This window comes from Microbulbifer sp. ARAS458-1 (assembly GCF_045348205.1).
Classification (GTDB): Bacteria; Pseudomonadota; Gammaproteobacteria; order Pseudomonadales; family Cellvibrionaceae; genus Microbulbifer.
This window is the reverse complement of the sequence record NZ_CP155838.1, coordinates 2,725,204-2,840,546: the sequence shown is the minus strand read 5'-3', so window position 1 is coordinate 2,840,546 and position 115,343 is coordinate 2,725,204. Positions and strand designations below refer to the sequence as shown.

At 57.0% G+C, this 115,343-nt stretch carries 98 protein-coding genes and 1 tRNA gene (3 of these 99 cut by a window edge); 53 read left to right on the top strand and 46 right to left on the bottom strand.

From position 1 onward, the window contains the following. Positions 1-1,227 carry the 5' portion of a bifunctional proline dehydrogenase/L-glutamate gamma-semialdehyde dehydrogenase PutA gene (gene putA, locus AAFH99_RS11760; protein WP_406827823.1) on the bottom strand. It extends 1,920 nt beyond the left edge of the window, so the window shows 1,227 of its 3,147 coding nt (coding positions 1-1,227); it begins with the start codon at positions 1,225-1,227; its stop codon lies off the left edge, out of view. Positions 1,228-1,376: 149 nt separating this feature from the next. Between putA and AAFH99_RS11755 the strand changes: the two genes are divergently transcribed. From AAFH99_RS11755 to AAFH99_RS11725, 7 genes are all read left to right on the top strand, one after another. Next, a complete protein-coding gene (locus tag AAFH99_RS11755; protein ID WP_043315982.1) occupies positions 1,377-1,880 on the top strand; it encodes an Lrp/AsnC ligand binding domain-containing protein in 504 nt (167 codons plus the stop codon). A gap of 22 nt (positions 1,881-1,902) precedes the next feature. Next, positions 1,903-2,841 carry a DMT family transporter gene (locus tag AAFH99_RS11750; protein WP_156035089.1) on the top strand — a complete coding sequence of 313 codons (939 nt, stop codon included), beginning with the start codon at positions 1,903-1,905 and terminating at the stop codon, positions 2,839-2,841. Positions 2,842-2,907: 66 nt separating this feature from the next. After that, positions 2,908-4,065 (top strand): acyl-CoA dehydrogenase family protein, encoded by a 1,158-nt coding sequence (locus AAFH99_RS11745; protein WP_043315984.1) that lies wholly within the window; start codon positions 2,908-2,910, stop codon positions 4,063-4,065. A 120-nt stretch (positions 4,066-4,185) separates the two neighbouring features. After that, positions 4,186-4,932 carry an AzlC family ABC transporter permease gene (locus AAFH99_RS11740; protein WP_406827822.1) on the top strand — a complete coding sequence of 249 codons (747 nt, stop codon included), beginning with the start codon at positions 4,186-4,188 and terminating at the stop codon, positions 4,930-4,932. Then, positions 4,925-5,272, top strand: a complete 348-nt coding sequence (locus tag AAFH99_RS11735; protein ID WP_043315985.1) for an AzlD domain-containing protein — start codon at positions 4,925-4,927, stop codon at positions 5,270-5,272. The genes AAFH99_RS11740 and AAFH99_RS11735 overlap by 8 nt, the downstream gene beginning before the upstream one ends. A 236-nt stretch (positions 5,273-5,508) precedes the next feature. Next, entirely contained in the window at positions 5,509-6,066 is a 558-nt protein-coding gene (locus AAFH99_RS11730) for a YbhB/YbcL family Raf kinase inhibitor-like protein (protein WP_043315987.1), read from the top strand. Between the two features lie 98 nt (positions 6,067-6,164). Further along, a complete protein-coding gene (locus tag AAFH99_RS11725; RefSeq protein ID WP_406827821.1) occupies positions 6,165-7,010 on the top strand; it encodes a helix-turn-helix transcriptional regulator in 846 nt (281 codons plus the stop codon). A gap of 95 nt (positions 7,011-7,105) precedes the next feature. Here the strand turns inward: AAFH99_RS11725 and greB are convergent, their stop codons facing one another. Together greB and AAFH99_RS11715 are read right to left on the bottom strand one after the other, a co-directional pair. Next, entirely contained in the window at positions 7,106-7,612 is a 507-nt protein-coding gene (gene greB, locus AAFH99_RS11720; RefSeq protein WP_043315989.1) for a transcription elongation factor GreB, read from the bottom strand. Next, entirely contained in the window at positions 7,612-9,594 is a 1,983-nt protein-coding gene (locus AAFH99_RS11715; RefSeq protein ID WP_406827820.1) for a S9 family peptidase, read from the bottom strand. The genes greB and AAFH99_RS11715 overlap by 1 nt, the downstream gene beginning before the upstream one ends. 260 nt (positions 9,595-9,854) lie before the next feature. On the opposite strand from AAFH99_RS11715, the gene AAFH99_RS11710 reads away from it, so the two are divergent. Together AAFH99_RS11710 and AAFH99_RS11705 are read left to right on the top strand one after the other, a co-directional pair. After that, complete coding sequence (locus AAFH99_RS11710; protein ID WP_406827819.1) at positions 9,855-11,390, top strand: alanine/glycine:cation symporter family protein; 1,536 nt, start codon at positions 9,855-9,857, stop codon at positions 11,388-11,390. 284 nt (positions 11,391-11,674) lie between these two features. Beyond that, on the top strand, positions 11,675-14,329 hold the full coding sequence (locus AAFH99_RS11705; protein WP_406827818.1) for a hypothetical protein: 2,655 nt from the start codon (positions 11,675-11,677) through the stop codon (positions 14,327-14,329). Positions 14,330-14,391: 62 nt separating this feature from the next. On the opposite strand, the gene yciH is transcribed toward AAFH99_RS11705, so the two are convergent. After that, the gene (gene yciH, locus AAFH99_RS11700; protein ID WP_043317897.1) at positions 14,392-14,715 is read right to left on the bottom strand and encodes a stress response translation initiation inhibitor YciH; all 324 of its coding nucleotides are present in this window, start codon (positions 14,713-14,715) and stop codon (positions 14,392-14,394) included. 170 nt (positions 14,716-14,885) lie between these two features. Between yciH and AAFH99_RS11695 the strand changes: the two genes are divergently transcribed. From AAFH99_RS11695 to AAFH99_RS11660, 8 genes are all read left to right on the top strand, one after another. After that, on the top strand, positions 14,886-15,749 hold the full coding sequence (locus tag AAFH99_RS11695; RefSeq protein WP_043315993.1) for an ion transporter: 864 nt from the start codon (positions 14,886-14,888) through the stop codon (positions 15,747-15,749). A gap of 139 nt (positions 15,750-15,888) precedes the next feature. Continuing rightward, positions 15,889-17,034, top strand: coding sequence for a serine hydrolase domain-containing protein (locus tag AAFH99_RS11690; RefSeq protein WP_406827817.1), 1,146 nt, complete (start codon positions 15,889-15,891; stop codon positions 17,032-17,034). Between the two features lie 13 nt (positions 17,035-17,047). Beyond that, positions 17,048-17,275 (top strand): SlyX family protein, encoded by a 228-nt coding sequence (locus AAFH99_RS11685; RefSeq protein WP_043315996.1) that lies wholly within the window; start codon positions 17,048-17,050, stop codon positions 17,273-17,275. A gap of 713 nt (positions 17,276-17,988) precedes the next feature. Then, complete coding sequence (locus tag AAFH99_RS11680) at positions 17,989-18,639, top strand: OmpA family protein (RefSeq protein ID WP_043315998.1); 651 nt, start codon at positions 17,989-17,991, stop codon at positions 18,637-18,639. Between the two features lie 79 nt (positions 18,640-18,718). Beyond that, on the top strand, positions 18,719-19,222 hold the full coding sequence (locus tag AAFH99_RS11675) for a hypothetical protein (RefSeq protein WP_406827816.1): 504 nt from the start codon (positions 18,719-18,721) through the stop codon (positions 19,220-19,222). 308 nt (positions 19,223-19,530) lie between these two features. After that, positions 19,531-20,001, top strand: a complete 471-nt coding sequence (locus tag AAFH99_RS11670; protein ID WP_051686863.1) for a hypothetical protein — start codon at positions 19,531-19,533, stop codon at positions 19,999-20,001. Positions 20,002-20,097: 96 nt separating this feature from the next. Then, positions 20,098-20,466: an STAS/SEC14 domain-containing protein gene (locus tag AAFH99_RS11665; RefSeq protein WP_043316001.1), complete on the top strand. Its 369-nt coding sequence runs from the start codon at positions 20,098-20,100 to the stop codon at positions 20,464-20,466. Between the two features lie 45 nt (positions 20,467-20,511). After that, positions 20,512-21,309, top strand: coding sequence for a class I SAM-dependent methyltransferase (locus AAFH99_RS11660; protein WP_406827815.1), 798 nt, complete (start codon positions 20,512-20,514; stop codon positions 21,307-21,309). Here AAFH99_RS11660 and AAFH99_RS11655 read toward each other — a convergent pair. The 4 genes from AAFH99_RS11655 to AAFH99_RS11640 all read right to left on the bottom strand — a co-directional run bounded on the left by AAFH99_RS11655 (position 21,306) and on the right by AAFH99_RS11640 (position 27,656). Next, complete coding sequence (locus tag AAFH99_RS11655) at positions 21,306-22,691, bottom strand: L-serine ammonia-lyase (protein WP_043316006.1); 1,386 nt, start codon at positions 22,689-22,691, stop codon at positions 21,306-21,308. The two genes, AAFH99_RS11660 and AAFH99_RS11655, sit on opposite strands and share 4 nt — an antisense overlap. Before the next feature lie 292 nt (positions 22,692-22,983). Next, on the bottom strand, positions 22,984-23,961 hold the full coding sequence (gene cmoB / locus AAFH99_RS11650; RefSeq protein ID WP_406827814.1) for a tRNA 5-methoxyuridine(34)/uridine 5-oxyacetic acid(34) synthase CmoB: 978 nt from the start codon (positions 23,959-23,961) through the stop codon (positions 22,984-22,986). 51 nt (positions 23,962-24,012) lie between these two features. Then, positions 24,013-24,765 (bottom strand): carboxy-S-adenosyl-L-methionine synthase CmoA, encoded by a 753-nt coding sequence (gene cmoA, locus AAFH99_RS11645; RefSeq protein ID WP_043317900.1) that lies wholly within the window; start codon positions 24,763-24,765, stop codon positions 24,013-24,015. An 8-nt stretch (positions 24,766-24,773) separates the two neighbouring features. After that, a complete protein-coding gene (locus AAFH99_RS11640) occupies positions 24,774-27,656 on the bottom strand; it encodes an insulinase family protein (RefSeq protein ID WP_406829179.1) in 2,883 nt (960 codons plus the stop codon). A 232-nt stretch (positions 27,657-27,888) separates the two neighbouring features. On the opposite strand from AAFH99_RS11640, the gene AAFH99_RS11635 reads away from it, so the two are divergent. Then, a complete protein-coding gene (locus AAFH99_RS11635) occupies positions 27,889-28,593 on the top strand; it encodes a DUF599 domain-containing protein (protein WP_406829178.1) in 705 nt (234 codons plus the stop codon). 6 nt (positions 28,594-28,599) lie between these two features. Next, positions 28,600-29,388 carry a methyltransferase domain-containing protein gene (locus AAFH99_RS11630; RefSeq protein WP_406827812.1) on the top strand — a complete coding sequence of 263 codons (789 nt, stop codon included), beginning with the start codon at positions 28,600-28,602 and terminating at the stop codon, positions 29,386-29,388. A gap of 13 nt (positions 29,389-29,401) precedes the next feature. Here the strand turns inward: AAFH99_RS11630 and AAFH99_RS11625 are convergent, their stop codons facing one another. Then, on the bottom strand, positions 29,402-29,935 hold the full coding sequence (locus tag AAFH99_RS11625; RefSeq protein ID WP_406829177.1) for a molecular chaperone DnaJ: 534 nt from the start codon (positions 29,933-29,935) through the stop codon (positions 29,402-29,404). Positions 29,936-29,990: 55 nt separating this feature from the next. Further along, on the bottom strand, positions 29,991-31,247 hold the full coding sequence (locus tag AAFH99_RS11620; RefSeq protein ID WP_043316018.1) for a porin: 1,257 nt from the start codon (positions 31,245-31,247) through the stop codon (positions 29,991-29,993). Positions 31,248-31,479: 232 nt separating this feature from the next. Here AAFH99_RS11620 and AAFH99_RS11615 point away from each other — a divergent pair, with 232 nt between their 5' ends. Both AAFH99_RS11615 and msrA read left to right on the top strand, forming a co-directional pair. Beyond that, positions 31,480-32,100 (top strand): methyltransferase, encoded by a 621-nt coding sequence (locus AAFH99_RS11615; RefSeq protein WP_051686865.1) that lies wholly within the window; start codon positions 31,480-31,482, stop codon positions 32,098-32,100. A 32-nt stretch (positions 32,101-32,132) separates the two neighbouring features. Next, entirely contained in the window at positions 32,133-32,762 is a 630-nt protein-coding gene (gene msrA / locus AAFH99_RS11610) for a peptide-methionine (S)-S-oxide reductase MsrA (RefSeq protein ID WP_406827811.1), read from the top strand. Positions 32,763-32,809: 47 nt separating this feature from the next. Here msrA and AAFH99_RS11605 read toward each other — a convergent pair whose 3' ends face one another. From AAFH99_RS11605 to AAFH99_RS11590, 4 genes are all read right to left on the bottom strand, one after another. Next, positions 32,810-33,679 (bottom strand): sulfurtransferase, encoded by an 870-nt coding sequence (locus tag AAFH99_RS11605; RefSeq protein WP_406827810.1) that lies wholly within the window; start codon positions 33,677-33,679, stop codon positions 32,810-32,812. A 123-nt stretch (positions 33,680-33,802) separates the two neighbouring features. Further along, positions 33,803-35,428 carry an alpha/beta fold hydrolase gene (locus AAFH99_RS11600; protein ID WP_406827809.1) on the bottom strand — a complete coding sequence of 542 codons (1,626 nt, stop codon included), beginning with the start codon at positions 35,426-35,428 and terminating at the stop codon, positions 33,803-33,805. Between the two features lie 244 nt (positions 35,429-35,672). Continuing rightward, complete coding sequence (locus AAFH99_RS11595) at positions 35,673-36,290, bottom strand: trimeric intracellular cation channel family protein (RefSeq protein WP_043316024.1); 618 nt, start codon at positions 36,288-36,290, stop codon at positions 35,673-35,675. Positions 36,291-36,472: 182 nt separating this feature from the next. Next, positions 36,473-37,660 carry an acyl-CoA dehydrogenase gene (locus AAFH99_RS11590; protein WP_043316026.1) on the bottom strand — a complete coding sequence of 396 codons (1,188 nt, stop codon included), beginning with the start codon at positions 37,658-37,660 and terminating at the stop codon, positions 36,473-36,475. Between the two features lie 301 nt (positions 37,661-37,961). Here AAFH99_RS11590 and AAFH99_RS11585 point away from each other — a divergent pair, with 301 nt between their 5' ends. From AAFH99_RS11585 to AAFH99_RS11575, 3 genes are read left to right on the top strand one after another with little or no spacing between them, the layout of a single operon-like run. Continuing rightward, positions 37,962-39,449 carry an efflux transporter outer membrane subunit gene (locus tag AAFH99_RS11585; RefSeq protein WP_231491457.1) on the top strand — a complete coding sequence of 496 codons (1,488 nt, stop codon included), beginning with the start codon at positions 37,962-37,964 and terminating at the stop codon, positions 39,447-39,449. A gap of 46 nt (positions 39,450-39,495) precedes the next feature. Beyond that, on the top strand, positions 39,496-40,758 hold the full coding sequence (locus AAFH99_RS11580) for an efflux RND transporter periplasmic adaptor subunit (RefSeq protein ID WP_406827808.1): 1,263 nt from the start codon (positions 39,496-39,498) through the stop codon (positions 40,756-40,758). Beyond that, positions 40,755-43,919 carry an efflux RND transporter permease subunit gene (locus AAFH99_RS11575; RefSeq protein ID WP_406827807.1) on the top strand — a complete coding sequence of 1,055 codons (3,165 nt, stop codon included), beginning with the start codon at positions 40,755-40,757 and terminating at the stop codon, positions 43,917-43,919. The genes AAFH99_RS11580 and AAFH99_RS11575 overlap by 4 nt, the downstream gene beginning before the upstream one ends. 290 nt (positions 43,920-44,209) lie before the next feature. Here the strand turns inward: AAFH99_RS11575 and AAFH99_RS11570 are convergent, their stop codons facing one another. The 6 genes from AAFH99_RS11570 to phhA all read right to left on the bottom strand — a co-directional run bounded on the left by AAFH99_RS11570 (position 44,210) and on the right by phhA (position 49,995). Beyond that, positions 44,210-44,512 carry a type II toxin-antitoxin system RelE/ParE family toxin gene (locus AAFH99_RS11570; RefSeq protein WP_081847875.1) on the bottom strand — a complete coding sequence of 101 codons (303 nt, stop codon included), beginning with the start codon at positions 44,510-44,512 and terminating at the stop codon, positions 44,210-44,212. Further along, positions 44,509-44,751 (bottom strand): type II toxin-antitoxin system ParD family antitoxin, encoded by a 243-nt coding sequence (locus tag AAFH99_RS11565; protein WP_406827806.1) that lies wholly within the window; start codon positions 44,749-44,751, stop codon positions 44,509-44,511. Before AAFH99_RS11565 ends, AAFH99_RS11570 begins: the two co-directional genes overlap by 4 nt. A gap of 582 nt (positions 44,752-45,333) precedes the next feature. Further along, on the bottom strand, positions 45,334-46,503 hold the full coding sequence (locus tag AAFH99_RS11560; RefSeq protein ID WP_043316038.1) for a cation:proton antiporter: 1,170 nt from the start codon (positions 46,501-46,503) through the stop codon (positions 45,334-45,336). Between the two features lie 176 nt (positions 46,504-46,679). Further along, complete coding sequence (locus tag AAFH99_RS11555; protein ID WP_406827805.1) at positions 46,680-48,359, bottom strand: aminotransferase class V-fold PLP-dependent enzyme; 1,680 nt, start codon at positions 48,357-48,359, stop codon at positions 46,680-46,682. A gap of 71 nt (positions 48,360-48,430) precedes the next feature. Further along, positions 48,431-48,901, bottom strand: a complete 471-nt coding sequence (locus AAFH99_RS11550) for an Lrp/AsnC family transcriptional regulator (RefSeq protein ID WP_406827804.1) — start codon at positions 48,899-48,901, stop codon at positions 48,431-48,433. 293 nt (positions 48,902-49,194) lie between these two features. Next, positions 49,195-49,995, bottom strand: coding sequence for a phenylalanine 4-monooxygenase (gene phhA, locus AAFH99_RS11545; protein ID WP_406827803.1), 801 nt, complete (start codon positions 49,993-49,995; stop codon positions 49,195-49,197). A 218-nt stretch (positions 49,996-50,213) separates the two neighbouring features. Between phhA and AAFH99_RS11540 the strand changes: the two genes are divergently transcribed. Next, on the top strand, positions 50,214-51,644 hold the full coding sequence (locus AAFH99_RS11540) for a TyrR/PhhR family helix-turn-helix DNA-binding protein (RefSeq protein WP_406827802.1): 1,431 nt from the start codon (positions 50,214-50,216) through the stop codon (positions 51,642-51,644). 156 nt (positions 51,645-51,800) lie between these two features. On the opposite strand, the gene AAFH99_RS11535 is transcribed toward AAFH99_RS11540, so the two are convergent. Beyond that, positions 51,801-52,145, bottom strand: a complete 345-nt coding sequence (locus AAFH99_RS11535; protein WP_197023736.1) for a DUF962 domain-containing protein — start codon at positions 52,143-52,145, stop codon at positions 51,801-51,803. Between the two features lie 250 nt (positions 52,146-52,395). On the opposite strand from AAFH99_RS11535, the gene AAFH99_RS11530 reads away from it, so the two are divergent. The 4 genes from AAFH99_RS11530 to AAFH99_RS11515 all read left to right on the top strand — a co-directional run bounded on the left by AAFH99_RS11530 (position 52,396) and on the right by AAFH99_RS11515 (position 56,871). Further along, entirely contained in the window at positions 52,396-53,619 is a 1,224-nt protein-coding gene (locus AAFH99_RS11530) for a CaiB/BaiF CoA transferase family protein (protein ID WP_406827801.1), read from the top strand. 172 nt (positions 53,620-53,791) lie between these two features. Next, on the top strand, positions 53,792-55,468 hold the full coding sequence (locus AAFH99_RS11525) for a carbon starvation protein A (protein WP_406827800.1): 1,677 nt from the start codon (positions 53,792-53,794) through the stop codon (positions 55,466-55,468). Between the two features lie 52 nt (positions 55,469-55,520). Further along, positions 55,521-55,814: a cory-CC-star protein gene (locus tag AAFH99_RS11520; RefSeq protein WP_197023737.1), complete on the top strand. Its 294-nt coding sequence runs from the start codon at positions 55,521-55,523 to the stop codon at positions 55,812-55,814. Positions 55,815-55,833: 19 nt separating this feature from the next. Continuing rightward, positions 55,834-56,871, top strand: a complete 1,038-nt coding sequence (locus AAFH99_RS11515) for an ArsA family ATPase (protein ID WP_051686868.1) — start codon at positions 55,834-55,836, stop codon at positions 56,869-56,871. A 32-nt stretch (positions 56,872-56,903) separates the two neighbouring features. On the opposite strand, the gene AAFH99_RS11510 is transcribed toward AAFH99_RS11515, so the two are convergent. Both AAFH99_RS11510 and AAFH99_RS11505 read right to left on the bottom strand, forming a co-directional pair. Then, positions 56,904-57,473, bottom strand: coding sequence for a DUF934 domain-containing protein (locus AAFH99_RS11510; RefSeq protein WP_406827799.1), 570 nt, complete (start codon positions 57,471-57,473; stop codon positions 56,904-56,906). Beyond that, entirely contained in the window at positions 57,457-59,121 is a 1,665-nt protein-coding gene (locus AAFH99_RS11505) for a nitrite/sulfite reductase (protein ID WP_406827798.1), read from the bottom strand. The genes AAFH99_RS11510 and AAFH99_RS11505 overlap by 17 nt, the downstream gene beginning before the upstream one ends. Positions 59,122-59,415: 294 nt before the next feature. Between AAFH99_RS11505 and AAFH99_RS11500 the strand changes: the two genes are divergently transcribed. Continuing rightward, the gene (locus AAFH99_RS11500; RefSeq protein WP_255343161.1) at positions 59,416-59,550 is read left to right on the top strand and encodes a hypothetical protein; all 135 of its coding nucleotides are present in this window, start codon (positions 59,416-59,418) and stop codon (positions 59,548-59,550) included. A 169-nt stretch (positions 59,551-59,719) separates the two neighbouring features. On the opposite strand, the gene AAFH99_RS11495 is transcribed toward AAFH99_RS11500, so the two are convergent. Further along, positions 59,720-59,935: a DUF2970 domain-containing protein gene (locus AAFH99_RS11495; protein ID WP_043316054.1), complete on the bottom strand. Its 216-nt coding sequence runs from the start codon at positions 59,933-59,935 to the stop codon at positions 59,720-59,722. A gap of 119 nt (positions 59,936-60,054) precedes the next feature. Further along, a complete protein-coding gene (metH, locus tag AAFH99_RS11490) occupies positions 60,055-63,762 on the bottom strand; it encodes a methionine synthase (RefSeq protein WP_406827797.1) in 3,708 nt (1,235 codons plus the stop codon). Between the two features lie 229 nt (positions 63,763-63,991). Between metH and AAFH99_RS11485 the strand changes: the two genes are divergently transcribed. Next, positions 63,992-64,681 (top strand): type 1 glutamine amidotransferase domain-containing protein, encoded by a 690-nt coding sequence (locus AAFH99_RS11485; RefSeq protein ID WP_043316057.1) that lies wholly within the window; start codon positions 63,992-63,994, stop codon positions 64,679-64,681. A gap of 105 nt (positions 64,682-64,786) precedes the next feature. Then, positions 64,787-65,389: a Fe-S biogenesis protein NfuA gene (gene nfuA / locus AAFH99_RS11480; protein WP_043316059.1), complete on the top strand. Its 603-nt coding sequence runs from the start codon at positions 64,787-64,789 to the stop codon at positions 65,387-65,389. 77 nt (positions 65,390-65,466) lie between these two features. Here the strand turns inward: nfuA and AAFH99_RS11475 are convergent, their stop codons facing one another. Both AAFH99_RS11475 and hrpB read right to left on the bottom strand, forming a co-directional pair. Continuing rightward, a complete protein-coding gene (locus AAFH99_RS11475) occupies positions 65,467-66,918 on the bottom strand; it encodes a family 16 glycosylhydrolase (RefSeq protein WP_369797777.1) in 1,452 nt (483 codons plus the stop codon). A 296-nt stretch (positions 66,919-67,214) separates the two neighbouring features. Next, entirely contained in the window at positions 67,215-69,758 is a 2,544-nt protein-coding gene (hrpB, locus tag AAFH99_RS11470; RefSeq protein ID WP_043316062.1) for an ATP-dependent helicase HrpB, read from the bottom strand. A 167-nt stretch (positions 69,759-69,925) separates the two neighbouring features. Between hrpB and AAFH99_RS11465 the strand changes: the two genes are divergently transcribed. The 5 genes from AAFH99_RS11465 to AAFH99_RS11445 all read left to right on the top strand — a co-directional run bounded on the left by AAFH99_RS11465 (position 69,926) and on the right by AAFH99_RS11445 (position 75,107). Next, entirely contained in the window at positions 69,926-70,369 is a 444-nt protein-coding gene (locus AAFH99_RS11465) for a MarR family winged helix-turn-helix transcriptional regulator (protein WP_043316063.1), read from the top strand. Between the two features lies 1 nt (position 70,370). Then, positions 70,371-71,120, top strand: a complete 750-nt coding sequence (locus AAFH99_RS11460; RefSeq protein WP_406827796.1) for a siderophore-interacting protein — start codon at positions 70,371-70,373, stop codon at positions 71,118-71,120. Between the two features lie 18 nt (positions 71,121-71,138). Then, positions 71,139-71,774 carry a thiopurine S-methyltransferase gene (gene tmpT / locus AAFH99_RS11455; RefSeq protein WP_043316065.1) on the top strand — a complete coding sequence of 212 codons (636 nt, stop codon included), beginning with the start codon at positions 71,139-71,141 and terminating at the stop codon, positions 71,772-71,774. Between the two features lie 165 nt (positions 71,775-71,939). Next, a complete protein-coding gene (locus AAFH99_RS11450; RefSeq protein WP_406827795.1) occupies positions 71,940-72,992 on the top strand; it encodes a helix-turn-helix domain-containing protein in 1,053 nt (350 codons plus the stop codon). Positions 72,993-73,130: 138 nt separating this feature from the next. Next, complete coding sequence (locus AAFH99_RS11445; RefSeq protein ID WP_406827794.1) at positions 73,131-75,107, top strand: membrane dipeptidase; 1,977 nt, start codon at positions 73,131-73,133, stop codon at positions 75,105-75,107. 482 nt (positions 75,108-75,589) lie between these two features. Here AAFH99_RS11445 and AAFH99_RS11440 read toward each other — a convergent pair whose 3' ends face one another. The 5 genes from AAFH99_RS11440 to murI all read right to left on the bottom strand — a co-directional run bounded on the left by AAFH99_RS11440 (position 75,590) and on the right by murI (position 84,914). Next, positions 75,590-76,141, bottom strand: coding sequence for a YdeI/OmpD-associated family protein (locus AAFH99_RS11440; RefSeq protein ID WP_406827793.1), 552 nt, complete (start codon positions 76,139-76,141; stop codon positions 75,590-75,592). 311 nt (positions 76,142-76,452) lie between these two features. After that, entirely contained in the window at positions 76,453-77,526 is a 1,074-nt protein-coding gene (locus AAFH99_RS11435; RefSeq protein ID WP_043316075.1) for a 3-deoxy-7-phosphoheptulonate synthase, read from the bottom strand. A gap of 238 nt (positions 77,527-77,764) precedes the next feature. Then, positions 77,765-81,256 carry a UvrD-helicase domain-containing protein gene (locus tag AAFH99_RS11430; protein ID WP_406827792.1) on the bottom strand — a complete coding sequence of 1,164 codons (3,492 nt, stop codon included), beginning with the start codon at positions 81,254-81,256 and terminating at the stop codon, positions 77,765-77,767. Then, positions 81,253-83,982 carry a PD-(D/E)XK nuclease family protein gene (locus AAFH99_RS11425; RefSeq protein WP_406827791.1) on the bottom strand — a complete coding sequence of 910 codons (2,730 nt, stop codon included), beginning with the start codon at positions 83,980-83,982 and terminating at the stop codon, positions 81,253-81,255. Before AAFH99_RS11425 ends, AAFH99_RS11430 begins: the two co-directional genes overlap by 4 nt. 107 nt (positions 83,983-84,089) lie before the next feature. Further along, entirely contained in the window at positions 84,090-84,914 is an 825-nt protein-coding gene (gene murI, locus AAFH99_RS11420) for a glutamate racemase (RefSeq protein WP_406827790.1), read from the bottom strand. Positions 84,915-85,074: 160 nt separating this feature from the next. Between murI and rmuC the strand changes: the two genes are divergently transcribed. Genes rmuC through AAFH99_RS11405 form a run of 3 tightly spaced genes read left to right on the top strand, consistent with a single transcriptional unit; the run spans position 85,075 to position 87,896 of the window. Beyond that, a complete protein-coding gene (rmuC, locus tag AAFH99_RS11415; RefSeq protein WP_406827789.1) occupies positions 85,075-86,487 on the top strand; it encodes a DNA recombination protein RmuC in 1,413 nt (470 codons plus the stop codon). Between the two features lie 3 nt (positions 86,488-86,490). Continuing rightward, positions 86,491-87,435: an AEC family transporter gene (locus AAFH99_RS11410; RefSeq protein WP_406827788.1), complete on the top strand. Its 945-nt coding sequence runs from the start codon at positions 86,491-86,493 to the stop codon at positions 87,433-87,435. Next, the gene (locus AAFH99_RS11405) at positions 87,432-87,896 is read left to right on the top strand and encodes a DUF2489 domain-containing protein (RefSeq protein WP_043316085.1); all 465 of its coding nucleotides are present in this window, start codon (positions 87,432-87,434) and stop codon (positions 87,894-87,896) included. Before AAFH99_RS11410 ends, AAFH99_RS11405 begins: the two co-directional genes overlap by 4 nt. Before the next feature lie 143 nt (positions 87,897-88,039). On the opposite strand, the gene trmA is transcribed toward AAFH99_RS11405, so the two are convergent. Beyond that, positions 88,040-89,128, bottom strand: coding sequence for a tRNA (uridine(54)-C5)-methyltransferase TrmA (gene trmA, locus AAFH99_RS11400; protein WP_406827787.1), 1,089 nt, complete (start codon positions 89,126-89,128; stop codon positions 88,040-88,042). Positions 89,129-89,275: 147 nt separating this feature from the next. On the opposite strand from trmA, the gene AAFH99_RS11395 reads away from it, so the two are divergent. Beyond that, positions 89,276-89,683, top strand: a complete 408-nt coding sequence (locus AAFH99_RS11395) for a secondary thiamine-phosphate synthase enzyme YjbQ (RefSeq protein WP_406827786.1) — start codon at positions 89,276-89,278, stop codon at positions 89,681-89,683. A gap of 19 nt (positions 89,684-89,702) precedes the next feature. Here the strand turns inward: AAFH99_RS11395 and ccoG are convergent, their stop codons facing one another. Next, positions 89,703-91,055: a cytochrome c oxidase accessory protein CcoG gene (gene ccoG / locus AAFH99_RS11390; RefSeq protein ID WP_406827785.1), complete on the bottom strand. Its 1,353-nt coding sequence runs from the start codon at positions 91,053-91,055 to the stop codon at positions 89,703-89,705. A gap of 143 nt (positions 91,056-91,198) precedes the next feature. Here ccoG and AAFH99_RS11385 point away from each other — a divergent pair, with 143 nt between their 5' ends. Beyond that, positions 91,199-92,635: a PLP-dependent aminotransferase family protein gene (locus AAFH99_RS11385; protein ID WP_406827784.1), complete on the top strand. Its 1,437-nt coding sequence runs from the start codon at positions 91,199-91,201 to the stop codon at positions 92,633-92,635. Here the strand turns inward: AAFH99_RS11385 and AAFH99_RS11380 are convergent. The 11 genes from AAFH99_RS11380 to rne form a co-directional block, all read right to left on the bottom strand. Continuing rightward, positions 92,632-92,976, bottom strand: coding sequence for a TusE/DsrC/DsvC family sulfur relay protein (locus AAFH99_RS11380; RefSeq protein ID WP_043316093.1), 345 nt, complete (start codon positions 92,974-92,976; stop codon positions 92,632-92,634). The genes AAFH99_RS11385 and AAFH99_RS11380 overlap by 4 nt on opposite strands. Before the next feature lie 15 nt (positions 92,977-92,991). Continuing rightward, positions 92,992-93,273 carry a sulfurtransferase complex subunit TusB gene (gene tusB, locus AAFH99_RS11375; RefSeq protein ID WP_043316095.1) on the bottom strand — a complete coding sequence of 94 codons (282 nt, stop codon included), beginning with the start codon at positions 93,271-93,273 and terminating at the stop codon, positions 92,992-92,994. Position 93,274: 1 nt separating this feature from the next. Further along, entirely contained in the window at positions 93,275-93,634 is a 360-nt protein-coding gene (tusC, locus tag AAFH99_RS11370; RefSeq protein ID WP_043317921.1) for a sulfurtransferase complex subunit TusC, read from the bottom strand. A gap of 4 nt (positions 93,635-93,638) precedes the next feature. Next, complete coding sequence (tusD, locus tag AAFH99_RS11365; RefSeq protein ID WP_043316097.1) at positions 93,639-94,031, bottom strand: sulfurtransferase complex subunit TusD; 393 nt, start codon at positions 94,029-94,031, stop codon at positions 93,639-93,641. Between the two features lie 101 nt (positions 94,032-94,132). After that, entirely contained in the window at positions 94,133-94,813 is a 681-nt protein-coding gene (locus AAFH99_RS11360) for a Bax inhibitor-1/YccA family protein (protein WP_043316098.1), read from the bottom strand. A gap of 224 nt (positions 94,814-95,037) precedes the next feature. Next, a complete protein-coding gene (locus AAFH99_RS11355) occupies positions 95,038-97,569 on the bottom strand; it encodes an endonuclease/exonuclease/phosphatase family protein (protein ID WP_406827783.1) in 2,532 nt (843 codons plus the stop codon). A 26-nt stretch (positions 97,570-97,595) separates the two neighbouring features. Beyond that, a complete protein-coding gene (locus AAFH99_RS11350) occupies positions 97,596-98,876 on the bottom strand; it encodes a glycosyltransferase (RefSeq protein ID WP_043316100.1) in 1,281 nt (426 codons plus the stop codon). Next, on the bottom strand, positions 98,873-101,116 hold the full coding sequence (locus AAFH99_RS11345; protein ID WP_043316102.1) for a hypothetical protein: 2,244 nt from the start codon (positions 101,114-101,116) through the stop codon (positions 98,873-98,875). The genes AAFH99_RS11350 and AAFH99_RS11345 overlap by 4 nt, the downstream gene beginning before the upstream one ends. After that, positions 101,116-101,832, bottom strand: coding sequence for a TVP38/TMEM64 family protein (locus tag AAFH99_RS11340; RefSeq protein WP_406827782.1), 717 nt, complete (start codon positions 101,830-101,832; stop codon positions 101,116-101,118). The genes AAFH99_RS11345 and AAFH99_RS11340 overlap by 1 nt, the downstream gene beginning before the upstream one ends. A 258-nt stretch (positions 101,833-102,090) precedes the next feature. Further along, positions 102,091-102,178: transfer RNA gene (locus AAFH99_RS11335), tRNA-Ser, on the bottom strand. 134 nt (positions 102,179-102,312) lie between these two features. Then, positions 102,313-105,420, bottom strand: a complete 3,108-nt coding sequence (gene rne, locus AAFH99_RS11330; protein ID WP_406827781.1) for a ribonuclease E — start codon at positions 105,418-105,420, stop codon at positions 102,313-102,315. Positions 105,421-106,358: 938 nt separating this feature from the next. Here rne and rluC point away from each other — a divergent pair. Continuing rightward, entirely contained in the window at positions 106,359-107,267 is a 909-nt protein-coding gene (gene rluC, locus AAFH99_RS11325; protein ID WP_051687045.1) for a 23S rRNA pseudouridine(955/2504/2580) synthase RluC, read from the top strand. Positions 107,268-107,309: 42 nt separating this feature from the next. Then, positions 107,310-107,954, top strand: coding sequence for an HAD-IA family hydrolase (locus AAFH99_RS11320; RefSeq protein WP_043316106.1), 645 nt, complete (start codon positions 107,310-107,312; stop codon positions 107,952-107,954). A 10-nt stretch (positions 107,955-107,964) separates the two neighbouring features. Here AAFH99_RS11320 and AAFH99_RS11315 read toward each other — a convergent pair whose 3' ends face one another. Next, positions 107,965-108,546 (bottom strand): Maf family protein, encoded by a 582-nt coding sequence (locus AAFH99_RS11315; RefSeq protein ID WP_406827780.1) that lies wholly within the window; start codon positions 108,544-108,546, stop codon positions 107,965-107,967. 138 nt (positions 108,547-108,684) lie between these two features. Here AAFH99_RS11315 and AAFH99_RS11310 point away from each other — a divergent pair, with 138 nt between their 5' ends. After that, the gene (locus tag AAFH99_RS11310; RefSeq protein WP_406827779.1) at positions 108,685-109,263 is read left to right on the top strand and encodes a YceD family protein; all 579 of its coding nucleotides are present in this window, start codon (positions 108,685-108,687) and stop codon (positions 109,261-109,263) included. A 79-nt stretch (positions 109,264-109,342) separates the two neighbouring features. Next, positions 109,343-109,534: a 50S ribosomal protein L32 gene (rpmF, locus tag AAFH99_RS11305; protein WP_043316110.1), complete on the top strand. Its 192-nt coding sequence runs from the start codon at positions 109,343-109,345 to the stop codon at positions 109,532-109,534. Positions 109,535-109,537: 3 nt separating this feature from the next. Beyond that, positions 109,538-110,572, top strand: a complete 1,035-nt coding sequence (plsX, locus tag AAFH99_RS11300; RefSeq protein ID WP_406827778.1) for a phosphate acyltransferase PlsX — start codon at positions 109,538-109,540, stop codon at positions 110,570-110,572. A gap of 92 nt (positions 110,573-110,664) precedes the next feature. Beyond that, complete coding sequence (gene fabD, locus AAFH99_RS11295; RefSeq protein WP_043316112.1) at positions 110,665-111,609, top strand: ACP S-malonyltransferase; 945 nt, start codon at positions 110,665-110,667, stop codon at positions 111,607-111,609. Between the two features lie 85 nt (positions 111,610-111,694). Further along, positions 111,695-112,450, top strand: coding sequence for a 3-oxoacyl-ACP reductase FabG (gene fabG / locus AAFH99_RS11290; protein ID WP_406827777.1), 756 nt, complete (start codon positions 111,695-111,697; stop codon positions 112,448-112,450). Positions 112,451-112,674: 224 nt separating this feature from the next. After that, positions 112,675-112,911 (top strand): acyl carrier protein, encoded by a 237-nt coding sequence (gene acpP / locus AAFH99_RS11285; RefSeq protein WP_010130751.1) that lies wholly within the window; start codon positions 112,675-112,677, stop codon positions 112,909-112,911. A gap of 223 nt (positions 112,912-113,134) precedes the next feature. Beyond that, entirely contained in the window at positions 113,135-114,376 is a 1,242-nt protein-coding gene (fabF, locus tag AAFH99_RS11280) for a beta-ketoacyl-ACP synthase II (RefSeq protein ID WP_051686875.1), read from the top strand. A 66-nt stretch (positions 114,377-114,442) separates the two neighbouring features. Beyond that, a protein-coding gene (locus AAFH99_RS11275) for an aminotransferase class IV (RefSeq protein WP_406827776.1) crosses the window boundary here: on the top strand, positions 114,443-115,343 show its 5' portion. 5 nt of this gene lie beyond the right edge of the window; 901 of the gene's 906 nt are visible here — the first part of the coding sequence; the start codon lies at positions 114,443-114,445; its stop codon lies beyond the right edge, outside the window. Further along, on the top strand, positions 115,342-115,343 hold a 2-nt sliver of the coding sequence (gene mltG / locus AAFH99_RS11270; protein WP_406827775.1) for an endolytic transglycosylase MltG. Its footprint extends 1,114 nt past the window's final position; a 2-nt sliver of its 1,116-nt coding sequence is all that appears in the window; only part of the start codon is in view: it crosses the right edge, with 2 bases visible at positions 115,342-115,343; its stop codon lies beyond the right edge, outside the window. Before AAFH99_RS11275 ends, mltG begins: the two co-directional genes overlap by 7 nt.

The following is a 115,343-nucleotide window of genomic DNA, read 5'->3' as shown; positions in this document are numbered from 1 at the left end:
GGCATTGTGGGTGGCGAATTGCGGGTAAATGGCATCGCGGCCATCCAGTAGCTTCTTCGCACAGACCTGATAGGACAGATCCGTATGACACTTGCGCGTATACACAGGGTAGTCCGCCAGGCCCATTTGCTGGGCGTGTTTGATCTCGGTATCCCAGTAGGCGCCTTTTACCAGTCGCACCATCAGTTTGCGGCCAGTATCGCGGCCGAGCGCGATCAGCCAATCTGCCACGTATGGCGCGCGTTTTTGGTAGGCCTGCAGAACAAAGCCCAGGCCCTGCCAGCTGGCGAGCTCCGGGTCGCGCGCGAGGGCTTCGAAGATATCCAGGGATATATCCAGGCGCTCGGCTTCCTCAGCATCGATATTGAGGCCCATATCGAATTTGGCTGCCGCGGCACACAGTGATTTCACTTTCGGCAGCAGCTCAGTCATTACGCGTTCACGTTGCAGCTCGCTATAGCGGGGGTGCAGGGCAGAGAGCTTGATGGAGATACCATTGGCTTCCACGACGTCGCGTTTGCTGTTGTCGGCACCGATGGCTTCAATGGCCATCATGTAGGCATCGTAATAGCGCTGGGCATCGGCCATGGTGCGCGCGCCTTCTCCCAGCATATCGAAGGAGAAGCGGGTGCCCGGAGCGTTTTCCGCGGGACCGCGCTTCAGCGCCTCCTTGATGGTTCGCCCCAGTACATACTGCCCACCCATGATCTTCATCGCCTGCATCATGGAAGTGCGCACCATGGGCTCACCCATACGGCTGACCAGTCGCTTCATCCAGGTGGATGGCTTTTCGGTAATGTCCGGGTCAAGCTCGACAATATTACCGGTGAGCATCAAGCCCCAGGTGGATGCGTTGACGAACAGGGAGTCGGATTGTCCGCGATGGCTGGACCAGTTGCCGGAGTGAACTTTCTCAGCGATCAGTTTGTCTGCTGTATCAGCATCCGGTACACGCAACAGGGATTCCGCCAGGCACATCAGGGCCACGCCTTCCTTATTTGACAGGCCGAACTGCTGCAGAAAGGCATCCAGGGTGCCGCGCTTGCTGCGCTGTTCACGGGATTTGACCACTAACTGGCTGGCAGTCGAAAGGATCTTCTCCCGCAGTGCCTCGCCCGGGCGCGGGGCCGCCAACAGCTCACTGACGCACTGATTCTCGTCGGCATGCAGATACTTGCGGGCGTTGTGACGCGCGCTTTTCAGTTCTCCGGCGAAGTGTGTAGGCATAGGTATTTCCTTAGAGCCCTCTGGGTGGAATAAGTACAGGATAAAAACCCGGATTATGTGGGATAAATCCCAGAATTAATCTCCATTTTGGAAAAGAGTGTGGTTAAATATAGGGGTTATCCGGTTAATCACCAGTAGGGTATTTTGCTATGTCTCGGAAATTGGAAGATCTGGACCGTATCGACCGCCAGATTCTGCGGATTCTTCAGCGTGCGGGCCGCCTTCCCAATGTGGAACTGGCGCGTCGCGTCAATCTGAGTCCTACGCCATGCCTTGAGCGGGTCAAGCGTCTGGAGCGTGAAGGCTTTATTAAAGAGTATGTCGCGCTGCTGGACCCGCTGAAAGTACACGCGGGTCTCGTGGTCTATATCCAGGTATCCCTTACGGATACTGCGACCGAAGCGCTGGAAGCGTTTAACAAGCATTTGTCCAGCCTTGAAGAGGTTCAGGAGTGCCACATGGTGGCCGGCGGTTTTGACTACCTAGTAAAAATTCGTATTAAGGATATGCTCGGATATCGACAATTCCTCGGCGAAAAACTCGCGTCAGTCCCCGGGGTGCGGGAAACCCACACATACGTGGTGATTGAAGAGGTCAAGACCGATACATCAGTCGCCATTCCGGAGCAGGACCTGAAAAACGGCAAGCGCTGAGCGATCTGTTGCACACGCTCTGATGGAAGCATCTGCCGACACCATATACCGCAATAACCGCCGCGCGACCCTGTTCGCGCTGGCCGCGGTACTGTGCTGGTCCACCGTGGCCAGCGCTTTCAAGCTATCTCTGCAGTACCTGTCGCCACTGCAGCTGGTGACCATCGCGTCGCTGGTTTCTGCCGGGTTTATGGGGGGCGTCGTGGTGTGGCAGGGGCGTGGAGGGGAATTGCTGGGTACCTGGCGGCGTGCCCGTGGTTGGTTCCTCGCCCTTGGGTTTTGTAATCCCTTCCTCTATTACCTGGTGCTGTTTCACGCATACGACTTGCTGCCGGCACAGCAGGCCCAGCCCCTCAATTACACCTGGGGGGTGGTGCTCGCACTATTATCAGTCCCGCTATTGAAACAGAAGCTGCGCCGCCAGGACCTGCTTGCAGGCCTGGTGTGTTACGGCGGAGTGCTGGTGATCGCCACTGGCGGCAATCTGTCAGAGCTCAAGTTTGAGCAGCCCTTGGGTGTCGCGCTGGCATTGTTCAGCACCCTCATCTGGTCTTGCTATTGGCTGTTGAATACCCGTATCGGCGGTAATGCGGCGGTCAACCTGTTTCTGACTTTCTGCTGTGGCCTGCCCTGGCTGGCCCTTGCGGTCTGGTGGCAGGGGGACTGGCAGTGGCCACCAGCCGCAGGTTGGGCTGGGGCGGTATATGTTGGTCTGTTCGAGATGGGGGTCGCTTTCCTGTTGTGGCAGGCGGCGTTACTGAACTGTGAGAATACGGCGCGTATCAGTAATTTTATTTACCTCTCTCCGCCACTATCGCTTTTATTGATTGCGCTACTGGTCGGCGAGCGTATCCATCTGGCGACGATCGTGGGGCTCGCGCTGATATTACTGGGTGTGGCGATACAACAGGGGGCTTTACAGCGCGTCCTTTTACGCCGAAGAAATACTTCAATCAAATAACAATAACGACGCATTGTCCGGGAGCTGATGACCTGAAATGCATTTTATGATGAATGAGAAACAGTCATGAATTTTGAATTGTCTGAAGAGCAGCAAATGATCCAGGAGGCCGCGCGCCAGTTTGCTGATAGTGAGCTGAAGCCGATCGCCGCAGAATTGGACAAGAGCGGGAACCGGTCACTGTTTTTACAGAAGCTCAAGGAGTTGGCCGAACTCGGGTTTATGGGGATCAATATTGATCCGGAATTTGGCGGCACCGGGGCGGGTACCATCGCCTTCAGTCTCGCCATTGCGGAAATCGCCCGCGGCTGCGCGTCTACCGCGACCACCACCTCGGTCACCAACATGGTGGCGGAAGTGATTCAGGCGATGGGCACCGAAGCGCAGAAGACATACTTCCTGCCCAAAATCTGCAGTGGCGAATACCCGGCAGGTTCCTTTTGCCTGACCGAACCGAGCTCCGGTTCCGATGCAGCGGCGATGCGTACCCGCGCGGTCAAAGACGGTGACCACTACGTATTGAACGGCAGTAAGCTGTTTATCAGCAGTGCTGAATTTGCCGGGGTTTTCGTGGTCTGGGCTGTGACCGATTCTGCTGCCCCCAAAGGCAAGGGGATTTCCTGCTTTCTGGTAGAGGCGGGGACGCCAGGCCTGGTGATCGGCAAAGCAGAAGAGAAAATGGGGCAGAAAGCCTCGGTGACCAACGAGGTCGCCTTTGAGGATTGTCGAGTGCCGCTCACTAATATGCTCGGTGAAGAAAATCGTGGTTTTCGTATCGCGGCTGGCGAGCTGGCAGGTGGTCGGATTGGTATTGGTTCATTGGCGCTGGGTATCGGATTGGAAGCCCTGGACTGTGCGCGCACCTACCTGCAGCAACGGGAGCAGTTCGGAAAGCCACTGGCACAGTTCCAGGGTCTGCAGTGGCAGCTTGCCGACAAGTACACCGAGATGGAAGCCGCACGCCTGTTACTGTTACAGGCGGCCTGGCAAAAAGATGCGGGGCAGCCATTTGGCCCAACCGCTTCGATGGCCAAGCTATATGCATCGGAAAAAGCCAATGAAGCCTGCTATGTGGCGTTGCAGATGCACGGGGGCGTCGGCTACACGCGGGAGTTTCCTCTGGAGCGGATGGCGCGGGATGTGCGTATTACCACTATCTATGAAGGCACCAGTGAAATCCAGCGCTTGATTATCGCCCGCCATCTACTCGACGGCGTGCGCTAGTTTACAGCGTTTGTTGTGCACCACCATTGGTGTAGGCCCCGCTAGCCATGTACGGCTATCGGGGCTTTGTATGTTCCGGATTTTATGTATTCGCCCCACCGGGGCAGAGGATTGGTAGTTGTGAGTTCGCCTGCAAAGCCCGGTATCCACTCTGCATGGATAACGGGTGCACGTGAGGGCATTCCGTTACTGGGTGGCTATATTCCAGTAGCGATTTCCTTCGGTCTGATCGCGGTACAGTCCGGTTTTTCAGCTTGGGAGGCGGTGTTGATATCGACCGTGGTTTACGCCGGAGCGTCCCAGTTTCTGTTTGTCGCCATGGTAGCTGCCGGTGCTCCGTTGTGGCTGGTGGTAGTGATGACTCTGTTGATTAATGCCCGACACCTGGTGTACGGGCCGAATATTGCGCCCTGGCTCAGCGGTAGTCGCTGGTGGCCATGGCTGATGCACGGACTTACCGATCAGATCTTTGCACTTTCCCACGTTCGCCTTCCCCAGCTAGAGGCACGACACCGTATGGGCTGGTATATCGGTGTGGCGGTGGTGGCGTGGTTCAGCTGGATTGGAGGGACTGCCATCGGCGCGGTTGCGGGGATGGAACTGACGCAGCGCTGGCCACTGGTGGGCGAAGTGATGCCATTTGCTTTGCCGGCGCTCTTTCTTGTGCTGCTCGCACCCAGGTTCGCCTCGCGACACTGGGCACTGACGCTGGCCGCCACCATATCGAGCGCCCTTCTCATCGCCCTCTATGGATTTAAAAACGCGGCCATACCTATTGCGGCCGTATGCGGTGCTCTGGTGTATTACGGTCTGGATATACTGGTGCGCAATCGGCTAAACAGCACAAGCGAGGCGAAAAATGGATAGCGAACTCTGGGGCGCTCTGCTGGTGACTGCCCTGGGTACCCTGATGATGCGCGCATTGCCATTGCTGTGGATGCGCCGACACCTGATTCGCAAGCAGTCTGCCAATTCGCTGGATGCGATGCCGTCCTGGTTGACGGTGCTCGGACCGCTGATGATTGCGGCAATGTTTGGTGTATCACTAGTACCGCCTAAAATCAACGCGCTCAGCTGGTGGGCAACAGGCATCGGTATGCTGGCGACCTATATTGTGTGGCGGTATACCCACTCTCTGGGTTGGCCGGTGTTTGCTGGCGTCGCGGCGTATGGCAGTATCGTATTGCTGGTAAGTTCCAGTTTCTAAGCTGGAACTTACCGGGTTTTGTATCTGTTCCGACGTCATCACGGGCAAACTGCTGGTTTCTACTACCGAAAGTGCCCCCGAAAATACTGCCCAAGCGATTTCGTAAAGTATTCGGCTTTAGTCTTGCGTTGTTGCACTGTTGACGGATAAGGGCGAAAGGTTGGAGGTTTTGAGGCTAATTCTAAGTCAGTAAAAGTCTAAAATTCGACTTTCAAACACAACTTGGATGAATAGCTATGCGAACTTTTGCACTCAATCTGGCTTTTCCGCTGATCACTTTCGGAATGTGTTCGGTGAACGCGGAAACATTCACCCTGAGCAGTAGCGATATCACTGATGGTCAATTCATGAAGAGTCAGCATGAATTCCAGGGGTTTGGTTGTAATGGTGATAATCAGTCACCACAGCTTTCTTGGGCCGGCGCGCCAGAGGACACCGAAGCGTTTGCGCTGATGGTCTTCGACCCGGACGCGCCGACCGGAAGCGGGTGGTGGCATTGGCAGTTGATTAATATTCCGGCTTCAGTAAACAGTCTACCGGCCGGAGCTGGTGATCCAGCCAAGAATGTTGTGCCTGAGGGTAGCGTTAGTATCATCAATGATTACGGAGTAAAAGGGTTTGGAGGTGCCTGCCCACCACAGGGCCATGGAGCGCATCGATATCAGTTTACGCTGTACGCACTATCGAAAAAACTGACCCTTCCTGAGGGTGCCTCTGGAGCCCTTGCTGGTTACATGGTTAAGGCGCATTCACTGGGCTCTACGAAAATAGAGGCTCTTTACGAGCGTAAATAACTGGGCGATATACTGTAGCCAAACGACGGATTTTCATACTGTCCACGAACGTGTGCGTATAGAATGGCGAGTATCTAAAGGATCGGACAGGAAGCGTGGTGGATTCAGGGAATTTAACGGACCAAGGACCTCTCTCGTACGAGAAACTGAAAGAAATGGCATTAAGAGCTGTTTCCCGTAGCGGTGACCTTCCGTTTTCTGTCTATTCTTCGGTCAAGGAACAGCGTTTGGCCAATGTTCCTGTTATTAAGCCGCTTCTTATCTTTGTTCTTGGTGGAACCAAACTGTTGGGAAGGGAGAAGCAGGCCTGCCCTTCAGGAAGCTTTGTATTCCTTTCCAATAGTCCTGATGTGGATATGAGAAACATCCCAAGTAGCGATGACGAGTATTTTGCAGTGCTACTGGAGTTTGATTATTCTGATTTCAGTCAGTTCAGGCGCAAACCGAATAACGCTAAAAAGTATTTTAAGGGTGAGATCAGCCCTTCACTAAGCCTTGCTCTCGGTCAATTAATAGAAATCTCCACCCAGGTGCAGCGGGAAGCTCTAAAGTTTCGCAAGCAAGAATTACTGAACTTGATCTATTTGTCTGGCTATGAAGAGGTGGGCGCGGTAGCCGAGCCACCGAGTTTGAGCCACCAAGTATTTGAAATTATCAGTCGAGACATCTCGGAAGACTGGAGCCTTGATCGACTTTGCGACATATTGTGTATGAGTGAATCGACTTTCCGCCGTAAGTTGAAGGTCGAGAAATCCAGTTTTCAGGATATTAAGAACAGAACCAAGCTTGGATTCGGCTTGCATTTGGTACAAAGTACCATTGAGCCAATTGGGGTGATTGCCGAACGTTGCGGGTACCGATCACAATCTCGCTTTACCGACCAATTTAAATTGTTGTTTGGGGTCACACCGAGCGAGCTAAGAAAGACCCGAAAGATAGGCTAGGGCAAAAGTTTCGCGATTCTACCGAATCTCAAGTGCCCCCTCCTGTTTTTCACGGCGCTCATTTTAATTTGGCCGATTGTCATGTTCTACCCCAATTACTCGCTTCCTGGGTATTCGATAGACGAAATATAATAAGTTATCCAGTTTTCAAATTGTTGTATTTCCACCTCATCATCGATCCGCTTTCCCAGCAATGCACGCGCCACAGGAGAGTCCATCGAGATCAACCCCTCCTTAACGTTGAATTCGTCCGGGCCGACAATGCGATATTTCGTTGTATTGCCATCCTCGTCTTCCAATGTGACCCAAGCGCCAAAGAACACTTTATCCCGGTCATCGGGAATGCGGTCGACCACGGTGATTTCCTCGAGTCGCTTGGTAAGAAAGCGCACCCGGCTGTCAATTTCCCGTAGTCTTTTTTTGCCGTAGATGTAATCGGCGTTTTCGCTGCGGTCACCGAGTTTCGCCGCATCACTCACGGCCTGGGTGACTCGCGGGCGCTCGACCTCCCAGAGTTGCTTTACCTCTGCGCGCATACGTGCAGCACCGTCCGGGGTGATATACCGGGAGCCCCGTGGCCGCGGTGGCCGCCAACGGCCCATTATCGGGTACCCTCGAGGTTGTGGATGGTGATGCCCGGGCCCGGTTGTGGCAGCGGGAATTCAAAGATGCGGCTGTAAAACTCCAGTTCACCTTCCAGTGCCATCTTAATACTGCTCGCAGATCGGAATCCGTGGCCCTCGTCCTCGAATGTGATGTAAGCCACGGGGATATGTCGCTCGCGCAGGGCGGTCACCATGGTTTCCGCCTGGTTGGGCGGTACTACCTTGTCTTCCATTCCCTGGAAAAAGATCACCGGGCAATCCAATTGTTCAATGTGGTTGATCGGCGAGCGTTGCCGGTAAATATTCTCAGCGTCAGGCCAGGGGCCCACCAGCTTGTCCAGATAACGGGATTCAAATTTGTGTGTGTCCTGTGCGAGAGTCGTGAGATCACCAATGCCGTAGTGGCTCGCGCCCGCGGAAAATGTATTGTGGAAGGTGAGGGCGGCCAGCACCGTATAGCCGCCTGCACTGCCCCCTTTGATCAGCAGACGTTCGGGATCTGCCAATCCCTGTTCCACAAGATATTCCGCGCCGGCACAGACGTCCTCGACATCAAGAACTCCCCAATTGTTGGCGAGACGATCGCGGTAGGCGCGACCATAGCCGGTACTGCCGGAGTAGTTGACATCCAGGATACCGAAGCCGCGGCTGGTCCAGTATTGCACTTTTAGATTGAGCCCCGCGGAGGTTGCACCCGTAGGGCCGCCATGCCCAAAAACGATGAGCGGCGGTTTTTCGTCGGTGAGGTTGTGATAGTTCGGGTTGTGCGGGGGGTAGTAAAAACCGTGTACTTCCCGGCCGTCCTTTTCAAAACTGACAGATTGTGCTGGTGAAAAATAATGGCTGTCCACTGCGATCGAACTGCTGCTGGCCAGGGTCTGGAACTGACCAGTGTCACCGGCATAAAGGTGGATCGCGGGGAAGTCGGTTGCGCTGCTGCCGATAAACACGGCGTTGTTCTTGGCACAGCGAATGCTTTCGAAGTCGCACCCAGGGTGTTCCAGCAGTGTGTGTCTCCCGCGTTTGAGATCAAGGCACGCAAGTTGCCAGCGTCCATTATCCGTGAAGGTGCAGAAGATGGTGTCGCGATCCAGGAAACCGTAAGTGGACATGCCAAACACCCATTGCGGTGTTGCGAACTCCGCCGCTTTCTCCCAGAGTGGGGCATCGTTACCTGTCCAGTAAATATTCCACCAGTCGTTTTTGTCAGAAACGTAGTAGAGATCTCCAGCAGGTGACCATTGCGGTTGGAAGATGGATTCGCCGGCCCCTCCGGCGATTTTTTTGGTGCTGCCAGCACTGCCATCGGCGTCGAGCTCCATGAGCATCAGCTCGGTCGCATCCCAGGGCATATCTGGGTGGTGCCATTGAAGAAAGCTCAATTGTCTACCATCGGGGCTTAGGCTTGGAGTGGCGTAAAAGTCTGCACCTTGAGCGAGTACCGTTTGCCGGTATTCACTGCCTTCCAGATCAATGGCGACCAGCCGTGCCACGGGCTCCTGATTCGGGGCAGATCCATCTTCCAGAACGCAGATCAAACGGTTGCGGTGAGGATCCAGTTGCAGGTCGGCGTAGTGAAACGGGCCCTCTGGGGTTATCGGTTCCGGTGTCTGGCCATCGAGTGCCATCTGGTAGATTCGCTGATCTGCCGCCAGAACGAAGTACACCTTGCCGCCGGTCACGGTGTAAGCGCCGCCACCATATTCATGGGCCTTTGAGCGGATACTCAGCGGGGCGGGGATGACGTCTCGAGCCTGGGGCTGTGTGGGGTTGCTGATGTCGCATTCCACAAGCACCGAGCGCCCCTTTTCTGCGGGACGCGATTCCAACCAGTACGCTTTTCCATCCAGCAGGCGTGCGTCGCTGAGGCGCACATTCCCCGCTGTGAGTAGATCCGGGGTTATCGGGGACTTCCAGCTGCCGTAGGGTGCAGACTGGGTTGCGGTGGATGACGTTGATGACGAAGTGTTGGACGACATGACGGTTTGCTGGACCCCTGTTACGTACCTGATATTTGGGCGACCGGAAGTCTCGGCCGGATCGGATGCATTGTACGTCACCGCGGGAGGGTAACAAGTCGCGGATCAACCCCGCTGAGTGCTCTGGGGATCACTGGCCGCAGTGCAGCTGGCGCTTTCCGAGTGCTGAACTTTACTGGATTTATAGGAAAAGTTTTCGTCTGTTGCCGAGTGCCGCGCCCACGCAACCCATATTGGCAATATCAGTCAAAAGGATTGTCATGCAGACCCTTCTGGATTTATTCGGCTCCGTTGTCAGCGCAGGAAACCAGATCACCTGGGGTGGGCTGGGCGGTTTCTGGTGGCTGGGCATTCTGATTGCCGTACTGCTACCGGCGGGTATTTACTTTACTGTGCGTACGGGCTTTGTGCAGATCCGCGCCTTTGGGCATATGTTGCGTGTCATGGCGCGCAGCTTTCGTAAGGAACGCGACGACTGCGTATCGTCTTTCGAGGCGTTCGCTACCAGTGCGGCCGCACGGGTGGGAACCGGAAATATCGCCGGGGTGGCCGTGGCTATTACTGCGGGCGGACCAGGTGCAGTTTTCTGGATGTGGATGGTCGCACTTGTCGGTATGGCCACGAGTCTCATCGAAAATACCTTGGCGCAGACGTTCAAGGAGCCTGGCGACGAGCACGGCACTTTTCGCGGCGGGCCGGCTTACTATATCGACAAGGGGTTGGGAAAGAAATGGAAATGGCTTTCCGTAGTGTTCTCCATTTTTCTCGTGATCTGTTTTGGCTTTTTCTTTAACGCGGTGCAGGCGAATGCAATGGCCGATGCAATCAACGCGGCCTGGGGGATCAGTCCGCTGTTGATCGGTGCAGTGATTGCGATTCTGGCAGGGATGATTGTGTTTGGTGGTATTCATACCATCGGCCGTTTCGCGGGAATCGTGGTGCCCATTATGGCGCTCTTTTATATCGTGATTGCCATTGTGATTGTGGCGATGAATATCGATCGCCTGCCAGATGTATTCGGCGCAATTCTAGGGAATGCGTTTGGCGCTCAGGAGGCCGGTGCCGGCGCTTTCGGGGCGGTGGTCGCCAATGGCATCAAGCGCGGTCTGTTTTCCAATGAGGCGGGGATGGGCTCTTCACCGAATGTGGGAGCGGCGGCGGATGTGAAACACCCTGTGGTGCAGGGCTACGTGCAGATGGCTTCGGTATTTCTGGATACCATGATGATCTGCACTGCGACAGCGGCGATCATTCTACTCAGTGATGTGGAGTTGAACGGTGCGGTCGAGGGCGTTACGCTCACTCAATCGGCACTGGCCAGCGTGCTCGGCCCCTGGGGTAATAGCTTCGTCGCAGTTGCGCTCCTGTTTTTCGCGTTCACTTCCATTATTGCCAATTACTATTACGCGGAAACCAATATTTTTTATCTGTGGCACACCCGCACATCGATATTCTGTTACCGGGTTCTTTATATCTGTTTTATCTTGTTCGGCGCATGGGTGGCCTACACAGGAAGTTCCGGAAACTTTGCCTTGCTGTGGAATATGGCCGATATGTCCATGGGATTTATGGCGTCTGCGAACCTGCTGGCAATTCTGCTGTTGTCGGGTGCCGCACTCAAGGTGTTTTCTGACTACGAAGAGCAGCGCAGTCAAGGAATCGAGGAGCCGGTGTTTGACGCGCGACGCCACGATATTCCGGGGGTAGATCATTCGGTCTGGACCCCGCCGGAAACCCCGGAGAGCAGTCATTCGCGAGGCCCCGTAAAACGCGGCGCCACCGGAAACGGTGACTGATGGGGAAACGTGACCGGAGCGAGGTTTCAACTGGGAATTCGTTGGCCTCTCTTCTGCGATCTGATTGGGGAAATTGCCCATCGAACTTCGGCGAAAATTCCAGTGAGAACCAGTCCCCACTCCCATGGCTTCTAATCCCGTACCCTGCGCGCTATCTACGGACATCTGCCCGCGGGGGCGACGAGGAACAGATGGCAGGCCAGGCAAGGATTCACAATCGGTTACCCGCTAATGCGCAGGGAAGGAATCAGGACCGATTCCAGATCATATCCGCCGGAAAGACATTGCGCTCTAAACCACCCAAGGAAGTGCTGCAGCAGCTGGTGGCGGCATTCTCCATCAGCGCTGAGCAGGCGCGAAAGCTCTTTCTGAAGGGGTGGGTGATCAAGGACCAGTTGACCGCGGGTCAGGTGGTTCAGTTCCGGACCCAGTTGCAGCAACTTGGTCTGAAAATAGAAGTGCACCCCGCGGGGACTTTCGACAACCGTGCCATCCTTGCGCGCCTGAAGTTCGCCCGGCAGCGGCAGGAGCGCAAAGCCCAGCCTGTGGCGACCCCGAACGCGCAGGACCCGGAAAATTCATCGGTAAATCCTGTAGATCACAAGGCGTCCGCTACAAAGCCCACACTGGAAGCAGTTCCCTCCACACCGGCTGCCTTTTCCCCACAAAAGCGCTTCCGCACTGGCAAAACCAAAAGTCCGGGCAAGCTGAGCCAAGCGGAAACAGCCAGCAGCCAGCAGTCCGGCCCCGGTAATGCGGTGCATGAATCCAAACCGCAGGACGGCGCCCTTCGCGCCCAGCTTCGGGCGTTGTTTCATCCTGAACCCAACCCGGGCGCGCCGACACTATCGGCGCGAATGACACTGATGGGGCAGTTGTTGCCGGCAGCAACAGTTCCCGCGGGTTTTATCGCGCTGATGGCTCTGTGCCTGTATCAGCTCGCGGGTGCGCTCTGGGCGTTGCCTGCGGCGGTACTCGACGGAGAGTTTGGCGCCGCTACGCTGCTCGGGAGTGGTGTAACGGTGTTACTGGTGGGCTTTTGCGGTGTGTTGGTACTGCACCCGTATCTGTTCCCAAGGCGTTCCCATCTGAGTGCCGGCGTGGCAGGGGACCTTGACGCGGTGCGGCTTACGAAGCGGGAGGCACCGGGCTTTTTCCTGCTGCTGGAAGTGATGGGTGAGACGTGTGGTATCAGCGTGGCGGGTAAGCAGAAAGGGCCCAGGAACCTTACTTCCGTCAATGGCATTGTGACCACCGAGGTTCTGGTAACGGCGGGTGGCGACATCCGGGTGCTTCGGGAACCGTTTTCCCCGCCAAAACTGTCGCTGGGTCTCAGTGCTGTGGCCGCTCTGGATGGTGGCGATGTACTCGCGTTGATGGCCAGAGCCATGTGCAACCATCGGGGCCGGTGGTTGAGGGCTGCACAGGCGATTGCAATTGGCACTTCCGAACGTCTGCAGTGGATGCAGGATGCACTGGAGCGAGACCAGACGATATGTGGAACGGATGCAGAGGTTACCGCCATGTTAAAGCCCCTGCACAGACTTTTGGCAATATGCGGGCGTCCGCTGGTACCGGTAATCGATCGGCTGCAGGTCGCGCACCAGCGGTTGAGCGGCCCATTGGCCGAGCGCCTCGAAGCGCAGGCGGATAGCGCAGCGGGACAGATGATCGGTTCGGATGCCTTTCACGGATTTGCCGAGCGCTGGAATCGCCTGGTACACGCCGATCTGGTATGTGGCGAAATCAATCGCGAGGCCCAGGCGCTGGGTAAACGCCTGGCGAATGTGCCGCTGGCGGTGCGGTGGTTATACAACAATATGGACGCGCAGACCCTGAAGGGTATTGATGCTGCGATGGCGGAAGAAACCGACTGCTGGTCGCAGGGTGAACCCGCCGGTCACCAGCGTATTGGTGCGGTGGAAGAGCGGCAGTTACGGCCGCAATTACAGCGGCAGGACTTTTCTCTGCAGAAGCTGTTTACGGATTTTGTCGAGCTTTCTGCGCGGGTGAGCCGGGTAGGGCACGACGACAGCTGTCGTCCGGTGGATAATCGCGCGCTGTTGGAGACTGACAAGAACAGCGAGGCTGCCCAGCAGGTATTGACCCGCTACTTCAACCGCGCGATTCCGCGAGATTTTCTCCATCTCCACCCGCCGCGGAACGAAGAGCTAAAAGAATTGGATCTGCAGGCTTCCATCGACTGGTTGCGTGGTCGCCTGGTGGATTTGCAGGACCTGGAACAGCGGATTGCGCAGCTGCAGCTCAAGGGGGCGCGATTACAGATTGGGGCGGCGCTGGTGCGTGCGAATGTTCGGGTGGATCCCCGTAGCTACGGTCTGAGCGGCACCACGCCGGCGGCGACGGATGAATCGCGCCAGGACAACCGGGTGCGGGTCAAGGAGTGTCTGCAGCAGCGCGAGCAGTTGCATAGTATGTTTTATCAGAGGATAGAGCGGGCCATGGCAAGTATGCCCGGGCCGGATCGGAGTAAGGCACAGGAGGCCATTGCGCACTTGCGTAAATTTGACGCGCTGAGCGAGCCGTTGGCCGCACTCAACCGCTACAGTGATGTTGTGTGCGAGCTGATCGAGCGCGCACCTGAGCAGGAACTGCCGGCCCCTTTGCTACAGAAATACCCGCAGCTTATCAGCCAGCAAATTCGCCAAATAGAAGAGGTCGTAAAAGCGAGGCGGGTGCCGCTGAGCGCAGTGCAATTGGAGAAGTTGACCTCCTGCGGCCAGGGCGAAGCCGCGATTCCACCATCAGCCCGTAGCGGTGATGTGACCGGTGCATTGCAGGCTCTGGAGCTGCGTGGCAAGTCTGCCAGTGCTGCGGTGATGGATGCGTATCAGGCAAAGCTGGCGCAGTTGCTGGCGCTTTGCCTTACTGAAGAGGAGCGGCTGAAAGTCAAACCTTTACGGCTTGCCAGTATCTGAGTTGATGTTGGGCACGACGGGCAGTTGCGGGTTTCTCCCGCTCGTGCTCGATGATTTGGCGGTCAGCCGCCAGCCAGTTTTACCTTCAACTGCTTCCCTTCGAGCACCGCCTTAATCTCTTCGCGCTTATCGCCCTGGATCTCGATGACCCCGTCTTTCAGGGCACCACCACAGCCACACCGTTTTTTCAGTTCCGCGAGCAACAGCTTCAGTTCTGCGTCTGTGCCGTCCAGCCCCCGGACACAGGTTACCCCTTTGCCTTTCCGTCCTTTGGTTTCCCGCTGGATTCGGACGATACCATCACCCTGGTGGCGCTTTTCCTCCTGGGCCGGCTCTTTGATACGGCCGCGGTCGGTTGAGTAAACGAGTCGATTCTTGTCGCGCATTTCGGTTTCCTGCTGGTCGACGTGGTGCGGGATGTCGGAGTTGATCTGGTGGCGAAGCATAGCGGATCCGAGACTTGTTTCAAAAGTGGCGTATTCTGTGTCACCGGTGTCAGCTAGAATGTCACCCAATGCACTTTTTCTATTACTGAAAACGAGAAGGACCCGATTACATGCCTCTCACGGGAACCCGCAAGTGGCTGAATGAAGTTATTTTTGGTACTGACACGCCGGCGGGGAAGTATTTTGATGTTGTCCTGATCTGGGCAATCCTGCTGAGTGTTATCTTGGTGGTGTTGGCATCCGTGGAAAGCCTCTGGGTGCGCTACGGGGAAGCCTTCTATCAATTGGAGTGGTATTTTACTGCTCTGTTTACCCTCGAATATATGGCCCGGGTCTACTGCGCCCGGGATCGCAAGGCGTACATCACTAGCTTTTACGGTATCGTCGATCTCCTAGCTATCCTGCCCAGTTACCTTGCACTGATCTTTACTGGTGCTACCTATCTGATGGTGATCCGCCTGCTGCGGGTGTTGCGGGTCTTCCGGGTGCTCAAACTGGTTCGTTACCTGAGCGATGCCAATATTCTGATGCGCTCACTGTGGCAGGCAAGGCGGCGGATATTTGTCTTTTACACCAGTGTATTGGTGTTGTGCGTCATTTTCGGCAGTATCATGTTTGTGGTGGAAGGTCCCAAGCACGGATTTACCAGTATCCCCAAAAGCATTTACTGGACCATCGTCACCATCACCACTGTCGGCTTCGGGGACATTACCCCACATACCCCGCTTGGACAGGCCATAGCCTCCATGACGATGCTGATCGGCTATTCCATCATTGCCGTGCCGACCGGTATCGTCACCGCGGAACTGGCCCATGAGATCGGCCGTGAGAAGCAGTTGGCTAGGTGCCACAACTGTGGAAAAGCTGGTCATGACGCCGATGCGGAATACTGCAAGCAGTGCGGTTATCGTCTGGAGGATTTCGAGGAGCCGGCGGGCGAGGGGGTTTCACACCCGGGCCAGATAAACCGGTAGAGCGGCGATCACTCTACCTGTCTTAACAGCCCTGCAGTGATCGGCTATCCTTGCGCCCCGTTTGATAACCGGCATTGACCGGGGTATTGCCGGTTATATGTGAATTCTGTTCAGCTATTTCGATTGGTAATTCTTTTTCATGGATATACAGGGATTTTGCGCCCCGGGGTTTGAAGCCCTATACGATGCCTTCGCGGCCAACTTCCGTGAACATGGCGACGTCGGTGCCTCCTTTTGTGCGGTGCAGCACGGTGAGACCATCGCCTCCCTATGGGCCGGCAGTGCTGACCGCGCGGGTACCGAAGCCTATGAAGAAGACACTCTCGCCAATGTGTTCTCCTCTTCCAAGGGCATCCTGGCGCTTATCGCCCTGCAGCAGGTTGCAGCAGGCAAACTGGACCTCGATACCCCGGTTGCCGAGTATTGGCCAGAGTTTGCTGAGGCGGGCAAGGGTGGGATTACCGGTCGGCAACTGCTGTGCCACCGCAGTGGTGTGATTGCGTTTCGCGAAAAAGTCGCAGATGCGCTGATTTATGACTGGGATGCCGCGCTGGCTCAGGTCGCAAAGACTGCGCCCTGGTGGGAGCCTGGCAGCCAGCAGGGGTATTCCCCGTTTCTGTATGGCTGGACACTGGGTGGTCTTATCGAGAAGGCCAGTGGCGCCAGCATAGGAGAGCTGTACCTTCACGGTATTGGCGACCCGCTACAGCTTGATGGCGGATTTGGTGCCCATGGGCATCGCTCGACCCGGATCGCCGACGTTGGCCCTCTGAAAAAACCTTTGCCTGAATTGCGCCCCAATGCGATCGGTCGCTCAATCAAGGAAGACAGGCGGGGCCCGGTAGCCACAGCCTTCACCAACCCTGTCACCCTTATGATGGGAACCAACGGAGAGCAGTGGCGGAGTGCGCTCATTCCTGCGGCCAACGGCCATTTTAGTGCCCGGGATCTGGCCGCAGTGTACGGGGATCTGTCCAGAGAATATCCGGAACTGCTGGGCCGCGAGATTCTGCGCGAGGCTACGAAAGAGCAGAGCCGCGGGCGGGATGCGATTCTGCAGACGGATGTGGCAGTTGGTTGTGGCTTCCTGAAAGCCGGTTCAGCACCAGACCTGGCGTTTGGTAGTGCCGCTGGTTTCGGTCATCCCGGCGCCGGTGGAAGTGTGGGCTTTGCGGACCCACACACTGAGCTGGGCTTTGGCTATGTCACTTCACGAATGGGGCAGAGCCTTTTCATGGATCAGCGGGCGGTGGGGCTGAAAGATTGCCTTTACCGTTTACTTTAAGTGGAGCGATACAATGAGTGACGCTGTTCGACAACTGGAAGCCCGAGTCGATGAGTTGGAAACGCGACTGGCGTTTCAGGAAGATACGCTGACCCAACTGAATGACACCATCGCTCAACAGGATGCTCAGCTGCGCGCTCTGGTGGGGCGCCTGAAGGAAGTGTCTGAGAAATATCAGGATCTGATGTTTGAAATGAACAAGGGCGACAAGCCCGGCGACGAGCGGCCGCCCCATTATTAACCGGTGACCTCACACCTCTACTGTTCCTGCCGCCACCAGGGGGAGGGGGCACCATCACCGGAATGTAATCTGCTGGCGGTACACTCTCAGCGCTGCGCCTATTTCTACGTGAGTTTCTGGAAATTTACTATTTTTCGTCTTGTTCCCTCCTGTCAGCCCTTGACAAATCTTTTCCACATCGAAACCGTCTCTTTTGAACCGCCTGCCAATGGACCAACAGTTAGTACGCGAAGCCTCGAAACTCTCTTAAGTGTTTGATTATTAAAGAAAAAATGCATCGGTGTAAAAAGTGCACAAATCGCTGGGGGCTAGGGATTGCGCCGTTTCTCGCACCGTTTTGCAGATTCATGCACATAGTTATCCACAGATCTTGTGGAAGGAAGTTTTTCTGGGGCATACCGCGGGAGTGTCGTTCGCTTTCGTAGCGGTTGTGCAGCTCAAGGTGTGTGAGCCTCGTCGGTGCATACAAAAGAAAGCATCGGGCAGTGATAGGCGTTGCCTTTACCGATGAGTATTTGTATCTCCGCCCGATTCCAGGTTCAGGGCGATTTTCAAATTCACGCCAAATTTGGGAATTGAGCGGTAGACCAGAAGGGACTTTCCGCATAGTCTTCGTGCCAATGGCGAACACGGTTCAGCCTGCAGTCAGCTTTTAACAGTCAAACTGCTCCATATTCCACCCGTCATCAGTAAAAGCGTTAGGAGAAAGCTTAATGAAAAAATGGGTCGCGATTCTTGCTCTGGGCTCACTGGTTGGTTGTACCACCCTGGATCCTTACACCCAGGAAAGTAAAACCAGTAATGCCGCCAAGGGCGCAGGTGCCGGTGCCGTAGCCGGCGCTATCATCGGCGCGGCGACAGCCAGTAAGAGCGATCGTAAAAAAGGCGCGATCACTGGCGCACTCGGTGGCGCCGCCATCGGTGGTGGTATCGGCTACTACATGGACCGCCAGGAGATGGCGCTGCGTCAGCGCCTGGAAGGTACCGGTGTTCGTGTTCAGCGTGAGGGCGATAACATTCGCCTGATTATGCCGGGCAACATTACCTTTGCTACCAACCGCTATGAAATCCGCAATGATTTCTACGGCACTCTGGATTCTGTTGTATTGGTACTGAACGAGTTTGATAAAACCGCTATCCGAGTGAGCGGCCATACCGATAGCACTGGTTCGGATGTTACCAACCAGACTCTGAGTGAGCGTCGCGCTGAGTCGGTTGCGAACTTCTTTACCACCCGTGGTGTTGCTGCCGGTCGAGTGCAGGCCGTGGGTTACGGTGAACGCTACCCCATCGCCAGCAACGACTCCGACGCAGGCCGTCAGGCTAACCGTCGCGTAGAGCTGGAACTGTTGCCGCTGCAATAGAGCGAGAATACGTAAGGGCGCTTCGGCGCCCTTTTTTGTGTCTGTTTATATTTCGGGATCAGGATGCAGGGAGGTAGGAATGTTGGGGGGTAAACTAAACCGACGATACCTGACGAGATTCGCGTGGTTTCGCTATGCGGCCGTACTGGCCTTCACATTGGCCGCCTCGCCCCTGGCAGCAGACCCGTTATCCGATTCGAGAAAGGGCGGGGCGGAGGGAGTCGCACTTACGGTGCCGCTGAAGCAACAGCTTGAAACAGCTGAGCTGGTCGCGCGCGTTGAAATTACCGCTGTTCAGCGGTTGATTGATCATGCGCTGTCCGAGCCTGGTATGACCGCGGTTACGGGCTACGTATACTCAGGCGTTACCCAACGGGTATGGAAGGGCGCTTCAGTGGCGCACATTGCGTTTCGTGTGCACCTGGCTGATTGCGTGGAAAAATTGACCAGAGGGCGACAATACCTGATTTTCGCGCGGACAAATGCGCGTGGCTACCTGGAGCTGCTGAGTTGCGAGGCGGCGATTGCCAATCCCGAAACCGGAAACTTGCTGGCTGAACTGGAGCAATACTACCAAGGTTGATCCGTTTTCCCCGGAGAGTCACATAGGCGCGGTACCCCTTGTGAGTGAAGGACTCCGGGCCATAGAATTTACTCTAATATCGAATTGAACCTTTATAAGCATAAATACTTAAATGCTGGAACAATGTTCCTTGAAGTGCGGCAATTGGGGATTATTCTTATCTGTATTGGCGTCGTCTTCCTCGGTGCTGCCGAATGAACGCCAACCGATAACGACGGGGCAGGTAATCCGCCTGTGCTTGCCGCCAGGTCCCAGGATCTGCCCGATCGTTTTGCTCTCATTCCAACCGACCAGGGGTCATCGGGACTATGAAAAAACTACTCTTGCCACTGATTATTCTGTTGCTGATTATCGGCTACTTCATGTCCAAGAAATCGGACGACTCCGTGGGTGATGCCTACGACAAGATGGAGAAGCCGGCCATCGAAGATACCCAGCCCGCACCGGATAGCGACTCCACCATGCCGGATTCATCCAGTGATCCAACCATGCCGCAGGAAAGTGACGACGTGGCACCGACAACCACTGATCCGCAATCCTCCGATAGCCGCCTGATGGACGACACCAAAGATGCCGCCCGTGACGCCGGTGATGCGGTGAAAGATGCTGCCGATGATGCGGGCGACGTCGTGAAAGATGCCGCTGATGACGCTGGTGATGCACTTAAGGATGCCGGTAAGGCAACCAAAGACGCCGCGGAAGACGCGGCAGACAAAGCCAAAGATGCGTGGGACGACCTGAAGGACAAAGCCAAGAGTGAGGACGAGCCCCAGCAGTAATGCGCTGTTTGATCTGAGTGTAATGGAAGGCTGCGACTGGTTCGCGGCCTTTTTCTTTTCTACGCTTAAAGCGTAGTTACGAAGTTATGACAGATCATGATCGAGCACTGCTGGCACCACGACCACGACATTCTGGAAATCCGGCCGGTTGCGGAACTCAAGCCCGCCGAATTTCGTGCACTGGCCGCGCAGGTGGACCCCGTGATCTGTGAGCACGGCGGCCTGCAGGGCCTCCTGATCAACGCACGTCATTTTCCGGGTTGGCAGAATTTTGCCGCCCTGGTGTCCCACTGTGTTTTCACCCGCAATCAGCATCGTCACCTGCATCGCATTGCCGTGCTCTCCGATAACATGCTGCTGGCCTTTATGCCGCAGCTGTTAAATCACTTTGTTGCCGCTGAGGTGCGTCCGTTTCCTGGCAGTGAGGAGCAGGCGGCACTGGAATGGCTCGCCTATCCCGGGTAAATTGCCCACGCAATACCGCACGAATGACTCGGGTGTGCCCAAAACATGCAGCTGGCCGTTACCGCCGCAGATGAAAATATCTCGGCGCAAGCACAATTCCTTGCCGAACAGCTCGATTTGCCATTTCTTGGAGTAGTACAGGAAAAATTTATCGAGGATTTCCCCTTTGTACTGCGTCGGGGTGAACGGCTACAGCTTTGTGCCACTGGCCGTAAAGCCCCGGGTCCGATAACCGTGGATTTTGTAGCCGGCGCAGCCGCTCACCGGCGTAAGTACGGTGGCGGCAAGGGGCAGCAGATCGCCAAAGCGGTCGGAATCCGCAGTGGTTTTAACCCGCAAATTCTCGACGCCACGGCCGGCCTGGGGCGAGACGCTTTCGTTCTCGCCTCCCTGGGCAGCGAGGTCCGTATGCTGGAGCGTAACCCCGTGGTCTACGCGCTGCTTGAAGACGGTTTGGAGCGCCTGCAAGCTGCCGCCCAGACCGATGCCGAGCTCGCGCCTATTGCGAGTCGGCTGTCCCTCGAGCCCAGAGTCGAGAGCGCCGCGACCTGGTTGGCTGAGCAGGGGGCCGAAACGGTGCCGGTCATTTATCTGGACCCGATGTTTCCCAGTCGCGATAAAAGCGCCAAGGTCAAAAAAGAGATGGTCGCCTTCCACGATATTGTCGGGAGTGACGAAGATGCGGATGCACTCCTGAGCCCGGCTTTGGAGGCGTGCTATTACCGCACCGTAGTGAAGCGACCGCGGCTCGCGCCAGATCTAGACGATCACAAGCCGAGCCTGCGGTTTGAGGGGAAGTCCGGAAGGTTTGATGTCTACACCAAGCACGGTGTGCCGGTTTAGCAGTTGACCGCGTTTACCGCCAGGCCGCCGAGAGAGGTCTCTTTGTACTTGCTCTGCATATCAATGCCGGTCTGGCGCATGGTTTCAATAACGCTATCCAGCGGCACGATGTGCGCACCTGTGCCACGCAGTGCCAGACGCGCCGCATTGATCGCTTTCACCGCGCCCATGGTGTTGCGTTCAATACAGGGCACCTGCACCAGGCCACCGATGGGATCACAAGTCAACCCGAGGTTGTGCTCCATCCCGATCTCTGCAGCGTTTTCTATCTGCTGGTTGGTGCCGCCCTGAACCGCGGCCAGCCCCGCGGAAGCCATTGAACAGGCCACCCCGATCTCTCCCTGGCAGCCCACTTCCGCGGCGGAAATGGAAGCATTCTTTTTAAACAGCATGCCGATCGCGCCGGCGGTGAGCATAAATTCCACCACCTGATCTTTCAGATCGCCGTGCTGCGCCTCGTCGTGGACAAATTCTACGTAATAGGCAATGGTCGCGGGAATCACGCCCGCGGCGCCATTCGTTGGCGCTGTCACTATCCGCCCGCGCGCCGCGTTTTCCTCATTCACTGCCAGGGCGAAAAGGCTCACCCAGTCGAGAATAGAAAGACCCTGGCAGCGTTCCTCCTTGGATTGTTTGGACAGTTCCCGAAAGTGCTCTTCGGCGCGGCGACGCACGCCCAGCCCTCCGGGCAGGGTGCCACTCTGGCGGCAGCCCCGCTGGATGGAGGCGTCCATGACTTCCCAGATATTCCAGAGCGTATCTTTGATTTCCTGCTCAGAACGGAACGCTTTTTCGTTCTCCATTGCGAGCTCCGCGATGGTCCAGCCGTGTTTGTCGCACAGGGCCATCAGCTCTTCAGCGGAACTGAAATCATAGGGAAGAAGCGTTGCTATCTGCTCTTTGTTGCTGAAGTCCTCTTCCGATAGCACGAATCCCCCCCCGATTGAGAAGTAACTGCGCTCGAACAGGCACTCATCGCCAGCATAGGCCTTGCAGGTCATGCCATTGGAGTGTTGTGGCAGGAACTCTTCCTTGTGGAACAGCAGGTCCCGTGCCCGTTCAAAGTGAATCGCACGTTGGCCGTTCAGTATCAGCTGCTGATGGGTGTCGATACCCGTGAGACGACCGTCAATGCTGTCGACATCTATGCTATCCGGAGCTTCGCCCTCGAGGCCCATCAATACCGCCATATCGGTGCCGTGCCCAACGCCGGTGAGGGCTAAGGAGCCGTACAGGTGGACTTCCACTCGATCGGTTTTTTCCAGATCGCCGCGTACTTCCAGATCAGACACGAATTGTCGCGCCGCTACCATGGGGCCCACGGTGTGGGAGCTGGAAGGGCCGATGCCGATTTTGAACAGTTCGAAGACACTGATACTCATGTGTTCGGTGACTCTCTCGCCATATCTCGCGGTGAACTCCGCGAACGTTGATTATTAGTGTAGTTATCGGGCTTTCAGGTCCGCGCAAAGTCGCCCTGAGCTTTGCTGGCGCACACGTTCGCCGAAGCGAAACTGGGCCGCAATATGGGCATGAAAAATCAAAATTATATTTGGTGGGAAAGGGTGCCGGTGCGACAAATGGCTGGCTTGTGGCGGCCGACGGTACAGAATGCTGCAGAAAATAGACGGGTAGGGGATGCCCGGTCAGGCGTCGAGGGCAGGGCTCCCGTGTTCAGGGAGCCGTCGCGGTCAGAGTGGCGCGCAGTGGCGCCGGGTGCCCTTCCACTGTCCTGCTGTGATCCTCTGGATCGAGGAAATCTTCCAGGGATTCAAATTGCATCCAGTCTGTGCGGCGCTGTTCTTCCAGTGTGGTGCGGTCCAGATCAACAGTTTTTACATCCACAAAGCCGGTCTTGCGCAGCCAGCTTTCCAGGGTCGCAGTACTCGGGAAAAACCACACATTGCGCATTTTGGCGTAGCGCCCTTCCGGGACCAGACATTCGCCCAGCCCACCGTCGATCACGAGCGTCTCCAGAAGTAGCTGGCCACCCGGACGCAGGGTCTCTTTGAGCTCACGTAAGTGATCCAGGGGTGAGCGGCGGTGGTACAGGACACCCATGGACAGCGTGGTATCGAAGGCCTGCAGGCCCGGCGGCAGCGCCTCGATACCCAAGGGCAATACGTCGACAGGCTTTTCCTGGCCCAGGTATTTCTTCAGCGCGTAAAACTGGGCAACAAATTTCGCAGATGGATCAATACCGATTACGCGTCGCGCACCGGCGCCAAACTGTCTCCAGCAGTGGTAGCCACTGCCGCACCCCACATCCAGTACCAGGCGATTTGTGAGATCGTGAAGGTGCGGCGCTACGCGATCCCACTTCCAGTCTGATCGCCACTCGGTGTCGATTAGGAGGTCGAACAGTGTCCAGGGACCTTTACGCCAAGGGTGCAGTTTACGCAGTTGTGTTTCCAGGCCCGCGAGCTGCTCCGCCGTGGCATCGCCCGCTTGCCCTATGCGGACCTCTGAGGTGACTTCCACAGACGAGGGCACAATGTCTGGCAATGCGTCCAGCACCTGGCGCCATTCCGGAAGGTCACCCCAGCGCGCCGGGCTGAGCCCGTCGGCGATCTGCTGTGGCAGTCTGGTGAGCCAGGGGCGCAGTTCGGGCGTGTGCTGGATACCCGCGTACAGTGAGGTGTAATCAATCATGAAGGCTATCGGATATTAGAAGCGACCAGTATCGTGCTAACGGGGAGTGGCTCAGACGTCGCGCTGTTTTATGGCAATCATGGAGGCGAAATTAAAGCACTGGAACCACACATCGACACTTTTGAAACCGACACTTTTCAGGCGCGTACGGTGGTCGTACAGAGTTTCGGGAATCAGTACATTTTCCAGTGCACTGCGCTTCTGGGCAATTTCCAGCGCGCTATAACCATTAGCCGCCTTGAAAGAGTGGTGCAGGTCAATCATCAGTTCATGGTGATCGATGTCGGAAAACGCCACTTTCTCAGACAGAATCAAAACGCCACCGGGGCGCAGCCCGTCGTAGATCTTCTGAAGAATGGTTTCCCTCTCTTCGGTCGCGATGAACTGCAGGGTGAAGTTCAGCACTACGACCGAGGCATTTTCAATGACTACGTTCTGCAGGTCGTCGCATACCAGTTGCACGGGAAGCTGACCGCTGTCCGCGGCCAGTACCGTGCGAGCACGCTCGATCATTGCGGTGGAATTGTCCACGGCGATGATTTCGCAGTTCGCCGCCGGAATCCGGTGGCGCATGGCCAGGGTGGCAGCACAGAGTGAGCTGCCCAGGTCGTAGCAGCGGCTTCCGGCTTGAGCGTAGCGCTCGGCCAGGGTGCCGATCATGGCTACGATAGTGGTGTACCCCGGTACCGAGCGCTGAATCATATCCGGGAAGACTTCTACCACGGACTGGTCAAAGGTGAACCCCGCCACCTGCCCCAGTGGGCTGGCGAAAATATCGTCTTTTTTAGTGTCGGACTTGCTCACGGGGTGGCTCACAATTTTTCTTCGTGCAGGTTCAGCGCCAGACCGGCGTCGCGCCCCTGGTTACCGGTAACCACCGCGGTACTGGCTTTTTCCGCCTGAAGGTATGTTCTGCCTACTCGCTGTAGATCTTCCAGGGTAACTTCGGTTACGCGGCGGCGAAACGCCTGGCGCACCTCATGGGTTCGGCCATACAGATTCGAGTGGAACGCCTTCTTGGCTTCACCGGCGGGGGAGCCGGGTTTGTCCATGCCGCCCACGACACCGAGAATGGCTTCTTCCACCTGCAGATCGCTGTGGGATTCGTTTAACAGCCATTCCACGGATGCATCGAAATCGTTCAGGGTTTCCGCCATACGCGGGTCGCGGTACGAGTAAAAGCGGAAAGCACCGATGGTGGCGTCGTGGCTGGCTCCACCACCGTAGGCGCCACCTTGTTCGCGAATGGTGCGGTGCAGGTAGCCATTGCGCAGGAAGCCGCCAAGCACCGCCAGTGCGGCCGCGTCCGGGTGTGACATGGGCACGGTGGGGTAGGCTTTGGCACAGAAGTTTACCTGGCTGTTGGCCACCCACATCTCCTGTACCGGGGTCGCGGTAAAATCGTCTTTGTCAGGGCCGTAATGGGTCCCATTCCCCTTGGTCAGCGGCGTCAGGGCATTGGTGAAGTCCGTCAGCTTGTCTTCCTCGCCAATCAGCAAAAACTGGCGTTCTGCGCCGAGTATTTTCTGGTGAATGCCATTGAAGGTGCCGGCAAGATCCTCGAGGCCCGCACTACTGTCGAGACTCTTGATCAGTGCTTTCAGTCGGCGCAGTCCCTGAAGGCCGCCGAACTCGTGGCCGTCGGCGGCGGCGCGGTTGAATCCCGCACTGGCTGCGGCCATGGCAAGGGCGTGGCCATTCCCGACAACGGATTGCTCCCGTCGGGCAAGGGTCTGCAACAGCAACTCTTTAATACGCGGCAGCTCGTCAAAGCGGACCTGCTCCATGGTGGCCTGCATCAGTTCCGTAAGGCCGGACTGATTGGCGGCAAGTGCTTTACCGGACAGAATGAAATGGCCAGTCTGGCTGTGCAGGTCCTCGAGCCCGGTTCGCTGACTGGTAAAGCTATGCAGGGAACCGGCAACCGCCGCCTGCCATTGTTGGACCTGCAGGTAGTCTTTGTCGCCGAGGCCGACTTCACTCAGGGTCTGGCAGTAGTAGGGCAGCAGCAGGCGCTCCTCATCGGTAAAGTCGGGCAGGGAGGCCACCAGTTGCTGGTATACCAGCCCATTGGTGCCTGCGCTGTAGCGGCTGACCTTGTTGCCATTGACTTCGATTGTTTCGCCATCCACACGGGGCAGCTCTGGGGGGATGTCTTCCACGCCCACTTTAGGAAGTATGGACTCGTCATCCTTACGCGACTGGCGCTCCGCCAGAGCCTTGGCGGTCTGGATGATCTGCTGTTTTTCGCCCTCTCCAAGGCGAGCCTTGATGTCCGCCAGGCGTTTCTTCTCTGCCTGTTCAGCGCGCGTGGCCATATCTGGGTCGGGGGCCAGTACCAGTCGCACCCGGTGCTGGTTCTTCAGCAATAATTCCCGCGCGGCATTGGCGATAAACTTCGGATCTTTGATCTGCTCGCGCAGTTTTTCCAGAGTGGCATCGATATTGAGCAGGCCGATGGCGTCACCCCGGTGGGTGGCGCCTGAAAGCGCGGTCAGAATTAGCTGCAGGCCGTAGGGGTAGCCGTCGCCGCCGATTTCTCGTTGCTGCAGCTCCAGCTGGTGTAGGGCGGAGGAAACCTGCTCATAGGGCACGCCATTTTCCGCAACGTCCTCAAGGACTTTCAGAACCTGTTGCTCGAATTCGTCTGCGCGCTCCCGCTCACTGCCTTCAATGCCACATACGAACACCAGTTCACGCTGGCTGTCGTCGAGCCCGCACAGGGGGGAGGGGGACTGCCCCAGTTCACTGGTTTCCAGCAGGTGCATCAGCGGAGAGGCGCTGTTGTCCAACAGTACGCCGGATAGCAGGTGGGCGGTCAGTGCCTGTTCGAGATCTGTTACGTCACCCAGCAGCCAGCCGAGGACAATATGAGTTTTCTCTTGCAGGCCTTCTTCGGCTGGCAGCGGGTAATGTTCTTCCACCCTTACCGGTGCTACGTAGAGCTTTTCCCGGCCGACACTGATGATTTCGTCGAGTTGGTCAAATTTGTGCAGGGCTTTCTCTTCAAAAATTGCTTGGTGCTCGGCGGCCGCGATGTCACCAAAGGTCATGAAGATGGCATTGCTCGGGTGGTAATGGGTGCGATAGAAGTCCACCAGCTGCTCGTAGCTGAGGTCGGGGATATCCGCGGGTTCGCCACCGGAGTTGTAGTGGTAGGTGGTGGTGGGGAACAGGTATTTACTGAGTTTCTGCCACAATTGTGAGGTGACAGAGCTCATGGCACCTTTCATCTCGTTAAACACCACGCCCTTGAAGACCAGGTCGCTGTCCGTATTATCTGCTTCGGCGAATTCCAGGCGGTGGCCTTCCTGAGCAAAATCCAGAGGGTCCAGCTTGGCGAAAAATACGGCATCCAGATATACATCCAGCAAGTTGTCGAAATCCTTGCGATTCTGGCTGGCGAACGGGTAGGCGGTCCAATCGGAACTGGTGAAGGCGTTCATAAAGGTGTTCAGTGAACGCCGTATCATCATGAAGAAGGGGTCGCGCACCGGATACTTGTCGCTGCCACACAGGGCGGTGTGCTCCAGAATATGGGCCACCCCCGTCGAGTCGTGGGGAACGGTGCGCAGGGCTACCAGGAACACATTTTCGGGGTTGTCCGCGGCAATATGCAGGTGCTGGGCACCGGTGCGGCGGTGACGGTACTCTTCCACGCGAACGCCAAGGGACTCGATCTCGGCACTGGTCATCGGTTCGAAGGCGGGGTGTGCGTTGCTCAAAAGTCAGCTCCAGTGGTAATTAGCGGTCGCCCTGGCGCTACGTTTTCGCCAGGGCCGAATCGGCGGCCATTTTAGCGCCGAGTGGTGACGAAATGACAGGGTTGACACCGGGTTCACCGGTGCGACACTTCCGGCCGCGTTGTACTTATCGTTAGACATGACGCAATAAATGTAGTCGATGGGAGATTGTGCGTTGAACTGGATGGATTTTGCGAGCCTGGCAGGGTTTTGCTTTACCTGGGCCGGCTATACGGTGTTTGCCCGCCGCAAGGCCAAGACGGCCTGGTGTCTGGCTTCCTCCATGCAGTGGTACCGGGTGGAATGGATGCTGCGTATGCTGGACCGCGATATGCGTATGCCGGATGCGGCCATCCTCAGTAATCTCGAGCGGGTGATTGGCTTTTTCGCATCGACCAGCATTCTGATCCTGGCCGGTCTGGTTACCGCACTGTCCGCCAACAGTGCTGCGGTTGCTGTATTGAGCAGCCTGCCATTCGCGCAGACCACGACCGTAGAGCAGTTTGAATTGAAGGTGTTGGTTCTGATACTTATCTATATTTTCGCCTTCTTCAATTTTACCTGGTCCCTACGCCAGTATTCTTTCGCGAACGTGTTACTGGGCGCTGCGCCGGCGGTAGATGAGCAGGATGTAACCCGCGAGGAGCGTCGCCGTTATGCCATCAGTGCCGCCAAAGTAATTGACCAGGCCGGGCACAGCTATAACTACGGTCTGCGCTGCTACTACTTTTCAATGGCGGTTATGGGCTGGTTTGTACATCCCCTGCTGTTCGTGCTCGGTTTCCTGGCGGTAGTGTGGGTGTTGTACATGCGAGAATTTCGCTCCCGCACACTGCAAGTGATCCTTGCTGCCGAAGGGCGCTCGCTGGATCAGGCGCGGGAAAAGTAGGCGCTTGTGGAAGACCGAAATTTCGACGACCTTGCAGAGCGCTTCCGAAAGCGGATTTACGGTGGGCTCAAGGGCGAGATCCGTTTGGCGGTGCTGCAACGGGATCTGGCTGATTATGTCAATTTTGAATCTGCAGATGGCGAGCGGCCGGTGGTACTGGATGCCGGTGGTGGACAGGGGCAGTTTGCGCTGGATCTCGCTGCGGCGGGCCATCGTGTCTGGATTACCGATATTTCCCAAGCCATGCTGGATCTGGCTGACGAGCAGGTACAGGCGCGAGATCTCCAGTTGCGGGTGTCGCTTGTCCAATGCCCGTTACAGCAACTGCGCGGAATGGCGGAGATCCCCCCCGCGGATCTCGTACTGTGCCACGCGGTGCTCGAGTGGTTGGGGGAGCCTCAGCAGGCTCTGGTCCATTTGGCCGAATCCGTCAAAGCCGGCGGTTATCTTTCGCTCACTTTCTATAATCGCCGCGCGCTCGAATTCCGTTTGTTGCAACGGGGAAGTCTGCGGCAACTGGATCGGCATCTCGATAGTGGGACTTGGGGAGGTCACCCCGGCAGCCTCACGCCGCAGAATCCATTGTTGCCGGAAGATGTGAAGGACTGGGTGGCGCAGGCGGGCCTGTCTCTGGTGGCGCACAGCGGTATTCGCTGCTTTCACGATTTCATGACCCCGGAGATGCGCGACAAGCTGCCAGAGCACGCCATAGTGGAAAAGGAGTTGGTCTATTCCCGGATCGATCCTTATCGTGCCCTGGCGCGATACGTCCACCTGCTCTGCAGAAAGGTGTAGGTTTGCCGTCCGATTATTCGCCCAGCTGTTTCAGCAACAGCGCCTTGGCTGCGTTGATACGGGATGCCAGATAGTCGTTGCCGCCGCGATCCGGATGGAATTTCTGGATCAGCTTGCGATGGGCTCCGATGATTTCCTCACGGCTGGCGTTGGCAGACACGCTTAAAATACGGCGGGCCTCGGCGACTGTCAGCGGTGGTTCAGGATCCGGTTTGGCTTTCTTTCCCCCCCCGGTGTCTCCCTGTTCTCCGTTTGCCTTTTCCTGCTGCTTCTGTGCCCGGGCCTGGGCGTGCTTGGCGATCAGGGGGGCAATCCAGGGCAGGTGGCGGCCAAAGGTGCGCCACAGCCGATTGACGATAGGGAGCACCACGGCGACTGCGGCCCCCACCCAGTGCAGGCGGCCGGTAACTGCCAGAAGCACCGCTGCTAGTGCCAGCGCGATCAACACATACTGGATAAGAAGTTTGCGCCGCTGCTCCGGCGGGCTGTACTTGAATTTCTGGATCGCCAGCCAGGCAAAAATACCGACGGCGATTAGCAGGATCATGCGGCCCAAGGTGAACTACTCCAGGCAGAGAAGGTGACGTCAGGTCGCAAGGGTATCAGATGTCGATGCGAAAGCCGACGGCCATAAAGCTGTCATACTGCTGGCGGGCGACGGCATTGCTATCGTCGTAACCGTTTTCCCAGTACAGGCGCACCCGCTCATTCCAGCGATACTGAACACCGAGGTAGTACTGGGCCAGTTTATAGCGGTTGGCGTCGACCAGTGCGGCGTCAAATTCCGGGTCATCGGAAACCAGATAGTTGTGGCCGCCATAAACGGAATAGCAATTGTCTTTTCCCCAGGTGTAGCTGAGAAAGGATTCTGACCCTTTGGCATCGAAGAAGTTGGTGATGCCGACAACCGAGCCTGCCGGAGCGAGCTCGTTATTCTGGGAGCGCTGGAACACCACTGCGCCGTAAAAGCCTTTGGCAAAAGCCTCTTTGCCGTAGTACATACCCAGCGCGGTGGTCCAGTCGTTACTACTTGAGTTGATCGGGTAGTTGCTATCAATCAGTACGCGCTCGCCGCTGGAGAGATCATACACAAGTCCATTGTCGGTCTGGATATCCAGTTTGACCCGATTGTAGGCGGCACCGATAAAGAAGCCGTCACCAATATCGGCGCGGTACACGGCGGCAATGCCGTGGCTGATACCGTATTCGCAATCACCGTGGGGGCACTCCAGTTCCATACCCGGGCCCAGGTCCACGTTGATCTCAAGGTCCGCCACGTGCGCCGCGTACTGCACCCCGATTTTGAATTCGCCCGCTTCCGTTTCCCAGGATTTACGCCAGGCCAGGGCACTGTCCGCACGGCCGGTTCCGGTAACACCGCCATCGGTGCCCAGAGCATAAGTACCGCTGGCGAGGCCGCCGGAGACGTTGTACCAGTCGGTGATGTAAGTCACTTCGTAGTACACACCCCACTGTTTGCCCGCGGAAAATTCCCCCCACTTGGGGTGTTTGGCAAAGCCGTGTCCCTGTCTGAGGTAAAGTGAGCGTTGTGTTTCACCGAGTGCCGCCTGCTGGTCGCCCTGAATTACCACATTCCCCGCAGAGTTGATCGCATTGACCCCCCACTCGACATTGAAGCCGGTATCCCAGAGATCGTAGGCAGGAACGTTGAGGCCAATTCGAATACGCGACGCGCCGTTTTGCATGGAGGTATCGCCGAAGCTGTTGACCATGTGGGCGGTCAGGTAGCCCTCCATATACAGGGTGACCTGATTGGACTGGTAGATAGGCACTGCTTGCGTTCCGGAGGCTGCGGTAATCGCGGTGGCGGCTAATAAAGTGCGGCGGAAATTTGGCATGATGGGGTGCTCGTTTGCCTGTTTTTCTGCGTACACGAATTTGAGGGTCGGGCAATCGATACAAATCCGTATTTTTGTAATTGCAAAAATAGACCAGCTGGCCAGTCTGGTTTGTCATAATGATGGGACTTCGCAGAAATGGCATTGGCTACATTTTTTTTGTAGTTTTAGCCGCAATCGGATGGGCACTGGATTACGTTCAGATTGATTGGTTACCTAAGGGGGAGACACATTGAGTGAAAGCCAAACGCTAAGCCGCCAGATGTTTGGGCTAACCGTGCGAAAAAATGCGCACCCGGATATGCGCAGGTTGCGTCGCGAGGCGGGCGACGCCAGTCTTCACGGGAACAAGTTCTGGAAGAGTTCCTGTCTCACCATGGACTACCTGAAAAAGCACCCGCTCAAGAAGGGGGCGAGGGTGCTGGATCTGGGCTGTGGCTGGGGCCTCGGAGGGATTTTTTGTGCCAAGCAGTTTGATGCCAGGGTGACCTCACTGGATGCTGATCCCAGTGTATTCCCCTTTGCGGAATACCACGCACAGCTTAATGGCGTGGAGATCACAACCTGGCGTTGCCGCTATGAGAAAGTCACTGCTGCCGCGCTGCGCGAATTTGATGCGGTAATCGGTACGGATATCTGTTTCTGGGATCAGCTGGAGGCACCACTCTACAATTTGACTCGTCGGGCGCTGCGCGCGGGTGTCGGCCGTGTGATGTTGGTGGACCCCGGGCGGTCACCTTTCCGGCGTCTCGGCGAGCGCGCTGTAGAAAAACTCGACGCCCAGTATTTCGAGTGGCAGACTCTCCGCCCAATGAAGGCCTCGGGGTGCATTATGCTCGCAGGCAATGAATAGATCCGCTCGTCCACGGCAAATCGAGGTATACCATGCAGTTCGACAAGTCTCGTATCCCCACTCCCGAAGATGCGCTTCCGGGGCGCGCCGAAGCAATGCCAATCAGTGGCAAGCACTTTGTCTCTGGGCATTCGATGGTGGAACCATTTCCGGAAGGGTTAGAGCTGGCGGTGTTTGGCATGGGCTGCTTCTGGGGGGCCGAACGTCTGTTTTGGGAGATTGAAGGTGTTTGGGTAACCGCGGTGGGTTATGCCGGCGGTATTACCCCTAACCCGACTTACCGGGAAGTCTGTAGTGGTGGTACTGGCCATGCGGAAGTGGTGCTGGTGGTGTTTGACCCGAAGGTGGTCAGTTACGACGAATTGCTGCGCCGTTTCTGGGAGGAGCATGATCCGACCCAGGGGATGCGTCAGGGCAATGATCTGGGCACTCAGTACCGCTCGGTAATCTACACCTACGGATCCGAGCAGGCGAAACAGGCCAAATCATCGGAAGCAGCCTTCCAGCAGGCATTGCAGCAAAAAGGCTACGGCGAAATCACCACAGAAATTCTACCCGCTCCGACGTTCTACTATGCGGAAGAAGATCACCAGCAATACCTGGCGAAAAACCCGGGCGGGTACTGCGGGTTGGCTGGAACCGGTGCCTGTTTGCTCCGGTAAGGGTGTTGTCGTCGTACCACCGACGGGCAGCGACTCCTCTAAGGGCGTCAGGCGGAAGCGGCGGTGTTACGCGGATATAGAATATGCGCACACCAGTCGCTCCAGCTTCCCGGGTACAGGCGCGCCGCGCGCCCGATCAGGAACAGGGAGAACAGGTTTACACAGGCAGTGACTCCGGATCCACAGTAACAGACGATATCATCGTCTGCCGGAATACTCTGCCAATGTTCCTTCAGTGCTGTAGTAGGGCGCAGCACCCCGTCTTCATCGGTGATGGCCTGCCACGGCTTGTTGATGGCACCAGGGATATGCCCCGCAATAGGGTCGATGGGTTCTTCATTCCCCAGAAAGCGTTTGCTCTCGCGCGCATCCACCAGTTGCCACGGTGGGGTATTCAGGTGGGGGTAAATGTCGTCGTAACTCAGCAGATCCTGCGCCTCCGCTTTCGCGGAAAAATTACCAGTGGCCAGGGGTTGGGCTTCGCCGCTCTCGGTATCCAGTTCCGCCCGTTTCCAGGCTCCAAAACCGCCATTCAATATTGCCACGCGCGTATGACCGAAGTGCCGCAGTATCCACCAGGCTCGTGCGGCAAAGGCGAAGCGTTGGGCGTCGTACACCACAACCTGGGTATCGGAATTAATACCTTTGGTACGCGCAAATTCGGCAAACTGTTGCGGTGAGGGGAAGGGGTGTCGACCGCCATAGCGATCACAGGGGGCGGAAAGGTCCCTGTGCAGACTGGCGTACTGGGCGCCAGGAATATGTTCTTCGAGGAAGGCGTTGGCCCCAGCCTCGCTATCTGCCAGATCGTACCGGCAATCCAGAATGACCACGTGGCCATCCGTGTCTTGGTGTCCCTTTTTATGCGCCAGTAGTGCCGCCAGCTCGGAGACTTCAATCACACCCTGATAGTTCATAGCTACTGCTTTTTTATCGTCATTATGGGCATCAAATTAAGCCTCCGCAGTGCATTTGTCCAGCCTCTTGATAGGGGGTGGGAACTGGCCAGGCCGCAATAGTGGCCGGCAGTGCAGGATCTCTTAATACAGCTCGGAATATCGGTTGCCGCCCGGCGTCTGTCGGTGTCGCTGGGCTTCGTCGCGCGCGTTTCCTGCTCCCTCTGGGGCGTCCTCTGATTGAGGGGTGTCCTGGCTGGCCGGTGGGGTCGGTGTCGCTGTTGATGTTTCTGCGGGGATACTGGAGCTGGTCTGGCCGGTTTGCGTTTCTTCAGTGGGAGTGGGAGCGGAATCCTCTTGCTCCTGCTGCTTTCTCAGTTCGGCAATTTTCTGCTCCAGTTCCTTTTGGCGCGCCAGCTCGGCCTCGCGGCATTGGGCAACAACATCCGCGACAGGCTGGTCCGGGTTATCGAGAAAGTCTGCGGCCGCCTGCTCTGCGCAGTCGCTCGCTGAAATTACGTCGTGCGCGAGGTGTGGGAAGAGTACCCACTGGTGATTCGGCAATTTTTTTCGGGCTTTGTTTGCGTCCTCTGCAGATAGAACTGGGTCCAGCGCACCGTGCATGACCAGCGCCGGGATAGCTGTCTGCACTGCTCTCGACTCCACCATCGGTGCGGAAGGAATGGCCCAAATGCGACACTGCATCTGCATCATATCGATATCCGCGCGAACCGAGCCGCCGAGAATGCCACTGGTGGCGGCAAGATTGCGGGCCTGCTGGAAGTCAACGAAGGGTGCTTCTTCATAACAGAAGTGGCTGATACCGGCGGCGTCGCCAAAGTTCGGGTCCAGTACCAGCCCCATGAAACTGGCGATCGCGGGCTTCAGCAGTTCTGCCTGCTCCGACTCAAGTTCCTCAATGATCGCGGGGAATTCCCGGTAGAAATTCTCGTTATAGAGGGCCTGAAACAGTACGCGCAACAATCGCTGGCCGGTCAGAACAAAGTCGTATTGTTGCCCGGGGTGGATATTTCCAGTGCTGACGACAAGGGGGGATTCGTCCAGCGCCTGCACACGGGCTTCAAGTCGCTGCTCCAGATCCGGGTAACGCTTGTTGCACTCACGGTCATTGCGGCAGTGGTCGACACCGCGACGATAGGCCGTCACCACATCTTCCGGCAATTTCTGGGTATAGATGATGTTGGGAAATACCGCGCTGTTCAGCACCATAGCGCGCACCGATGCGGGAAAATCCCGGGCTACGGTCAGTGCGTAGCGGGTTGAATAGGAAACCCCATACAGATTGAGCTTGGGTACACCGAGGGCCTTGCGTAGCTCCTCGACGTCCCTGGCGACCACCGCGCTATTGTATTGTGCCAGGTCGGCTTTCTGGCTGAGTCGGCTGTAGCAGCGCTCCATGCTGTAAGTAAAAACCCGGGCTTCTTCGTCGGTGCTCAGGTTGCGCGTAAACGCAAGATCGGCGTCCTTGATAAATTCTGTGCAGGCGAGCTTGGGTGCGGCCATGCCCGTGCCCCGTGGATCTATCACAATCAGGTCACGGCCATCTTCTACACTCATGGCTGAATAGTTCACCCACAGCCAGTCGCTGGCATTTTCCGGCTCCAGCCCCATGCTGGCACCTGGCCCACCGGCGCCCAGGTGGAGCAGCGGCTCCTTATCAGGGTCGCTGATTTCTGCAAAAAAGCGCACCACCGGAAACTGGATCTTGCGACCCGCAGGCTTCTGATAATTTTCCGGTACCTCCATCATGAAACACTGCGTGGTCGGCCAGCTGGCCTCGGCATCAAACCAACAGGGTTTCGCAATCAGCCGGCTAGGGGAGGGTGCAGCCGCTTGCTTGTCGGGGGCACATGAAGCCATGAGCGCTGCCAACCCCACCAGACACAGTGCACCAAGGCCGCGGAATGTCTGCTGCGGAAAATGGAAAATCAGGGGTAAGGAACGTAATGGCATAGGGAAATTCTGATAGTGGTATGAGCCGGCCCGGGGTCGGTCATTCCGGTCGCAAGCGGGCGATCGGAGCAGACAGGTTCCAGCGCAGTGCCGCCAGCCGGATTGAGAGTGTAACGAGAACCGCGATGGCCACCACCGCCTCGCCGGGCAACACGGGGATGTCGTCCAGTATTACCAGAGCCGCGGCGCCACTCAAGGCCGCTGTGGCATATATCTCCCGGCGCAACAGCAGCGGGATATCTCCGCATAGCAGATCCCGGATCAATCCGCCGAAGGTTCCGGTCATCACCCCCATTACGATCGCAATTGCCGGGGAGTACCCAAGGTCCAGTACTTTCTGTGTGCCAATCACCACGAACACCGCCAGTCCAGCCGCATCGGCAATCATCAGCAGGCGCATGGGCACACGGAGATACCGGATAACGTAAAAACTGATTACGCCGGTAACGACCGCGATCCATAGATAGTAGCTATCGGTCAGCCAGAATACCGGCACATTCAGGATCATATCCCGGGTGGTACCACCGCCGGTGGCGGTGACACAGGCCAGGACCACAGCGCCAAACAGATCCATCTGTTTGTGGCCCGCCGCAAGTACACCGGTAAACGCGAAGACCACGATACCGATCAGGTCGCACCAGTAGAGAAGTTGTTCCATCGAATCCGGCTCGCATCAGTTCCAGAGTTCCAGTTCGGTGATCCAGGCAGAGTGTCGCTGGCAGTGAATCTGGAGGAGAAGGAGGCGGAGCCCGGTAGCGGCTTATGCTACCGGGTTCTAAGGTGAGCCCGCGCCCTCTGGCGTGGGATTATGGAGGGCTAAGAGGTTTGGGTACAGTGCTGTCAGAAAAACGCCTGCAACCCGGTCTGGGCGCGGCCCAGAATCAGCGCGTGTACGTCATGGGTGCCCTCATAGGTGTTGACCGCTTCCAGATTCATGGCGTGGCGAATCACGTGGAATTCGTCGGCAATGCCGTTACCGCCATGCATGTCTCGGGCAATGCGGGCAATCTCCAGAGCCTTACCGCAGTTGTTACGCTTCACCAGTGAAATCATCGTTGGATCGAAGTGCTTCTTCTGTTCGTCCATCAAGCGACCAACCCGCAGGGAGCCCTGCAGACCGAGGGTAATTTCTGTCTGCATGTCTGCGAGCTTCTTCTGGAACAGCTGGGTTTGCGCCAGTGGTTTGTTGAACTGTTTGCGGTCCAGACCGTACTGGCGCGCCGCGTGCCAGCAGAATTCCGCGGCCCCCATGGCGCCCCAGGAAATACCGTAGCGGGCGCGGTTCAGGCAGCCGAAGGGGCCGCGAAGCCCTTTGATATCCGGAAATCGGTTGTCTTCCGGCACGAATACATTGTCCATCACAATCTCACCGGTAATGGACGCGCGCAGTGAGAATTTGCCTTCTATTTTGGGTGCGCTCAGGCCGTCCATGCCTTTTTCCAGCACAAAACCGCGGATATCCCCTTCATCGTCTTTTGCCCAGACCACAAACACATCCGCGATGGGGCTGTTGGTGATCCACATTTTGGCGCCGGTCAGGCGGTAGCCGCCGTCGACTTTCTTCGCTCGGGTCTTCATGCCGCCCGGGTCGGAGCCGGCATCCGGCTCGGTCAGGCCAAAGCAGCCCACCCACTCGCCGGTGGCCAATTTGGGAAGATATTTTTCTTTCTGCGCCTCACTGCCGTAGGCGTAGATCGGGTGCATAACCAGGCTGGATTGCACACTCATAGCGGAGCGGTAGCCTGAGTCCACACGCTCCACTTCCCGGGCGACCAGACCGTAGGAAACGTAATTGAGGCCGGCACAGCCGTAGCCTTCAATGGTTGAGCCCAGCAGGCCCAGCTGGCCCATCTCTTCCATGATTTCACGGTGGAAGATCTCGTGGCGGTTGGCCTCCAGTATCCGCGGCATCAGTTTCGATTGGCAGTATTCACGTGCCGTGTCGCGAATCATGCGCTCTTCATCGCTCAATTGGCGGTCCAGTAACAGAATGTCGTCCCAGTGGGCCAGCGGCTGATTTTTGCTCATGGTTTGGATCCGTACATAGTCTCTAGAGACTGGGTCTTTAGAAATAGTGTTATTGCGCTCACGTCATAGTAGGCAATTGCCTGGCAATTCATAAGCACATCCGGGAAAAACCGGTCTCAGGGTGATGTGCCGCGGAGCCGGTAGATTGACTGTGGAGGCATCATAGCGAACAGGCATCTCTGAGTCACGTTTGTGATCACATTTTGCGGTCGGGTGTCATTTCCTGCCGATAATCCGTAGAACCGTAAACAAACGTAAAACGTCTTGGCCACTGGCTAATAAGTTTTGATAATGAAAGGAAATGCTAATAGATCGAATCAGTTTTATGGGGTGTTCGCGGAAATTCTTCGCTTTGTGTGGTCTTGTGGCCGCCGTCAGTGTCGCCGGGTGTAACACGCCGCAACCACTGCCCACAGAATTGCCGCAGGAAGTGTTCGCGTTGCCGGAGCAGTTCAGTTCTACCGGGCAGGTATCGGTGGATCCGCGGTGGTGGCAGGCGTTTGACGACGCCGCATTAAATGCACTGGTACAGGATGCGCTGGCAGACAATCCAGACCTGCAGGCGACCTATTGGCGGCTGCAGCAGGCGGATGCCGCCGCAGCGCAGGCGCGCAGCGGGTTCTGGCCCCGATTGACCGGGTCTCTGGAGAACACCGAGCAACGCCGTGCTTCCAGCAATGAATTCGATTTTTCCGGCGCCGAGAACGAGGGCAACAGCTGGAGCGGAAACCTTGCCGCCAGTTATGAAGTAGATTTGTGGGGCAGGGTGCGCAGTGGTGCCCGCGCCGCTGAGGCCGGGTACCTGGCTCAGGAGCAGAATTTCAATATCGCCGCACTGACCCTGGTTGCCGAAGTGGCGGGTGTCTGGCTGCAGTTACAGGAGCAGCGCGGGCAGGAGCGTCTTCTACAGGCGCAGCTGGACACCAATCGGCAGTCACTGCGCGCCCTGGAACTGCGCTTTGGCAGCGGGGTGACCGCTGCCGCTGACGTCCTGCAACAGCGCCAGCTGGTGCAGCAGTCGTTGCAGGAGCTCGAGCAGAGCCGCGCGAATACCCGCATACTGCTTACCCAGCTGGCCGCTCTGCTCGGAACCAGCGTCGAATCTCTGCCGCCCTCTGCCTTTGCCGATTCTCAACTACCCCAATTACCGCCTCTGCCGGATACCGGGATTCCATCAAGCCTGCTGCTGCGACGCCCCGATGTACAGAGCGCTCAGCGTACGGTTTTACAGGGGTACTATCTTGCGGATCAAGCGTGGGCCGAACGGCTTCCGACGCTTTCCTTGAGCATGTTGTTGAATGGCGGCGGCCTGGCTCTGGTGGACATTACCGAAGACTGGCTGCTGAATCTGAGCGCATCGCTGGATGGCGTGATATTTGATGGCGGCAACCTCAGGGCGCAGCAGCGCCAGCAGGAGGCCGTTGAGCAGGAGCGGTGGGCGCTGCTGCGCGATACCGTGTTACAGGCCCTGAGCGAAGTGGAGCAGGTACTGATCAACGAGCAGGCCATTCGCCAGCGTTTGCAGTTTTTGCAGACTCGTTCCGAGCTCGCCGATCAGATTACCCTGCGCCAACGCCGCGCCTACGGACAGGGCACACTGGATTTCCTGAATGTACTCTCCGCCACCAACAGTCAGCAATCTCTGGAACGTCAGCTATTGACCGCGCGGCGGGAGCTGCTGGAAAACCGGGTGGCCCTGTACCGCGCATTGTCCGGTGGCCTGCCCGCGCAGGATCTGCCGCAACCCGTACCGGTCGAGCTGGACATATACCGTCAGGAATCACAATAAGTCCGAGAGCAGACGGACAATTAGAAACTGTATTTCAGGAGCTGTCATGCTGAATAAAATCAACTGGAATATCGCCATCCCGATCCTGCTGATCGTGCTGGCGTCCGTCGTCTCCAGTTGGCTGCTGCGGGAAAAACCCACCATGCAGCGCGGCGAACGCAAAGCGCCACCATTGACCGTGGAAGTGGCCACTGCCGAGTACGGGCAGTTTCCGTTAACCATCAAAGCACTCGGCAAAGTGATCGCCCGCGAGCAGGTGGAGCTTCAACCGCAGGTGGATGGCCGTGTTGACTGGCTCGATTACGACCTGGGCCCGGGTTCAACCCTGGTGAAAGGGCAGCCACTGATGCGCATTGAGCGCGAACCCTACGAACTCGCCCTGCAGTCCGCACGCAGCACGCTGGCCGAGCGCCGCGCGGAATTGCAGCAGGAGCAGGGCCAGCGCCTGGTTGCTCAAGAAGAATTTGAGTTGTTGGGGCGTTCGCTGCCGGATGCGGATCAGTCCCTGGTGTTACGGGAGCCGCAGTTGGCCGCTGCCCGCGCGCGCATGGATGCGGCGCAGGCGCAGGTAAAACTGGCGCAGCGGGATCTCCGCCTCACCGAAATCCGTGCCCCGTTCAATGCACTGCTGGTCTCGCGCACTGTGGACGTGGGGGATCGGGTGGCGCCGGGAACCGTGCTCTATTCGCTGGCCGGGGCGGACCGCTTTCAAATTGAGGTTGAGGTGCCGGCTCGGCAGCTTCCACAGCTGAATACTCCCAAAGCCACCGTGCAGATTCGCGGTAGCCAGTGGCCCGAAGGTACATACCGGGAAGGCCGGTTTGTGCGCGTCATACCGGTGCTGGAAGAGCAGGGCCGCCTCGCGCGAGTGCTGGTAGAGCTGGACGATCCGCTCGGCCTGAAAAAGCCCGGCTTACCGCAACTGTTACTCAATGATCTGGCGCGGGTGCAAATCACCGGTCAGGCCGCCGGTCAACAAGTACGCATTCCGCTGACCGCGCTGCAGGACGGCAATCGGGTATGGGTGGTGCGCGATGGTAAGATTCATATTCAATCGGTGCAGTTGTCCCACTACGACGATGAGTTCGCCATTCTCGAAAGCGGATTGCGCGGTGGGGAACTGCTCGTCACCACACGCCTGGCCAGTGTCACCGAGGGCATGCCTGTGCGTACAGCCGGTACAGGTAAAGAAACCGGTAAAGAATCTACCGATGGCAATCCGCGGCGAAACCGTGCGGAGGGCCCGCCAGAACTCCCGGAGAACTCCCGCAAAGCGCGCCAGCAGGGCACCGATGGTGAACGTGGATGAGCAACCCGAACGATCCAATGGACAGAGCCCATCGCGGACCCCGCCCGGCCATCGATACCAGCCGCGGCGCCATCGCGTGGATGACTCACAACCATGTCACCGCCAACCTGTTGATGCTGGTGTTCCTCATCGGCGGCCTGATTTTTTCCCTCACCATCAAGAAGGAGGTATTTCCGGAATTCAGCCTGGATATGGTGAGCGTCAATATCTCTTACCCCGGAGCCAGTCCGGAAGAGGTCGAGCGCGGAGTCTTGGTGCCCGCAGAGCAGGCGGTGACCGGCCTTGAAGGGATCAAGGAGCTGCGCGGAAGCGCCGGCGAGGGCAATGCCAGCCTGACCCTGGAGCTGGACGAAGACGCCAATGCCAACAAGGTATTCCAGGATGTGCAGGCGGCCATCGACCGGGTTTCCACATTTCCTTCGGATATTGAACGCCCCCAGGTGAGCCTGGCGGAGCGCAAGCGGGACGTGCTGGATCTGGTCGTGCACGGGCAGGTGGACGACCGCACCCTGCGGGCGGTTGTGATGCAGGTGTACGACAAGCTGGAGGCGCATCCGGACATCACCCAGCTGGAAGCCTATGGCGTTAAGGATTTCGAAGTGGCGATCGAGGTGCGGCGGGATGACCTGCGCCGCTATAACCTCACGCTTGCGGCCATCGCGCAGCTGGTGCGAAATGCCGCGGTCGACGTTCCCGCCGGCGGTGTGAAATCGGAAGCCGGAGAAATTCTTGTCCGGGTAACCGAGCGCAAAGACTGGGCGCGACAGTTTGGCGATATCGTCATCGCTCAGAGTGCGGGTGGCGGTACCGTGCGCCTGAAAGACGTGGCGACGATTCGGGATGCGCTGGTGGATGAACCGCGCAATATGGTTTTCAACGGTGAGCCGGCTGCCGGTATCGACGTGTTCCGGATCGGTGATCAGACACCAATGAGTGTCAGCGACGCTACCCACGAAGTGTTGCAGGAGTTGCAGGAAACCCTGCCGCCGGGTATGCAGGTGACGGTGCGCGATGACGACTCGGAAATTTTCAAGGAGCGCCTTTCGCTACTGCTGAAAAACGGGTTTATTGGTCTGTTACTGGTGTTTGTGGTGCTCGGTGCATTCCTGGAGTTGCGCCTCGCATTCTGGGTGACCCTTGGTATTCCCATCAGTTTTTTGGGTGCGCTGTTGTTCCTGCCGGCGATGGATATATCCATCAACATGGTCAGCATGTTTGCGTTCATTATTGCCCTTGGGATTGTGGTGGATGATGCGATCATCGCGGGGGAAAATATTTATGAATGGCGCCAGCGGGGCTACAGTAATTTTGACGCGGCGATAGCAGGTGCCCGCCAGGTAGCGGTGCCGCTCACCTTCGCCATTCTCACCAATATAGTTGCGTTTATTCCGCTGACCGAGTTGCCCGGGTTTATGGGTAAAATCTTCGGTGTCATTCCGTTTGTGGTGGGTGCGGTATTTGTTATTTCCTGGGTGGAAGCACTGTTTATCCTGCCCGCACACCTTGCCCATTCCAAGCGGGGCTATAAAAGTCGCTCGGCACGTCGTCTCGCCGCACGCCAGAAACTGATCGCGCGGGGGCTGGACCGGTTTGTGGAGCACCGCTTCAAGCCGGTACTCGATGCCTGCGTGCGCCACCGTTACATCACCATTTCCATTTCTCTCGCCATTCTGATTGTGATGACCGGCTACGCGGCCAGCGGGCGTATGGGTTTTACCCTGATGCCGCGAGTAGAGCGGGACTCCGGTCGGGTACAGGTGACTTTTCCGCCGGGCACCTCCGAAGCGCAGCTTGAGCGCGCGCGCACCCAGATTATGGGGGCCGCCGATCGCATTCTCGAAGAGACCGGGCGTGAAGGGATATTTATCGGAATGCGCGGCCTGATTCGCAACGATTCCGTGCAGGTTGATGTTTACCTCACACCGGGCGATCAGCGGGAAGTGACCACCGGTGATTTTGTGCGGCGCTGGCGGCGCGAGGTGGGGCCGGTGCCGGGAGCACTGAGTTCCAGTTTTGCCAGTGACCGGGGTGGGCCGGGGGCCGGGCCTGCACTCACGGTGGAGTTGCGCCATGCGGACACGGATATGCTGGAGCAGGCCGCTACCCAGCTGTCACAGGCGCTGCAGGCATTCCCTTCGGTGGGTGATATCGATGCCGGTGTTTCTCAGGGTAAACGACAACTGGACCTGACCCTTACCGATACCGCAAAAAGTCTCGGGCTGACGGCAGAGGATATCGGCCGGCAATTGCGTGCTTCACTATACGGCGCCGAGGCCATGCGTCAGCAGCGGGGCAGGGATCAGGTAAAAGTCATGGTGCGCCTGCCGGAAGAAGAGCGGGTAACCCTGGACGATGTCAACAACATCATGATCCAGGCCGGCAACGGTCTGTGGTTACCTTTGCCCGATCTGGTGGTCATTGATCAGGGGCGAGCCTATGCCAGTATCAATCGCAGGGAAGGGCGGCGGGTAATGACCGTCACGGCCAACGTGGAACCGGCAGATCAGGCGGCGCTGGTCATTAACGAGCTGAACGAGACGACCATGCCGCAATTGCGCGCACAGTTTCCCGGCCTGAGTATTTCCTATGAAGGGCGGCAGGCGGAAGAGCGGGAGGGGCTCTCGTCCCTGGGTATGACCTTTTCGCTGACGCTGGCTGTGTTGTACTTCCTGTTGGCGATTCCGCTAAAGAGTTATATTCAGCCGCTTACGGTAATGGTTGCCATCCCGTTCGGTGTCATCGGCGCGATTCTCGGGCATCTGGTTATGGGGTACGGCCTCAGCATGGTCAGCCTGTTGGGCATGGTGGCCCTCGCCGGCGTGGTGATCAATGACACTCTGGTGATGATCGAATACGGCAACCGCCTGCGCGCAAAGGGCATGCCAATCACCGACGCCATCAAGGCCGCCGCCGCCCGCCGTTTCCGCCCCATCATCCTCACTACGGTAACCACCTTTTGTGGTTTGATGCCGATGATCTTTGAGACGTCGGTACAGGCGAAATTTATGATTCCAATGGCGATTTCCTTGGGCTACGGGATTCTTGCCGCGACCACGATTTCATTACTCCTGGTGCCGTGTTTGTTTTTGATGTTTTCGAGAGATCTTCCTGAGTTATTTGGGATGCTGAAACGCCGTGTAAGCAAAAGCGCGGCAGCTTGATTACCGATACGCGGACTGGAGTTGAGGGTTAAGCGTAACTGAAAGAAGGGCTGCATATCGGTCACGCTCATCACTATTTCTGTGGGCGCGGTTTGGCCGGGAAAATCTATTTTAATTAATGGTTTACGGCTATTTCGGTTTTGGCGGATAGTGGACAGGGTGATCAGTTTTCAGAATGTGATATCGGATACGTGTAAGGTAAGATCGTCGACTTTTTTGGGGTTTCTGACAGGCTAGGGGGAGGTTGGGTGCCTAACGAACAGCGGTAGAGCGACAGCCAGCGCTGGGCGCTAAATGCCTAGGAGCTTCGGTCTAATATCCATGCTCTGGTGAAGAATTCTGATTATTTCAACGCAGTTATTTTCAGAAATTTTATAGAAAATAACGTGAGCGCCGTGTGGAATTTTCCGGTAGCCAAGTTTTATATCTTCGCAGCCAACTCCAGAAAGAGGGGATTCTGCGAGCTCATGAAAGGCATCGTCAAATTTTTTTATGTAGGCATTCCGCTGAACTATTCCCCAGTGATGTTCAGTAAATCTGGCGATACCTCTCAAGTCATCTTTAGCTTTACGGCTTAATTTAAATGAACTCATGGAGTTTTCTTTTCATCAAGCTCGGCAATAAATGACTCATAGGTATAATCGGTGAATCCACTTTGCTCGCCTTCCTGGAGCAGTGACCGGAGTGTTTCCAGTTTGGTTTCGGTGTCCTCGAGTAGCCGCAGACCTGCGCGAACCACCTCACTTGCGGAGCCATAGCGACCACTGGCTACTTCTTTGGCTATAAACTTGTCAAAATGTGACCCAAGGGTCATGCTGGTGTTTTTGGCCATACCGCCTCCTGGTACCAATAAGTACCTAAATATGGTATCGAGAGGGTGGGTTGTCAAGTACTCCGAACATGCACTTAATTGGGTAACTTTTACCGAGACGCGCTATTTTTCCGAGGCCAGTGAATATGGAATCTTGTCCGGTTTGCAAAGGTAATGCCGTTGCTCGGCCTCCGGAATGGAGCGGTGGTCGAATGACGGTTGTATGCCAAAATTGCGGAAATTACGAAGTTTCCCCCAAATTGTATCGCGAACTTTGCCCATTGCCGGAGACTGATTGGCGAATCGAACGGTTGCGCTCGGAACTTGTGGACACAGCTGACCCAAAAATGATTTGGGAGCCTACTGCGAATATCCCAGCGTTTGCGACCATCGATGCAGATAAGCCCACAAAACTCCAGAAGAGGTTTTTGAGAGCGAAAGCCGAAGGGAAAACGATAACGATTGGAACCATCTTTCGTGCAGGTGGAGCAGACGATGAGCCCGGAAAATAACTGTCAGATGTAGTCCCGACTTTTTTGCCTGATCACGTCCAGTCAACTGTGCGTTGCCGTCGCCTAATAGCGACGTCTCAAGTGTCGCGGATCAATCCCGCCGCAACTCATCCTTAATCGCAATAGGGTTGGGGAAATTCAATACCACGATATACGACGATACCAGGAAGGTCAGGATCGCTGTGGCCTGAATCAGGTGTGAGGCCTGGCTGCCGATCAGCTGTTGGCTGACGGCGAGGAAGGCAATCAGCAGGGAGAATTCGCTGATCTGGCCGAGGCGGAAGCCGATGTCCCACGCGAGTATTTTGCGTTCGCTCTGCTGTCCGAGCAGGTAGCGAAACACCACCGGTTTGATGATCAGTACCGCTGTCGCGGCCACCAGCGCGGGGATGGCGATTTCCGGCACCATATCCAGATGGAACTGGGCCCCGAGACTGAAGAAGAACAGAATCAGGAAGAAGTCCCGAAGCGGCTTGAGGCTGAGGGCAATGTATTGGGAGATCGGACTGGTCGCGAGGGTAATACCAGCAATGAACGCGCCGATTTCCCGTGAAAGTCCCACCACTTCTGCCAGCTCCGCAACTCCCATACACCAGCCCAGCGCGAGCAGGAATACGTATTCGTGGAAACGGTCGAATTTTGCCAGTAGCGGTTGCAGCACATAGCGCACTGCGCCCCAGGCAAAAGCGATCAGTAACGGCAGTGCCGCAAAAGAAGTACCCAGGCGAGCGAAGTCGACAGAGCCGGTGCTGCCGCTCAGCAGAATCATCAGACAGGTAATGGCGACAAAGTCCTGAAACAGCAGCAGGCCGACCATCATTTCACCCAGGTGCTTGTGATGCAGCACAGTGGTCGGCAGCAGCTTGATACCAATGATTGTGCTGGAAAACATCATGGCCATACCGATCACCCACGACTCGGTGTCGGTAAACCCGAACAGGTGCCCAATGGCGTAACCGAGTCCGAGAAACAGCGCACAGCTGATCAGGCCAACAAAGGTGGCTTTGCGCAGCACTGAAATCAGCGCTTTCGGCTGCATGTCGAGGCCGAGCAGAAACAGCAGGAAAATAATGCCGATGCTGGACATCTCTGCCATCAGCGCAACATTGTCGATAACACCGAAGACCGAAGGACCGAGGAGGCAGCCAAGGGCGATGTAGGCTACCAGCAACGGCTGACGCCCCCAGAGCGCAAGGGAGGCCACAACGGCAGCGCCACTGAAGATCAGGAAGAACGACTGGAACAGGGAGGTCTCAGGCACTGCGCATCCTTGAAGCAGACTGGATTATTGCTCGGGCAGTCATTATCGGCGGGTAGTGCGTGCGGTTTCAACCTGGGATCTGATTGAGCGTCATGCCGGACTTGATCCGGCATCCAGGGTCTGTGGGGCTGGATACCGGCATTCGCGGGTATGACGTTGGGAGAGGACAAATTGCTTTAGATCTGAAACCAGCGCAGTACCTCACCTTCTTTCGACAGTACCGGCTGCTCACATACTTCTCCCGGTGGATTTGCCAGAATGGATCTCGCCTGTTGAATAAACTCAGGTAAGGGCGTTGCCACTTTTGCCGGCGCACTGCCGCCCATATCAAAACCGAGAGGGATGGGCGCGCCCGCTTCAATGCCCTGGTAGCGCCAGACCCCGTGGCTTGCATCGTATTGATAGAAGGGCAGCATGCGGTGGCCGTGCTCCGCGATCAGCTCTATCGCATCAATCAGGTAGTCGACGGTTTCTTCATCCAGGAAATAGTTGAAGTTCAGTCGTACCCAGCCCGGTTTCAGAATACTTTCCCCCTCGCTGACGAGCCTTTCGATGGCGGTGCTCTGCTCGTCGGTCAGGTGCAACAGGTGGTGTCCGTAGGGGCCCGCACAGGAGCAGCCACCGCGGACCTGTATACCGAACAGATCATTCAGCAGGGCGACCACAAAGCCGTGGTGGAGGGGTTTGCCGGCGTGGAGTAGATGCAGTGAGACGATACTGACCCGCCGGGCTTGGGTGCCGCCGAGGATCTGGATGTTGGGGTTGTGGCACCAGCGCTCAAACGCACGGGTGAGCCAGTAATCCTCCCGGGCCTCGATGATGTCGGCACCGACCTGATCTTTGAGTGCAAACGCCATGCCCGCACGTACGGATTCCACAATGGCAGGGGTGCCGGCTTCTTCGCGCCGTTCGCCCGCGGGCAGGTAGGTGTGGCGTGCGGGGCTGACCCAGGATACGGTGCCACCGCCGGTTACCGCGGGTTGGCTTTCCGGCAGCAGGTCGCGGCGCAGAACCAGAATACCCGGTGTGCCCGGACCGCCGACAAACTTGTGCGGTGAAACAAACAGTGCGTCTTTGCTGGTCAGCTCACCGTCACCGTGCGCATCGATTCCGACGTAGGGCGCTGCTGCGGCATAGTCCCAGAACGACAGGGCGTTGTTCTGGTGCAGCAGGCGGGTTACCGCGTCTACGTCGGTACGAATGCCGGTGACGTTGGAGGCGGCGGAGAAACTGCCAATCTTCAGTGGCCGGTCCGCATATTGATCCAGAGCCTTCTGCAGCGCCTCGAGGTCGACGCCGCCCAGATTGTCCTGGGGAATGGTGACCACTTCGGCAACGGACTCACGCCAGGGAAGGTCGTTGGAGTGGTGTTCGTAGGGGCCGATAAATACCACCGGGCGTTTGTCATCGGCAATGCTGCCCGCGTCGCCGCCGAAGCGTTTGTAGCTGTCCTTGCGTAACCCGAGACAGTCCACCAGGCGGTTCACCGCGGCGGTGGCGCCGGAGCCGCAGAAGATAATCGCGTGGTCCTCGCCAGCATTCACGGACTTGCGTACGGCCGCGCGGGCCTGCTCGCGAAACGCAGTGGTCTGGCGGCCGGTGGCGGAGGTTTCGGTATGCGTATTGGCGTACCAGGGTAATACCTGGTTGCGGATGGCGTCCTCAATAAACTGCAGTGCACGGCCGGAGGCGGTGTAGTCCGCATAGACCAGCGGTCGCTCGCCGAAGGGCGTTTGCATGGGCATGCGCTCGCCGATGACATTATCGCGGATCCGTTGCAGCAGTGCGGTGGTTTCAGGTGTGCAGGATGGGGCAGTGGGCGCCTGGTGGGCGGTATTATTGGTCGAATTGTTCATGGCAACCTCAATGTACTGCGCCCGCGAGGATCACTCGCGGGTGTTATTCAGAGTCAGACATTGAGCGGGCGCTATTCACCGGTTGGTATTGGCAGCTCCGTGGTGCTCTTGATCTGCTCCATGGCAAACGTGGAGGATACGTCGGAAATCCCGGAATGGCCGATCAGCTTTTTGTAGAAGCGGTCGTAGGCGGCTACGTCGCTGACAACAATACGCAGGACGTAGTCGTAGTCGCCCGCCATACGGTAGCAGTCGACCACCTCTGGCAATTCGGCCATGGCGCGGGCGAAAGATTCCGCCCACTCTGCGGTGTGCTGGTTGGTTTTCACCTGGGCGAAAACCGAGACCGGCAGGCCGAGGACTTCGGCATCAAGCAGGGCCACCTTGCGACGTATGATGCCGCTTTTCTCCAGTTTCTGTATCCGGCGCCAGCACGGGGTCTTGGTAAGGCCCACGCGCTCGGCCAGCTCTTCGATGGAGAGGCTAACATCAGATTGAAGAATGGCAAGAAGTTGTCGATCAATCGCGTCGAGTGAGGACATAGTGCTACAGCGCTCCCAAAAACGCGGGGATCGGTTCCATTATTCACTGTCTGCGTGCAGTCCCTTGCAACAAAATACCCCGGTAATTTTTAAAGGCACAGCGAGATCCGACATTGGCGGGCCTTTGAAGAATCGTTTGCTGTGCCCCGTGTCTTGCCCGTAACGATAATCTCAGTATTTCCACATCAGTAGTGGAATTTTTCCCTCCACTTATGACCATCAAAAAAGCCGGGCAATGCCCGGCCACGCTACAGGGGAGATGTAGGAATTTTGTTTTGTGAGGGCCGTTTCCCTTACGCCGCTTCTTTGGGCGGGAACATAGGCTCGAAGAGCCCCGCGGCCATGGCCTCGCGCACTCGCGCCATCAGATCGATTTCTGTGAGCTGCTGGAGCTCTTCCAGATCACTCAATACGTAGTAAATCGGCTGCACTATGTCGATGCGGTAAGGCGTGCGCAGGGTATCCACCACCTCGAACGGGGCGCGCACCGGTTCTTCGCTGAGGGCGTACAGGGTTTCCTTGGGCGACGACAGTATCCCGCCACCGTAGATGCGCAGGCCGTCTTTGGTGTTCAGCAGACCGAACTCCACGGTGAACCAATAGAGGCGGGCCAGATAGGCGCGCTCTTTCGGTGATGCGTTGAGGCCAAGCTCGCCGTACTTCTGGGTAAAGTTGGCAAAGGCCGGATTGGTGAGCATGGCGCAGTGGCCAAAAATCTCATGAAAGATATCCGGCTCTTGCAGGTAGTCGAATTCTTCTGGGGAGCGGATAAAGGTGGCAACCGGGAACTTGCGTTCCGACAGGAGTCGGAAAAAGGTCTCGAAGCCAATCAGTGCAGGTACCCGGGCAGTTTCCCAGCCGGTTTCACGACGCAGAACACGACTGACTTCTTCCAGCTGTGGAATGCGGTCCTGGGGGAGGTTGAGTAGCTCCAGGCCGTGCAGGTATTCATCGCAGGCGCGACCGGGTACCACCTTCAGTTGCCGTTCAATCAGGCGTTGCCAGGTCTGGTGCTCCAGATCCGTATAGGCAATAAAGCCTTCGGCATTGGGTTCACGGGCTACGTACTTACTGGGCTTTTTGCTGCTGCTCATGACTATCTCCGCGGTGGGCGGTCACGGATATGCCGCCACATCTGTTTTTATCGTCTCTCTATTCTTAGACATCTGTGCCGGGGTGCGGCAGGGGAGGTGAGGTAAAACCGGCCTACTCGGGCGCCCGCTGGCTACACTTTCTGTAAATTTAGGTTTACAGTCTGGGTATGAGAGTTGAAATTACTTGCAGCGATCGAGTGGGTATTTTGCAGGAAATTATGGCTGTATTTGCTGATTTCCGGATAAATGTACGCACTGGTGAAATTGGCGGAGACAGTGGGGACAAGGTCTACCTGTGGGCGCCTGGACTGCTCATCACCCAGTTTCAGTCCATCGAGAAGGCGCTGCAGCGGGTTACCGGTGTTCGGAAGGTGCGCCGGATTGACCTGATTCCCTCGGAACGGCGCCACTTCGAACTGGATACCTTGCTGCGGCATGTGGCAGATCCGGTGCTATCTGTCGATCCGGAAGGGCGCATCATTGCGGCCAACCTTGCGGCAGCCAGGGCGTTTGGTGTGAGCCTGGAGCAGGCACCGGGCATGCAGTTGCAGCGCTTCCTGCCGCGTTTACAACTGGAAGAGCTGCTGCGAGGTCTTACTGCGCCCCGTTACGGTTTCCCCGTTGCCGTGCGCGGTCGCCCCTATACCCTGGACTGGTCCCCAATCACGCTGGACGATGCCCCCGGTGCGGTTGCTTCGCTGGCGGGGGCTGTGCTGACCTTGCAGCCTCGGGCTGCCAGTGCCGGGGAAACCACCGCGCAGGTGCCACCGGAGCCCCAGGTGCTTTGGGATCTCGATCTGCGTCGCCATTGCTGTCTGCAATTGCAGCAGCTTGCGCCACTGAGTGCGCCGCTGCTGATTTTGGGTGAACGGGGAAGTGGCAAAACCACTTTTCTGAATGCGGCCTATTACCTGAGCCCGCTGGTGGAGCGCGGCAGGGTATATCGCTGCTGTGGTGAAGAACTGAACCGGCAACGTATTGAATACCTTGCCGACCTCTCTGCTGAAACCGTGGTGTTGTTGGATGACCTGAATACCGTGCCGGTTGAGGTTCAGAGGCACCTGGCGGAAATGGTTCTGCAGCGCCATTTCAGGCCGCGACTGATTCTGACCGCCACGCAGCTCGGCGGACTCGCGCCGGCAGTGCAGCAATTGTTTTCAGGCTGCTGCATTCAATTACCGCCACTGCGCGCTATGCGCCCTGCAATCGCGCGCTTTTGTGCCCTGATGGTCGATCAAATCTCTCGCAGTGCTTCAGAAACCCTTGGCACGGCGTGGCAAGGCGGCGAACCCGACACGATTTCAGATCAGTTGAAATTAATGGACTGGCCGACAAATTTCATTGGGCTGGAGGAGCAGCTCAGGGCGGCAATTGCACATTTGCGTGCCCGCGGTGGGGCGTATTTATCCATTGACGACTTTTCGGCGGTAGCGGAACAGGGTTCGGGTCCAGTGCAGGAGTCTTGGAGCGCCTGGGGGCGCGGATTGACACTGGCGGAGCAGATGGAAAAAGTCGAGCGGGGGGTTCTGGAGGAGTTACTGCAAAGCCAGCCCAAAAGGCTGCGCTCCAGCCGCGCGCTGGCTCGGCGGCTGGGCATCTCCCATACCGCTGTCGCCAACAAATTGCGCAAATATGGGCTGGCCGACTAGTGGTCCATGCGGAAAGTTGTGTAACTGTTCGCTTCGCCAATGCGTCCAGCTCTACGTTGAGAAAGCTTGAAATAGAACCACTATTCCTGCGCTTTCTCGCCTTGATCTGAACGCTTTGGCTGTGCTCCTTAGTTACCGAACTTCCCGCATGAACCACTAGCGCTCGATCTTTCCGATCAGCATGTCCTTGAACATTACAAAGTCGCCCCACAGGGAGTAAAACGGATTTTTAAACGTGGCAGGGCGGTTGTGTTCGAAAAAGAAGTGGCCAACCCAGGCGAATCCGTATCCGGCCAGTGGCACTGCGTACAGCAGTGGCCAGTTTTGCGTGGCAACAGCGGCAATCACCAGTCCAATCACCAGCGTAGTACCGACAAAGTGCAGTCTGCGACAGGTCAGGTTGCTGTGTTCATTCAGGTAAAACGGGTAGAACTCGCGGAATGAATTGAAGCGCGGAGTTTCCTGCCCGTCATTCGATTGCTGCATGGTGTTCTCTGCCATCTCGCTATCCTGTTTATTGCTTATTGTATGTAGGCGTAAGTTTTATGTTGGATGAAAGTTGCTATTCCGGATTCTAACCAGAACCCGGTACCCAACGTTGGTCTGAAAGGGACATTGCCGCTTCTGATGCACTTACAGACCGATCAGTTTCGACTGCACCTGAGGGTTCTGTTAATCTTCGCTCCAAATTTGTGATCACGTTTTTGGGCGGTGGCCGCTTCGGCGCTGTCCATGACTACAAGGAATCGCCATGTCTGGTCCTCTTTCCCACCTGAAAGTCCTTGATCTCAGCCGTATTCTCGCCGGTCCCTGGGCCAGCCAGGTATTGGCGGATTTCGGTGCCGAGGTCATCAAGGTTGAACGCCCGTACAAGGGTGATGATACCCGGCACTGGGGTCCTCCCTACCTTAAGGACTCTGAAGGGCAGGACACCGACGATGCCGCGTACTATCTCAGCGCAAACCGCGGCAAAAAGTCCATTACCGTGGATATTACCCAGGCCACCGGCCAGAAGCTGATCAGGGAACTGGCGCAGCGGTGCGACATCCTGCTGGAGAATTACAAGGTAGGCGGGTTGGCGAAATACGGTCTCGATTACGACGCCATCCGCCAGATCAATCCGCGCATTATCTACTGCTCGATCACCGGCTTTGGACAGACCGGTCCCTACGCCAAGCGCGCCGGTTACGATGCCATGATCCAGGGGATGGGTGGTCTGATGAGTATTACCGGTGTGCCCGAGGGGCAACCGGGTGCCGGGCCGCAGAAGGTGGGGGTCGCGGTGGCGGATTTGATGACCGGGATGTACGCGGTCTCAGGCGTTTTGGCCGCGGTGATTCACCGGGATCAGACCGGCGAGGGGCAGCACATCGATCTGGCGCTGCTCGATACACAGGTGGCGTGGCTTGCCAATCAGGCACAAAACTATCTGACATCCGGCGTCAGCCCGGAGCGCCAGGGCACCGCGCACCCGAACATCGTTCCCTACCAGGCGGTACCCGCGAGCGACGGTTATTTTATGCTGGCGGTAGGCAACGACAGCCAGTTCCAGAAGTTCTGTCAGATTGCGGGGCTGGATGAGCTCGCCGCAAATCCGGCTTATGCCACCAATCGCGACAGGGTGAAAGCCCGCGACACGCTGGTACCCCTGATCGAATCCGCTACCGCCAGCAAACCCGCAGCCTGGTGGCTGGAACAGTTGAGTGCCGCCCACGTGCCCTGCGGGCCCATCAATAACCTGCAGCAGGTATTTGCGGATCCGCAGGTAATGGCGCGGGGTATGGTGGTTGAGCAGCCGCATCCGCAGGCCGGCAGGGTGCGCACGGTGCGCAACCCCCTGGAGTTCTCTGCATCACCGCTGCAATACCAGCAGGCGCCGCCGACCCTTGGCGAGCACACGCAGGTTGTACTGGAAGCCGAGCTGGGCCTGTCGCCGGGTGCGATAGAAGATCTGCGCGCACAGGGGGTTATCTGACGCGGCTCGTTTGATCGCTGCTTCGAGGGGCGCCTTTCTATCGAGGTACGCCGGTCGACGTGTGCCTATTTGCGCCAATATAAAGAGCGTTGCGCCACAGGCCGTGTAGGTTTAGACGACTGCGCTAGTATCACAGCAATAAAGCTAACAGCACAAAATAAGGAAACTGTGCATGAGCGCGATATTGCTGATGGTACTCGGCCTGGGTGGCATGGCTGCGGGCTATTTTTTCTATTCGCGCTTTATTGCCGAGCGCATTTACCGGTTCGACCCTGACTTCATTACCCCGGCGCACGAATTCGAGGACGGTGTGGACTATGTGCCCACCAACAAGTTTGTACTGTGGGGGCATCATTTCACCTCAGTTGCCGGTGCCGCGCCGATTGTGGGTCCGGCAATTGCCGTTATCTGGGGTTGGCTGCCCGCGTTTCTGTGGGTCGTCTTCGGCACCATCTTCTTTGCCGGGGTGCACGACAGCGGTGCTATCTGGGCCAGCGTGCGCAATCGGGCGTTGTCGGTAGGTTCCCTGACCGGGCACGTGGTCGGCAAGCGTGCACGCAGCATCTTTATGATCGTGATTTTCTTGGTACTGCTGATGGTCAACGCCGTGTTCGGGGTGGTGATCGCCGGGCTGTTAATCAACAACCCGGGCTCGGTAGTGCCAATCTGGGGGGCAATCGCGGTAGCGCTGGTCATTGGCCAGCTGATTTACCGGTTCAAATTCAATCTCGCACTGGTATCCCTGTTCGGGGTGATAGCCCTGTACGCGCTGATTTATGTCGGCCCTTCGGTGCCGGTTTCTTTGCCGGAAACGGTGGTGGGTCTATCCAGCAAAGCCGCGTGGATTCTGATTCTGTTTGCCTACGCCGCGGTCGCCTCTCTGTTGCCGGTATGGGTGCTGCTGCAACCCCGGGATTACATCAATGGTCTACAGCTGTTTGTCGGGTTGATCCTGCTGTATTCCGCGGTGCTTATTGCGAGCCCGGAGCTGGTGGCACCGATGATCAATCACCAGGTGCCGGAGGGCGCGCCACCGTTGATACCATTGTTGTTCGTAACGATTGCCTGCGGTGCCATCTCCGGATTTCACGGACTGGTGGCTTCCGGCACCACGTCCAAGCAATTGAATAAAGAAACCGATGCGCGCTTTGTGGGGTACTTCGGGGCGATCGGCGAGGGCGCGTTGGCGCTGGCAGCGATTATTGCAGCCTGTGCGGGGTTTGCGTCGCTGGGCGATTGGCAGGCCGTATACAGTGCCTTTGGCCAGGGTGGCGTGCAGGCCTTTGTGGATGGCGGCGCGGCCATTCTCAATCAGGGGGTGGGTATTGATGCGGCGGTTTCCGGCACCATGCTGACGGTGATGGCGGCGCTGTTTGCCGGCACCACCATGGATACCGGCTTGCGCCTGCAGCGCTATATCTTCCAGGAGTTTGGTGAGATTTACGGCATTCGCTGGCTCGGGAAGCCTTTGCCGGCCACGATGATGGCGGTGGCCTGCTGCGTGTTGTTGGCATTCGGTGCAGGTGGCGCGGACGGCTCAGGAGGGCTCCTGATTTGGCCGTTGTTCGGCACCACCAATCAGTTGCTGGCGGGACTCACTCTGCTGGTGATTTCGGTGATGCTGGTGCGTTTGAATCGCCCGGTTTGGGTCACTCTGGTTCCACTGGTCTTCCTGTTGCTGATGACGCTGGCCGCACTGCTGATTCAGCTAAATGAGTTTTACCAGAAAAATGACTGGTTCCTGCTGAGCCTGGACCTTGTGGTCCTCGTCGCTGCAATGCTTGTGACATTGGAATGTGTTTCGGCCTTTAAAAAGCCGGCTTCAGAAATTGGTGGCGAAGAGCTGTGATACACGCGCACTAATCTGAAACTGGTCGAAAACTGCTGAGGAGGGTGTAACCGTGGATGGCGAAAACACGTCTGGGCTGCCGAGAAACCTGAAGCTGGTGTTCCGTCGTATCAGCGCTCAGCTGGATGCCTATTACAACGCGCCTTATCGCAGTGCGCTGGCGCGGGCGGCGCGGGATGAGGAAGATCTGTTTATGCTGCTGATCTACGCCGAGTCCCTGGGTATTCCCAATCCCGTCAGTTTTTACACCCTGGAATTGCAGCCGCAAATGCTGGAGCGATTTCATCAGTGGCACCGGCGTATGGGGATGGAGCGTTCGCCATTGGATGAAATGCGTTGCTGCTAACCGAAGAGCCCATAACCCCATGACATTATCTATCGACCTGGAACAATTGTTGCGCCGCAAACTGATCATGGTGGGCGGCAAAGGCGGGGTTGGCAAAAGTACGATGGCAGCCACTCTGGCGACGATCGCCGCCGGTCGCGGGCTGAAGACGTTGCTGGTATCCACCGATCCCGCGCACAATCTCGGTGACCTGTTTGGGTGTAAAATCGGCTCTGCCGGATGCGAGATTCCCTGGAGCGCCGGAAACCTGAATGCGCTGGAGATTAATCCGGAGTTCGCGCTGGAAAGGTATCTCGAATCCGTGCGGCAGCAGATGCTCCCGCATGTGGCCATGGCTTTGCGTGGACAGCTGGAGAAACAGTTGCACCTTACCCGCCACTCTCCCGGAGCGGAAGAAGCGGCGCTTCTGGATGAAATCACGCGGTTGATTCAGAACCGCGATGAATTTGATTTGATGATCTTCGATACGGCACCTACCGGCCATACCCTGCGGCTGCTTTCCCTGCCCGTGGTTATGTCGGCATGGACAGAGGGGCTAGTTGCGCAGAAAGAGCGCGCTGGGCGTTTTCGGGATGTGCTCGGGAAGTTTGCCGGGCCTGCAGAGACGCCGAATCAGACCGTGAGCGCGCAACTGGCGCCGCTTCTGGAGCGTCAGACACGTTTTCGTGAATCCGCGAATACGCTCAAAGACCCGCAACTCAGCGCCTTTGTATTTGTCATGACTGCAGAAATGCTTCCGTTGAACGAAACCCGGCGAGCGGTGTTAGCGCTCAAGGGCAGCGGGATTCCGGTTGCCGGTCTTTTGCTGAACCGGTTACTACCGGAAGAGGCCGCAGAGATTCCCTTTTTGCGGGGGGGCTGGGAGTGCCAGCAGCGGGTACTGCGTCAGATAACGGAACAGTTAGGCGGGTTGCCCAGCCTGGCATTACCGATGACAGGAAACATTCTGCAGGGCAGGGAAGGGTTGCAGTGGTTGGCTTCACAACTGGTGAAAGCGTCAGAATCTGGCGACCGGAGACAAAAACAGCCCGGCAGTGAGACTGTCGGGCTGTTATAGAGGCTCGCTACTACTTACTTACGCAAGGTAAGTTATGCGAGTGCGCGACGGCGATGAATCGGCAGGGGCTGATCCACCGCTGACTGGTAGCTGTCCGTGAAATCCTGCATGGATTCCAACAGTCCTGCCAGAGGCTGTTCGCCCTGGAAAGCAAAGCTGTTGAAGCCACAGCGGGTCAGGTAAGTCAGCTGGTCGCGGATAAAATTACCCACCGCACGCAGTTCGCCGGTAAAACCATAGCGCTGGCGCAACAGGCGGCCGGCGGTGAATGCACGGCCATCGGTGAACGCGGGGAAGTGAGCGGCGATCAGCGGCAGTTCGCTGGCGTAGTCGCCAATCAGGTCCGCGGTTTCATCGCTGTCCAGCCACACGCCGATCTCTGCTTTGCGGCCCTGCAGGTCTTCTCGCAATTCCAACCACACACTCAAGGGCAGAATTACCTTGCCTGGTGCCAGGTTGCTCGCGCTGATCTTTTCATCGCCGCCCAGCGGCAACAGATTCCATTCGTTTTCGACAACCGCACCGTCAACAATCAGTTGCGCCGGGTTTTCCGGTTGCGCGCCTACAGGCTTTTTCGCGGAGAGGTTAGCTGGCTTTGGCATATACGCGCTCCTTAAATGGCTGCAGCCCGATGCGGTTGTAGGTGTCGATAAAGAATTCTTCCGGTTGACGGTTCTCTACGAACACATCCAGAATCTTACCGATGGTTTCCGGCATTTCTTCGCGGGAGAAGCTTGGCCCCAGAACCTTGCCCAGGCTGGCTTTCTCGTTGGAGTTGCCGCCCAGCTGAACCTGGTAGAACTCTTCGCCTTTCTTGTCGACGCCGAGAATGCCGATATGACCAATATGGTGATGGCCACAGGCATTCATGCAACCCGAGATATTCAGGTCCAGGTCGCCCAGGTCGTAGAGGTAATCCAGGTCGTCAAACTTGCGCTGGATGGCTTCCGCAACCGGAATGGATTTGGCATTGGCCAGGGAGCAGTAGTCACCGCCCGGGCAGCAGATCATATCCGTGAGGGTGCCGATGTTCGGTGTCGCGAAGCCGTGCTTGCGGGCTTCCTGCCACAGCTCGAACAGCTGTTCCTGCTCCACGTCTGCCAGAACCACATTTTGTTCGTGGGTGACGCGCACTTCGCCGAAGCTGTATTTGTCGGCGAGATCGGCGATGGCTTCCAGCTGGCGATCGGTAACGTCACCCGGTGGAATACCGGTAGGTTTGGTGCTCAGCGTGACGGCCTGGTAGCCGTTGACGCGGTGGGGGAAGGTGTTGCGCTCCAGCCAGCGCGCGAAAGCCTTGTCCTCACCGGACTGGTCTCGCAGAACCGCTTCACCGTGCCCTTCGCTGAACGTCTTATACGCGGGCTCCGGGAAGAAACGCTTGGACCACTCGATGGCTTCTGGGGTCAGCTCTTCGGCACCGTCTTTGATCTGTTCCCACTCCGCTTCAACGCGCCGCGCAAACTCTTCTGCGCCCATGGCTTTCACCAGAATCTTGATGCGAGCCTTGAACTTGTTGTCGCGGCGGCCCAGCTGGTTGTACACGCGGACGATGGCTTCCAGATAGGAGAGCAGGTGCGTCTCAGGCAGGAAGTCGCGAATGGCAACGCCGATGATCGGGGTACGGCCCAGGCCGCCACCCACAAATACCTGGAACCCGGTTTCGCCCTGGTCGTTCTTGACGATCTGCACACCGATATCGTGGGCGCGAATGGCCGCACGGTCCTGTTCCGCGCCGCACACCGCAATCTTGAACTTGCGTGGCAGGAAAGCGAATTCCGGGTGAAAGGTGGACCACTGGCGAATGAGTTCGCAATAGGGGCGGGGGTCGATCAGTTCATCGCGGGCTACGCCGGCAAACTGGTCGGTGGTGGTGTTGCGGATGCAGTTACCACTGGTCTGCACTGCGTGCATTTCCACTTCCGCGAGTTCCGCGAGAATATCGGGTACATCTTCCAGATTCGGCCAGTTGAGCTGGACGTTCTGGCGGGTCGTGAAGTGCGCATAGCCCTTATCATACTTGCGGGTAATGTGCGCCAGTCGACGAACCTGAGCGCTGTTCATCAGCCCGTAGGGCACCGCGATGCGCAACATGGGCGCAAGGCGCTGCACATAGAGGCCATTCTGCAGTCGCAGAGGCAAAAATTCTTCTTCGCTCAGTTCGCCGGCGAGATAGCGTTCTGTCTGGCCGCGAAACTGGGCCACCCGTTCCCGGATCAGCTTGTGGTCCTGTTCGTCGTATCGATACATAAGAGCTTGATTCCATTGCATTTTTGCGCTGGTCTTACAGCGCCCAGAGGGTCTTCTGGAGCCTACCTATGACCCTGAGTGGCGCATAACATACCAGCCGCCTTATACAAAAAATAACAATTTTTTTCGCTACCTTAGTAACCGGCAGTTATAAGTGGTTTGTCCGTCTATAACTGGCGAATTAGTGCGCGGTTGCACCCCTCGTGGGGATTTGATCTACTTGAGAAACCGCACTTTTACGCGGTGCTGCTACCTTTAAAACAATAATGATTTCTTGAGAGACGGAGTATTCCGATGAACGATCAAGCGGTAAGAGATGTAGTAGTTGTATCCGACGATAGCGATAACGTTGTAGACGCCATTGCGGCGGTGGCACTGGTGGCCATCTTCGTCGCGACCTGTGTTTACTGGGTTGCCTCGCAGGGCTAGACCCGACGACACTGAATACTTAGCCTAGGCCCATTCAGGTATTGTGCGGAAGCATTCAATGGGTCGAGGCTTAACTTGCGAATGATTCTTTTTTCCGGCGGGGCGCCGCCGGAGAAGGGCTCGTTTGCCTGATTCCACTCTTTCAGCCCCATGAGTTGGTGCGGTCTGTTCAGCCCATATTGCTGAGAACAGTTTTCACTACCAGCACCAGGGTCAAGACAAACAGTGTGGTGAAAATAATCCCCGCCGCGATATAGGCCTTGAAGCTCCCGCCTTTGAAATCCCTTTCCCGGTTTCTATTCGACTGAACGCCGATGGCGGCGGCCAGGATGCTCAGCGCGATCTGGCCGAAAGACGGCTTGGATTGTTTGTTGTCTTCTTTCATTTCCTTTCGCCTCAACTCCGCGGTTGTTGGTGGATGCGCTGCGCTTATCCACCCTACATGAAGTTCCCACCCAACCTTAGGGTGGATAAGCAAAGCGCATCCACCACTAAACCACAAAATCAGTCTTCCAGGTTAGGCCGCAGCCAGCGTTCCAGTTCATCAACACCCATTCCCTTGCGTTCAGCCAGGCTTTCCAGCTGGTCACGAGAAATCTTGCCCACATTAAAATACTTTGACTCCGGATGTGCAAAGTACCAGCCGCTGACGGCAGCGGCGGGCATCATGGCGTAGCTGGAAGTCAGTTCAATCCCGGCGTTTTCTTCCGCATTTAGCAGGTCGAACAGGGTGGCTTTTTCCGTGTGGTCGGGGCAGGCCGGATAGCCAGGTGCAGGGCGAATACCGCTGTAGGCTTCCTTGATCAGCTGTTCGTTGCTAAGGGTTTCATCCGGCTGGTAGCCCCAGTAGTTTTTGCGGACTTCCCGGTGCAGGTATTCGGCAAGGGATTCCGCCAGTCGATCCGCCAGTGCCTTGACCATAATCGCGCTGTAGTCATCGTGTTTGGCCTCGTACTCCGCGGCCAGTTCGTCGGCGCCAATGCCGGTGGTTACCGCAAAGCCGCCTACATAATCTTCGACACCACTACCGACGGGGGCGATAAAGTCGGCCAGCGAGCGACACAGGCCATCGCCACCGCGTTTCTGTACCTGCTGGCGCATCTGGTGCAGACGGGCGCGCTCGGTGGTACGGCTTTCATCGGTGTAGACCACGATGTCGTCACCGTCCGCATTGGCCGGCCACAGGCCAAACACCGCGCGGGCTTTCAGGCGCTTATTGTCGATGATATCGGCGAGCATGGTCTGCGCATTTTTGAACAGATCCGTTGCGGCCTCGCCGACCACTTCATCGTTCAGGATCGCCGGGTATTTACCGGCGAGATCCCAGGCGATGAAGAAGGGGGTCCAGTCGATGGTGTCGACCAGTTTTTCCAGCGGAAAATCGTCCAGTACGGTAAGACCGGGCTTGTTCGGAACGACCGGTTTGTAGTTTGCCCAGTCGAACTGCGGGCCCGCCTTCAAGGCGTCGGGGTAAGACAGGCGCGGATCATTGCGTTTGCGGTTGGCGGTGCGCTCGCGCACTTTTACGTACTCATCCTGCACGCCTTTGATAAAGCCGGGACGCAGCTCGTCGGACAGCAGGTTGCTGGCGACACCCACCGCACGGGAGGCATCTGCCACATAGACCACCTGGTTGCGCTTGAATTGCGGGTCGATCTTCACTGCGGTGTGTGCCTTGGAGGTGGTGGCGCCGCCGATCAGCAGGGGGATATCAAAACCCTGCCGTTCCATTTCCGCAGCCACGTGCACCATTTCATCGAGCGAAGGCGTGATTAGGCCGGACAGGCCGATAATGTCGCAGTTCTTTTCCCTGGCGGTCTGAAGAATGGTTTCTGCTGGCACCATGACACCGAGATCGATCACCTCGAAGTTATTACAGGCCAGCACCACACCCACAATATTTTTGCCGATATCGTGCACGTCGCCTTTTACCGTGGCCATCAGGATGCGGCCATTAGGTTTACTGTCTGCGGTTTTTTCGGCTTCGATATACGGTTGCAGATAGGCTACTGCCTGCTTCATGACGCGCGCAGACTTCACCACCTGCGGCAGGAACATTTTGCCCTCGCCGAACAGGTCGCCGACCACGTTCATGCCGTCCATCAGCGGCCCTTCGATCACGTCCAGCGGACGCGCGGAGGCTGCGCGGGCCTCCTCGGTATCTTCTTCGATGAAATTGTTTATGCCTTTTACCAGCGCGTGTTCCAGGCGTTTATTCACCGGCCACTGGCGCCAGGCCAGATCTTCCTTGCGTTCGGCAGTGCTGCCATCGCCGCGGTATTTTTCCGCGATATCCAGCAGGGCTTCGGTGGCTTCATCGTTGCGATTGAGGATCACATCCTCCACCTTGTCCCGCAGCTCGTCCGGCAGGTCGCTGTAGACTTCCAGCATGCCCGCGTTGACGATGCCCATATTCATGCCGGCTTTTACCGCGTAATACAGGAATACGGAGTGGATGGCTTCGCGCACCGGGTTGTTACCGCGAAACGAGAATGACACGTTGGAGACGCCACCGGATACATTGGCGCCGGGCAGGTTCTGGCGAATCCAGCGGGTGGCTTCGATAAAGTCCACCGCGTAGTTGTTGTGCTCTTCGATACCCGTGGCAACCGCGAAGATATTCGGGTCGAAAATAATATCCGTCGGGTTGAAGCCGACCTTGTCCACCAGTACGTCGTAACTGCGCTTACAGATTTCGATCTTGCGCTCGAAGGTGTCCGCCTGGCCGGTTTCATCGAAGGCCATTACCACCACGGCGGCGCCGTAGCGCAGGCATAAGCGGGCCTTCTCGACAAATTCCTCTTCGCCTTCCTTCAGGCTGATGGAGTTGACAATGGGCTTGCCCTGGATGCACTGCAGGCCCGCTTCAATCACCTCCCATTTGGACGAGTCCACCATAAATGGCACCTTGGCGATATCCGGTTCGGTGGCGCACAGGTTGAGGAAGCGGCGCATGGCGGCGACGGAATCCAGCATCGCCTCGTCCATGTTGAAGTCGATGACCTGGGCCCCGTCTTCCACCTGGGTGGCGGCGATCTGCAGGGCGGTATCGTAATCCTCTTCCATGATCAGGCGCTTGAAGCGCGCGGAACCGGTGACGTTACAGCGCTCGCCCACGTTTACGAACAGGGCGTTTTCGTCGGCCACATAGGGCTCGAGGCCGGACAGCCGCAGAGCCGGTTTGATCTCGGGCAACTTGCGCGGTGGCAGATCGGCGACGGCATTGGCAATCGCGCGAATATGGTCGGGTGTGGTGCCGCAGCAACCGCCGAGAATATTCAGGAAGCCGGCCTCTGCGAACTCTTTCACGATCGCCGCGGTCTGTTCCGGAGTCTCGTCATACTCGCCGAACTCGTTCGGCAGGCCCGCATTGGGGTGGGCGGATACGTATCCTGCACAGACGCCGGAGAGCGCTTCTACATAGGGACGCAATTCGGTGGCGCCGAGGGCGCAGTTCAGACCGACAGAGAGCGGTTTGGAGTGGGCGATCGAGTAGTAGAAGGCCTCGGTGGTCTGGCCGGACAAGGTGCGTCCGGAGGCATCGGTAATGGTGCCGGAGATCATGATCGGCAGCTCAAAACCGCGCTGGTCAAATACTTCCTGTACCGCGTAGATGGCGGCTTTGGCATTCAGGGTATCGAAGATGGTTTCGATCAGGATCAGGTCAGAGCCGCCGTCGATCAGCGCATTGGTGGACTCTATATAATTGTCCACCAGTTCGTTGAAGGTCACGTTGCGCGCGCCAGGGTCATTCACGTCCGGGGAGATACTTGCGGTGCGGGAGGTTGGGCCCAGAACCCCGGCCACAAAACGCGGCCTCTCAGGTGTAGAAAGGGCGTCAGCCGCACGGCGGGCCACCTCTGCTGCAACCCGGTTCAGCTCTGGCACCAGGTCTTCCAGATCGTAATCTGACTGGGACAGTCGGGTCGCATTGAAGGTGTTGGTCTCAATAATATCGGCTCCTGCCTCGAGATATTCCTGGTGCAGGCGTTCGATCAGGTCCGGTTGAGTCAGGACCAACAGGTCATTATTACCCTTCAGATCCGAAGGGTAGTCAGCAAAACGCTCACCCCGGTAGTCTGCCTCTGCCAGCTTCTCCTGCTGAATCATGGTCCCCATACCGCCGTCCAGGATCACAATGCGCTCGCTAAGCGCTTTGTAGAGCTGTTGCAGACGTTGGTCACGGGACTGCTGAGACCGGTTCTCCGACATGGTGTTTTCCTTAATACCGGGGATCAAAAAAGGGCGGCAATCTTAGCACAATCCAGCGCCGTTTCAGGCCTTCAAAAGCATTGCAGAACCGTTCTGCATAACCTTGTAACCAAATGTTCTACTGCGGCCCTGCGACAAGGGTAGAAGCCGGGGTAACCAACCTCCATACAGGAGCCTATCGTTACAATTTCTGAACCAATGAAAACGCGCACTGGCACGAGGAGATCTTATGAAAATCCTGATGGTACTGACTTCACACGATCAGCTTGGAGATACCGGGGAGAAAACCGGCTTTTGGTTGGAGGAATTTGCGGCACCATACTACGTGTTTGTAGACGCCGGTGCTGAGGTCACACTGGCTTCTCCGAAAGGTGGCCAGCCGCCGTTGGATCCCAAAAGTGACGCGGATGATGCTCAAACTGCGGCGACCAGACGTTTTCGCGACGATCCCCTCGCACAACAGGCACTGGCGAATACCGAGCCTCTGGATACGGTGGATGCTGAGGGGTTTGATGCGCTGTTCTACCCCGGTGGGCACGGTCCTCTGTGGGACCTGGCGGAAGATCAGCGTTCCATTGCACTGATTCATGGGTTTTATCGGGCCAACCGGCCGATCGGAGCCGTCTGCCACGCACCGGCGGTATTTAAAAGCACCGTCGACGAGGATGGCGAACCCCTGGTGAAAGGTAAAAGGGTTACGGGTTTCAGCAACAGTGAGGAAGAGGGCGTGGGTCTCACCGACGTCGTGCCGTTCCTGGTAGAGGACATGCTCAAAGGCCATGGGGGCGAGTATGCGAAAGGGGACGATTGGGCTGAGTTCGTTATTTCCGACGGGCTGCTGGTGACCGGGCAGAACCCGGCCTCTTCAGAAGCGGCCGCCAGGGCGCTGCTCGGTACTCTGTCGAACGTGCAGAAGTAGGCGTTCGACGACGAATGGGTTGGCTGGTTTAAATTGACCGCGCATGGGCGTAGAATACCCGACATAAACGCTCAGTTATTTGAGCCTGGTAATTTGAGAAGGTCTATGTCAGAACAGTCGACAGAATTGAACGTCACCATTACCGAGTCAGCCCAGGAATATCTCCGTGACCTGCTGGCCAAGCAGGATTGTGAGGGTATTGCGATCCGTATGTTCGTATCCAACCCGGGTACACCGAATGCGGAAACCTGCATCGCCTACAGCCGTCCCGGTGAGGAGAAAGAGGGCGATCTGGAAATGCAGCTGGACGGGTTTAAGGCCTTCTTCGAGGGCCGGAGTATCCCGTATCTAGATGAGGCCCGGGTCGACTACTCTGCGGACAAGATGGGTGGGCAGCTTACCATTCGGGCACCCAATTCCCGCATGCCCAAGGTCACCGACGACAGTCCCATTGAGGATCGGATTAACTACGTGCTTTACAGCGATGTAAACCCGGGGTTGGCATCTCACGGTGGGCAGGTCAGTCTCGTAGAAGTGACCGAAGATATGTACGCGGTATTGAAGTTCGGTGGCGGCTGCCAGGGTTGCGGTATGGTGGATATGACCCTGAAAGAGGGCGTTGAGAAAACCCTGAAAGAAAAAGTACCGGAATTGGCCGGTGTTAAAGACATTACCGACCATACCGACAAGTCTCAGGCATATTATTGAGCCTGCTTTTCCGGAATTAAAAAACGCGGCATCAGCCGCGTTTTTTCGTTTGCTCGAACAATACTTATCCGCTTCGCTTATTGGTAGACGCGAACATAATCGACATACATCCGCTGTGGGAACTGGCTACTGCCGTCAGGGCTGCCTGGCCATGTACCTCCAACCGCGACGTTTAGCAGAATGAAAAAGGGGTGGTCATATACCCAGGGGCCATACTGCTCCACTTGGGTGCGTGACACGCTGTAGAAATTATTGCCGTCGACATACCAGCTGATACCGTTGCTGTTCCATTCTACCGCGTAGACATGATATCCCGCGTCCACGGTATGGCCCACGTTATAGGTTCCCATAATCGGCGTATTACCGGAATAACCGGGGCCGTGCAAAGCACCATGGGTAAGGGTCGGCTCAAAGCCCACATGCTCCATGATGTCAATTTCCCCCGAGTTGGGCCAGGGAGTACCGGTCCGTATATTTCCGCCGAGCATCCAGAATGCCGGCCATATACCCTGGGTCTGCGGCAATTTGATACGGGCTTCAATGCGGCCGTACTGAAATTCTTTTTTGCCGGCTGTGATCATACGGGTCGACGTGTATTGACAGGCGCCGTACCAGCAGTTGTGCCCGCCTTCTTTGCGCGCCTCGATAACCAGTACGTTACTACCTGCTTGGCCGTCGTACTGAATCGATGCGTTCTGGCCCGCGGTGTAATACTGTAATTCGCTATTACCCCAGCCGCCGCCACCGGTTTCAAATGTCCAGTGTGCGCCGTTGATGGAATCAAACTCGTCCGCCCAAACCAGCCCGTTCCCTGCCGCCGGGCTCACCACGATTGATGTCACATTATCGTTGAAGCCTTCGTTGTCGAGGCACTCATCGTCACCGGAAATGGTAACCGACGCACCGGTAAAGTTATCGTGCTCGTATAGGGTTGCCTGATAGCCAGATGAGACCTGAATGGATGACGCTTTATCATTTACAAAGCCGAGAGCTTGCAGGCTGGCCAGGTTGTAACTCCCAACCCCGAGCTCTGTGGACCACCCGTTAAAATTGCAGTGTTCATGAACCCTGGCTACGCCATTGTCGGGGTTGTCGGCGACTACTTCGATCCAGTTGAGGTTCCAGTCTCCGGTGACCGCGTAAACTCCGAGGCTGTAGGTGCCTGCCTCTATGTAGACATTATGAGAAATGGTCTGCCAGTTCTGCCAGCCCCCGGTATTGGGTATGTCCAGACTTCCAAGTACGGTTGCGCCGCCATTTAAATCGTTTGACAAAGTCCCGCCCGTCTCGCTGGCGACCCGGAAACGCACGGTGTAATTTCCGCTGCTCGGGATGTTCAGGTTGTTGTAGGCGAGCCATTCGCCAGCAACGATCCAGCCTACATTGTAGCCGCCACCGGAATCCGTGGTTACTTCGATATCGACATCATCGGTGCGATAGGCACCACCGGTATTACCAGGGGTAGTGTCGTAAAACGCATCGTAATCTTCTGCCTGAAAGATCGTTGCGCTGGCACTGGCGCAGAGCACTGTAGCGCATAACCCTGTAAGAAGGGCGCGAAGTGATTTTGCGGTGTGCCGGGGTATGTCTGATCTCATTTTTCGTCTCACTTGTTATTGTCAGAGGTTGCTCGTATTTAATGAAGCAAAAAGAATGCGAGCGCTGAGACTATCCATCGGAAATCGGGACCTTGCGTCCCAGATCCTGTCCAAACTGAAAGTGAGACTCGTGAACTGTGAAATTTGGCAGGAATTGCTCCGCGTCAGTGCGTATCCGGGAAACTTGTTTGGACGAGAGCATTTTATCGTGTAGAGAATCCATCCCGTTAGCTGCCCATACGCTTTTTGGTTTTGTTCGTAGCCTGTGCATTTGCAGGGTCATCCGGCCAGAAATGCTTCTGATATCGGATGCGCAGCTCTTTTTTTACTTCGTGATAAGTGTTTTCCCAGAAACTGGCGAGGTCGCGGGTAACCTGTACCGGGCGCTGCGCAGGGGATAGCAGGTGGATCATCAGCGGATACCGACCGTTGAGAATGGTCGGAGTCTGCTGCAGGCCGAACATTTCCTGAAGACGTACAGGAAGCACGGGGGGCGACTCTGTATAGCGTATGGTAATGCGTGACCCGCTCGGGACCTGTAACTGTGGCGGCACCAACTGATTCAGTTTTTGTTGTGTGGACCATTCCAGTTGAGCAAGTAAGATGGCCTGCAAGTCCAGCTGTTTGAGTTGGTCGAGTTTATTCAGCCCTTGCATATGGGGGAGCAACCAGCGTTCCATGGATTGGAGCAGGGCGTTTTCACCCCAATCCGGCAGTTCATCTGCATCTATAAGGTCGGGATGTTCCGACTGGTGTGATTTCAGGAAGCGTACGCGCGCAAGAAGGTTCTCACTCTCATCATCCCACGGCAGACTTCGCAGTCCTCGCTGCCGAATCGCATCAAGTAACGCGCGGCTCAGCATTTCGGGTGAAAACTCTCGGGCCGGCTTGTCTTCGAGAATCAATTTACCGAGCCGGGTCTGCTCACTGGCAATTGCGCGTCCGGCCAGATCATCCCAGCGTACAGAGGTCTCTCGATTGATCTGATGTTGGCAAACCGTAAAAAGCGCATCGGCGGAAATCTGTGCGGCCAGTTGGATACGCGCGTCGCGCCCTTGGCCATCGAGATCAGCAACAACCAGATAATCCGCATGTGCCAGTTCGTCGTCGTGGGAAAAGTGTGCTCCGCGACCATTGGACAGCAGAAAACGTCGTTCGCGATCGTGCCTATTCTGCGCAATTCGGTCGGGGTAGGCGTAGGCAAGCAGTACCCCGGCGATATCCTGCTGGTGGGGAGTGGTGCGCTGGCTGCGGTCGCTTTTGGGTAGTTGCGCTTGCCAGGCTTTCGCCTGTTGCCGTATGCGGTGCACGGTGCTCTGATCTGCCCGAGCATTGCTCCTGACCCCGGTCAGCACCTCCAGGCGCTTGCGTATATCTCTGTCCCAGCGTTGCTCGCCGCGGAAAATATCACGCTCGGAAAGTAGAGCCGCGATCACACTGGCTTCCCGGCCGAGCCCCAGGGTGTTGCCGCAAAGCATCATGTGGGCCAGTCGCGGATGCGCCCCGAGTCTGAGCATTGCCTCGCCGTGCTCGGTGATGCGCAGGTTGTCATCCAGTGCCCCAAGCTCCTGCAGCAGCGCCCTGGCTTGAGCGGTAGGTCCTGGTGGTGGAAGATCAAGCCAGCGCAGTTCCGTGGTGTCCGTGACGCCCCACTGAGCCAGATCCAGCATCACTGGCGCCAGGTCGCTGAGGAGTATTTCCGGAGCACTTTTTTTCGCCATGCTCCGCTGGGTCGATTCACTCCACAGGCGCAGGCTGTGACCTGCGCTGAGGCGACCGGCACGACCTGTGCGCTGTGTGGCAGACGCCTGGGAAATCTGGGTTGTCACCAGGCGGTTCATGCCGGTGTTCGGGTCAAACCGGGATTCCCGCATCAAGCCAGAATCGACCACCAGACGGATACCCTCAATCGTAATGGATGTTTCTGCGACGTTGGTAGCCAGTACGATTTTGCGCTTGCCGTCGGGGCAGGGAGCGATGGCCGCGTCCTGCTGTTGCTTGTTCAGATCGCCGTAAAGGGGTGCGACCGTGATGTGCGTGTTTCCGGTAAACGCGTTGTTTAGTGCTTCCTCAACCGCGCGAATCTCCCGTACGCCAGGCAAGAACGCCAACAGGCTGCCATCTTGCTGCGCCATCAGCTCCTGAATCTTGCGGCTGACCAGTGCTGGGAGCTGGCGTGCGTCCTGCGGCACTTCGCGATGAGGCAGGTACTCGATTTCCACGGGAAAGGCGCGCCCCTCGCTGGTAATCACGGGGGCATCGCCGAGCAGGCTGGCCACGGCATCTGCGTCCAGTGTTGCCGACATCACCAGCAACTTGAGGTCCTCCCTGAGCACTTCCTGAGCCTGTAGACAGAGTGCCAGTGCCAGGTCCGCCTGCAAGTTGCGCTCGTGAAATTCGTCGAAAATTACCAGTGCCGTGTCCGCGAGTTCCGGGTCGGACTGCAGAAGCCGAGTAAGAATACCTTCGGTAACCACCAGGATCCGGGTGTTATCGCTGGCTTTACGCTCTCCGCGAATCTGGTAGCCGATGGTTTTGCCGAGGGGTTCCCCCAGAATATCGGCCATGCGCGCGGCGGCGGAGCGCGCTGCCAGTCGCCGCGGTTCCAGCATGATGATCCTGCGGTCTTTCAGCCACGAGGATTTGAGCAGTGCCAATGGGACCGCGGTGGTTTTACCGGCCCCGGGAGGGGCCTGTAATACGATATTTGGATGTTCGGTCAGGCTCTCCAGCAGGGCTGGCAGAACGTCCTGGATGGGCAATTCTTTCATGGCGCGATTATACCGGTCCGAAGATGGGTGGAGGAGGGCGCGTACGATCAAATGGTTGACAGTGTCACCTTTATTATTTATTGTTGATAGTGTCAATCAAATTTTGTCCGCCCGACTCTGGGCAGAGGTCGAAGCGGTCTGGTAAAGAATTTTCGTGAGCGCAATCTATGAGTGAATCAACACTGAGCGACAATCTGCATCGCTTGATGCACGGCTATCGCGGTCGCCTGCGCGAAGAGGTGTCGCGGCGGGATCTCGGGTTGCCGATCACCCATATCCGTGCACTCAAAGGGATCTGCCGCAACCCGGAATCCACCGCGCAATCCATTGCCCAGCGCATGCAGCGCGACAAGGCCCAGATAACGCGCGTGTTGAAGGAGCTGATTGCAGAGAAGCTGATTGAGAAGCGTCCGAATCCGAATGATGGGCGGAGCTATCTCCTGTTCCCAACCGAGCAGGGCAAGGCGGTTCTGGCCGAACTGATGACGGCGGAACAGGAAACAGCGAAGGCGATGACGCGCAGCCTGAGTACACGCGAGCTCTCCCAGTTTGCCGATCTCACCGCGCGAATGGTGGCAAATCTCTCGAAAGAATCTGAAGGAGGCCGATAGTATGTCCAGACCCGCACCACGAGCATTGGAGGTTATACAGACCCGTTTTATCACACCAAACATGTTGAGAGTCACACTGGGCGGTGAAGGTATCTTGGGGTTTCCGGCGGACCAGGAGAGTGCATATATCAAACTGCTGTTCGAGCAGGGCGAAGGCCAGAAACCGCTGATGCGCACGTACACCATCCGCAATCAGCGTGAAAATGAAATCGATGTGGACTTCGTCGTGCACGATCACCCGGGGCCGGCAGGCAGCTGGGCGCTGGGCGCACAACCGGGCGACCGCATACTGGTTGGAGGTCCCGGGCCCCGGAAGCTGATCAACCCCGCCGGCGACTGGTTTTTACTAGTAGGTGATATGACCGCGTTGCCCGCAATCAGTGTGAACCTGGCGCTACTACCGAATACGGCGCAAGGTACTGTGGTGATTGAAATAGCAAGTGAGGCGGATCGCCAGTCTCTTTCATGTCCGCCCGGAGTCGACATCGTCTGGGTGGTGTCTCGTAATCCGTCCTCGCCGGGCGAGGCGTTGTTCGATGCGGTAGCCGAAATGCCGTGGCGTGAAGGTGCGCCGTCTGTCTGGTGTGCCTGTGAATTCTCCAGCATGCGGCGGTTTCGTGCGTATTTTCGTGAGGGGCGCGCGACAGATCCGAAGCTTCTGTATATCTCCAGCTACTGGAAATATGGCCTGAGTGAAGATCAGCACAAGATCGTAAAACGTGAAGATGAATCGACAGTGGCAGTACTTTAACGGGGAGCGCGAAGATCCATGGAAAAATCATTCTGGCTGGAAAAGTGGCGCAAAAATGAAATTGGTTTTCATAACAGTGAAGCGCATCCACTGCTGGTGAAACACCTTCACCGGCTGAAGCTTGAAAAAGGCGACCGCCTTTTCCTGCCACTTTGCGGAAAGACGCTGGATATAGGCTGGCTGCTCGGTGAGGGGTACCGCATAGTGGGGGCAGAGCTGAGTGAAGCTGCTGTGATTCAGCTCTTTGAGCAATTGGCAATGACTCCTCAAATCGAGGAACTCGGAGAACTGAAGAAATACTACGGTGACGGTGTCGAAGTATTTGTTGGTGATATTTTCGAACTCACGGAATCATCCCTGGGGGCGGTCGATGGTATCTACGACCGGGCGGCGCTCGTGGCCCTGCCCGAATCCATGCGCAGCGAATACGCCAATCACCTGATCAAGATTACCCGGGCGGCGCCGCAACTCTTGATCAGCTTTGACTACGATCAGAATCAGTTGCCGGGACCACCATTCTGTGTGAACGACTCGGCCATTCGTGCCTTGTATGAAGCTGGCTACCGTGTTGAGAAAATTGATTCCGTGCCCGTGGAAGGGGGGCTGAAGGGCAAGGTCGCAGCAGATGAGGTGGTCTGGATGCTGGAATTCTGATGGAGAAAGCCCCAGAGATACTCTCTTTTGATTCTCTTGATTTTCTAGGCACTAGCTCTTAATGTGAGGGAAACACTTTTCTGGCAAAAGAATAAAAATATGCTGGATGATTGGATTCTGCCTATTGGGTTTTCCTGTTTTTTGATGGCTTCTCTGGTAGCGATAGTGTCGCCGTCAAAAAACCTTCCCTGGACCTTGCGCCTGTTCCTGTGCATTTTGGGGTCGGCGGCTCTGCAAATGTCACTGGTTCGCTATGGCATGGCGGAAAGGTTCACCGGGCTGATTTTTCTGATGGACCCGCTGGACATAGCCTTTGCACCCTTGGCCTACCTGTATCTGCGCAACCTGAATGGCCGGTCGATGCACCCGTTACTGGTCGCTGCACATTTCATTCCTTCCCTGATTGCCATTCTCGCAACGGTGCCGTTCTGGCTCAGTGATGCAGTAAACAAACTCAGTTACTACCGAACCAGCCTGGAATTCAGTAACTGGCAGTGGCCGTCCGATGAGGGCACGGTCTGGGTGATTCTCATTCAGCTCCTTGTCTATTCACCTTTCGTGCTTGTGGAATATCACCGAAGAGTGCGTCAGTACGACGGGAAGGTGCCTTTGCACCGACCCTGGTTGCACTACTTTGTTGGTTCCTACTACTGCCTGTGGTTGTTGATCGGAACGCTCGCACTCATGCAGTTTGAGGTGTCATTGCGGCACGTGCTGGTACTGGGTTTGATCGTGTTTGTGATCAGCTTTGTCGCAATTCTAATACGTGAACCAAGTTCCATTTCTGGTGAGACGGACGTCGAACGTGTTCGGCAGTCGTGGCGGTATTCCGTTGCAAAAGACAGCCTCGCTGCCCTGGCGGACAGACTGCATCACTATATGCGGATTACTCGCTGTTACCTGGATTCCGACCTGTCGCTTCAGGCTTTGGCGAAAGACCTGAATACGCAGCCAGCAAAGCTGACGAAAATGTTCAGCCACCACCTCGATATCGGGTTCTACGACTACATCAACCGGTACCGGGTAAAGGCGGCCAAGCAGATGCTTGCCGATCCCGAAATGCGCGCCCGCTCTGTTACGGACATCATGCTGGCCAGCGGTTTCAGCAGTAATTCCGTGTTCTATGCGAACTTTAAGGCCGACACGGGTATGACGCCTGCCCAGTTCCGGAAAAGAGGGCATTTGAAAATGCCTGAAACCGTACTCGCCTGTATTTGATCGTTTCTTTGTATTTTACAAACAATTGATTTCATTGAAGAAAATATTCTTCCGTCAAAAGTTTGCCACACGAAGGAAATACCGAAACCTGTCTCATATCGTTTTCTCACCCATAGCGAGGTGATGAGGAGAACGATAATGAAAATGTTATTTGCGGGTGTGGTATGTGCCGTGGCACTGGGCTGCGGAAAAGCTGTGGCATATAGCTGCGGGGATACAGACGTCATATACAACCTGTATGACATGATGTCAGAAATTCAGAGTGAAAATGGCCCCGGAACCATCGGACCGCGAAGGCTGGTAACCAATCAGACTTCTGAAATTGTGGCCTTTACCGACAAGCGGTTTATTCAGCCGCACGCCCTCGATGTCGATCAAATTACCATCAAATTTACCAAGGAACACGGTAGCTGGCTTGGTGGCGGAGTCGTTGAAGTGGTGTGTGCCACAGATGAGAGCGGAAACGTACAGAAGCTGGACGAGGTCAAATTCAGCGGCGGGCGTCGCAACATCGGCGACCAAGTAATACGGTCATACAGCGGTCTGAAGGGCAAGCGTTTATCGATTCACGCGGTAGGTATCGGGGCGGTCGGCAGCGCACGTATACGATTCGATTTGCTGCGCAATCCTTCAGAAGGTCAGCCGTGGGTGCCTGATACGAGTGCGCCGACAGGGCCTGTTCCCGGCTTTGCCGATGTTCACGTGCATCAAACCGCGGATCTCGCGTACAGCAAGGGGTGGTATTGGGGGAGCCACCAGCCTGGTGATCTTATGACGCAGGTCACTATGTGTAGCGGGGACAACCATGGCACCCTGGAGCCGCTGGGAATCGAAATTCATGAGCTCGGCAAGGCGCATCTCGGCGAAACCAGTGGATATCCTGATTTTATCAACTGGCCGCGCTGGAACGACATCAAGCACCAGCAGGTCACGTCTGAATGGTTAAAAGATGCCCATGAGCGGGGGCTGACCTTGATGGTTGCGTCCGTCGTTGCCAACCAGACGCTTGCCGCGGGTATGATTGCGTCCGGTAACCATGATAACCGTATCGCTCCCTTCGATATGGAATCAGTCCGGCACCAGATCACCGAGCTGAAAAAGATGGACGAATCGGAAGACTGGTTTGAAATCGTACTCGATCCCTGGCATGCCCGTCGTGCGATCGCCGAAGGAAAACTGGCGGTGATTCTTGCCATCGAAGCCAGCAACCTGTTCCCCGAATCCGACGGCCCCTGGCGAGAGCAACTATACGATGTATACGATATGGGCGTGCGAGCGCTGCAGATCGCGCACCAAACCAATAACGACTTTTCCGGCGCCGCGTACCACCAGGATATTTTTGAGATCGTCACCCAGTTGAAGGCCTGGTATACCGGTGATGTGGCGTACGCTGAGGCCAGTGATGGAGTCCATAACGACATCGGCATGAGTGCGCGTGGGTACCAGCTCTTGGACGAAATGATCCGGCTAAACATGATCATCGATATGGCGCATCTACCGCTCAAATCCCAGCGCGAGATTTATCAGGTCGTATCCCAGGATCACAACTACTACCCTTTGTTTAACTCCCATACGCGCATCGACGAACTGCTGTATCAGGAAGATCGAGATATTCTGAATGAACACGTCACTACCGATGAGACCCTGGAGTTTTACCGCACGACCGGCGGTGTCATCGGTTTGCGCACCGGTCTCCAGCGAATGAAGGATTACCCGGCGTCGGGCGTGGCGAATAACTGCGACGGATCTTCACGATCAATTGCCCAGTTCTATCGGTACGCTGCTGATCGCGGGGTGAAAACCGCGTTTGCTTCCGACTTCAACGGATTTATCGAAATGAATCCTCCGAGATTTGGTGCCGATGCCTGCGCAACCGCGCCGGATGAGCCCACCCGGTTAGCGCAGGCTGGAGCCCAGGGAGCGGCGGACCCGAACTGGCCGGATTATGTACAGGAATACAACGAGAAAGGCACGGCGCATATCGGTTTGCTGCCCGCACTGCTTTGGGATCTGAATGAGGTGGGAGCGGACGTAACCGACCTCGAGACATCGTCGGAATCCATGGTGGCTATGTGGGAGCGAATCTACGATCCCGCGAGACAGATGGTGCAGTAACCGCATATCTGAAAACACCACACAGTAATAGGTAAGGCCACCCCCGGGTGGCCTTACTTTTTTGACCGGGCTTACAACATTGTATAAACGTAAAAAGGCTGTGATCATGGTCTGAAGACAAGTCAGTGGCAGTTGGTGCGCTGTGCTGGTTTAAAGTGGCGGGTCTGGCCAAGTGAAATTTCTGAGTTTTACGTGGCAGCGCACTGATGACGGGAGTACCAATCGCGAGTTGGGTCGCGGTGAAAATGTGGGTGGAGAGGTAATTGGTGGAGAGGTAATTGGTGGAGAGGTAATTGGTGGAGAGGTAATTGGTGGAGAGGTTGTTGACGCGTCGCGACACAACCCGGATCTGTACGCGGGAGTGATCCAGAGCCATTTGCGTCAGGAGGCCAGATTTGACTGGTATCGACGATCACTGTGGCTGTTGGTGTGGTGCGCTACTGGCTCTACTGGTGATTATTTCCAGCTAGCTCGCCAACGTACTATTCCGCAGTTTTCGGTGCACTCAGCGCCTTGCTGTAAAAACCGGAAGTATCAAAACAGCAAACCCGCTTTTTCCCCTCTGCGAGCATGTTGCAGGCATCCTGAATACGTTTTGTACGGGTCTTTGCCTGCTTGGCGGATTCGACCCAGTGAATCCAGTCGATACGGGCGATGGTCGTTGTTGCGTCCCAGATTGCCTTGGACTGTGGCGAGGCGGTTAGCGCTTGTTTCAGATCTGCAGGTACCTCTGGCTCGGGTTCCTGTTCTACTGCTTCAATCTCAAATTCTGCAATATCACCGTGAACTGCGCCAGCGGATTTCATTAAGTCTTTATCGATCTTGAGCCAATGGCTCTTTTTCCCGTCGGGCTCGAGGAGCGCTCGAAATTCGTGGCCGTTGATGGAGCCGTCGACACTGGTGCGCCCGCGCCTCGGAAGGGTCGCGCTGACTTCACCCGGAAGAATTACGAAGGCCCAGTTTTCAGCACCTTCCGAGCTTTTCGGGCGCAGTAGTTTTGCGGAGAACTCAGTCGATACTGATTGCTTGGACACTTGGAATCTCCTTCCGGTGGCTCGATTCCCGCTTAAATTATACGTTCAGTTTCGGCAATACAAATGATTTTGTATTGGGGGCAAGCGGATCTAGGGCCCGGCATTGGCATTCAGCTCCTTCTGTGCATTTTATTGGTTGTGTTCACTGTTGAATCTGGTAGGGCCGCGCGGATGGACTACCTGATAAATTGGCGCGCGGTAGATGTTTTTGGGTCTAGATTGTATATGCGCGTGATCCTGTATGTTTATAAACAAAAAAGGCCGGCAATGCCGACCTTTTTTTGATAGGGAAACCCGGTTTATGCTGGATTTTACCCCATGCGCTCCTTCAACGGATTGCGCAGCTGTTCTGCCATACTCAGTAGCAGGGATTCAGTAGTTTCCCAGTCGATGCACTTGTCTGTGACAGACACACCGTACTCCATTTTACTGCGGTCTTTATTGATCTTCTGGTTGCCGGCTTTGAGGTTGCTTTCCACCATGATGCCGATGATGGACTTGTTGCCGTCCAGAATCTGGTGGGTCACATTGTCGACCACCAGCGGTTGCAGCTCGTGGTTTTTGTTGGAGTTGGCGTGGCTGCAGTCGACCATGATATTTGGCACCAGACCGGCGGCTTCCAGTTCCTTTTCACACATGGCAACGCTGACGGAGTCGTAGTTTGGCTTGTCATTACCGCCGCGCAATACCACATGGCCGTATTTGTTGCCGGCGGTGTGGATGATGGCTACCTGGCCTTCTTTGTTGATACCCAGGAAGCGGTGCGGATTGGCGGTGGACTGGAGGGCGTTGATGGCCACTTCCAGACTGCCGTCTGTGCCGTTTTTGAAGCCCACAGCGGAGGAGAGACCACTGGCCATTTCCCGGTGAGTCTGGGACTCGGTGGTGCGTGCGCCGATGGCGGACCAGGAAATCAGATCCTGCAGGTACTGCGGGGAGATGGGGTCCAGTGCCTCGGTGGAGGTGGGCAGGCCCAGCTCGGCAATATCCAGCAGCAGCTTGCGACCGATATGCAGGCCGTCTTCAATCTTGAAGGAATCGTCCAGATGCGGGTCGTTGATCAGGCCCTTCCAGCCTACGGTGGTACGGGGCTTTTCAAAATACACACGCATGACAATCAGCAGGGTGTCAGAGACCTTGTCCGCCAGCGCCTTGAGGCGCTTGGCATAATCGATGGCCGCATCCACGTCGTGAACGGAACAGGGGCCGATCACAACCATCAAGCGGTGGTCTTTGCGGTCCAGAATGTCGCGCACTGCGGCGCGTCCGGCGGCTACCGAGGCTTCGGCAGCTTCGCTGACGGGCAGTTCCGATTTCAGCGCTTCCGGGGTAATCAGGATGTCCTGGGAGACGACGTTCAGGTCGTCAAACTGCTGCGTGGTCATGGTCAATTCACTACTTTTCGATAATTTTTTACGCGTCCGTGCCCGCAGGGCGTACGCTGCGGGGCAGTTATGCTACCTAGTGGTCGGGAGCAGAGCTAGGGTTTCATTTGAAACAGTTTTAGGTGTCACGGCTTTCGAGAGTGGGCGCAATACCTGTCATTTAAAATCGTGCGTCAGTGGGATGGAATGTCAGATGGCTGTATTCCTTGCCCTCTGGATAGGATGAATTCCCTCTGTGTTATTCCGGAGGAAGCTCAATCAGCCGCTGCAGCAATGGGAAGTAGAGCGCGCAGCGGATAGACCTTTCTCCGCGCTGATAAAACAGGCGGCGGTAGTTTTCCAGCTGGCCCCGGTACTTCTCCAGCTGTTGGTCGAGAAAGGCTTCCTCGATTTCACCGGCGATTGGCTCTGCGGTCTTGTAGTCGACAATCCAGCGGGTATTGGTGTCATCGATAAAGGTTCTGTCGATGATATTGCGTCTCAGCTGTCGGCCGCCGCTGTGTAGTTCCAGTTCCGCCGCGGAGTCCCTATGGCTGGCATCAAGCAGCCAGCGTCCCGTCTCGCAATTCAGAGTATTCACCACTGCCTGCTCAACTTTTTCCCGGGCCTTTTCCAGATTGCTGCCACTGAGCCCGGCCTGTGCAAGGCGTAAGTCCCAGAGAGGGCGTAGTCGTTCGCTGAGCTCTGCCGGTGTCTTGTCTAGCATCGCGGGTGATTCGGTGAGAGTTGCCAGGGTTTCGTGGGCTACCGTGCCCGCGTGGCGGAACCAGCGCAATGCGACCAGGCCCATGTCTGGTAGGTTGGGCTCGCTAGCTTCTGTCAGCTCCGTCGGTTTGTAATCCGGTGTGCGGTACTGGCTCAACCAGTCCCGTGTGGGAGCAGCCGGCCTGTCCCAGGGTTGTGGCAGACGCAAAAGATAGTCGTAATCCTTGCGCACACGCGATTCGCCGTCTTCCTGCTTGGGTGCTTCCGGCCAGTGGCACCAGTTGCTCGCTTCTTCTTTAGGAATGGATGGCCAGATACAGGCCAATAGTGCGGCGGCGCCAGGTGGCTTGAGGGTTCCTTTCTTTTCGTCCCGTTTTACGCAGGCGAGCAGATGCAGGGAGCGGATGGCGCGGGTGCATCCAACATAAAGCAATCGGGTGCCTTCTAAACGCTCCCGTTCGCTGTTGTCGTGACGCAGGTAGTCAAACAGCGGGTCTTTGTCGCCGCGGGCGCTTTTCGGGGCGAGCATAAAGCGGCTTTCGCCTTCGCTATTTAGCCACTCGGCCCAGCGCAGTAACTGGTCGCCGCCGGGCTTGCCGCCCTGGTCGAGCCCGGGAATCAGAACGTGCTCGAACTCCAAACCCTTGGATTTGTGAATGGTCATCACCTGCACACTGGCATCCTGGCCGGGGCGGGCGAACAGTTTTTCCAGTGCGTTGTAGAACTGGGTCCAGTCGGCAATGGTGCTGCCGGTGTCGAACTTTTCCAGTAGCTGGAAGAAGTCCTGCACATTATCCAGTTCGCTTTTGTGGGCTACGGTTGCCGGGCCACCTAGGGCGAGCCACAGGCCTTCGATCCAGGTGCGCAGGGGTTTACGGCCCCGTTGTTGCCAGGCTTGATGTATCGACTCTGCACAGCGATGCAGTCGCTCGCGGGCGTCGTCACTCAACAGCGGAATCTCGTCGATCTCTTGCAGCGCCATAATCAATGGGCGGGCGCTGCCGTCAGTCGGTACGCGGTTTTCTGTTCCGTCACCGGTTTGATTGCCCCAATTGGCGAGGGTGTACAGGTCCGTTAATTGCAGTCCACACCAGGGCGCGCGGAATACGGAAAGCCAGGCAATGCGGTCACTGGGGTCGAGCAGGGCGCGGGTAAGGCTGAGCAGGTCCAGCACCACCATTTTGCTGGCCAGCGGCGCCAGGTCGGGCGCCCGAAAGGCAATACCGGCGGCGCTCAATGCAGGTAGTATGCGGCCGAGGTGTTTTTTCTTGCGGACCAGGATCGCAATGCGGCCCTCGGGGTCTTGCTCCCGCAATGCCTTTACCAGTTTTACCGCCTGTTCCGCTTCCAGATCACGAGTTTCGTCATTCACGCAACCGTAGAAATTCACTGCCGGCGCCGGCCACTTGCTGCTCTTGAACGCGTGAGACTGCAGATAGCGCACAGCGCCGCGACTGATATTGTCCTGCGCAGGGAATGCTTTCTGGAAAGTATCGTTCACCCATTCCACCACGGCACCTTCAGAGCGGAAGTTCACCTGCAGGTCCAGTGGTTCCAGGGGCACCCGGTTGTCGTCGTGGCCGATACCGCGGGCGCGGGCGTCGAGGAAAATACCCACGTTGGCGTTGCGGAACCCGTAACAGGACTGCATGCCGTCGCCAACGATAAAGAGGGTGCGCCCGTCACCGGGTTCCCAGCCGGCGGTGAGCTTCTCCAGCAGTTGCAACTGCATCTGCGAGGTGTCCTGAAATTCGTCGACCAGAATATGCCGGGTTTGCAGATCGAGTTTCAGTGCCAGGTCTGTGGGCTCGTCACTATTTCCGAGGGCAATCAGTGCGGCCTGGGCGACCTCGGTGTAGTCGGTGGCACCCAGTTGCTGGAACACCAGCTTTAATTGGGCGACCAGTTTTGGCAGCACCTGCGCCAGCGCCTGTAGCAGCTCCCACTGGCTTTCCTGCAAACCCGTGGGTAGATTGCGGGTTTCGTTGAACGCTTCCGTTACGGAGGTGTTTTCACTCAATTCCGCAGATAGTGCGTAAAGCCGGCTCTTGTAGGTATCGGCCCCGGGCACTTCTTTTTCTGTGGGGAAACCGTGGCGTTTGTCCACGCGCTTGCGCGGGCCATTTTTGTCCGTGACCAGCATATTGATCAGCGCCAGCCAGTGGGGCAGGGCACTGGCGTCAGTGCCGGGCAATTCGACAATACCCGCGCATGCCGCCAGTGGATGGGCCACGGAATTGTCGCGCAGGTAGCTGCCGGCAAAATCCGCCAGTTCCAGCAATTCACCCTGATAAACAGACAGGCATTCAGCCAGCTCTGTGAGACGATCCGTTACCAGCTCATCAATGGCAAAGTGAAAATAATCCTGTGCACCTTCGTGCCCCACACCAAGCAATGGCCCCAGCCACTGGTCGCGTTTTTCCAGCAGAATCTGCAACAGTTTGTTGAGCTGACCCAGGTCATTGTCCAGATGTAGCAGCAGTTGTTGCAGGGCGGTATCCGCCTCGTCACCATCCAGGGACTTGAGCAGGTTCACCACCGCCATTTCAAAGGCGACCTGGGTCTGTTCCAGCGGTTCTCCCGGAGCACCCAGGCCGCTTTCGATCGGCAACTGGCTGGCAAGGCTGCGGCACAGGCCATCGATGGTCTGGATCCGCAGGCGCTGGGGCATCTGCAGCAGCTGCCAGTTCAGTTCGCGATCCCGCGCCAGCAGTGCACTGGCCAGATCCCAGGTAATGGCATCGTGCGGATTCTCGGGTCTTATAGTATCCCGCGCAGTCTGAAGCGCCTCGATCAAGCGTTCGCGCATCTCTCCCGCGGCTTTTCGGGTGAAGGTGATGGCGAGGACTTCTTCCGGCTGCTGGCAACTGGCCAGCAACTTCAGAACACGCTGGGTGAGCAGTCCGGTTTTACCGGAACCGGCGGGCGCAGATACAGCGAAACTGCGGGTAATATCCAGTGCGCGGGTACGGGCTTCGGCGTCGATGGGCTGGAAGACTGCCGGATTGGGTACTGCTTTGGTCATTGTGCTGCTTGCTCCCGTTCCGGCCAGCGATTTAACGGCCAGAGTTCGCTCTGATTGGTGTTGTCCTGTGGGCGGTCGAACTGGAGTGTGGCGACGCCGTTGCGGTATTCGCCGGCGAGGCGTTCCAGGCCCTGGCGCCAGTAGTCGCTGAGGTCCTGCCAGGTGGTGAAGGGAGCGTCTTTCTGGATGTCTCCCACGGGCTTGATGCCGTTGATGGGCTGCTGCAGTTCACCGCAGCCGCTCCATTTGCAATCACTGGTGCGCACCTGACCGAAGGCGATGGCCTGGGCTTGTGGTTGGAAGAGGGCGTAAAGGGGGAGCTGGGGCTCGCGAATTCGCTCCTGCAACCATTCGTTGATGCTGGGCGTTCCGGTTTTGTAGTCAATGACCAGTTGCTCGCCACCGTCGAGTTGATCGAGCCGGTCGAGGCGCAGGTTGAATTGCAGTCCGCCGATGGAGACCTGTTGATCCCATTCGATTTTCTCCACGCGAAACGCGGGGCGCTCGGCTTCGAGTTCCAGCCACTGCTCCATCAGGCGCAACAGTCGCTGTTGCTCCATGGCCCAGAAGCCAGTGGGCAGGTGCCCGTGTTTTTTGCGCATATTGCGCAGCGCATTATCGATCGCACATTCGATCTGTTGATTGCGCTCGCTTTCGCTCAGCGCCTTGAGTTGGGTTGAGTCGCTGCAGGCTTGCCAGAATTCTGCCAGCACCTGGTGCACCAGGTTGCCGCGTTCTGCAGGGCTGAGGCCGATGCTGGGGGACATGAAATCACTGGCGCCGAGGCGGTAGCGTAACTGAGCGTTCAGCGGGCACAGTGCTTGTGCCTTCAGGACCGAGGCACCGCCTCGCACGCGCTCACATTCTGCGGGCATGAGCGGCGGTAGCCTGGTGTCGGAGACTTTTTCCAATGTTGTTGCTTTGGTCAGTCGCTGGTTGTATTCCGTCAGGCCGTCGCTGTCGAAGGTTTCCGCTTCCTCGCGCTCGCCAAACAGATTGCTTAGCCCCTGGTGCACACCGTCTTCCTCGCAGGCATAGCTGACCACGATATCGCCACTGGCATTCAGCAGGTCGTCGGTGAGTTCCCGGGCGAGTTCCAGCTCGCGCTCGGCGCTGGCGCGGGGCATTTTCCAGTATTTCTGCCACTGGATTGGAATTAGCGGGTTGGGCGCCGGGGCGGTAGGCCACTGCTGCTGGCCGAAGCCCACCAAACGCAGGTGATCGAAGGCCAGGCCCCCGGCTTCGAGAACACCGAGAATCTGCAGGGGGCCATCGCGGGTTTCCGCCTGAAACGGCGTGCGACTGGCGATCTGGCGCAATTGCTGCAGCGCCTGTGTCGTCGTTAGCGATCCTGCGAAGGCAGAAAGCGTGGCAAAGCTTTCCAGCGCTATTTCCCAATGCATCAGCTGCTGGTATTCCTGACTGTCTGGATTGCGTTCGCCAGGCCAGCCTAAAAGAGTGAAAATTTCGGAGAAACGCGCGGCCCAGATTTCCGCGGGCGCGCGCTGCCAGCGCCGCTGGCGGTCGCCGATCTGCTCCAGTTGTCGCGGTAGTTGGGCGGTGTCGAGTTTCAGCTCTTCGGTGATGCGTTCTGCCCAGTATCGCAGGGTATCGCCGGTGACTTTGCGCAGCTCCAGTTTGCGCAAGCGGCGGAACAGGGCGCTGCGCAGCCACAGTTCGTCTTCATTTCCCCAGAAGGGACTGAACAGGATGTTTCTCAGTTGCGAGTAATCCCATTCGTCCGCAAGGAGTTCAAGCAACTGCAATGCGGCGGCGCCGATCGGTGTCTGCGCGAGTGGGGTACCGGCGGAGAAGTTAAATGGCAAGGTGTAGCGCGGTTGCGCCGGGTCGAGAAATTGTGGTTCCAGCACGCGAGCAAAAATGGATTCCACCTGGGCGCGGCACTGGCCGAGGTTGTTGACCACAATGCCGACACTGGCGCGGCTGTTCGTCGCGGCACTTTGTTCGAGCTTCTGTTCCGCCCATCGTGCGGCCTGGTATAGCTCTTCTTCGAGGTTGGTACAGGCGGCCCGGGTGATTGTTGCCTGGCGTTTTCTTGCCGAGTGGTTGATGACTTTCTCGGCGCCGTTCTCGGCTGCGTTTTCGATGATGGATTTGTGCAGCGGCGATATCTGCGCGAAACCGGCGGTATCGATCTGCGGCAGTTTCGGCAGTGCGCCCTCGTTGAACGCCTGCAGAATCAGCTGATCGCGCTGGTCTGGAGTAATGGCATTGTGTAGGCGCAACTGATGCGAGAAAGCTCGAATCATACGGAACAGCGGGAATTCGTCGGCGCTCAGGGACAGGGCGAATTGCTCCAGCAACGGATCGATGGCACTGTCGAGCTGATCCAGGTCGCGCACCAGCTGCCACTGAAGTAATTGTGCCAGCGCCCCGTCCGCGTCGCGGCACAGCTGCAGGCTGTTCAGCAATTCTCTTTCCAGCGCTTCATCGAATGCCCGCTGCCACAGCAGCTGGCGTTGCTCGCGGTTCAGTACCTGCTGCATCGCCGGTTGCCAACCTTGCTGTTGCAGGGAGAACCACAATTTATCCAGCCAGCCCTGCATGGACTCCACCGCGGGCGGTGCCCAGCTGGCGCCGGCAGGCTGTTCGCTGGCATACACCTGCTGGCAGCGATTGCGCAGGCGGTTGTTGGGTGTCAGCAGCAGGCCTCCGGGTGGGAGTTGCGCGAGAATTTGCAGGACAGGGAATGCCGGTTGCAGCATGGAAAGGCGAACCTGATTCTTAAAATTTTATGGGCGTGTATTGCGGGTAACAGTCGCGTTTTGCGGGGGACCTGTCAACGGTCGCGGGCGGGCTAAATAATCACCAGTTAGCTTACTGGCAGTCGCTGGGCGGGCGAGAACTCGGCAAAGGCGAGGGCGATCCGATGCTCTGCGTCCGGGGCGCTACTCAGTAGCTGGCTTGCGCCTGCCGTCTCTGGTAGCACCAGGTTCAGTTCCTCCAGCCACCATTGCACACGACGGGCGATGGCCGGGCCGGAGTCGAGCCAGCGGATACGCCGTGGCGCAAACGCGTCCAGTTCTTCTCGCAATAGGGGGAAATGGGTACAGGCAAGCACCGCGATATCCACTTTGTCGCCACCGGCGGTGTGAAATATACGGCGCAGTACCGGCTCCAGGTCGGCGGCGGAGATGCTGTCGCCACGGAGTTTTGCTTCAGCCAGCCGCACCAGTTCAGGTGCCGGCACATTGATTACCCGGGAGCCATTGGCGAACTGCTCGATCAGCTCGCGGGTATAGCGGCGGTTGACGGTACCCTCGGTGGCGATGAGGGCGATAACACCACTTTCGGTCTCCTGGGCCGCGGGTTTGATTGCCGGAACGACACCAACAACGGGCTGGCTCAGGGCTTCACGCAGTTGTGGCAGGGCCAAGGTGCTGGCGGTATTGCAGCCCACCACGAGAATATCGGCCCCGGTGGCTGCCATCATGGCGGAGGCCTGCTCAACGATACGCGGACGCAGCTCCTCCTCGCTTTTGGTGCCGTAGGGGTAAAAGCCGTTATCGACCCCGAAATGCAGTGTGAGCGCGGGTATCTGCCGGCGGATCTCGCGGGCAATACTGATGGCTCCGACGCCGGAATCGAATATCAATGCGCTGGGGGCCTTGTTAGAATGGCCGCTTCCATTGGGCATAACGAAAACCTGTTTCCCTCAATTCGGCAACCCGCTCACGTTGGCAGGGTGTGCTAATCGGGCCAAGAATACCGCATTCAGCGCCGGGACTGGCAGGTCATTTGCCCGCAGCGCGTCGCCTGGGTATTCCGGGCCACCTCAATAAGTTTAAGAGTTTTCTATGATTTCGTTTCCTCTCCAGGTCACTCTAGAGCAAGCGGTGCTGGCGGGTGTATTGGCTGTGCTATTTGTGACCATCGCTGCATGGATCAGTCGCTCTGCGGTCAACCGGCGCTTGCAGGCGCTGCAGGGAGAGCACCAGGTGGTGCAGGCGCAGCTCAACAGCAGCCGCGAGCAGGAATCCCGTTACGAGCTGGATATCCAGCAGTTGCGCGCGGAGCTGGATACAAAATCCACCCAGCTGGCCCGTTATCAGGTACTGGTAGAGAAGGGTGAGGCCGCGCTCGCAGAGCAGAAGCAGCAGCTGGAGCAGACCCGCGCCAGCATGACCCAGCAGTTTGAAAACCTGGCCAATCGCATCTTTGAAGAGAAGCAGCAGGCTTTCCAGCGCCGCAGTGAAGACAGCCTGCGCAAGAGTCTGGACCCGCTGGAGCGCCAATTGGGAGATTTCCGTAAACGGGTAGAGCATGTCTACGACCGTGAGAATGCCGAACGCAACAGCCTGATGGGGCAGATCAAGGCGCTGCGGGAACAGACCCAGCGCATCAGCGACGAGGCGCTCAACCTGACCTCTGCGCTTAAAGGCGACCGCAAGATCCAGGGCAACTGGGGTGAGGTGGTGCTGGAGCGCTTGCTGGAGGAATCCGGCCTGCAGAAGGGCCGAGAATACGAAACTCAGGTGAGCTTTACCAGCGATGGCCGCCGTCGCCAGCCGGACGTGATTGTGCGCCTGCCGGAGAACAAAGACCTGATCATCGATTCCAAGGTCTCGCTGGTGGACTACGAGCGCTATGCGTCCGCAGAAACCGACGAGGAACGCACCGCAGCACTGAAACAGCATGTGAATTCTCTGCGGGCCCATATCACCGGCCTCAATAAAAAAGCCTACGAGCAGCTGGAAGGGGTGCGCACTCTCGACTTCGTGTTTATTTTTGTCCCCATTGAAGCGGCGTACATGCTTGCCATGCAGGCAGACCCGGAGATGTTCCGCTTTGCCTACGAGCGTCAGATTGTACTGGTCAGCCCCACCACCCTGATGGCAACACTGCGTACGGTGGAAAATATCTGGCGCTACGAAAAGCAGAATAAAAACGCGGAAAAAATTGCCGATGAAGCGGGCAAGCTGCACGACCAGTTTGCACTGGTACTGGAATCTCTCGATAACCTCGGCAGCCGTATCCGCCAGGCCGATGAGGCCTATCAGGAAACCTACAAACGTCTCGCCACCGGCCGCGGCAATGCGGTGAAACGCATCGACAGCCTGCGCAAGCTTGGTGCCAAGACCCGCAAGCAGATTGCCGCGGACCTGCGCGAGAAAGCGGAAGACAGCCACAAGCTGCCATCACCGGAACCGAAAAAGGAAGCGTTAATCGAAACCGGCACCGAAACCGAAACAGAGAGCGAAGCGGAATAAGTTTTGAGCGCGATCTTCGAAACCTTTTCCTTCGCGCTTGCGGTCACCGCGCCGATTTTTCTTACCCTACTAGTGGGCTACGGACTCGCGCGGGTCAAACTGCTGAGTGAATCTTTTGTCGACGATGCGTCAAAACTGGTGTTTCTGGTAACGCTGCCGGCGCTGCTGTTCTTCAATATCTTCGGTTCCGACGCCCACCTGGGTGATGAATGGCCGCTGTTACTGGCGGGCTTGATCGGCACCATGCTGACGGTTCCCCTGGCCTGGGTGGTGGCGCGACCATTGGCCTACGGGGATCGCAGTGCGTTTATTCAGGGCGCTTTCCGCGGCAATCTGGGTATTATCGGCCTTGCCTGGGCGGCCAACGCCTATGGTCCGGCGGGCCTGGCGCAGGCGGCGCTGCTGATGGCGGTCATCACCATCTTTTACAATATCGCTGCGGTTGCGCTGTTTGCAGTGTATTCCCAGAAGGCCAGGTTCAGCTGGAGCAAGCTGCTAAAAGACATTGCCAGAAACCCACTGATCGTCGCGATTGTTACGGCGTTACTGGCAAAGGCAGTTGGGCTCAAGCTGCCGCACATGGTGGTGCAGACCGGCGAATATCTCGCTTCAGTCACCTTGCCTCTGGCCCTGTTGTGTATCGGCGCGACGCTGGATCTCAGTATGCTTCGCCGCAGCTCATTTGGCGCCTTTGCCGCAAGTGCTTTCAAATTGTTGATCGTGCCGCTGGTACTGTTGGGCATAGGCCTGATGTTTCGGCTGGATACCCAGTCCATGGCGATCCTGTTCCTGCTCGCCGCGACCCCGACGGCCTCTGCGTCGTTTATCATGGCGCGCGCGCTCGGTGGCAACAGCCAGCTTGCCGCCAACATCATCGCGATCAGTACACTCTTTTCTATTGTGACCGCCAGCCTCGGGCTGGCACTGTTGAAGGTAAACCTCCCATGACCGAAGTACCCGTGTGGATCCTGGTAGTTGCCGGGTTGATTATTCTTGTGCTCTCTGCCATCGCCACTTATTACTGCCTGGAACTGCGCGCCGCGCGCAAACGTCAGGCGCAGCAGCTGGCAGAGCTGGAAGCGGCGGCGGACGCGCAGCGGGAGAGGGTGAACAACAGTATTCAGATTATTGCGAAAACACTGCTGGAAGAGGGCGTGGGGCTGACCGAAGCATCCTTGCGTATCCGTGTTCTATTGGATTCGCTGCAGGTTGAGCCGGCGGTGAAAGAGGAATTTGTGGCGTTTTATCAGGTGGCGGACAAGACCAGCCATATTCCGATTCTGGAGGATTGGAAGAAGCTTTCCCGCAAGGAAAAGTTCGCGTTTGAGAAGGAAATGGTACGTATTGAAGGCGAGTACCGGGATTTTGCCCTGGATGCGGCCAAGCGGATTTTGGGGCGGAGTTTTTAATTTCGTTGGGAGCATCGGGTCGGGTTCAGTGCGACTGGATACCGGCCTGCGCCGGTATGACGATCCCGCCCTCCCGTCATCCCGGACTTGATCCGGGATCCAGCTTCTTTGGCCTTTACTATCCGGGCTCTACGATTAGCGCCTTACTTCTTCACCAGCAAAACCCCGGACTCCGTATGATCCGTATACGGAAACTGGTCAAAAATCGCAAAGCGCTTAATACGGTGGGTTTTGGTCAGTTCCGCCAGGTTCTCCAGCTGGGTTTCCGGGTTGCAAGAGATATACAAAATACGCGGAAAGCGCGCGATCATCGCACAGGTATCCGCATCCAGCCCGGCGCGGGGCGGGTCTACGAGTACGGTAGAAAAATCGTAACTGTCCAGATCAAAATCTTTCAGGCGGCGAAACGGCCGCACCTTATCAATGGCCTGGGTAAATTCCTCACTGGATAAACGCAGGATGGCCAGATTGTCGACGCCGTTCGCTGCGATATTTTCCTGAGCCGCATTCACCGATACCTTGGAAATCTCTGTCGCCAGCACTTGGCGGAAATTCTCCGCGAGGGGAATGGTGAAGTTGCCATTGCCGCAGTACAGCTCCAGCAGATCGCCCGTTTTGTCTTCACAGCAGCTCTTCGCCCAGCCGATCATTGATCGGCAGATTTCCCCGTTTGGCTGGGTAAAGCTCCCTTCTACCTGCTTGTACTGATACGTCCGCCCATTGATGTCGAGCTTCTCGATAACGTAATCCCGCTCCAGTACCAGCTTCTGTTTGCGCGAACGGCCGAGAATCGGAACGCCCAGACGTTCCTGCAGCGTGCGTACTTCCGCTTCCCACTCTTCACCCAGAGGTTTGTGGTAGATCAGCGTGATCAATGCATCGCCGCTCAGGGTGGTAAGGAACTCGGTGCAGAACAGGCGTTTGCGCAGGATTTCGCTGCCGTTGATGGCATCCAGTAAGGGCGGCATCAGGGCGTTGATCCGCTCGGAGCCCACGGTAAACTCTTCAATCACAAACGGTTTTTTGTATTCCCCCTGTTTGTACATGGCGTAATCCACACGGCCGCCGTCCTGCCACATCTTGAACTCGGCGCGCAGCCGGTAGTGGCTCGGAGGTGAGGGAAATACCTCCGGTTGCAGGTCGGTGTAGGGGGTATAGGCTTCCCGCAAGCGGGCCACTTTCTGGTCCAGTTGTTGCTGGTAGTCGTCGGTGTTTACGCGGTGAAGAGCCATGTGTGAAGCCGTTGTCGTTGAGATGCGTTATGGGAATGATTGCCGAAACCGGATGAAGGATCGTCGGGGCGCGGATTATAGCGGATGCGGCCTCCAGATAAACGGTTGCGGACAGCTGTTACAGGTGACAGAAACAAGAGACAGGAAATGGCGCTGGGTAGATTGGAAATTGTAGTGAGCGGGCAGGGGCTATACGAGTTTACCGCAGAGGTGAATCGCTGGCTGGCCGGTCAGAATTTATTCGGCAGCGGACTGTGCACCCTCTTTATCCAGCATACCTCTGCGAGTTTGCTGATTCAGGAAAATGCGGATCCAAGTGCCCGGGTGGACCTGGAAAACTGGTTGAACCGGCTGGTGCCGGAAAATGACCCCCTCTATACCCACACACTTGAGGGGCCGGACGATATGCCGGCCCATATCAAGGCCTCCCTTACTGCGTGTAGCCTCGGCATCCCGATGGACGAAGGCCAGCTACTATTAGGCACCTGGCAGGGTATTTACCTTTGGGAACATCGGCACCACCGCGGCACGCGGAATGTGATCGTGCAGGTCTGAGTGCTCAATCCAATGCCCGCTAAAATCGGCGAGTAAGAAACGTGGTTTCCTTGGTAGTTACCGAATCACCGCTACTGAACTTGAAGGCAAACGTCATTTTTGCGTGTTTCGGCGCAGTGGCACAGACGCGGTAGGGGAGCCAGGTCGCACTGTTTTCCCCGAGGTCGATACTCGGTGCGCCGAAAATTTTGAAACGGCCCGGTTCTGCGAGTGATACGGCAACCGAGCCCTGCTGCTTTTCGTAACCCTCTACTTTGATTTGGTAGTTGTTGCACACCGTATGCCGATCAATTCGGGTAAACAGCGCCGTACGATCCCGCCGAATCTCCACCAGTAGTTTGGTGGTATCGGTAAAGCCATAAATTACTCTGGTGAACGCGCACAGCATCACGAGGCCATAGCCGGCGAGTCGGGGGCGTAATATGTGGCTTGGTTCACCAGTCAATTGCGCTTCGGACGTGAAGCGAATCAATCCCGTCGGGCGCTCCAGCTTCGTCATTACCTGATCGCAGGCATCAATGCAGGCGCCGCAGTCGATGCAGGCGGCCTGCAGGCCATTGCGAATATCGATTCCGGTTGGGCATACCTGCTGGCAAATACCACAGTCCACGCAATCTCCCTCATTCCCATCTCCTTTTCGGCGGCTTGCCCGGGGCTCTCCGCGGTCTTTGTCATAACAGACTGTGTGCGTATCCGAATCAAACATTACGCTCTGGAAGCGGGCATAGGGGCACGCGTGCAGGCAGATCTTTTCTCTTACCAGCCCGGCATTGAGATAGGTTAATAGCGCAATGATAAGGACCCATGTCCAGGTGTCTGCGGACAGCTGGAGCTGCGTAGCGTCGGCGAAGAGTTCCCGAATGGGTACAAAGTAGCCGACGAATGTAACTGCAGTGGCGAGCGCAAGAGCGCTCCAGAGCAGATGTTTTAGCAGGCGCCGGACAATCATTGAACCCGATAAAGGCAGTCGTGCTTCGCGCGCTCGCGTGTGGGCTTTGCCTTCGGTGAAGTCTTCAATACGGATAAACATCCAGGTCCATATGCTTTGCGGGCAGGCAAAGCCACACCAGACGCGCCCCCAGGCGACCGCGAGAAAAAACAGAAGGCTGGCGGCGGCAATCAGCAGGCCAGCGAGAAGAGAAAGGTCCCGCCACGAGATGGCATTGCCGAAAAACAGTATCCGGTGCTGTTCGAAGGAAAATAACAGCAACGGCTCGCCATTGATCTGCCCCCATACAAGAGCAAAATAAAGAGCCATCAGTGGCCAACTGGTCAACCTGCGCAGGTTCTGAAAGCGACCTTCGGTCAGTCTGACGTGCAGCTTACCGTCCGGTTCCGGGGTGTAGTCCTGCACTACGGGGATCTTTTCCATGGTGACTTATCCGCTAGAACTTTAGCGCGGAGCCTATAGGGAGTTCTTTGGTAGGGTCAGGGATAATAAAAATAATTATAATAGGTACAGATTGGTGCCGGGATCCGCTCTGGTCCCGTAAGGCTTAATGGAGGTGTGCCGGAGTGAGCGAGCAATTTCGATACGAGGCGTTGGAGACCTGGCTCGAGCAGGGCATCCGGGAGCAGCGTTGGCGTGGGGGAGAGCGACTACCTTCGATTCGCGCATTGTGCCGGGATCGACGGCTGTCTAAAGCGACGGTGCAACACGCGTTGCAGCGGCTTGAGTCCCGTGGATTGATTGAGGCGCGCCCAAAGGCCGGTCACTTCGTCGCCATTCGCCCGCCGAGCGTCCAGCAGCCGGTCAGCCGCGCACGTATCGAGGCGCCGCACCCGGTCACGGTAAGCGAGCTGTTGCTCGATATCATGGGACGTAACGCGGCATTTGATCTATTGCCGACATTCACCGGGACTGAGCCTCCGTCTGGTATTGTCGCGCTCAATCGGGCGATTGCGCGGGCATTGCGGCGGCCGTCACAGGGCAGTTATCAGTACTACGACGAGCCAGCCGGTGATGCAGGCTTACGGGAGCAGCTTTCGATTTTGATGGCGCGGCGTGGCTGCCGGGTTGGAGCGGACGAGCTTTGTATAACGTCCGGTTGCCAAAACGCACTGTTTCTCGCGCTAATGGCCAGCTGTAAGCGCGGTGATGTAGTAGCCGTTGAATCGCCGGGCTTCTATGGGGTGATGCAGCTGCTCGAATACCTTGAGCTGCAGGTAATCGAAATTCCCGCAGCGGTTGATACCGGTATGGACCTGGATGCGCTGGATGAGGTGTTACGTCGCTGGCCGGTGCGCGCCTGTATCGTGTCCCCGTCGTTTGCCACACCTGGCGGTGCACTGATGCCGGAGGTAGGCAAGCAGCGTTTGCTGGCGCTTGCCGAGGAGTTTGATCTTGCGGTGATCGAGGACGACATTTACGGCGATACCGGGTTCACTTCGGTGCCGGATCCTCTCAAGGCACTGGATCGCAACGATCGGGTCATTCTGTGCAGCTCATTCTCCAAAAGCCTCTCCCGGGATCTGCGCCTGGGGTGGGTTTCCGGTGCGCGATGGCACCGCAAGATCCTGCAGACAAAACTGGTCACCCAGTTGGCTGGCAGCCGCTACCTGCAACAGGGGGTTGCCGCATTTCTCGCCGATGGAAGCTACGCTGCGCACCTGCGTCGCTTGCGTGGAGACTTGCGCGCAAGGCACGATCACTTGCGTGCAATACTGGGAAAATGGCCCGGCGAAGTCCGTGTGAGCGTTCCGCAGGGAGGTCTCGCGGCGTGGGTTGAACTGCCGGAGCAAGTTGACACGCTTGCCGCTTATCCGCTCGCACTGGAACAGGGAGTGGTGATAACCCCGGGTCCACTGTTTTCTGCCTCGGGACAATTTGGCAATTGCCTGAGAATCAGTTTTGCACACCCGTGGCACCCGGCGCGCCGAGAAGCGCTCGCGTTATTGCCGCGGATATTCGGGCTGACGGACGCCCAACGGGGAAATGCTGGAAACCGTTAAAGGCAGTTGGTCGGCTTGGGAAGCCCTGCGATCTTACTTCCGATTTTTGCGGGGCTCGGCGGGAACAGCTGCATCAAAAATATGCTGCGCCCCTTCTCTGGCCCAAGGTGCAGGCCGATGTACTTAACGAGCGGTCGCATTGCGGGCGACAGTTCAAACTCACGGTAAAACGCCTGTAGCAGGCGAATAACTTCCCAGTGGTCGTGCGTCAGTTCAATCTTTTCCTGAGCGGCAATTGCGCTGGCAACTTCCGGGCTCCAATCATCGAGATTACGCAGAAATCCCTCTTTATCCAGTGGGATTTCGCGGCCTTCGATCACCAGTGTTGCTGTCTGTTCCATTTTTCTGGCTCCCGGCTATCTAAACCAGCTGACGATCGGCGTGTGCTCGACACAAAGGGTGACCCAGCGCAGGTCATCGATGGCCGTGAGATCGGGTGCAATGGCAATGCCGCGGGCTTCGGCGTCGGCGCTCAGCACGAACACGTCATTCTCGGGGAGTTCGAGCGGAGCTTTTTCCTGTGCAGCGTAAACGCCGTCCTCTATCAGGAGTAATGCATCGCCTTCCGCAAATGCATTGAGGCAGTCGCGCAGAGCACTGCCCGCATGGGGAGACTGGTTGACGATATGTAAAGTCATGTCAAAAACTCAAAACCTGATCGAAGCGACGGATTAATGACCCAGGGTCTTCCAGCAGTTGTACATCGGCGCCGGTGAGCTGTAGCTGCGACAGTGCAAGGCCCCGTTCAGTGGCGCTTCTCTGGCAAATATAAATCCGCTCTACCCCGAACATCGGCAGTGCCTGAAGGTTGCGATACAGGCTCTTTTCGGCGATGGCTTGCGGATTTTGCGCAAGCAGCTGGTATACCCCGTCATTGATAAACAGGACTTCCGGGATCTGATCCATGGCGGCGCACGCGAGTACGGCTTCGAGACCCTCTCGGGCGAATGTCGTCCCGTAGGGCGCATGGCGACACAAAGCGAGTATGGAATTCGTCACAGGGTCAGCCTCCAAAGCTCACAAGGCGGTCGCTGAGTGCGGTCGCTTCCGCCAGTTGTCCGAGCCCTGCCAGGGTAAATCCATCGGCCAGGTTTGCAGCGGGCCGTTCCAGGCGATTCGCCTCGCTTTCACTCAGCACGCCGCGGCGCTGGGCGGCGGCGATGCAGACCGTGAGGTCGAGCTGGTGGGATTGCTGCAATGCCTGCCACTGGCGGAGGAGATCCTGCTCGTCTTGCGGTGGCGTCGCCAGGGCGCTGCCGTTGTGAATGCCATCCCCGTAGAAGAACACCCGGAAAATCGAATGTCCGGATGCCAGCACGGCTTTGGCAAAACGCAGGGCGGTGCCTGCGCCCTGAGCGCTGTGGGGAGCGCCGTACACCACGAGAGTAAATTGCATGGGTGTAGCCACCTGATAAAGCCGGATTGGGTCAGTAAAGTCTACCGATAAAAAAATGCCCCGCAGAGCGGGGCACCGTTAGAACCGGGTCAGCGGGCTCATCAGTCGTCGGATGCGAAACCGAAGATGTGCAGCAGGCTGGTGAACAGGTTCAGAATGTTCAGGTACAGAGAAGTGGTGGCCATGATGTAGTTGGTTTCACCGCCGTTCACGATACGGCTGGTATCGTACAGGATGAAGCCGGAGAACAGCAGGGCGATCACACCACTCAGAGCAACGCTGGCCAGGGGCATGTACACGCCGAAGAAACTGGCGATCATCATACCGATCGCGCAGACCAGTACTGCGATCAGGCCGACAAACAGGAAGCCACCCATAAAGCTGAAGTCTTTGCGAGTGGTCAGCACGTAGGCCGACAGTGCGAAGAAGATCAGCGCGGTGGTTCCCAGAGCCTGCATCACCACTTGGCCGCCACCGGCCAGGCCGAGGTAGTGGTTCAGCATAGGGCCAAGGGACGCGCCCAGCAGGCCAGTGAATGCAAATACTACGCCTACACCTGCGCTGGAGTTAGCGGTGCGTGGCAGAACGAACCAGACCAGGGCAATGGCTGCGATAGAGCAGATCAGGCTCATGCCGCGGCCCATGCCGATGGCCATGGAAACACCGGCAGTGACTGCACTGAACAGAACAGTCATGGCCAGCAATGCGTAGGTGTTACGCAGTACTTTGGCGGACTCCGAGCGGTCCAGCGCTCGGGACTGTGTATAAACTTCGGGCTGCATTAGCGTCTCCTGCTAGTGAATATAAAATCTGTTGGGATCATATAACCAGTGCTTTAGACCTTCAAGTAGGCGTCAGGTTCTGTGAATGCCCGATCCTTGGTGAAATATAGCGTGTACCAGTATCGCATTGGAAACACTGTGTTCGCTATGGCCGTCTGAGCGCGTTGGTACTCCTTTTCAGTAAATGGGGGCGCAGGGCAGAAGTTGCAAGATGACTCGGTAGTTTAGCTGTCGTCTGCCGTACCGGGGGCGTCAATGGGAATCTTGAGGTCGACAATCAGCGGCAAATGGTCGGAGGCCAGGCGTGTCAGTTCACTGCGTGGTACGTGCACATCGGTGACTTTGAGTTCCGAATCCACGAATACGTAGTCGATCCTGGCTTTTGGCAACCGGCTGAAGAATGTGCCTTTGGGTTTGTGCCCGGGAAGTTGCAGCTGTGCATCTTCCAGAACGCTGGTGAGCCGCCTGATTTCCGACGCACTGGGAAGTGCGTTGAAATCGCCTACCAGTATCCTGGGCTTAGGGCACTCGGGGTTTCCTATCCAATTGGGCCCGAGCAAGGCGTCGACTTGACGCAGCCGCTCACCCTTCGATAGCCCCAGGTGGGTATTGAATACCTGAAGTAGGGTGCCGTGAAAATTAATCTCCATCCAGAGTGCACCGCGAGGTTCTGCAAATTTGTGCATCCGAGAGTGTTCGGATGGCCCGGGAAAAATGTCTTTCTTGACCAGGCGCATTGGCAGACGCGTCATGATGGCATCGCCGTAGCGTTCGTCTTCCAGGTGCATGGCGGGCTGGAAGTGGCAATCCATGGACAGCAGGCGGGAGATCTGGTGGGCCTGATCCACGCCGCCGGTGCGCTGTCTGCGCACATCTACTTCCTGTAGCGCAACGATATCCGGTGAGTAACGTGCGATGACCCGGGCGATCCGCTCGGGGGAGAGTTTTCCGTCCATACCCTTGCAGATATGTACGTTGTAGGTCATCACACGCAGCTTCCGATAGTCCTGCCTGTCCGATGCCTTCTGGCGCCGGCCTGAGGTGATTATGGGGGCCGCTTTCGCAGGAATATTTGGCGGCGCTGACTTGAGCTTCTGTGCCGGTTGCGCGCGTAGAAAAGCAAGTGCTGCATTGCGCAAGTCTCTCGGCCGCCAGTGGCCGCGACCGTCGTCGGGAAAGTGAATATCACCGGGCATCAGCGCAAAGCCATGGGTCTCTTTGCGGCTTGCACCGCCATGACTACCACACTCGATGGCGAAGGTGATACTTTCACCGCCTGCGCACCAGCCGCTTGCGATAAAATCTCCGGCTTCAGGGTGTCGGCATAGGTGTGCCAGGTCTTCGGTGGTTTCCTCTAAAAACGGATGATCATTGCCGAGTACCTTGTGTCCGTCTTCCGGCAGTGAAAAGGCGCCCTCACGCCACCAACCCTTGATCTTGCTCAGCTGCTTGCCGTCTTCTCCGATTACACGTTCCTGGTGATCTGCATAAAGCACCATGGGTGCTTTTGCTTGTTCCACAAGAATGCGGGCGATGGTCTGTTGGGGGATGTCTTTGCAGTGGATGTTGTAGAGCAGCGCCAACGGCCCCATGGCCGAAAGCGCCATGGGGGCATCCTGGTCCCGCTGTTCATCGGCAGTTTTTACCGGAAACAGTTTCTGCACCCATTGGCCACCAAACAGTCGGACCCGTTGTAGCTGCACTCCGCGATCGGAATTAGATCTGCCGCCGCCGGGAGTCTTCTGTAAGCCAGACAGCGCCTCACTCACGGCGTCGGCAAAGCTTCGGCCGTGCAGGTCTTCGTACGGCGTGGTGTCATCCTGTCCGTGGTCAGAGTAGATCCACACATCATAATGGCGCCGGGACGAGCGATGTGCGGCGCGCCAGATTCTGGCAACGGCGTCGTCAATCCCCTTAAGGGTCCAATGTGCGAACTTTGAGCTGGGGCCGCGACGATGGGATTGCTCATCGTACCCGAGAAGATTTACATAAATAATCGGTAGCCCGCGGGCAATATCGATCTTTACCCCGACCGTGGATAGCTCGCGCATCAGAATGGTGATGGCGATACGGGTCGGGATAAACATGAGCTCCCGCATAAAGTCCTGGCCTTTTATGAGGCCGCGAAAGAAATCGACAATGGACAGCACCAGTTCAAGCAGCAGTAGGCCGATGGTGCGAATAAGGCTCCACAGGTTGGCAAGCACCATCGTAATCAGCGCCAGTGGACCTGCCTCTCGCAGCGACGACCCCCATCCCTTGGAAGCCGGGCAGAAGTGCGCTTCATCATTGTCTGCGCCACCGCGGAATGAGCTTACATAGCAGCTTCCCCCCTTTAACAGCGGCTGGTGGCCTTCGTCCAGCAGCCGCTGTTCTACCTTATTTGCTCCGTGCGACTCGTACATGCGCAGCATTTCGTGGGAGTCTGCAGACATGAACCCGAAAGCCGGAACTGCCGCCCTGACACCGTAAAAAACTTCTGCCTGTACGGCTGGGGTGGTTGCCGGTACCCCGGAATACCAGTCGTCCACATGGTAGTGCTCGCGTTCAATCAGTTTCTTGAGAAAGGGCAGTTTGCCTTCGGCCAATGCGCGATCAAACTGCGGCCTGGCCAGTCCGTCAATCTGGATCAGAACCAGCGCAGGGGCATCGGGGTCACGCTCATTGATCCGCAATTTCATCATGCGCGCCAGCCATTCACTGCGGCTGACGCGCCGGCGCCAGATTCGGAGGCGGGTGGCAATTCGGGTTAGCATTCGGGGCCTTTCAGCTCGCGTTGAATTTAGAGTTTACTTTTCCCGGTGTTATCCAGAGCAGCACTGGCCGCGCTGGTAACACCTTCAAGGATTTCCCACTGAGCACCGATGGTGTTGCGCAGGCGCATCCATTGGGCATAAAGAGAGTCGTCCACCGGCCAGTGTTGATGTACCAGTGACTGGTAGTGGGACAGCGCAGCGGCCGCGCAATTTTCCATGGAATAGCGCTCGGCGGTTTGTCGGGCACTTCGGCAAAGTGATTGGTATTCCTCAGACGGCAGGTCGTTCACCCACTGTAAACCGGCGACCAACTCACGCTGACAGTGATTGAGAATCAAACGGCCATTAATTCGGTCATCAACGACTTCTCGGCAACCACTGGCATCCAGGGCGACAACGGGTACCCCAGCGGCCATAGCCTCCGTCAACACCATACCCTGGGTTTCGCTGGTGGAGGAAAAGCCAAATACGTTCATGGCACTGTATGCGTCTCGTTGAGCTTCCCCCTGCAAAATGCCGGTGAGATGCAGTCGTTTTTCCAGTCCCTCGTCGGCAAAGATTCGGGTTATGCGCCCCTGTAGAGGACCACTGCCAACCACCATGAAGTGTGCACATTCATTGCGCAGTGCAAATTCGACGACAGCGCGGGATAGAAACTCAAGGTTCTTTTCTTCTGCGAGCCGCCCCAGGTGCCCAATCACAAAGGCATCTTCGGGAATATCGTATCGCGCCCGTGCAGCTCGACCGTCGCCATTGCGGTAGTCGTCAAGTTTGACCCCAGTGGGCACAACCTGGATCGGCGACTTGACTCCGCGTTCACGCAATAGATCTGCAACGCTTTCGCTGGGTGCAAACACCATACTGGCAAGATTGCTATAACGGGTTGCCAGCTCAATAACGAAGCGTTTGAGCGCCTCTGAATCCGCGGGAACATAGTGGGTGTAGCGTTCATAAAGTGTGTGGTGGGTAAATATCAGAGGCAGTTCGCGGCTGCGGGCAATACGCAGTGCAGTCATGCCCAGTAAAAAGGGGTGGTGCGAGTGCACCAGGTCCGGCTCGAAAAAATCCAGGCGCTCGGTGAGCTCTCCGGAAAGTGGCAGTGCCACGGAGAAATCGCTGCCGTTAAAATTCTGAATTGCAGGGATGCGTACAACGTCTTTTTCGTTGTCGATCTTCTCGGCGAACTCTGGAGCGACCACCAGTACATTGTGCCCCTGTTTTCGGTACTCCCGGCAAAACGCATCAACCGATCGCGCAACACCGCCCACATGTGGTAGGTAGGTGTTGGTGAGCATGACGATATTCACAGAGGTTCGAGCTCCATCATTTCGGTATCCGGGCCAGCGACTTCCGCCCGATAGCCAAATGCGCGCACTTCGATCGCCGGCGCTTCGCGGTGCCAATTGCCCTTCCAGGAAATACGTGGCTTCTCGCCGGGAATAATTTCAAGGGAAATAGTGCCGAAGTGTGTGGGTGCCGGGCCAAAGCGGATAGGGCGCTGTGCTGTGCCGTCGCTTAACCATTCGGGTGGTAGTCCGGAGGCAAGAATGAGTGTCTCGCCTTCTTCGCGCACAAAGCAGTTGCGCTGCATGGTAACCCACTCGGCTGCCGCCCAGGCGTGCTGTCCATCCCCCATGCAGCCGCCAAAAGAGTGCGGGTGTATCGCCTCTGGCCACTGCCCTGTAGGTGTTGCAAGCCTGGCGACATTGCGCATCAGATCAATGCAGCGCGGGTCGCCCGCGCGCAGAAGAATCTGCGCCACGTGGATAGTCAGATACGCATTGATACCGGAGTGGATCATGTCCTGGAAAAACCCGCCTGATACAAAGCAGTTTTCCAGTAGAAATTCGGCGAGGTCCAGCAGTCGGGGGTCGTCCGCATCGTACAGCTTGAGTGGGTAGCCCGCAGCGATGGAACCGATGGCGCCCGCGTCGAGGCGGCGCTTGGGAGATGCCGGCATTGCCGGCCGTCCGAGGCGCTTGGCACACCCATTTAATATCTCATCCACCGTCAACATGAAGTCGTCGGCGTGATTTTGAAATATTTCCGCGTCTTGGCGTTGGCCTTCGCGCTCGCAGATGGCAACCGCCGCCTGTTGGCCGGCAATGCCCCAGAAGTCGTCCCAGAAGTAACAGTCATTTGGGCCCAGGTGTTCCGCACTAAAGCCTGCTGGCAGCAGGCCGCCGGTTAGGCTACCGTCTTTTGCCTGGCGTTTGTTGTGAATCCAGTGGGCCCCGCGCAGGACCGGATCGAGCCACTCCGCTTTAAGTTTCGAGTTGGTAATACGGCAGTACTGGTCGATGATCCACAATGCCTCCCCATTGGAGTCCCATTCGCCATCCTGAGAGTGGAAATAGCCATTGCGTTTCTGTCTGGAAGGGAATCGCTCCAGGGCGCGCTCAGCACGCTCCAGTAAACCCGCATGCAGTAGCGACTGAATCATGAAGGCGGCATCCCGGAACCAGAACCGCTTGTACGTGTAAGGGCCGGGGTAAACATCGTGCGGGGAGTGTAGGATCAATGTGCGCACTGCGGCGTCATACATGAATTGCATCTGCGAGTCGGGCACCGTCAACGCGCAGTGTTTCTCGAGGTTATGGGCCCAGCCGGCCGGTGCATTGCCGAGGTTCAGTTTGCAGTGCTGCGGAATGGTAACCAGGGTATCCAGTGTTTCCCCCGGCTCGATTCGGAAGAGTGCGGCAGCGGTTGCCATGCCGACTTCGCACTCCGCATGGTTTTCGTTTCCTTCTTCGCGCAGATAGAGTGCGATGTCGCCTTTCTTGTAGTCGGACGCGTGGTGACGATCAACGGTGCGATCAAACAGGATGCGGTCCTTGCCGTCCACCAGCCACCGGTCCCTGCTGCTTTCAAGGGTGACTTTGTGAATGAACGCGACGCCTTCCGGATTGCACGGACGCAGGGCGACCACAAGCCAGCCACCCTTGTTATGCGTGGCTTTTAGCCGCAGGTGGCAATTGTTGGCGCGTTCATCCAGTTCCGCCCATACGCGGGCGTTGAGGTTGCATTGCTCCGAGCCAGACTCCGTCACCACTGCGACGCCGCCCTCCAGGTCGAGTTGCTGGGAGACGTCATCCCGTTGTGAGGGATACAGATTTTCACCGTCGTTTCCAATGATCCAGGTATCGATCGACCATCCATCGTAGTGGGGTGTTAGCAACCCACGGGGATCGACAATCGGCATTTCTTCACTGCCCGGAACACCGACCGCAGTCCAGTTTCGATGGCTTAGGTTGCAATGTGTGATGGAAAAAGCGCGCGGTATAAACGATATATCTGCCGGATCGAACTGGCGCTCAATCCAGTACGGCCAAACCCAGTCGAGATTGTGCTGGATGACTTTACTGTTCATCAGTGCGCGCGCATGGAAAATGACGCCAGCACGCAGTAGCTCGATTGGCTCGCTGACTTCAGACGGTTCCGCGAACCGTTGTAAGCGTGCCATTACCGCAAGTGGGTCGAGGAACCCATGCGCCGTAGCGAATTTGCGTACGAAGAACCGCCAGGGAAGCCATTTCATCCAGGGCATCAAAGCTCTCCTTCATCGATTTTATGGCCGATTTTTTGATTGAGCGCGCGCCGGGCCATGCGGGTCAACCCTATGATCGCGATAACAGCGAGCAGAAACCCAAGACCGTAGAGTGTCCACTCTGTTGGTGTCCGGGCGCTACGCTCGCTACCAATACTGGCGAGGTCTGCGGCGATCGAACCCACATAGACGTTATTGACTGTGATGGGAATAACGCCGATGAAGTTCCCGATGCAGAAATCCCGGAACCGGACCGGCGTGAGTCCAAAGAAGTAATTGGACAGTTTGAACGGGAACAGGGGCACCATGCGTGTCAGCATGATCATTCGCCAACCTTCATCTCGCAGAATTTCACCCAGGTCTGGAGGTTTCACTTTGGAGAGCAGCCAGTTGGAGGCGCGCTCGCCCAGTAGGTAGCGCGATATCAGGAAGGCTATGGCGGCGCCAAGCACTGTTCCCAGCACCACATAAATCGTTCCCTTGATTACCCCAAAGACGAAGCCGGCTCCCATGGTGAAGATGACACCGGGGAAAAGACACACGATGGCAAGGGCAATTACCAGGGCAAACCAGATACCAGCTTGCCAGCCGAGCGTGTCCATCCACTGCATCAGTTCGATGAGGCGGTCGTCGAGATCAAAGTAATGGAGGATCGCGAGTACCGTGACCACGGTCACGCTACAGATTACGATCAACCAGAGAGGATTAAATTTCACGCCACTCCTATGCATGGCTGCGTAACGGGTGAATAGGGGCGCTGAACGGGTTCAGGCGTCTTTCTTTAGGTTAGACAATTGGGGGAGGGGAGTTGGGATGTTTAGGTGGATGGGGGGCGTTGCCTGCTGGCCGGGATTTGCTTCGCTCGCTGCTCATCGGGCTTCGCCCTGCGAGTTGAAACGGGGGCTCTCATCCAGGTTTGCCCCACCGCCATACGCAAAAAAGCCCGACTGTTTCCAGTCGGGCTTTTTTGCGTATGGCGGTGGGGCAGGGATTCGAACCCTGGGACCTGTTACAGTCAACGGTTTTCAAGACCGCCGCTTTCGACCACTCAGCCACCCCACCAAATTGTGCTGCGCATTATACCGAGCTGTTTTGCGGGTACAAGTGCGCAGCGAATTTTTTTAGTAACTTCAAAGGGTTAGCTGCAATTTTGATCAGCTAACCCGGTATCGGTTACATGTCAGTCCCAGCCTCGCTTAGCTCGCCTCAGCAGAATTATTGGTTTCTTCTGCACCGCGTTTTACCCGAGGGTCGTTGGCGGGGCGGGAGAGGGTGCGGGGGCTGTGCTGGATATCGGCTGGTTGCGCGGTATCCAGCGGACGCAGCTCGCCAACTTCCGGGCGCTTGGTTTCGATCTGCAGATCAACCAGGGGTTTCGGGTTGATGCGCGGGTCGTTGCTGGCGCGGGTAGGCTTGCCGGTGCTGGCCGCTTGTACGGGCTCGGGAGATTCCGTTACCTGCACTTCCGGTGCTGCTGGCGCCTCTACCACTTGTTCGGATCCGGCTTCTTCTTCCGCTTTCTCCGCTACCACTTCTGCAGTCTCTGCTTTCGGCTCCGCTTCGGTAGCGCTTTCAGGTGCGCCTTTTGCAGGCGTGTCTGATTGCGGCGCTTCTGCTTCAGTTTCGCCGCTGCGCACTGCCGCAGTTTCTACCGGAGTTTCTGCAAGGAAGTCACCTTCTGCATGGGTCTTCGGTGTTTCGGTTTTGGGCTCGGTTTCGGTTACCACTTCTTCTGCAGCAGGCTTGCTTGCTACTTCCGGTTTGGGTTCACGCTCTGCTTCAGTGGCTTTTGGCTCCGTCTGCTCGGCAATGCGCTCAGCGCCCTCTGCCCAAGGAGAGGCTTTCGGCTTCTCTTGTGCTTGCTCCTGCGGAGCTTTTGGCTCGCTGCGTTCCTGCTTCGGCTTGCGTTCCTGCGGGGCCTGATCGCGTTTGCTTTCCGTGTTGCCAGTCTTGGCTTCGGCGCGCTCTTCGCGGGCAGGGCGTTCCGCTTTGGCGGTCACTTCGCGCTGTTCACTCTCGCGTGCGCTGGATTCCGCTGTGTCGGCATTGCTTTCGCGATTGTCCTGCTGGGCCTGCTCATCGTTGCGGTTGTCACCGCCGCGACGACCGCGACGACGCGGTTGCGGTCGGCCGCGCACATTGCTCGGGCGACGCGCCGGGCGCTGCGGATCATCACCGGATTCTGCGGCTTCCGCATTCTCCAGGTTGGTGTTTTCTACGTCGGCAGAAGCGACCTGCTGATCGTTGCGACGATCGCCACCGCGGCGGCGACGGCTGCGGCGCTGGCCGCCCTCGCGACCTTCGCGGTTCTGCTCGCGGTTGCTGTCACGGTTCTGATCGCGATTCTGGTCTCGACCACCGTCACGGGCAGTTTCATTGCGACGTTCGGAATCGTCATCGCGACGCTTGTCACCGCGCTTGCCGCGGGTGTCTTCCTTGCGGTCATCGCTGCGCTGGTCGTCGCGACGGTTGCCGCGACCACCGCGTCCACGTCCACGGCCACCGCGCTGGTTGCGATTGCGATCGCGCTGCTGGTAGTTCTTGCCGCGTCCCTTGGACTTCTTGTGCTTCTTGCGGTCGTCTTCGTCGTCACCGCCAAACAGGACGGAGATGGCGCTGATCAGACGGCTGAACAGCCCGGGCTTTTCTTCGCCCTTGTCGCTCTTGGTCTTCGGCTTGGGCTTGGCAACCGGCGTCGGCGCAGGTGCGGTGTGGGCGATCTGCTGAACCGCAGGCTGGGCCACCGGGCGCAGAGGCTCGTCGTCGCTCTTGTCTGCGGATTCTTCGATGGTGCCGGCGATTTTGTACGACGTCTCCAGGGTGGTGGAATCGTCATCGCGCAGGCGCTGAACTTCGAAGTGCGGGGTTTCCAGGTCGGCATTGGGTACCACGACAACACGGGTATTGTTGCGGAACTCGATGTTGGAAATGGCCTTGCGCTTTTCATTCAGCAGGTAGGTGGCGACGTTCACCGGAGTGATTGCGCGAATTTCTGCACTGCGCTCTTTTTTCGCTTCTTCCTCGACCAGACGGAGGATGGACAGCGCCAGGGATTTGGTGCCGCGAATGGTGCCCTGACCGCTACAGCGTGGGCAGACCCGGTGTGTGGTTTCACTCAAAGACGGGCGCAGGCGCTGACGGGACATTTCCAGCAACCCGAAGCGGGATATGCGGCCAACCTGAACGCGGGCGCGGTCCATGCCAAGCGCCTTTTCCATGCGCTTTTCCACTTCGCGCTGGTTGGACTTGTTCTGCATATCGATAAAGTCGATGACTACCAGGCCACCCATATCGCGCAGGCGCAGCTGGCGAGCGATCTCGTCTGCGGCTTCCAGGTTGATGGTGCGTGCCGTTTCCTCGATATCGCCGCCCTTGGTGGCGCGAGAGGAGTTGATATCGATGGAGATCAGGGCCTCGGTGATATCTATCACGATGGAGCCGCCAGAAGGCAGTTTTACTTCTCGTTCGAAGGCGGTCTCGATCTGGCTTTCAATTTGGTAGCGATTGAATAGCGGGATATTGTCGTCGTAGAACTTTACCTTGTTGGCGTAATTCGGCATCACCTGGCGGGCAAACTCTGCGGCCAGCTGGTAGGCGCCGTTGTCATCGACGATCACTTCGCCTATGTCGTCGCGCATATAGTCGCGAATGGCACGGATGATGACGTTGCTTTCCTGGAACAGGAAGTGGGGGGCTTTGGACTCGTCCGCTTCTTTCTTGATGGCGGTCCACAGTTGCAGCAGGTAGTTCAGGTCCCACTGCAGCTCCTCACCGCTACGGCCAACGCCGGCGGTACGCACGATAATGCCCATGCCGGAAGGTACTTCCACACTGGACAGGGCATCGCGCAGATCACTGCGCTCGTCACCCTCAATGCGGCGGGAGATGCCGCCCGCACGGGGGTTGTTTGGCATCAATACCAGGTAGCGGCCGGCCAGGCTGATAAAGGTAGTAAGGGCGGCGCCTTTATTGCCGCGCTCTTCCTTATCGACCTGGACAATGACTTCCATGCCCTCTTTGACCACATCCTTGATTTTGATGCGGCCTTCGATGTCTTTGGGCTGTTTGTTGAAGTATTCGCGGGAGATTTCTTTCAGGGGCAGAAAGCCGTGGCGCTCGGCACCGTAGTCGACGAATGCGGCTTCCAGGGAGGGCTCTACGCGGGTAATTTTACCTTTATAGATGTTGGCTTTTTTCTGTTCGCGGGTGCGATTTTCGATGTCCAGGTCGTACAGCCATTGGCCGTCGACCAGTGCAACACGCAGCTCTTCTGGCTGGGTTGCGTTAATAAGCATTCTCTTCATGCGTTGGTTTTTTCCTTGCGGTTGCGCAAAGGTAAAACGCCGCTGAAGCTCGCAGGCCTTGGTGGTACCGCCGTGAAGACCCATGAGCCGGTTTTGGCCAGGTGGTCACGGCTGCCTCGTATGCTGCCCGCGCAGGGGGTGCCTCCAGATTGGGCACATCTGCCGAGTACATATCGAATTAACTCAGAATACCCCTTCTTGTTCGGGTGTATTCAGATCCTGCCAGTCCGGCCCAGCGTGATTCTTTGGGCGGGTCCTGGCTACTTGCCGAGTAGGGCAAGCATGGGTCACATCTCTTCGCTCTGGGGCCGGCTCGTGGCTGGGCCCTGGTTTTGGTCTAGTAGTTGCCGGCGGCGCAAGGATGGCATTGTGCATCACAGGCGGGGGCCGGGGGCCAGTTCGGTCGCTGGCGCGCAATCTCAGAGCGAGATATAACGAGTCGAGTTTGTTCCAAGCGCTGCGGGCAACTGCCCGTCTTACCTTCGCAATAATCCCGTATGTCGTCGGGTTTAGGTCGGCGAGAGCTTCAGGAGAGGCGCTTCTGCGCGCCCTTGGCACCGCCTTGCGACGCGCTCTCGAAGGGTCTCACCGACAGAGTTTTGTTGATAACGCGGTATTCCGCGCACCGGCCGAATTGGCGGTATTTTCTCAAGAGCGGCACCTTGGTTTTTATAGCAGAAAAACCGTGCACCGCCGAAAACCGGCCCCAATTCAGGCCGGCCGAATATACCACGGTCAATGGGGGGCATCAATCGAGGTATTGATCGTGGCGCTTCAAAAGGGGGAGGTGTGCGGCTATCATGCGCCCCATGCGAAATACCCCCTCAAAAACTTCCCCAAATAAACCCTCCCGGGCCAAAGATTCCCGCACAGATACCTCCAGCGCTTCTTCGAGTGGCGCTGGAGGTGTTGCGGGTGTTGGCGCGGGCGTCCAATTTATCACTGTGCCTGAAGAGCTGGCTGGACAGCGAATCGATAATTTCCTCCAGACGCGCCTTAAGGGTGTGCCGCGCTCGCGTGTTTATCGCATTCTCCGTAAAGGTGAAGTGCGCGTAAATAAAGGGAGGGTGAAGGCTGAGTATCGCCTGAAGGGCGGTGATCTGGTGCGGGTGCCGCCAATTCGTGTTTCCGAGGAGGCGCCACCGGCGGTCGCGGGTGAGCAGCTCCGGCGCACGCTGGAGGCGGCCATACTCTATGACAACGGCGGGCTCCTGGTTGTCAATAAGCCAGCGGGTCTTGCGGTCCACGGTGGTAGCGGCGTTCGACTCGGATTGATTGAGGCGCTGCGTCAGATGTACCCCGAGAGCCCGTTTATGGAATTGGTGCATCGCCTGGACCGGGATACCAGTGGTGCCATCCTGGTTGCGCGCAAGCGCGCCGTGCTGCTGCATGTGCAGAGTGAGCTGCGCGCCGGCAAGATGGCGAAGTCCTATCTTGCGTTAGCTGCCGGCAAATGGCCGCGGGCGCAAAAGCTTGTTGAGGCGCCGCTGCGTAAAAACACCCTCAAAAGCGGCGAGCGCATGGTGGTAGTGGACGGAGAGGGTAAGCCCTCGACGACGCGCTTCCAAGTAGAGGAGCGTTTCAATGGCGCGACCCTGGTGCGCGCCGAGCCAGTGACCGGGCGCACCCACCAGATTCGCGTGCATGCCCAGTTTGTTGGCTGCCCGCTGGCTGGGGATGTGAAGTACACCCCGGACGAGGTGAATGCCAGTTTCCGTGATCTTGGGTTGAGGCGTCTATTCCTGCATTCCGCCGGTGTGGGGTGCTCTCTGCCTGACGGTACCCGGGTGAATGTTGAAGCGCCGCTGCCGGCTGAGCTGGAGGCGGTGCTGGTTAAGCTGCGTTAGCCCGGTTTTTTGGCGATCTGATTTATTGTGAGGTGACCGCTGGTGCTGGTAATTCTCGATTGGGACGGAACCGTATGTAACTCCGAGGCGCGTATCGTGAGCTGTATGCAGCGGGCGGCCAATCGGGCGGGGCTTCCGGTTCTCGAGCCTGCGGCAATAGGAAACATTATTGGCCTGGGCTTGCCGGAGGCCATCGCGGCACTGTTCCCGGAAGCGCATAGTGAGCAGCGCACCGACCTTCGAGACTACTACGCCGATGAGTGGCTTGCGGCGCGAGGCGAGCCTTTGCCGCTATTTGACGGTGTATTGGCCACACTCGACAAGCTATTGGGTGCCGGGCATGAGCTGGCGGTTGCGACAGGTAAAAGTCGTCGGGGGCTGAGTCGGGAGTTTGAGGATCACGGGGTAGGGCATCTGTTCGTCACTAGCCGCTGCGCCGATGAAACCGCCTCCAAGCCGAACCCCACCATGTTGCGCGAAATTATTGCGGAAACGGGTGCCCCGCTGAGCGGGGCGGTCATGGTTGGCGATACGGAATACGACTTGAGGATGGCCTCGGCCATCAACATGCCGTCGATCGGCGTAAGCTACGGCGTGCATAGCCGAGAGCGGCTCCACGAATGCGGCCCGCAGCGTGTGATTGACCATTTTTCCGAGCTTCTGGAGTGGCCTCCACTGGTGGCTTGAGTGCGCGAAGTCAGCTAAGCGGGCTGATTCCATGCTGCTGAAGCAGGTCAATCAATCGAATTAATGGAAGCCCAACAAGGGAGTTTGGGTCTGATCCTTCCATTTTTTCGAATAAGGCGATCCCCAGACCTTCCGCTTTAAACGAACCTGCGCAGTCGAGTGGGTTATCCAGCTGCACGTATCGCTCGATCTTGTCCTTTCCCAGATTGCGAAAGTGCACGGAAAATATTTCGCAGAGTGTGCTGTGTGTGCCGCTACTTGCATCGGCCAGACACAGGCCCGTGTGGAAGTTGACCGTTTGGCCGGAGCATCGCTCGAGTTGCTCGACGGCGTTGGTGGCGGTGCCGGGCTTGCCGAGCAGGACGCCATTGCATTCGGCCACCTGGTCTGAGCCGATGATCAGGGCGTCCGGGTGGTCGCCGGTCAGGGCGAGCGCTTTTTCCGTGGCCAGGCGACTCGCAAGCTCTGTGGCGGATTCGCCGGGGAATGCTTCTTCATTTATATGGGGTGCGTGGCACTCGAAGGGGAGTTGCAGCTTTTCCAGCAGTTGGCGGCGGTAGGTGGAGCTGGACGCTAGAATTAGGCGGCGCATGAGAGCTTCCTTTATTGGTGGGTTCCAAGTCTGCTTCGATCTGCCGACACAGCGGTGTGCCGGGCATTGGGGCCGCTGAGCATGCGTTGGATGATTTGTTTTGACAAGGCTCAGGTGAGTCCATAGAATTGCGCGCTTATGTCGATACCCCCCCAAAAGACTGCCCAGGATTCAGCGCAGAAATCGGACCTGAGATCCGCGCTGCCACGCCGCATAGATGCACGCAAATTGGTGCAGCGCGGGCAACAGCTGGACGGTACCGTACCTCCGGAAGCGTTGTCGAGACTGATGGCGGCCACGGAGTCGGTTGAGGGCGATATAGCGGTCTCCCTGTCATTTGCCAGGGATCTGCAGCGCAACCAGGTGGCCACCGGTCGCCTTGCGTTGACAGTCGGCTTACTTTGCCAGCGTTGCTTGCAACCGGTAAGTGAATCGATAGAAGCAGAAATCGCCTTGGGGTTTGTGTGGTCGGAAGAGCAGGGTAATTCACTACCCAAGTCTCTGGACCCGGTGATACAGGAAGGTGATGAGCTGGACCTGTATCAGGTATTGGAAGATGAGATTTTGCTCAACCTGCCCATGGTGGCTTATCACGACTGGGACTGCGTCGCACAAGAGGCATTCCAGAGTCGTAGTGAGGAGCCGGAAGCAGAAGAGCAACGAGAAAACCCCTTTAAAGTACTGGAACAGTTGAAGGGTTCGTCAAACAAGTCGTAAGAGTTGTTTGAAGGGTTTGGGCTCGCCGGTAGGCGCCCCGGTTCCGGTGTTAACTGTTAAGTATGTTTAGGAGCACCAAATGGCTGTTCAGCAGAACAAAAAAACCCGTTCCCGTCGCGGCATGCGTCGCTCTCACGACGCTCTGAGCGGACCAACTCTGTCCGTAGATCCGACTACTGGTGAAAAGCACCACCGTCATCACGTGACCAAAGACGGTTTCTACCGCGGTCGTAAAGTGATCGATGTTGGCGGCTCTTCCGAAGAAGAGTAAGTTTTGTCCAGCCAATTTCGATTGGCCGTGGATGCGATGGGCGGGGACTTAGGTCCCCGCTCTGTCGTTCCGGCCTGCTCAAGGTTTCTTATCCGCTATCCCCGGGCAGAACTCAAACTGTTCGGTCCTCGCTCTGAACTTCAGTCCCTCCTGATCAAAGAACCGCCATCCGTGCGTGAGCGCCTGGAGGTGGTGGATTGCGTCCAGGTGATAACCCAAGGCTGCAACCCGGTACAGGCATTACGTCACAAGCGCGAATCCTCAATGGCCAAGGCGCTGCAATCGGTTTCCACCGGAGAATCCGGTGCTATGGTGACCTCCGGGAATACCGGTGCACTGCTGGCTTTGGGGCGGAGTATTCTCGGTACAGTGGAAGGTGTGAAACGCCCAGCCCTCGGCAAGTCGCTGCCCACCGCGGATGGTTCGTGCTTTTTGCTGGACCTTGGTGCAAATATTGATTGCAGTGCTGAAGATCTACTGCAGTTCGCCCGGATGGGTGTTGAGGCGCAGCGCGTTTTTTCTGGGAAAGAGGCGCTTTCCGTAGCGCTGCTGAACATCGGCGCCGAGGAGCACAAGGGGACAGAAGAGATCCGTCGTGCCGGTCAGTTGCTGCAGGCTGACCCTGCGATTAACTATGTGGGGTTTGTTGAGGGGCACGATATTTTTACCGGCGTGGTAGATGTGGTGGTCTGTAACGGCCTGATGGGCAATGTGGCGATGAAATCCGCTGAAGGAGTTATTCGACTAATTGGTCAGAAGTCGTTCACGATTGACAACAAGGCGCCGATCAAGCGTTTTTTTGGCCAATTAGCCATAAATTTGTTGCGAAAATGGCGGTCACAGCTGGAGCCTGGTCGCTATAATGGCGCCAGCTTTTTAGGGCTGGAAGGCAACGTCATCAAAAGTCATGGCGGTGCCAGCAGTGAGGCGTTTTACCGCGCAATGTTGACCGCAAAAGAGTGTGCCGATTCAGACCTGGCACATTTGGTCGGAAGGGCCATGGCATACCAGGCCCAGCGTCAAAGCGGGTGTAATTAACACGTGAAAGAGCGCGTCGGTATTTCGGCCTAAGCGTCGGCGCCAACTGCACAGCCTCCCTGGAATTCAATCATTTGGTTAAAGGATGTTCCATGACCAATCCAGTTTTGGCGTTCGTATTCCCTGGCCAGGGCTCCCAGCAGATCGGTATGCTGGCTGATGCCGCCCAGGCTTTCCCCGAGGTCGCCGCGACCTTTTCTGAAGCTTCCTCTGTACTTGGTTACGATCTCTGGGATCTTTGCCAGAACGGCAGTCAGGAAGAAATCAACCAGACCGAAAGAACACAGCCTTTGCTCCTGACGTCCAGTGTTGCTCTGTATCGCGCATGGCAATCGCAGGGCGGTCCGGTACCGGCGATCATGGCCGGTCACAGCCTTGGTGAATGGTCGGCACTGGTGTGTTCCGGTGTCTTGGCATTCGAAGACGGTGTGCGCCTGGTGCGTGAGCGCGGGCGCTTGATGCAGGAAGCCGTTCCGGCCGGAGAGGGCGCCATGGCTGCAGTCATCGGCCTCGAGGATCAGGCGGTTGAGGCGGCGTGTACTGAGTCGGCGCAAGGCGCGGTGGTGTCCGCTGTGAACTATAACTCTCCCGGGCAGGTTGTCATTGCCGGTAGTGCCGCAGCTGTGGAGCGCGCGATTGAGGCCTGTAAATCCGCTGGGGCCAAGCGGGCTCTTCCCCTTCCGGTGAGCGCCCCTTTTCATACCGAGTTGATGCGCCCGGCCGCAGAAAAACTCGCGCCGCAAATTGAAGCGACAGTATTTAACGCGCCGGAAATTCCCGTAGTTCACAATGTGCACGCGAAATCAGAGCGTGATCCGGCGGCGATCAAAGCATTGATGGTCGAGCAGATCTACAGCCCGGTTCGCTGGACGGCGTGCGTGCAGTCAATGGCCGCATCTGGTATCCAGCAGTTGGTAGAGTGTGGCCCTGGTAAAGTGCTCGCCGGACTGGCCAAGCGTATCGACCGAAACCTGAGCGCGCTCAATATCGAAAAGCCAGAGCAGTTATCGGAAGCGGCAAAAACAACCGCACCGTAATCGTTACCGATAAAATTAGACAAAATGGACGAGACACCTTATTGCAGTTGCATTTGGCTGCTGTAGTAGGTGATCGGGAGAAACTATGACAATTTCAACTTCGCTGGAAGGAAAGGTTGCACTGGTTACTGGCGCAAGTCGCGGCATTGGTGCAGCGATTGCCGACTTGCTGGGCGCACAGGGTGCTATCGTCATTGGTACCGCCACCAGTGCCTCCGGTGCTGAAAAAATTTCTGCGCGTTTTGCGGAAAAAGGTATCAAGGGTGCCGGCAAAGAACTGAACGTCACTAGCGTGGAAAGCATCGGGGAAGTATTGGAGGCGGTGAAAGGCGAGTTTGGCGCGCCGACCATTCTGGTGAACAACGCCGGTATTACCAAAGACAACCTGCTGATGCGCATGAAAGACGATGAGTGGGAAGATGTCCTGAACACCAACCTGACTGCCGTCTATCGTGTGAGCAAAGCGTGTCTGCGCGATATGACCAAAGCGCGCTGGGGGCGAATCATCAATATCAGCTCCGTGGTTGGCAGCATGGGTAATGCGGGCCAGAGCAACTACGCTGCAACCAAGGCCGGTGTTGGTGGCTTTGCTCGGGCGCTGGCAGCGGAAGTCGGATCGCGAGGTATTACTGTTAATACTGTCGCTCCAGGTTTTATCGATACCGATATGACCAAAGTTCTGCCTGAAGCGCAGCGTGAAGCGCTACTGGGCAAAATTCCTCTGGGTCGCCTGGGCGCGCCAGAAGAGATCGCATCGGTTGTCGCATTTTTGGCCAGTGATGCTGGTGGCTATGTGACCGGGGAGACCATTCATGTGAATGGCGGCATGTATATGGGTTGATTTTCTCTCGAGAAAATCGCTGTAACTAATTGATTGGTAAAGAAAAATTTATCATTCAACGGTTGCTGGGAGGCGGTGCATTACATCCCGAAAAAATCAGGGTACAATGCCGCCTCGCATTAACCACAAGCTGTGTTAGCCGGTTACTGATTCGCCAATAATGGCGTGCAAATTTTATACAGTGACCAAAACAGATTTTTATCCACTAGGAGTTAAATTGAATCATGAGCAGCATTGAAGAGCGCGTAAAAAAGATCGTTGCTGAACAACTGGGCGTGAAGGAAGAAGATGTAAAACCTGAAGCATCCTTTGTTGAAGATCTGGGCGCTGACTCCCTCGACACAGTTGAGCTGGTAATGGCTTTGGAAGAGGAATTCGAAACTGAAATTCCTGACGAAGAAGCAGAGAAGATCACCACTGTTCAGCTGGCCATCGATTACATCAACCAGAACCTGGGTTGATTCCTGCTGGATAGCGTTAGTAAAAGGTACGCATTGCCTTTTGCTCGTACTGTCTTAACAAGAGTGTTTAGGCAGTACTGAAAGCATCGCGAGAGCCGTTCTATGTTGCATAGCGCGGCTCTCCGTTTATTTGCATATTGATAAAAAATGCATATTGATAAACAAGCGACCGACAACAGCATTCTCGTTGTGGCGCAGTAGATTTATTTCGGGGGAGGCACAAGTGTCTAAAAGAAGAGTCGTTATCACCGGTATGGGCGTAGTCAGCCCGCTCGGCAACACACTTGAGGATACCTGGTCCGCTTTGTTGGCTGGCACCAGCGGTGTCGTGCCGATTGAGACTTTTGATGTTTCTGCATTCACCACCCGCTTTGCGGCAACCGTCAAAAATTTTGATCCCGAACCCCATGTTGCGCAAAAAGAAGCGCGCAAGATGGACGTATTTCTGCAGTACGGCATGAGTGCCAGTATCCAGGCCATGGAAGACAGCGGCCTGGAAGTCACTGATGAAATTGCACCGCGTGTTGGCGCCTGTATCGGTTCCGGAATGGGCGGCATTGCGGCCATCGAAAACAATGCCATGCTGATTGCGGAGAAGGGCCCGCGTCGGGTTTCTCCGTTCTTCGTGCCTGGTGCCATCATCAATATGGTGTCCGGCAATCTGTCGATTAAATACGGTATGAAAGGCCCGAATCTTTCTACCACCACTGCCTGTACCACTGGTACCCATGCAATTGGCCTTGGTCTGCGCACCATCCAGTATGGCGACGCCGATGTGATGGTTTGCGGCGGTGCGGAAATGGTCACCACCCCGGTCGGCTTGGGTGGGTTTTGTGCGGCGCGCGCCCTGTCCACGCGCAATGATGACCCCCAGGCGGCCAGTCGCCCATGGGACCAAGACCGTGATGGGTTTGTATTAGGGGAGGGAGCCGGTGTGCTGGTACTGGAAGAGTACGAGCACGCGAAAGCCCGTGGAGCAAAAATATACGCCGAGCTGAGTGGATTCGGCATGAGTGGCGATGCGCATCATATGACATCACCTCCGGAAGATGGTGCTGGTGCAGCATTGTCTATGGCGAACGCATTGAAAGATGCGGGTATGGAGGCGTCCGCGATCCAATATATCAATGCCCATGGCACTTCCACACCGTTAGGTGATAAAGCGGAGATTGCTGCGGTTCGTTCGGTATTCAGCGATTGTTTGGACACGCTTGCGGTCAGCTCCACCAAGTCTATGACCGGCCACCTGTTGGGCGCGGCTGGTGCCATTGAAGCGATCTTTTCTGTGAAGTCCCTACAAAATCAGGTAGCTCCCCCGACCATCAATCTCGACAATGTTGACGAAGCCTGTGTCGGCGTAAATCTGGTACCCCATAAAGCCCAGGAAATGAAAATCGACGCGGTCTTGTCCAATTCATTTGGGTTTGGTGGTACCAATGGCTCGCTGATCTTTCAGCGTGTTTAACTGACTGCACTGGTGAGTGCCCGGCAGATTGTGCAATCGTCGGGCTGTCGCCAACACTTTATATCCGTGACGGATACACTCTCTCTTTACTACTCTGCCAGCGGTGAGCAGCAGGCCGTCGTTCCCGATAGTGCATTTGAATATGGGCTATTGGAGACTATGCGTGCGGACCGCGGGTCTATCCCTCTGTTGCAATTACACATTGAGAGGCTCACGCGCAGCGCGAATCTCGCGCGCAATACCCAGTGTAGGATCGCCGAGTCCTTGGGCGCGGTTGCCGCCCGTACACAACACTGGGCTCACGGTGCTCGCCTGCGCTTGCGTTACGGAAGTGTGTCCACCGATACCGTGTTGTCTCCGCATTGGGATATCAGTGCATTCCCGCTGGAAGTTCCGTCACCCTGGGACAATGGTGTGTTACTCGGACCCTGCGACACTCGTTTGAGCGAGGCGGATACCCGCTCACCTTTCAGTGATTCCGATGCCAATTCGTGCATAGGTTCTGTGCAATCCGATCACTTGGGTTGTAAATTGCTCGATCGAAAAACCTACGATCTGGCGGCGAATGAATGGCGCTTTCCCGCCTTCTGTAGTGCCGGTGGCCCCCTGCTGGAGCCATTGCTCTGCGACCCGGATGGCTTTGCCATCGAGGCGTCCCGCAGTAACTTGCTTATCCTGCGTGATGGGTGCTGGCGCACCCCGAACCTTGGACGGTTTGGAGTGCGGGGCGTAATGCTTCGCTGGCTGGCTGGTCAGGTGGAAATCGGCGATGATGACATTTCACTTTCGGAGTTACAGGTGGCAGACGAGCTCGCAGTCTGCAATAGCGTCCGAGGAGTGGTACCGGCGCGACTGCTATCGGTGCACCGGTCACCGAGTGGTATGTCGGTGACACCAAATGAGAGCATTCCGGTAATGCCCGGGCCGGCCGTATCGGCATTGCAGCAAAGAATTTCGGAAAAGTTAT

Bases quoted from the DNA above. Each gene is read 5' to 3' on its own strand.
- AAFH99_RS11755 (WP_043315982.1), top strand. From the start codon at position 1,377: ATGTCTCGGAAATTGGAAGATCTGGACCGTATCGACCGCCAGATTCTG.
- AAFH99_RS11750 (WP_156035089.1), top strand. From the start codon at position 1,903: ATGGAAGCATCTGCCGACACCATATACCGCAATAACCGCCGCGCGACC.
- AAFH99_RS11745 (WP_043315984.1), top strand. From the start codon at position 2,908: ATGAATTTTGAATTGTCTGAAGAGCAGCAAATGATCCAGGAGGCCGCG.
- AAFH99_RS11735 (WP_043315985.1), top strand. From the start codon at position 4,925: ATGGATAGCGAACTCTGGGGCGCTCTGCTGGTGACTGCCCTGGGTACC.
- AAFH99_RS11730 (WP_043315987.1), top strand. From the start codon at position 5,509: ATGCGAACTTTTGCACTCAATCTGGCTTTTCCGCTGATCACTTTCGGA.
- greB (WP_043315989.1), bottom strand. From the start codon at position 7,612: ATGGGCCGTTGGCGGCCACCGCGGCCACGGGGCTCCCGGTATATCACC.
- AAFH99_RS11715 (WP_406827820.1), bottom strand. From the start codon at position 9,594: ATGTCGTCCAACACTTCGTCATCAACGTCATCCACCGCAACCCAGTCT.
- AAFH99_RS11710 (WP_406827819.1), top strand. From the start codon at position 9,855: ATGCAGACCCTTCTGGATTTATTCGGCTCCGTTGTCAGCGCAGGAAAC.
- yciH (WP_043317897.1), bottom strand. From the start codon at position 14,715: ATGCGCGACAAGAATCGACTCGTTTACTCAACCGACCGCGGCCGTATC.
- AAFH99_RS11695 (WP_043315993.1), top strand. From the start codon at position 14,886: ATGCCTCTCACGGGAACCCGCAAGTGGCTGAATGAAGTTATTTTTGGT.
- AAFH99_RS11690 (WP_406827817.1), top strand. From the start codon at position 15,889: ATGGATATACAGGGATTTTGCGCCCCGGGGTTTGAAGCCCTATACGAT.
- AAFH99_RS11685 (WP_043315996.1), top strand. From the start codon at position 17,048: ATGAGTGACGCTGTTCGACAACTGGAAGCCCGAGTCGATGAGTTGGAA.
- AAFH99_RS11680 (WP_043315998.1), top strand. From the start codon at position 17,989: ATGAAAAAATGGGTCGCGATTCTTGCTCTGGGCTCACTGGTTGGTTGT.
- AAFH99_RS11675 (WP_406827816.1), top strand. From the start codon at position 18,719: ATGTTGGGGGGTAAACTAAACCGACGATACCTGACGAGATTCGCGTGG.
- AAFH99_RS11670 (WP_051686863.1), top strand. From the start codon at position 19,531: ATGAAAAAACTACTCTTGCCACTGATTATTCTGTTGCTGATTATCGGC.
- AAFH99_RS11665 (WP_043316001.1), top strand. From the start codon at position 20,098: ATGATCGAGCACTGCTGGCACCACGACCACGACATTCTGGAAATCCGG.
- AAFH99_RS11660 (WP_406827815.1), top strand. From the start codon at position 20,512: ATGCAGCTGGCCGTTACCGCCGCAGATGAAAATATCTCGGCGCAAGCA.
- AAFH99_RS11655 (WP_043316006.1), bottom strand. From the start codon at position 22,691: ATGAGTATCAGTGTCTTCGAACTGTTCAAAATCGGCATCGGCCCTTCC.
- cmoB (WP_406827814.1), bottom strand. From the start codon at position 23,961: ATGATTGATTACACCTCACTGTACGCGGGTATCCAGCACACGCCCGAA.
- AAFH99_RS11640 (WP_406829179.1), bottom strand. From the start codon at position 27,656: ATGACCAGTGCCGAGATCGAGTCCCTTGGCGTTCGCGTGGAAGAGTAC.
- AAFH99_RS11635 (WP_406829178.1), top strand. From the start codon at position 27,889: ATGGATTTTGCGAGCCTGGCAGGGTTTTGCTTTACCTGGGCCGGCTAT.
- AAFH99_RS11625 (WP_406829177.1), bottom strand. From the start codon at position 29,935: ATGATCCTGCTAATCGCCGTCGGTATTTTTGCCTGGCTGGCGATCCAG.
- AAFH99_RS11620 (WP_043316018.1), bottom strand. From the start codon at position 31,247: ATGCCAAATTTCCGCCGCACTTTATTAGCCGCCACCGCGATTACCGCA.
- msrA (WP_406827811.1), top strand. From the start codon at position 32,133: ATGCAGTTCGACAAGTCTCGTATCCCCACTCCCGAAGATGCGCTTCCG.
- AAFH99_RS11605 (WP_406827810.1), bottom strand. From the start codon at position 33,679: ATGAACTATCAGGGTGTGATTGAAGTCTCCGAGCTGGCGGCACTACTG.
- AAFH99_RS11600 (WP_406827809.1), bottom strand. From the start codon at position 35,428: ATGATGGAGGTACCGGAAAATTATCAGAAGCCTGCGGGTCGCAAGATC.
- AAFH99_RS11595 (WP_043316024.1), bottom strand. From the start codon at position 36,290: ATGGAACAACTTCTCTACTGGTGCGACCTGATCGGTATCGTGGTCTTC.
- AAFH99_RS11590 (WP_043316026.1), bottom strand. From the start codon at position 37,660: ATGAGCAAAAATCAGCCGCTGGCCCACTGGGACGACATTCTGTTACTG.
- AAFH99_RS11585 (WP_231491457.1), top strand. From the start codon at position 37,962: ATGCTAATAGATCGAATCAGTTTTATGGGGTGTTCGCGGAAATTCTTC.
- AAFH99_RS11580 (WP_406827808.1), top strand. From the start codon at position 39,496: ATGCTGAATAAAATCAACTGGAATATCGCCATCCCGATCCTGCTGATC.
- AAFH99_RS11575 (WP_406827807.1), top strand. From the start codon at position 40,755: ATGAGCAACCCGAACGATCCAATGGACAGAGCCCATCGCGGACCCCGC.
- AAFH99_RS11570 (WP_081847875.1), bottom strand. From the start codon at position 44,512: ATGAGTTCATTTAAATTAAGCCGTAAAGCTAAAGATGACTTGAGAGGT.
- AAFH99_RS11565 (WP_406827806.1), bottom strand. From the start codon at position 44,751: ATGGCCAAAAACACCAGCATGACCCTTGGGTCACATTTTGACAAGTTT.
- AAFH99_RS11555 (WP_406827805.1), bottom strand. From the start codon at position 48,359: ATGAACAATTCGACCAATAATACCGCCCACCAGGCGCCCACTGCCCCA.
- AAFH99_RS11550 (WP_406827804.1), bottom strand. From the start codon at position 48,901: ATGTCCTCACTCGACGCGATTGATCGACAACTTCTTGCCATTCTTCAA.
- phhA (WP_406827803.1), bottom strand. From the start codon at position 49,995: ATGAGCAGCAGCAAAAAGCCCAGTAAGTACGTAGCCCGTGAACCCAAT.
- AAFH99_RS11540 (WP_406827802.1), top strand. From the start codon at position 50,214: ATGGCTGTATTTGCTGATTTCCGGATAAATGTACGCACTGGTGAAATT.
- AAFH99_RS11535 (WP_197023736.1), bottom strand. From the start codon at position 52,145: ATGGCAGAGAACACCATGCAGCAATCGAATGACGGGCAGGAAACTCCG.
- AAFH99_RS11530 (WP_406827801.1), top strand. From the start codon at position 52,396: ATGTCTGGTCCTCTTTCCCACCTGAAAGTCCTTGATCTCAGCCGTATT.
- AAFH99_RS11525 (WP_406827800.1), top strand. From the start codon at position 53,792: ATGAGCGCGATATTGCTGATGGTACTCGGCCTGGGTGGCATGGCTGCG.
- AAFH99_RS11515 (WP_051686868.1), top strand. From the start codon at position 55,834: ATGACATTATCTATCGACCTGGAACAATTGTTGCGCCGCAAACTGATC.
- AAFH99_RS11510 (WP_406827799.1), bottom strand. From the start codon at position 57,473: ATGCCAAAGCCAGCTAACCTCTCCGCGAAAAAGCCTGTAGGCGCGCAA.
- AAFH99_RS11505 (WP_406827798.1), bottom strand. From the start codon at position 59,121: ATGTATCGATACGACGAACAGGACCACAAGCTGATCCGGGAACGGGTG.
- AAFH99_RS11500 (WP_255343161.1), top strand. From the start codon at position 59,416: ATGAACGATCAAGCGGTAAGAGATGTAGTAGTTGTATCCGACGATAGC.
- AAFH99_RS11495 (WP_043316054.1), bottom strand. From the start codon at position 59,935: ATGAAAGAAGACAACAAACAATCCAAGCCGTCTTTCGGCCAGATCGCG.
- metH (WP_406827797.1), bottom strand. From the start codon at position 63,762: ATGTCGGAGAACCGGTCTCAGCAGTCCCGTGACCAACGTCTGCAACAG.
- AAFH99_RS11485 (WP_043316057.1), top strand. From the start codon at position 63,992: ATGAAAATCCTGATGGTACTGACTTCACACGATCAGCTTGGAGATACC.
- nfuA (WP_043316059.1), top strand. From the start codon at position 64,787: ATGTCAGAACAGTCGACAGAATTGAACGTCACCATTACCGAGTCAGCC.
- hrpB (WP_043316062.1), bottom strand. From the start codon at position 69,758: ATGAAAGAATTGCCCATCCAGGACGTTCTGCCAGCCCTGCTGGAGAGC.
- AAFH99_RS11465 (WP_043316063.1), top strand. From the start codon at position 69,926: ATGAGTGAATCAACACTGAGCGACAATCTGCATCGCTTGATGCACGGC.
- AAFH99_RS11460 (WP_406827796.1), top strand. From the start codon at position 70,371: ATGTCCAGACCCGCACCACGAGCATTGGAGGTTATACAGACCCGTTTT.
- tmpT (WP_043316065.1), top strand. From the start codon at position 71,139: ATGGAAAAATCATTCTGGCTGGAAAAGTGGCGCAAAAATGAAATTGGT.
- AAFH99_RS11445 (WP_406827794.1), top strand. From the start codon at position 73,131: ATGAAAATGTTATTTGCGGGTGTGGTATGTGCCGTGGCACTGGGCTGC.
- AAFH99_RS11435 (WP_043316075.1), bottom strand. From the start codon at position 77,526: ATGACCACGCAGCAGTTTGACGACCTGAACGTCGTCTCCCAGGACATC.
- AAFH99_RS11430 (WP_406827792.1), bottom strand. From the start codon at position 81,256: ATGACCAAAGCAGTACCCAATCCGGCAGTCTTCCAGCCCATCGACGCC.
- AAFH99_RS11425 (WP_406827791.1), bottom strand. From the start codon at position 83,982: ATGCTGCAACCGGCATTCCCTGTCCTGCAAATTCTCGCGCAACTCCCA.
- murI (WP_406827790.1), bottom strand. From the start codon at position 84,914: ATGCCCAATGGAAGCGGCCATTCTAACAAGGCCCCCAGCGCATTGATA.
- rmuC (WP_406827789.1), top strand. From the start codon at position 85,075: ATGATTTCGTTTCCTCTCCAGGTCACTCTAGAGCAAGCGGTGCTGGCG.
- AAFH99_RS11405 (WP_043316085.1), top strand. From the start codon at position 87,432: ATGACCGAAGTACCCGTGTGGATCCTGGTAGTTGCCGGGTTGATTATT.
- trmA (WP_406827787.1), bottom strand. From the start codon at position 89,128: ATGGCTCTTCACCGCGTAAACACCGACGACTACCAGCAACAACTGGAC.
- AAFH99_RS11395 (WP_406827786.1), top strand. From the start codon at position 89,276: ATGGCGCTGGGTAGATTGGAAATTGTAGTGAGCGGGCAGGGGCTATAC.
- ccoG (WP_406827785.1), bottom strand. From the start codon at position 91,055: ATGGAAAAGATCCCCGTAGTGCAGGACTACACCCCGGAACCGGACGGT.
- AAFH99_RS11380 (WP_043316093.1), bottom strand. From the start codon at position 92,976: ATGGAACAGACAGCAACACTGGTGATCGAAGGCCGCGAAATCCCACTG.
- tusB (WP_043316095.1), bottom strand. From the start codon at position 93,273: ATGACTTTACATATCGTCAACCAGTCTCCCCATGCGGGCAGTGCTCTG.
- tusD (WP_043316097.1), bottom strand. From the start codon at position 94,031: ATGCAATTTACTCTCGTGGTGTACGGCGCTCCCCACAGCGCTCAGGGC.
- AAFH99_RS11360 (WP_043316098.1), bottom strand. From the start codon at position 94,813: ATGCAGCCCGAAGTTTATACACAGTCCCGAGCGCTGGACCGCTCGGAG.
- AAFH99_RS11355 (WP_406827783.1), bottom strand. From the start codon at position 97,569: ATGCTAACCCGAATTGCCACCCGCCTCCGAATCTGGCGCCGGCGCGTC.
- AAFH99_RS11345 (WP_043316102.1), bottom strand. From the start codon at position 101,116: ATGCCCTGGATGAAATGGCTTCCCTGGCGGTTCTTCGTACGCAAATTC.
- rne (WP_406827781.1), bottom strand. From the start codon at position 105,420: ATGAAGAGAATGCTTATTAACGCAACCCAGCCAGAAGAGCTGCGTGTT.
- AAFH99_RS11315 (WP_406827780.1), bottom strand. From the start codon at position 108,546: ATGCGCCGCCTAATTCTAGCGTCCAGCTCCACCTACCGCCGCCAACTG.
- AAFH99_RS11310 (WP_406827779.1), top strand. From the start codon at position 108,685: ATGTCGATACCCCCCCAAAAGACTGCCCAGGATTCAGCGCAGAAATCG.
- rpmF (WP_043316110.1), top strand. From the start codon at position 109,343: ATGGCTGTTCAGCAGAACAAAAAAACCCGTTCCCGTCGCGGCATGCGT.
- fabD (WP_043316112.1), top strand. From the start codon at position 110,665: ATGACCAATCCAGTTTTGGCGTTCGTATTCCCTGGCCAGGGCTCCCAG.
- fabG (WP_406827777.1), top strand. From the start codon at position 111,695: ATGACAATTTCAACTTCGCTGGAAGGAAAGGTTGCACTGGTTACTGGC.
- acpP (WP_010130751.1), top strand. From the start codon at position 112,675: ATGAGCAGCATTGAAGAGCGCGTAAAAAAGATCGTTGCTGAACAACTG.